General features: G+C 68.7%; 98 protein-coding genes, 6 tRNA genes and 3 pseudogenes. 50 read left to right on the top strand and 57 right to left on the bottom strand.

Features of this window, described 5'->3' with window-relative positions:
- Window positions 1–394: 394 nt before the first annotated feature.
- The 9 genes from JUB11_RS18960 (at window position 395) to JUB11_RS18920 (ending at window position 10,862) form a co-directional block, all read left to right on the top strand.
- Complete coding sequence (locus JUB11_RS18960) at window positions 395–3,313, top strand: PAS domain-containing protein (RefSeq protein ID WP_207460138.1); 2,919 nt, start codon at window positions 395–397, stop codon at window positions 3,311–3,313.
- 90 nt (window positions 3,314–3,403) lie between these two features.
- Window positions 3,404–4,351 (top strand): LysR family transcriptional regulator, encoded by a 948-nt coding sequence (locus JUB11_RS18955; RefSeq protein ID WP_207460137.1) that lies wholly within the window; start codon window positions 3,404–3,406, stop codon window positions 4,349–4,351.
- A gap of 63 nt (window positions 4,352–4,414) precedes the next feature.
- Entirely contained in the window at window positions 4,415–5,233 is an 819-nt protein-coding gene (locus JUB11_RS18950) for a putative hydro-lyase (RefSeq protein ID WP_207460136.1), read from the top strand.
- 30 nt (window positions 5,234–5,263) lie between these two features.
- Window positions 5,264–6,262: a TRAP transporter substrate-binding protein gene (locus JUB11_RS18945; protein ID WP_207460135.1), complete on the top strand. Its 999-nt coding sequence runs from the start codon at window positions 5,264–5,266 to the stop codon at window positions 6,260–6,262.
- 134 nt (window positions 6,263–6,396) lie between these two features.
- Entirely contained in the window at window positions 6,397–6,906 is a 510-nt protein-coding gene (locus JUB11_RS18940) for a TRAP transporter small permease (RefSeq protein WP_207460134.1), read from the top strand.
- A gap of 4 nt (window positions 6,907–6,910) precedes the next feature.
- The gene (locus JUB11_RS18935) at window positions 6,911–8,212 is read left to right on the top strand and encodes a TRAP transporter large permease subunit (RefSeq protein ID WP_207460133.1); all 1,302 of its coding nucleotides are present in this window, start codon (window positions 6,911–6,913) and stop codon (window positions 8,210–8,212) included.
- 10 nt (window positions 8,213–8,222) lie between these two features.
- On the top strand, window positions 8,223–8,948 hold the full coding sequence (pxpB, locus tag JUB11_RS18930) for a 5-oxoprolinase subunit PxpB (RefSeq protein WP_207460132.1): 726 nt from the start codon (window positions 8,223–8,225) through the stop codon (window positions 8,946–8,948).
- Window positions 8,945–10,024: a biotin-dependent carboxyltransferase family protein gene (locus JUB11_RS18925; protein WP_207460131.1), complete on the top strand. Its 1,080-nt coding sequence runs from the start codon at window positions 8,945–8,947 to the stop codon at window positions 10,022–10,024. The genes pxpB and JUB11_RS18925 overlap by 4 nt, the downstream gene beginning before the upstream one ends.
- 58 nt (window positions 10,025–10,082) lie before the next feature.
- Window positions 10,083–10,862: a 5-oxoprolinase subunit PxpA gene (locus JUB11_RS18920; RefSeq protein ID WP_207460130.1), complete on the top strand. Its 780-nt coding sequence runs from the start codon at window positions 10,083–10,085 to the stop codon at window positions 10,860–10,862.
- Between the two features lie 34 nt (window positions 10,863–10,896).
- Here the strand turns inward: JUB11_RS18920 and JUB11_RS18915 are convergent, their stop codons facing one another.
- The 5 genes from JUB11_RS18915 to JUB11_RS18895 form a co-directional block, all read right to left on the bottom strand.
- Complete coding sequence (locus JUB11_RS18915; RefSeq protein ID WP_207460129.1) at window positions 10,897–11,238, bottom strand: hypothetical protein; 342 nt, start codon at window positions 11,236–11,238, stop codon at window positions 10,897–10,899.
- 298 nt (window positions 11,239–11,536) lie between these two features.
- A complete protein-coding gene (locus JUB11_RS18910) occupies window positions 11,537–12,001 on the bottom strand; it encodes a periplasmic heavy metal sensor (RefSeq protein WP_207460128.1) in 465 nt (154 codons plus the stop codon).
- Complete coding sequence (locus tag JUB11_RS18905; RefSeq protein WP_207460127.1) at window positions 11,998–12,426, bottom strand: hypothetical protein; 429 nt, start codon at window positions 12,424–12,426, stop codon at window positions 11,998–12,000. Before JUB11_RS18905 ends, JUB11_RS18910 begins: the two co-directional genes overlap by 4 nt.
- On the bottom strand, window positions 12,423–12,995 hold the full coding sequence (locus JUB11_RS18900) for an RNA polymerase sigma factor (protein WP_247887161.1): 573 nt from the start codon (window positions 12,993–12,995) through the stop codon (window positions 12,423–12,425). Before JUB11_RS18900 ends, JUB11_RS18905 begins: the two co-directional genes overlap by 4 nt.
- Before the next feature lie 350 nt (window positions 12,996–13,345).
- The gene (locus JUB11_RS18895) at window positions 13,346–14,371 is read right to left on the bottom strand and encodes a hypothetical protein (protein WP_207460125.1); all 1,026 of its coding nucleotides are present in this window, start codon (window positions 14,369–14,371) and stop codon (window positions 13,346–13,348) included.
- A gap of 750 nt (window positions 14,372–15,121) precedes the next feature.
- Here JUB11_RS18895 and JUB11_RS18890 point away from each other — a divergent pair.
- Window positions 15,122–17,281 (top strand): carbohydrate-binding domain-containing protein, encoded by a 2,160-nt coding sequence (locus JUB11_RS18890; RefSeq protein WP_207460124.1) that lies wholly within the window; start codon window positions 15,122–15,124, stop codon window positions 17,279–17,281.
- A gap of 311 nt (window positions 17,282–17,592) precedes the next feature.
- A complete protein-coding gene (locus JUB11_RS18885) occupies window positions 17,593–18,549 on the top strand; it encodes a hypothetical protein (RefSeq protein WP_207460123.1) in 957 nt (318 codons plus the stop codon).
- Between the two features lie 91 nt (window positions 18,550–18,640).
- Here JUB11_RS18885 and pdxA read toward each other — a convergent pair whose 3' ends face one another.
- A complete protein-coding gene (gene pdxA, locus JUB11_RS18880) occupies window positions 18,641–19,672 on the bottom strand; it encodes a 4-hydroxythreonine-4-phosphate dehydrogenase PdxA (protein ID WP_207460122.1) in 1,032 nt (343 codons plus the stop codon).
- Window positions 19,669–20,793, bottom strand: a complete 1,125-nt coding sequence (locus JUB11_RS18875; protein WP_207460121.1) for a four-carbon acid sugar kinase family protein — start codon at window positions 20,791–20,793, stop codon at window positions 19,669–19,671. The genes pdxA and JUB11_RS18875 overlap by 4 nt, the downstream gene beginning before the upstream one ends.
- 262 nt (window positions 20,794–21,055) lie before the next feature.
- Between JUB11_RS18875 and JUB11_RS18870 the strand changes: the two genes are divergently transcribed.
- Window positions 21,056–21,256, top strand: a complete 201-nt coding sequence (locus JUB11_RS18870; RefSeq protein ID WP_207460120.1) for a hypothetical protein — start codon at window positions 21,056–21,058, stop codon at window positions 21,254–21,256.
- Between the two features lie 87 nt (window positions 21,257–21,343).
- A complete protein-coding gene (locus JUB11_RS18865) occupies window positions 21,344–22,468 on the top strand; it encodes an endonuclease/exonuclease/phosphatase family protein (RefSeq protein ID WP_207460119.1) in 1,125 nt (374 codons plus the stop codon).
- A gap of 121 nt (window positions 22,469–22,589) precedes the next feature.
- Here JUB11_RS18865 and JUB11_RS18860 read toward each other — a convergent pair whose 3' ends face one another.
- Window positions 22,590–23,630, bottom strand: a complete 1,041-nt coding sequence (locus tag JUB11_RS18860; RefSeq protein WP_207460118.1) for an OmpA family protein — start codon at window positions 23,628–23,630, stop codon at window positions 22,590–22,592.
- Between the two features lie 232 nt (window positions 23,631–23,862).
- On the opposite strand from JUB11_RS18860, the gene JUB11_RS18855 reads away from it, so the two are divergent.
- Window positions 23,863–24,843 carry an EamA family transporter gene (locus JUB11_RS18855; RefSeq protein ID WP_207460117.1) on the top strand — a complete coding sequence of 327 codons (981 nt, stop codon included), beginning with the start codon at window positions 23,863–23,865 and terminating at the stop codon, window positions 24,841–24,843.
- On the opposite strand, the gene hflX is transcribed toward JUB11_RS18855, so the two are convergent.
- Window positions 24,844–26,196: a GTPase HflX gene (gene hflX, locus JUB11_RS18850; protein ID WP_207460116.1), complete on the bottom strand. Its 1,353-nt coding sequence runs from the start codon at window positions 26,194–26,196 to the stop codon at window positions 24,844–24,846.
- A 308-nt stretch (window positions 26,197–26,504) separates the two neighbouring features.
- On the opposite strand from hflX, the gene JUB11_RS18845 reads away from it, so the two are divergent.
- From JUB11_RS18845 to JUB11_RS18830, 4 genes and pseudogenes are all read left to right on the top strand, one after another.
- Window positions 26,505–28,595 (top strand): HAMP domain-containing methyl-accepting chemotaxis protein, encoded by a 2,091-nt coding sequence (locus JUB11_RS18845; RefSeq protein WP_247887160.1) that lies wholly within the window; start codon window positions 26,505–26,507, stop codon window positions 28,593–28,595.
- A 79-nt stretch (window positions 28,596–28,674) separates the two neighbouring features.
- Entirely contained in the window at window positions 28,675–29,658 is a 984-nt protein-coding gene (locus JUB11_RS18840; RefSeq protein WP_207460115.1) for an amidoligase family protein, read from the top strand.
- Window positions 29,540–30,490 (top strand): annotated as a pseudogene (locus JUB11_RS18835) (bestrophin family protein); the annotation flags it as partial. The gene JUB11_RS18840 and the pseudogene JUB11_RS18835, both read left to right, overlap by 119 nt.
- 166 nt (window positions 30,491–30,656) lie before the next feature.
- Window positions 30,657–31,295, top strand: coding sequence for a glutathione S-transferase family protein (locus JUB11_RS18830; RefSeq protein WP_207460114.1), 639 nt, complete (start codon window positions 30,657–30,659; stop codon window positions 31,293–31,295).
- 23 nt (window positions 31,296–31,318) lie between these two features.
- Here the strand turns inward: JUB11_RS18830 and soxA are convergent, their stop codons facing one another.
- From soxA to JUB11_RS18790, 8 genes are read right to left on the bottom strand one after another with little or no spacing between them, the layout of a single operon-like run.
- Window positions 31,319–32,104 (bottom strand): sulfur oxidation c-type cytochrome SoxA, encoded by a 786-nt coding sequence (soxA, locus tag JUB11_RS18825; RefSeq protein ID WP_247887159.1) that lies wholly within the window; start codon window positions 32,102–32,104, stop codon window positions 31,319–31,321.
- Window positions 32,104–32,421 (bottom strand): thiosulfate oxidation carrier complex protein SoxZ, encoded by a 318-nt coding sequence (gene soxZ / locus JUB11_RS18820; RefSeq protein WP_207460113.1) that lies wholly within the window; start codon window positions 32,419–32,421, stop codon window positions 32,104–32,106. Before soxZ ends, soxA begins: the two co-directional genes overlap by 1 nt.
- Entirely contained in the window at window positions 32,421–32,891 is a 471-nt protein-coding gene (locus tag JUB11_RS18815; RefSeq protein WP_207460112.1) for a SoxY-related AACIE arm protein, read from the bottom strand. The genes soxZ and JUB11_RS18815 overlap by 1 nt, the downstream gene beginning before the upstream one ends.
- A gap of 4 nt (window positions 32,892–32,895) precedes the next feature.
- The gene (soxX, locus tag JUB11_RS18810) at window positions 32,896–33,339 is read right to left on the bottom strand and encodes a sulfur oxidation c-type cytochrome SoxX (protein WP_207460111.1); all 444 of its coding nucleotides are present in this window, start codon (window positions 33,337–33,339) and stop codon (window positions 32,896–32,898) included.
- Window positions 33,340–33,350: 11 nt separating this feature from the next.
- On the bottom strand, window positions 33,351–34,634 hold the full coding sequence (locus tag JUB11_RS18805; RefSeq protein WP_211112565.1) for an NAD(P)/FAD-dependent oxidoreductase: 1,284 nt from the start codon (window positions 34,632–34,634) through the stop codon (window positions 33,351–33,353).
- Window positions 34,615–34,950 (bottom strand): hypothetical protein, encoded by a 336-nt coding sequence (locus JUB11_RS18800; protein ID WP_207460110.1) that lies wholly within the window; start codon window positions 34,948–34,950, stop codon window positions 34,615–34,617. The genes JUB11_RS18805 and JUB11_RS18800 overlap by 20 nt, the downstream gene beginning before the upstream one ends.
- Window positions 34,947–37,178 (bottom strand): molybdopterin cofactor-binding domain-containing protein, encoded by a 2,232-nt coding sequence (locus tag JUB11_RS18795; RefSeq protein ID WP_207460109.1) that lies wholly within the window; start codon window positions 37,176–37,178, stop codon window positions 34,947–34,949. Before JUB11_RS18795 ends, JUB11_RS18800 begins: the two co-directional genes overlap by 4 nt.
- Window positions 37,179–37,188: 10 nt before the next feature.
- Window positions 37,189–37,656 carry a (2Fe-2S)-binding protein gene (locus JUB11_RS18790; protein WP_207460108.1) on the bottom strand — a complete coding sequence of 156 codons (468 nt, stop codon included), beginning with the start codon at window positions 37,654–37,656 and terminating at the stop codon, window positions 37,189–37,191.
- Between the two features lie 736 nt (window positions 37,657–38,392).
- On the opposite strand from JUB11_RS18790, the gene JUB11_RS18785 reads away from it, so the two are divergent.
- A complete protein-coding gene (locus JUB11_RS18785) occupies window positions 38,393–39,994 on the top strand; it encodes a hypothetical protein (protein WP_207460107.1) in 1,602 nt (533 codons plus the stop codon).
- Window positions 39,995–40,214: 220 nt separating this feature from the next.
- Here JUB11_RS18785 and JUB11_RS18780 read toward each other — a convergent pair whose 3' ends face one another.
- A complete protein-coding gene (locus JUB11_RS18780) occupies window positions 40,215–40,529 on the bottom strand; it encodes a hypothetical protein (protein ID WP_207460106.1) in 315 nt (104 codons plus the stop codon).
- A gap of 395 nt (window positions 40,530–40,924) precedes the next feature.
- On the opposite strand from JUB11_RS18780, the gene JUB11_RS18775 reads away from it, so the two are divergent.
- The 4 genes from JUB11_RS18775 (at window position 40,925) to JUB11_RS18760 (ending at window position 45,594) form a co-directional block, all read left to right on the top strand.
- Window positions 40,925–42,316 carry an ethanolamine ammonia-lyase subunit EutB gene (locus JUB11_RS18775; protein WP_207460105.1) on the top strand — a complete coding sequence of 464 codons (1,392 nt, stop codon included), beginning with the start codon at window positions 40,925–40,927 and terminating at the stop codon, window positions 42,314–42,316.
- Window positions 42,316–43,089 carry an ethanolamine ammonia-lyase subunit EutC gene (gene eutC / locus JUB11_RS18770; protein ID WP_207460104.1) on the top strand — a complete coding sequence of 258 codons (774 nt, stop codon included), beginning with the start codon at window positions 42,316–42,318 and terminating at the stop codon, window positions 43,087–43,089. Before JUB11_RS18775 ends, eutC begins: the two co-directional genes overlap by 1 nt.
- 22 nt (window positions 43,090–43,111) lie before the next feature.
- Entirely contained in the window at window positions 43,112–44,518 is a 1,407-nt protein-coding gene (gene eat, locus JUB11_RS18765) for an ethanolamine permease (RefSeq protein ID WP_207460103.1), read from the top strand.
- A 149-nt stretch (window positions 44,519–44,667) separates the two neighbouring features.
- Window positions 44,668–45,594, top strand: a complete 927-nt coding sequence (locus tag JUB11_RS18760) for a serine/threonine dehydratase family protein (protein ID WP_207460102.1) — start codon at window positions 44,668–44,670, stop codon at window positions 45,592–45,594.
- A gap of 19 nt (window positions 45,595–45,613) precedes the next feature.
- Here JUB11_RS18760 and JUB11_RS18755 read toward each other — a convergent pair whose 3' ends face one another.
- Window positions 45,614–46,558 carry a CHAD domain-containing protein gene (locus JUB11_RS18755; RefSeq protein WP_207460101.1) on the bottom strand — a complete coding sequence of 315 codons (945 nt, stop codon included), beginning with the start codon at window positions 46,556–46,558 and terminating at the stop codon, window positions 45,614–45,616.
- Window positions 46,559–46,876: 318 nt separating this feature from the next.
- Here JUB11_RS18755 and JUB11_RS18750 point away from each other — a divergent pair, with 318 nt between their 5' ends.
- Window positions 46,877–48,517, top strand: coding sequence for a GGDEF domain-containing protein (locus JUB11_RS18750; RefSeq protein ID WP_207460100.1), 1,641 nt, complete (start codon window positions 46,877–46,879; stop codon window positions 48,515–48,517).
- Between the two features lie 88 nt (window positions 48,518–48,605).
- Window positions 48,606–49,673 carry an AraC family transcriptional regulator gene (locus tag JUB11_RS18745; protein ID WP_207460099.1) on the top strand — a complete coding sequence of 356 codons (1,068 nt, stop codon included), beginning with the start codon at window positions 48,606–48,608 and terminating at the stop codon, window positions 49,671–49,673.
- Here JUB11_RS18745 and JUB11_RS18740 read toward each other — a convergent pair whose 3' ends face one another.
- Window positions 49,674–50,351 (bottom strand): FCD domain-containing protein, encoded by a 678-nt coding sequence (locus JUB11_RS18740; protein WP_207460098.1) that lies wholly within the window; start codon window positions 50,349–50,351, stop codon window positions 49,674–49,676. It abuts the gene before it with no gap.
- 272 nt (window positions 50,352–50,623) lie between these two features.
- On the opposite strand from JUB11_RS18740, the gene JUB11_RS18735 reads away from it, so the two are divergent.
- The 6 genes from JUB11_RS18735 to JUB11_RS18710 all read left to right on the top strand — a co-directional run bounded on the left by JUB11_RS18735 (window position 50,624) and on the right by JUB11_RS18710 (window position 56,653).
- On the top strand, window positions 50,624–51,646 hold the full coding sequence (locus JUB11_RS18735) for an ABC transporter substrate-binding protein (protein ID WP_207460097.1): 1,023 nt from the start codon (window positions 50,624–50,626) through the stop codon (window positions 51,644–51,646).
- Between the two features lie 57 nt (window positions 51,647–51,703).
- Window positions 51,704–52,540, top strand: coding sequence for an ABC transporter permease (locus JUB11_RS18730; protein ID WP_207460096.1), 837 nt, complete (start codon window positions 51,704–51,706; stop codon window positions 52,538–52,540).
- Between the two features lie 3 nt (window positions 52,541–52,543).
- Complete coding sequence (locus JUB11_RS18725; RefSeq protein ID WP_207460095.1) at window positions 52,544–53,383, top strand: ABC transporter ATP-binding protein; 840 nt, start codon at window positions 52,544–52,546, stop codon at window positions 53,381–53,383.
- Window positions 53,384–53,397: 14 nt separating this feature from the next.
- Entirely contained in the window at window positions 53,398–54,153 is a 756-nt protein-coding gene (locus JUB11_RS18720; RefSeq protein WP_207460094.1) for an ABC transporter permease subunit, read from the top strand.
- Window positions 54,150–54,878 carry a fumarylacetoacetate hydrolase family protein gene (locus JUB11_RS18715; protein ID WP_207460093.1) on the top strand — a complete coding sequence of 243 codons (729 nt, stop codon included), beginning with the start codon at window positions 54,150–54,152 and terminating at the stop codon, window positions 54,876–54,878. The genes JUB11_RS18720 and JUB11_RS18715 overlap by 4 nt, the downstream gene beginning before the upstream one ends.
- 137 nt (window positions 54,879–55,015) lie before the next feature.
- On the top strand, window positions 55,016–56,653 hold the full coding sequence (locus tag JUB11_RS18710) for an ATP-binding protein (protein WP_207460092.1): 1,638 nt from the start codon (window positions 55,016–55,018) through the stop codon (window positions 56,651–56,653).
- A 6-nt stretch (window positions 56,654–56,659) separates the two neighbouring features.
- Here the strand turns inward: JUB11_RS18710 and JUB11_RS18705 are convergent, their stop codons facing one another.
- Window positions 56,660–57,034, bottom strand: coding sequence for a 5-carboxymethyl-2-hydroxymuconate Delta-isomerase (locus JUB11_RS18705; RefSeq protein ID WP_207460091.1), 375 nt, complete (start codon window positions 57,032–57,034; stop codon window positions 56,660–56,662).
- Window positions 57,035–57,077: 43 nt separating this feature from the next.
- The gene (gene hemH, locus JUB11_RS18700) at window positions 57,078–58,118 is read right to left on the bottom strand and encodes a ferrochelatase (RefSeq protein ID WP_207460090.1); all 1,041 of its coding nucleotides are present in this window, start codon (window positions 58,116–58,118) and stop codon (window positions 57,078–57,080) included.
- Window positions 58,119–58,514: 396 nt separating this feature from the next.
- On the opposite strand from hemH, the gene JUB11_RS18695 reads away from it, so the two are divergent.
- The 3 genes from JUB11_RS18695 (at window position 58,515) to JUB11_RS18685 (ending at window position 60,077) form a co-directional block, all read left to right on the top strand.
- Window positions 58,515–59,009: a hypothetical protein gene (locus tag JUB11_RS18695; protein WP_207460089.1), complete on the top strand. Its 495-nt coding sequence runs from the start codon at window positions 58,515–58,517 to the stop codon at window positions 59,007–59,009.
- Window positions 59,010–59,173: 164 nt separating this feature from the next.
- Window positions 59,174–59,551, top strand: a complete 378-nt coding sequence (locus JUB11_RS18690) for a response regulator (RefSeq protein WP_348771461.1) — start codon at window positions 59,174–59,176, stop codon at window positions 59,549–59,551.
- A gap of 109 nt (window positions 59,552–59,660) precedes the next feature.
- Entirely contained in the window at window positions 59,661–60,077 is a 417-nt protein-coding gene (locus JUB11_RS18685) for a response regulator (RefSeq protein WP_207460088.1), read from the top strand.
- 16 nt (window positions 60,078–60,093) lie between these two features.
- Here the strand turns inward: JUB11_RS18685 and JUB11_RS18680 are convergent, their stop codons facing one another.
- Entirely contained in the window at window positions 60,094–60,825 is a 732-nt protein-coding gene (locus tag JUB11_RS18680; protein WP_207460087.1) for a GntR family transcriptional regulator, read from the bottom strand.
- 163 nt (window positions 60,826–60,988) lie between these two features.
- Between JUB11_RS18680 and JUB11_RS18675 the strand changes: the two genes are divergently transcribed.
- From JUB11_RS18675 to uxuA, 9 genes are all read left to right on the top strand, one after another.
- Window positions 60,989–61,972 carry a C4-dicarboxylate TRAP transporter substrate-binding protein gene (locus tag JUB11_RS18675; RefSeq protein ID WP_207460086.1) on the top strand — a complete coding sequence of 328 codons (984 nt, stop codon included), beginning with the start codon at window positions 60,989–60,991 and terminating at the stop codon, window positions 61,970–61,972.
- A 98-nt stretch (window positions 61,973–62,070) separates the two neighbouring features.
- Window positions 62,071–62,607, top strand: a complete 537-nt coding sequence (locus JUB11_RS18670) for a TRAP transporter small permease (protein WP_207460085.1) — start codon at window positions 62,071–62,073, stop codon at window positions 62,605–62,607.
- Window positions 62,604–63,881, top strand: a complete 1,278-nt coding sequence (locus tag JUB11_RS18665; RefSeq protein ID WP_207460084.1) for a TRAP transporter large permease — start codon at window positions 62,604–62,606, stop codon at window positions 63,879–63,881. Before JUB11_RS18670 ends, JUB11_RS18665 begins: the two co-directional genes overlap by 4 nt.
- Window positions 63,882–63,897: 16 nt before the next feature.
- A complete protein-coding gene (locus JUB11_RS18660; protein WP_207460083.1) occupies window positions 63,898–65,373 on the top strand; it encodes a mannitol dehydrogenase family protein in 1,476 nt (491 codons plus the stop codon).
- Between the two features lie 46 nt (window positions 65,374–65,419).
- On the top strand, window positions 65,420–66,436 hold the full coding sequence (locus tag JUB11_RS18655; RefSeq protein ID WP_207460082.1) for a Zn-dependent oxidoreductase: 1,017 nt from the start codon (window positions 65,420–65,422) through the stop codon (window positions 66,434–66,436).
- Between the two features lie 67 nt (window positions 66,437–66,503).
- On the top strand, window positions 66,504–67,514 hold the full coding sequence (locus JUB11_RS18650; protein ID WP_207460081.1) for a TRAP transporter substrate-binding protein: 1,011 nt from the start codon (window positions 66,504–66,506) through the stop codon (window positions 67,512–67,514).
- 92 nt (window positions 67,515–67,606) lie between these two features.
- Window positions 67,607–68,113 carry a TRAP transporter small permease subunit gene (locus JUB11_RS18645; protein WP_207460080.1) on the top strand — a complete coding sequence of 169 codons (507 nt, stop codon included), beginning with the start codon at window positions 67,607–67,609 and terminating at the stop codon, window positions 68,111–68,113.
- Complete coding sequence (locus JUB11_RS18640) at window positions 68,113–69,390, top strand: TRAP transporter large permease (protein WP_207460079.1); 1,278 nt, start codon at window positions 68,113–68,115, stop codon at window positions 69,388–69,390. Before JUB11_RS18645 ends, JUB11_RS18640 begins: the two co-directional genes overlap by 1 nt.
- Before the next feature lie 30 nt (window positions 69,391–69,420).
- Window positions 69,421–70,617: a mannonate dehydratase gene (uxuA, locus tag JUB11_RS18635; protein ID WP_207460078.1), complete on the top strand. Its 1,197-nt coding sequence runs from the start codon at window positions 69,421–69,423 to the stop codon at window positions 70,615–70,617.
- A 10-nt stretch (window positions 70,618–70,627) separates the two neighbouring features.
- Here the strand turns inward: uxuA and JUB11_RS18630 are convergent, their stop codons facing one another.
- From JUB11_RS18630 to JUB11_RS18605, 6 genes are all read right to left on the bottom strand, one after another.
- Window positions 70,628–71,704, bottom strand: coding sequence for a GlxA family transcriptional regulator (locus JUB11_RS18630; RefSeq protein WP_207460077.1), 1,077 nt, complete (start codon window positions 71,702–71,704; stop codon window positions 70,628–70,630).
- A gap of 98 nt (window positions 71,705–71,802) precedes the next feature.
- Window positions 71,803–72,792: an alpha/beta hydrolase fold domain-containing protein gene (locus tag JUB11_RS18625; RefSeq protein WP_207460076.1), complete on the bottom strand. Its 990-nt coding sequence runs from the start codon at window positions 72,790–72,792 to the stop codon at window positions 71,803–71,805.
- Window positions 72,782–73,744: a choline ABC transporter substrate-binding protein gene (choX, locus tag JUB11_RS18620; RefSeq protein ID WP_207460075.1), complete on the bottom strand. Its 963-nt coding sequence runs from the start codon at window positions 73,742–73,744 to the stop codon at window positions 72,782–72,784. Before choX ends, JUB11_RS18625 begins: the two co-directional genes overlap by 11 nt.
- A gap of 65 nt (window positions 73,745–73,809) precedes the next feature.
- Window positions 73,810–74,337: a thioesterase family protein gene (locus JUB11_RS18615; RefSeq protein WP_207460074.1), complete on the bottom strand. Its 528-nt coding sequence runs from the start codon at window positions 74,335–74,337 to the stop codon at window positions 73,810–73,812.
- Window positions 74,334–75,311, bottom strand: a complete 978-nt coding sequence (locus tag JUB11_RS18610; RefSeq protein WP_207460073.1) for an L-carnitine dehydrogenase — start codon at window positions 75,309–75,311, stop codon at window positions 74,334–74,336. Before JUB11_RS18610 ends, JUB11_RS18615 begins: the two co-directional genes overlap by 4 nt.
- A gap of 29 nt (window positions 75,312–75,340) precedes the next feature.
- The gene (locus JUB11_RS18605) at window positions 75,341–76,351 is read right to left on the bottom strand and encodes a 3-keto-5-aminohexanoate cleavage protein (protein ID WP_247887158.1); all 1,011 of its coding nucleotides are present in this window, start codon (window positions 76,349–76,351) and stop codon (window positions 75,341–75,343) included.
- 133 nt (window positions 76,352–76,484) lie between these two features.
- Between JUB11_RS18605 and JUB11_RS18600 the strand changes: the two genes are divergently transcribed.
- Window positions 76,485–78,005, top strand: coding sequence for a sensor domain-containing diguanylate cyclase (locus tag JUB11_RS18600; protein WP_207460072.1), 1,521 nt, complete (start codon window positions 76,485–76,487; stop codon window positions 78,003–78,005).
- Window positions 78,006–78,009: 4 nt separating this feature from the next.
- Here JUB11_RS18600 and JUB11_RS18595 read toward each other — a convergent pair whose 3' ends face one another.
- The 11 genes from JUB11_RS18595 to JUB11_RS18545 form a co-directional block, all read right to left on the bottom strand.
- The gene (locus JUB11_RS18595; RefSeq protein ID WP_207460071.1) at window positions 78,010–79,038 is read right to left on the bottom strand and encodes an oligopeptide/dipeptide ABC transporter ATP-binding protein; all 1,029 of its coding nucleotides are present in this window, start codon (window positions 79,036–79,038) and stop codon (window positions 78,010–78,012) included.
- On the bottom strand, window positions 79,035–80,000 hold the full coding sequence (locus JUB11_RS18590) for an ABC transporter ATP-binding protein (RefSeq protein ID WP_207460070.1): 966 nt from the start codon (window positions 79,998–80,000) through the stop codon (window positions 79,035–79,037). Before JUB11_RS18590 ends, JUB11_RS18595 begins: the two co-directional genes overlap by 4 nt.
- Before the next feature lie 67 nt (window positions 80,001–80,067).
- Window positions 80,068–81,012: an acetamidase/formamidase family protein gene (locus JUB11_RS18585; RefSeq protein ID WP_207460069.1), complete on the bottom strand. Its 945-nt coding sequence runs from the start codon at window positions 81,010–81,012 to the stop codon at window positions 80,068–80,070.
- Window positions 81,002–82,630: an ABC transporter substrate-binding protein gene (locus tag JUB11_RS18580; RefSeq protein WP_247887157.1), complete on the bottom strand. Its 1,629-nt coding sequence runs from the start codon at window positions 82,628–82,630 to the stop codon at window positions 81,002–81,004. Before JUB11_RS18580 ends, JUB11_RS18585 begins: the two co-directional genes overlap by 11 nt.
- Window positions 82,631–82,694: 64 nt before the next feature.
- Window positions 82,695–83,615, bottom strand: a complete 921-nt coding sequence (locus JUB11_RS18575; RefSeq protein ID WP_207460068.1) for an ABC transporter permease — start codon at window positions 83,613–83,615, stop codon at window positions 82,695–82,697.
- Window positions 83,615–84,466 (bottom strand): ABC transporter permease, encoded by an 852-nt coding sequence (locus tag JUB11_RS18570; RefSeq protein ID WP_207460067.1) that lies wholly within the window; start codon window positions 84,464–84,466, stop codon window positions 83,615–83,617. Before JUB11_RS18570 ends, JUB11_RS18575 begins: the two co-directional genes overlap by 1 nt.
- 14 nt (window positions 84,467–84,480) lie before the next feature.
- Window positions 84,481–85,098, bottom strand: a complete 618-nt coding sequence (locus JUB11_RS18565) for an ANTAR domain-containing protein (RefSeq protein ID WP_207460066.1) — start codon at window positions 85,096–85,098, stop codon at window positions 84,481–84,483.
- The gene (locus JUB11_RS18560) at window positions 85,095–86,297 is read right to left on the bottom strand and encodes a transporter substrate-binding domain-containing protein (RefSeq protein ID WP_207460065.1); all 1,203 of its coding nucleotides are present in this window, start codon (window positions 86,295–86,297) and stop codon (window positions 85,095–85,097) included. Before JUB11_RS18560 ends, JUB11_RS18565 begins: the two co-directional genes overlap by 4 nt.
- Window positions 86,298–86,560: 263 nt before the next feature.
- A complete protein-coding gene (locus tag JUB11_RS18555; RefSeq protein ID WP_207460064.1) occupies window positions 86,561–87,028 on the bottom strand; it encodes an NADH dehydrogenase ubiquinone Fe-S protein 4 in 468 nt (155 codons plus the stop codon).
- A gap of 82 nt (window positions 87,029–87,110) precedes the next feature.
- The gene (locus tag JUB11_RS18550; RefSeq protein WP_207460063.1) at window positions 87,111–87,581 is read right to left on the bottom strand and encodes an Hsp20 family protein; all 471 of its coding nucleotides are present in this window, start codon (window positions 87,579–87,581) and stop codon (window positions 87,111–87,113) included.
- Window positions 87,582–87,714: 133 nt separating this feature from the next.
- Window positions 87,715–88,632 carry a LysR family transcriptional regulator gene (locus tag JUB11_RS18545; protein WP_207460062.1) on the bottom strand — a complete coding sequence of 306 codons (918 nt, stop codon included), beginning with the start codon at window positions 88,630–88,632 and terminating at the stop codon, window positions 87,715–87,717.
- A 130-nt stretch (window positions 88,633–88,762) separates the two neighbouring features.
- On the opposite strand from JUB11_RS18545, the gene JUB11_RS18540 reads away from it, so the two are divergent.
- Together JUB11_RS18540 and JUB11_RS18535 are read left to right on the top strand one after the other, a co-directional pair.
- A complete protein-coding gene (locus JUB11_RS18540; protein WP_207460061.1) occupies window positions 88,763–89,899 on the top strand; it encodes an alkene reductase in 1,137 nt (378 codons plus the stop codon).
- 67 nt (window positions 89,900–89,966) lie between these two features.
- A complete protein-coding gene (locus JUB11_RS18535) occupies window positions 89,967–90,170 on the top strand; it encodes a hypothetical protein (protein ID WP_207460060.1) in 204 nt (67 codons plus the stop codon).
- Between the two features lie 82 nt (window positions 90,171–90,252).
- On the opposite strand, the gene JUB11_RS18530 is transcribed toward JUB11_RS18535, so the two are convergent.
- The 16 genes from JUB11_RS18530 to JUB11_RS18455 all read right to left on the bottom strand — a co-directional run bounded on the left by JUB11_RS18530 (window position 90,253) and on the right by JUB11_RS18455 (window position 102,463).
- Window positions 90,253–90,339: transfer RNA gene (locus JUB11_RS18530), tRNA-Leu, on the bottom strand.
- A 43-nt stretch (window positions 90,340–90,382) separates the two neighbouring features.
- Window positions 90,383–90,457 (bottom strand) — tRNA-Val (locus JUB11_RS18525).
- 9 nt (window positions 90,458–90,466) lie between these two features.
- Window positions 90,467–90,543, bottom strand: a tRNA-Asp gene (locus JUB11_RS18520).
- Window positions 90,544–90,577: 34 nt separating this feature from the next.
- Window positions 90,578–90,653: transfer RNA gene (locus JUB11_RS18515), tRNA-Asn, on the bottom strand.
- An 85-nt stretch (window positions 90,654–90,738) separates the two neighbouring features.
- Window positions 90,739–90,814: transfer RNA gene (locus JUB11_RS18510), tRNA-Ala, on the bottom strand.
- A gap of 14 nt (window positions 90,815–90,828) precedes the next feature.
- A tRNA-Leu gene (locus JUB11_RS18505) sits at window positions 90,829–90,915 on the bottom strand.
- A gap of 226 nt (window positions 90,916–91,141) precedes the next feature.
- Window positions 91,142–92,095 (bottom strand): heme-binding protein, encoded by a 954-nt coding sequence (locus JUB11_RS18500; protein WP_207460059.1) that lies wholly within the window; start codon window positions 92,093–92,095, stop codon window positions 91,142–91,144.
- A gap of 52 nt (window positions 92,096–92,147) precedes the next feature.
- A complete protein-coding gene (locus JUB11_RS18495) occupies window positions 92,148–93,158 on the bottom strand; it encodes a sugar phosphate isomerase/epimerase family protein (protein WP_207460058.1) in 1,011 nt (336 codons plus the stop codon).
- Between the two features lie 2 nt (window positions 93,159–93,160).
- A complete protein-coding gene (gene iolE, locus JUB11_RS18490) occupies window positions 93,161–94,135 on the bottom strand; it encodes a myo-inosose-2 dehydratase (RefSeq protein WP_207460057.1) in 975 nt (324 codons plus the stop codon).
- Window positions 94,136–94,439: 304 nt separating this feature from the next.
- Window positions 94,440–95,000, bottom strand: coding sequence for a hypothetical protein (locus JUB11_RS18485; RefSeq protein WP_207460056.1), 561 nt, complete (start codon window positions 94,998–95,000; stop codon window positions 94,440–94,442).
- Window positions 94,997–96,139 (bottom strand): ferritin-like protein, encoded by a 1,143-nt coding sequence (locus JUB11_RS18480; protein ID WP_207460055.1) that lies wholly within the window; start codon window positions 96,137–96,139, stop codon window positions 94,997–94,999. The genes JUB11_RS18485 and JUB11_RS18480 overlap by 4 nt, the downstream gene beginning before the upstream one ends.
- A 44-nt stretch (window positions 96,140–96,183) precedes the next feature.
- Complete coding sequence (locus JUB11_RS18475; RefSeq protein WP_207460054.1) at window positions 96,184–98,022, bottom strand: GMC family oxidoreductase; 1,839 nt, start codon at window positions 98,020–98,022, stop codon at window positions 96,184–96,186.
- A 250-nt stretch (window positions 98,023–98,272) separates the two neighbouring features.
- Window positions 98,273–100,063 carry a GMC family oxidoreductase gene (locus tag JUB11_RS18470; protein ID WP_207460053.1) on the bottom strand — a complete coding sequence of 597 codons (1,791 nt, stop codon included), beginning with the start codon at window positions 100,061–100,063 and terminating at the stop codon, window positions 98,273–98,275.
- Entirely contained in the window at window positions 100,060–100,521 is a 462-nt protein-coding gene (locus JUB11_RS18465) for a hypothetical protein (protein WP_207460052.1), read from the bottom strand. The genes JUB11_RS18470 and JUB11_RS18465 overlap by 4 nt, the downstream gene beginning before the upstream one ends.
- Entirely contained in the window at window positions 100,518–101,930 is a 1,413-nt protein-coding gene (locus tag JUB11_RS18460; RefSeq protein WP_207460051.1) for a glycoside hydrolase family 15 protein, read from the bottom strand. The genes JUB11_RS18465 and JUB11_RS18460 overlap by 4 nt, the downstream gene beginning before the upstream one ends.
- Before the next feature lie 71 nt (window positions 101,931–102,001).
- The gene (locus JUB11_RS18455; protein WP_207460050.1) at window positions 102,002–102,463 is read right to left on the bottom strand and encodes a lipocalin-like domain-containing protein; all 462 of its coding nucleotides are present in this window, start codon (window positions 102,461–102,463) and stop codon (window positions 102,002–102,004) included.
- Between JUB11_RS18455 and JUB11_RS18450 the strand changes: the two genes are divergently transcribed.
- The 4 genes and pseudogenes from JUB11_RS18450 to JUB11_RS18435 all read left to right on the top strand — a co-directional run.
- Window positions 102,462–102,695 carry a hypothetical protein gene (locus tag JUB11_RS18450; protein WP_207460049.1) on the top strand — a complete coding sequence of 78 codons (234 nt, stop codon included), beginning with the start codon at window positions 102,462–102,464 and terminating at the stop codon, window positions 102,693–102,695. The two genes, JUB11_RS18455 and JUB11_RS18450, sit on opposite strands and share 2 nt — an antisense overlap.
- 598 nt (window positions 102,696–103,293) lie before the next feature.
- Window positions 103,294–106,791 (top strand): type I restriction-modification system endonuclease, encoded by a 3,498-nt coding sequence (gene hsdR, locus JUB11_RS18445; protein ID WP_207460048.1) that lies wholly within the window; start codon window positions 103,294–103,296, stop codon window positions 106,789–106,791.
- Between the two features lie 22 nt (window positions 106,792–106,813).
- On the top strand, window positions 106,814–107,716 hold the full coding sequence (locus JUB11_RS18440; RefSeq protein ID WP_207460047.1) for a pentapeptide repeat-containing protein: 903 nt from the start codon (window positions 106,814–106,816) through the stop codon (window positions 107,714–107,716).
- A gap of 8 nt (window positions 107,717–107,724) precedes the next feature.
- Window positions 107,725–108,237, top strand: a pseudogene (locus JUB11_RS18435) (N-6 DNA methylase); the annotation flags it as partial.
- Between the two features lie 51 nt (window positions 108,238–108,288).
- Here JUB11_RS18435 and JUB11_RS32835 read toward each other — a convergent pair.
- A pseudogene (locus tag JUB11_RS32835) lies at window positions 108,289–108,419 on the bottom strand (IS256 family transposase); the annotation flags it as partial.

Here is a 108,419-nt window from a genome sequence, read left to right as displayed (position 1 = left end):
CCCATCCCGAACTCGGCCGTGAAACACCTCAGCGCCAATGGTACTGCGTCTTAAGGCGTGGGAGAGTCGGTCGCCGCCAGGTCACCAGGACCCAAGGACACGCAGCTCGGCAACACACAGCCACTTGCACCTGTCATCACCCATTCGAACGGCCCGGATCTCATGATCCGGGCCGTTTCGCGTTTTGCTTGCGCCATCGGTCATACGACCAGTTTATGGTCCTATACCGTCGACAGGGGCAGGCCCGCTATGGCAAATCCTGTTTCCCGTCACTGCTCAGCGTACCGATGCCTTCCAGCCTGATCCGCCGCCTCCCGCCCTTCGAAAGCCGCCGTCCAAGGACCGCTGCTTCCCTTTGCTCTGTCCATGACGGGTGTGAACAGGTGCGCCTTCGATGGAACAGATGATGGCGCCGGACAGGAGCACCGCCCACGCCAGCTTTCTTGCCGGGGGCGGAGAGATGGGGGAGCTGATCCGCTCCCATGACTGGCGGGCTTCGCCGTTGGGAGCACCGGAGCAATGGCCGCAGGGGCTCAAGACCGCGGTTCGCCTGCTTCTGACCTCGCGCCACCCGATGTTCATCTGGTGGGGCGACGAGCTGATCCAGTTCTACAACGACTCCTACCGTCAGACCCTCGGGCCCGAGCGCCATCCCAGTGCCTTGGGGCAAGCTGGCCGGCAATGCTGGTCCGAAATCTGGGACGTCATCGGCCCGCAGATCGACCATGTCATGTCTGGGCAGGGGGCCACCTGGAACGAAGACCAGCTCCTGCCCATGACGCGCCACGGGCAGAAGGAGGAGGTCTGGTGGACCTACGGCTTCAGCCCGATCGGTGACGAGGACCAGCCGGGCGGCGTCGGCGGCGTGTTGGTCGTGTGCAGCGACGTCACCGAGCGGCACAGGATCACCGAGGCGCTGAAACAGCGCGAGGAGCAGCTCCGGCAGGCCAACGAGGATCTCGCAAGGGCCGTCGCCGAGCGCACGGCGGCGCTGGCCAGCAGCGAGGAGCGCTTCCGGCAGCTTGCCTCCATGGCGCCGGGCATCGTCTGGTACGGGAACCCGGACGGAACGCTGAGCTATCTCAATGAGTTCTGGTTCAGCTACACCGGGCAGACGCCGGAAGAGGCGCTGCCGACGGGCTGGGCCTCCGTCCTTCATCCCGACGACGTGGACGATCTCCAGGCCGTCTGGGCCGCCGCTCGCGCCAGCGGAACCGTCTACGACACGGAAGCCCGCCTGCGCCGGCATGATGGGACCTATCGCTGGTTCCTGATCCGCGCCGAGCCGGTGCGGGACGACCAGGGCCGGGTGACCGGCTGGATCGGCAACGACTTGGACATCCAGGACCGCAAGGTCATGGAGGAGGGGCTTCGCAACGACCGCGACCGCATGTGGCGGCTGTCGACCGACATCATGCTGGTGGCGCGCTTCGACGGTACCATCGAGTCGGTGAACCCGGCCTGGACAAGCCTGTTCGGCTGGACGGAGGAGGATCTGGTCGGGTCGGTCTTCCTCGACCTCGTGCATCCCGACGACGTGGAATCGACGATGTCCGAGGTCGGCAGCCTCGCCGACGGCCAGACCACCTGGCGGTTCGAGAACCGTTACCGGCACAAGGACGGCAGCTACCGCCGGATATCCTGGACCGCCGTCCCCGACGAGAGCTTCATCCACGCGGTCGGCCGTGACGTCACCGCCGAGCGCGACGCGGAAGCCGCCCTGCGGGCCGCGGAGAAGCAGCTCGTCCAGTCGCAGAAGATGGAAGCGGTGGGCCAGCTGACCGGCGGCGTGGCCCACGACTTCAACAACCTGCTTCAGGTCATCAGCGGCAACCTCCAGCTCCTGGCGCGGGACGTTGCCGGCAACGAGCGGGCGGAGCTGCGGGTGCGCAACGCTTTGAGCGGCGTGTCGCGCGGCTCGAAGCTCGCCTCTTCGCTTCTGGCCTTCGCCCGGCGGCAGCCGCTGGAACCCAAGGCGGTCAATCTCGGGCGTCTCATCCGCAGCCTCGACGACATGCTGCGGCGTGCGCTCGGCGAGGGGATCGAGATCGAGACGGTCAGCGGGGCCGGTCTCTGGAACACGCTGGTCGATCCGGCGCAGGTGGAAAACGCGCTCCTCAACCTGGCGATCAACGCGCGCGACGCGATGGACGGCCACGGGAAGCTCACCATCGAAACCGGGAACGCATCGCTGGACGACCATTACGCGCAGCGGCATGCCGAGGTGAAGGCGGGCCAGTATGTCATGCTCGCCGTCAGCGACACCGGCTGCGGCATGGCGCCCGACGTGTTGGAGCGGGTGTTCGAGCCCTTCTACAGCACCAAGCCCGAGGGCAAGGGCACGGGCCTGGGGCTTTCCATGGTCTACGGCTTCGTCAAGCAGTCCGGCGGCCATGTGAAGATCTACAGCGAGCCAGGCCAGGGCACCACGATCCGCCTCTACCTGCCACGCACGCACCAGGAGGAGGATGTCGCCACCGATCTGGAGACCGGGCCCGCGCGCGGCGGCTCGGAGACGGTGCTGGTGGTCGAGGACGACGACGAGGTGCGCGCGGTCGTGGTCGAGATGCTGTCCGATCTCGGCTACCGGGTGCTGAAGGCCCGCGAGGCGCAGAGCGCGCTCGCCATCCTGGAGAGCGGCGTGTCCGTTGACCTGCTCTTCACCGACGTGGTCATGCCCGGCTCCCTGCGCAGTCCCGAGCTGGCGCGCAAGGCACGGGAGCGGCTGCCGAACATCGCCGTGCTCTTCACATCCGGCTACACGGAGAACGCCATCGTCCATGGCGGACGCCTCGACGCCGGGGTGGAGCTTCTGTCCAAGCCCTACACGCGCGAGGCGCTCGCCCGCAAGCTGCGCCATGTCCTGCGCAACCAGCAGCAGCGCAACGGCGCCCGGCCGGCGACTGCGGTGGGAGGCCTGTCCGGTCCCGGCGGGACGGCGCCCTTGCGCGTCCTGCTCGTCGAGGACGACGCGCTCATCCGCATGACCACCACCGACATGCTCGCGGGCTTCGGCCACAGCGTGCTCGAGGCGGAGGATGCCGAGCAGGCGCTGTCCATCCTGGAGGCGCAAGCGGTCGATCTGCTGCTGACCGACCTGACCTTGCCGGGAATGTCCGGCGACGAGCTGGCCTTGCGGGTGCTGGAGCGCCGTCCAGGGCTTCCCGTGGTGTTCGCCACGGGACACGACCGGCCGCCGGGCATAGAAGGACAGGGGCCGCTCGCGGCGGCGACCCACCTGATGAAGCCTTACGACGCCGGAAGCTTGGCGCATGCCCTGCGCATGGCGACGCGGAAGGCCGGCGCGCCGTAGGGCGGATGCCGGTGCCGCTCCTGCGGTGCCGCGCTTGCGCGGCGGGGCGGTTGGCGTGAAGATCGTTCATTCCGTCAGCCGGTTTGGGCGATGCTGGACCTGAAGAACCTGGAAGCCTTCGTGTGGATCACCCGGCTGGGCGGCTTCCGGGCCGCGGCCGGGCGGCTCAACACGACCCAGCCGGCCGTGTCCGCCCGCATCGCGCAGCTCGAGCGGGAGCTTGGCGTCCAGCTTTTCAACAGGGACACGCGCCGGGTCACGCTGACGCCCAAAGGCTTGGAACTGCTGGGCCATGCCGAGCGGATGCTGGCGCTCCAGGCCGAGCTGGTGCAGGCGGTCGCGGAATCCACCACGCTGCGCGGGCTGATCCGGCTGGGGGTGTCGGAGACGATCGTGCACACCTGGCTGTCCCGGCTGATCGAGCGGCTGCATCACCGATTCCCGCTGGTCAGCCTGGAGGTCGAGGTGGACACCTCCATCAACCTGCGCAACGGGCTGCTGGCGCACGAGATCGACATCGCCTTCATGCTCGGCCCCATGCCGGAGCCGGACATGCGGAACCTCGCCCTGTGCCGCTACCCGCTGGCTTGGGCGGCGAGCCCGGTGCTCGCGCTTCCGGACGGTCCCTTGAGCCTCGCCGAGCTGGCGCGCTTTCCGGTCATTTCCTTCTCGCGCCGGACCAAGCCGTCGGTCGCCATCCAGCGGATGTTCCTGCGTCCCGACCTGCCGCCGCTGCGCTTCTACGGGAACAGCTCGCTCGCCAGCATCGTGCGCATGGCGCTGGACGGCATCGGCATCGGCGCCATCCCGCCCGCCGTGATCGGCCGCGAACTGGCCGAGGGCCGGCTCAGGCTCGTGCCGGCGGAGGACCCGTTGCCCGGGCTCGACTTCACCATCTGCTATCCCGCCGGCACCGACAACCCGCTGGTCCCCATCGTCGCGGACATGGCGCTGGAGGTCGCTGTGTCGGCGAATGATCAGAATCCTTTATCGAAACCGATCCAAAATCAGGATTTGACTGATATGACGAATGCGTGAACCCTGGTGGTACGACCGATGCACAGCGAGACCCCGCCCGTGATGCCAGCCCTCGCCCGGAGCATGCCCAAACCGGAAGGTCCGCCGACGCGGCCCGGCGCGGCGGCCCGCGCGCTGATCCGCCGGGGCGGTCACCCTGGTCCCACGGCGGGGCTGGCGCCCGGCCATGTGCAGGCGAACCTCGCCATCGTTCCCGCCGACGCCGCCCCGGCCTTCGAGCGCTTCTGCCGGGCCAACCCGGTGCCCTGTCCGCTGCTCGCCGTTTCGCGGCCGGGCGATCCGGGCCTGCCGGAGCTGGGGGCCGGCATCGACCTGCGCACCGACCTGCCGCGCTACCGCGTCTATCGCGACGGCGCCCCGGCGGAGGAACCGGCGGACTTGCTGTCCGTCTGGCGCGACGATCTGGTGGCCTTCGCCATCGGCTGCTCCTTTTCCTTCGAGGAGGCGCTTCTGGCCGAGGGCCTGCCGGTCCGCCACATCGAGATGGGCTGCAACGTGCCGATGTACGTCACCGACCGGCCTTGCGTGGCGGCACCGCCCTTCGGCGGGCGGATGGTGGTTTCCATGCGTCCGATGACGCCGGCCCAGGCCGATCGCGCCGCCGCGATCACCCGCCGCTTCGCCGCCGTGCACGGCGCACCGGTCAGCATCGGGGATCCGGCGGCACTCGGCATCCGTGACCTCTCCAGCCCCGATTTCGGCGACGCGGTGCGGCTGGATCCGGGCGAGGTCCCCGTCTTCTGGGCCTGCGGCGTCACCCCGCAGATGGCGCTCATCGCCGCCCGCCTTCCCTTCGCCATCGCCCACAGCCCCGGCCACATGCTGATCACCGATCGGCTGAACGCCGAGCTGGCGGGCGTATCCACGGTTCCGGTCGCATAAACGCCTCATAGAACAGGGAGCACCCAGAACATGACCGCGATCAGGCCCAAGGCCACCCTGCGTTCCTGCCTCGCCGCCGCCGTCTTCGGGCTCGGCCTCGCCGCCACCCCGGTCGCGGCGCTCGCCGAGAGCTGGGACATGCCGACCCCCTATCCGGACACGAACCTGCACACCGTCACGGTGCGCCAGTTCGCGGCGGACGTGAAGGCCGCCACCGGCGGCAAGATCGACATCACGGTCCACTCCAACGGCTCGCTGGTGAAGCATCCGGAGATCAAGCGGGCGGTCCAGTCCGGGCAGGCCCAGCTCGGCGAGGTGCTGGTCAGCTCCTGGGGCAACGAGGATCCGCTCTTCAACCTCGACACCGTGCCCTTCCTGGCCAGCGACTTCGCCTCCTCGCGCAAGCTGTACGAAGCCTCCAAGCCCTATCTGGAGAAGAAGCTTGAGCGCCAGCGGCTGAAGCTCCTCTACTCGATCCCCTGGCCGCCGCAGGGCCTGTACGTGAAGGAGGAGATCGGGTCGATCGACGCGCTGAAGGGCCAGAAGTTCCGCGCCTACAACCCGGCCACCACCCGCATCGCCGAGCTGGCCGGTGCCGTGCCGACCAAGATCGAGGCGGCGGAGGTCGCCCAGGCCTTCGGCACGGGAATCGTGACCGCCATGATCACCTCGGCCGCGACCGGCGTGGACAGCAAGGCCTGGGACTTCGTGAAGGTCTATTACGACGTCCAGGCCTGGCTGCCGCGCAACATGGTCTTCGTCAGCAGCGAGGTCTGGAAAGGGCTGGACGCCGACGCCCAGAAGGCCATCACCGAGGCCGCCGCCAAGGCCGAGGCCGCGGGCTGGGTCGAGTGGGAGAAGAAGACGTCCGAGCTGAACAAGACGCTCGCCGACAACGGGGTGAAGGTTCTTCCCCCCTCGGAGAAGCTCAAGTCCGGCTTCGTCGCCATCGGCAAGACCATGACCGACGAATGGATGAAGGCCGCCGGCGCCGATGGCGCCGCGATCATCGAGGCCTTCCGCAAGTAAGGCCCGGCCTCGCCGCCTTCCCTTGTCCGCGTTGCCGGGCGGGGAAGGGGCGGGGCACCGACACCGCTCCGCATCCCATCCGCCCCCGCGGACGCCGTTTTCCCGGCACCGCCTTTTCTGGAGCCGGCCGCGCCATGCGAACCGCCCTGTCCTTCCTCTACCGCGCGGCCGAGATGCTGGGCGCGCTGTTTCTGGTCCTGATCGGGATTCTGATCGTTTCGCAGGTGTTCGCCCGGCTGGCCGGGCGGATGGTGCCGGGGGCGGACGAGCTGGCCGGCTACTGCATGGCCGCCTCCTTCTTCCTGATGCTGGGGCCGGCGTTGCGGCGGGGTGCCCACATCCGCGTCGGCGTGCTGGTGGAGCGGCTGCGGGGTGGCGCGCGGCGTGCGATGGAGCTCGCCTGCCTGCTTTTCGCCACGGCGCTCACCGGCTATTTCGCCTTCTACTGGCTGCGCATGACCTGGGATTCCTATGATTTCGGCGATGTGGGGCAGGGCATCCTGCCGGTCCCGCTCTGGATCCCGCAGGCGGCGATGGGGGCCGGGCTGGTGATCCTGGTCGTGGCGCTGCTCGACGACCTGCTGGCCGTGCTCCGCGGCCGGCCCGCCTCCTACGAGACCGCCGCCATGCAGAGCGAGGGCTGAAGCCATGGATCAGACGATCGCATCCGTCATCGTCGTGGCGACGATGTTCCTCATGCTCGGCGCCGGCGTCTGGGTGGCGCTGGCGCTGGCGGGCGTGGGCTTTGTCGCCATGGCGCTTTTCACCACGCGGCCCATCGGCATGGTCATGGCGACCAACATCTGGGGCGCCAGCACCTCCTGGACGCTGACGGCGTTGCCGCTCTTCATCTGGATGGGCGAGATCCTGTTCCGCACGCGCATCTCGGCCGACATGTTCAAGGGGCTGGCGCCCTGGACGGGCTGGCTGCCCGGTCGGCTGATGCACGTGAACATCGTCGGCTGCACGATCTTCGCGGCGGTCTCCGGATCGTCAGCGGCGACGGCGGCGACCATCGGCCGCATGACCATCCCGGAGCTGACCCGGCGAGGCTACGACCCGATGATGATCGTCGGCTCTCTGGCCGGGGCGGGGACGTTGGGGCTGCTGATCCCGCCCTCCATCATCATGATCGTCTATGGCGTGGCGGCGGACGTGTCGATTGCCCGTCTCTTCATCGCCGGCGTCATCCCCGGCATCGTGCTGACGCTGCTGTTCATGGCCTATGTCGGCGCCTGGTCGCTGATGAACCCGGCCCGCGTGCCCCCGCGCGAGGCGGGGCAGAGCCTGGGCGAAAAGATCCGCGACACGGGCTCCCTCATCCCGGTCATGCTGCTGATCATTGCCGTGCTCGGCTCCATCTACGCCGGCATCGCCACGCCGACGGAGGCCGCGGGCATCGGCGTGCTGGGGTCGCTGGTCCTGGCGCTCGCCACCGGCACGCTGAGCTGGGTGACCTTCCGCGACAGCGTGCTGGGGGCGGCCCACACCTCCTGCATGATCGGCTTCATCCTGGCGGGTGCCGCCTTCCTGACGGTCGCCATGGGCTACACCGGCATTCCGCGCCTGCTGGCGGAATGGATCACCTCCATGCAGCTCTCCACCGCCTCGCTTCTGGTCGTGCTGACCTTGTTCTTCGTGCTGATGGGCTGCTTCCTGGACGGGATCTCGATGGTGGTGCTGACCACCTCGGTCATTCTGCCGATGGTGCAGGGGGCTGGCATCGACCTGCTGTGGTTCGGGATCTACATCATCATCGTGGTGGAGATGGCGCAGATCACCCCGCCGGTCGGCTTCAACCTGTTCGTCCTGCAATCCATGACCGGCAAGGATATCTTCACCATCGGCAAGGCGACCCTTCCCTTCTTCGGCCTGATGATCGTCATGGTGGTCCTGCTCTGGATCTTCCCGGGCATGGTCACCTGGCTGCCGTCCCTGATGATCGGGTGAGGGCTTCCCTTTGGACGCGATCCGCTTCACCACGGTCGGCGACACCGCCTTCAACGTCGAGTTCGGCGAGGGCATAGACCGGCCGACCAACGCCCGCGTCATGGCGCTGCACGCCCGGCTGAAGGCGGCGCGTCCGCCCGGGCTGGTCGAGACGGTGCCGACCTTCCGCTCCCTCATGGTCGTCTACGACCCGCTGGCGACCGGCCGCCGCGACATGCAGGCCGCCGTGGAGGCGGAGCTCTCCGGTCTGGGCACGGCGGCGGGAACGGGCGCGCTCTGGCGCCTGCCGGTCTGTTACGATGGGGAGCTTGGGCCGGACCTGGAGGAGGTCTCGGCGGCGCTCGGTCTGACGGCGGGGGCTCTGGCCGAGCGCCACGCGGCGGGCGAGTATTTCGTCTACATGCTGGGTTTCATGCCGGGCTTCGGCTACATGGGCGACTTGGCACCCGAGCTGGAGCGGCCGCGCCGGACCGAGCCGCGCGTGCGCGTGCCCGCCGGGTCCGTCGCCATGGCCGGGCGGCTGACCACCGTCTATCCCTGGGAGAGCCCCGGCGGCTGGCATCTGATCGGGCGCTGCCCGGTGCCTCTCTACGACGCCACGCGCCCGTCGCCCGTTCTGCTGGCGGCTGGCGACCGCGTCCGTTTCGAGCCGGTGGACCGCGCCCGCTTCGACGCACTGGCGGCGGAGGCGGCAAGCGGGCGCTTCGATCCCGAAAGCCTGAGGGCCGCGCCATGACCGCCCCCTTTCTGACAGCCCACTGCCTCACGGTCGCGCGCCCCGGCCTGTTCGCCACGATCCAGGATCTCGGCCGCTTCGGCCACCAGGAGCTGGGCATGCCCGTGGCCGGCGCACTGGACCCCATCGCGCTCCGGCTCGCCAACGCGCTGGTCGGCAACCCGCAGGGCACGGCGGGCGTCGAGGTGGCACTGCTCGGCCCGGCACTGAGGGTCGAGGCGGAGTCGGTGCGGGTCGCCGCGGTTGGGCCGATGGCGCTGAGCCTGGAGCGGGAGGGCCAGGCGCCGACGCCGCTCGCCGCCAACCGGACCCATCGGCTCCGGCGCGGTGACCTGCTGGTGCTCGGCGCCGTGACGGGGGCGTCGGTCGCCTATCTGGCGGTGGCCGGCGGGCTGGCCTTCGAGCCCTTCCTCGGCAGCCTCTCCACCTATGTCAGGGCCGGGGTCGGACCGCTCGGGGGCAAGCCGCTGGGGCAGGGCGCGCGCCTGCCGCTCGTGCTCGGCGATGCGCCGGAGGGCGCCGAGGTCGAATTGCCGGAGCCGCCGGACTATGCGACGGGGCCGTTGCGCGTCGTGCTCGGCCCGCAGGAGGACCGCTTCACGGAGGAGGCAGTCGAGACCTTCCTGTCATCCGGCTTCAGGGTCGGCAAGGAGGCGGACCGCATGGGGCTGCGGCTGGAAGGGCCTGCCCTGGCGCACAGGGGCTCCGCCGACATCCCGTCCGACGGGCTGGTGACCGGCTCCATCCAGGTGCCGGGCAGCGGGCAGCCGATCCTTCTGCTGAACGACCACCAGACGGCCGGCGGCTACGCCAAGATCGCGACGGTCATCTCGGCTGACCTGCCGCGCGCCGGGCGCCTGCGGCCGGGCGACGCGCTGTCCTTCCGGGCGGTCACGGTGGAGGAGGCCGAGGCGATCCGGCGAAGGCAGGAGCAGGCGCTGGCCGGGATGATCCGGCGCATCCGCGCGGTGCGCCCGGCGGGCGGGATCGACCTGGACGCGCTCTACACCGAGAATCTGGTGTCGGGCGTCGTGGATATCGTGAACGGCAACGCCGACATTCCGGATCTTTTATAAGGTCCGGCGGGCAGCGGCGCGGGTCGCCGACGGAAAAATGCAGGAAGGGGAACGCGCCATGACCATCACCGTCAACCTGAACGCCGACCTGGGCGAGGGCTTCGGCGCCTACGACATCGGCGACGACGAGGCGATGCTCGGCATCATAGCCTCGGCCAACATCGCCTGCGGCTTCCATGCGGGCGACCCGGCGGTGATGACGCGCACCGTCCGCAACGCCCTGTCCAAGGGCGTCAGCCTCGGCGCGCACCCCTCCTACCCCGACCTCCAGGGTTTCGGGCGGCGGCCGCTGCGCATGGCGGCGGCCGAGGTGGAGGCGATGGTCGCCTATCAGGTCGGGGCGCTGATGGGCATCGCCGCGACCTGCGGCGGTGCCGTCACCCACGTCAAGCCGCATGGCGCATTGAACAACATGGCGGCCGTGGACGCCTCGCTCGCCATGGCGATCGGGCGCGCGATCAAGGGTGTCGATCCCTCGTTGATCTATCTCGCCCCCGCCGGGTCGGAGATGGCGAAGGCCGGCCGCGCGCTGGGCCTGCCGACGGCGGAGGAGGTCTTCGCCGACCGCGGCTACGACGACGAGGGCAACCTCGTGCCGCGCGGGCAGCCGGGGGCGATGATCCACGATCCGGATCTTGCGGCGGCCAACGTGCTGCGCATGCTGGAAGAGGGCGTCATCGTCTCGGCTTCGGGCAAGCGCATCCCCTGCACCGCCCATTCCGTCTGTGTTCATGGCGACGAGCCGAGCGCCGTCGCCATGGCGTCCACGCTGCGCCGCAGGCTGGAGGAGAAAGGGGTGCGGATCGTGACCCTGCCGGAGATGCGCGAGCGCTTCTGAGCGGTCCGCGCGGTCCCCGCAGGCCCTGCTCCCGTCAGGCGGTCCCCTTGCCGGTGCTCCAGGGGCCGATGTCGTCGATCCGGCACACCGCCGGGACGGTGACGTGCGGGCGGGTGCGCAGGCTGAATTCCCGCACCTCGGCGCGGCCGGTCCGTTCCAGCCAGCGCACGGCGCGCAGCACCTGTTCCGGGTCGCTAGCCAGGCTGTTTTCTATATAAAGGAGGGCGACGGCCCCGTTCCCGGACTCCAGCATCCGGTTCCGGCAGAGTGCCGCCACGCGTTCGGCGAAGGGGGCGATGTCCCCGTCCGGCGGAGGAGCGCCTTGGCTTGCTGTGCCACGCCGCGGTATGTCGCGCCTGAATTCGACGATGCCCATGGTGACGTGCCTCCTCTGTCGGAACGCTGAACAGTGCGGGGCCGGCGTAATCTCCGTTTCGAAAGGGCTCCCCCAAAAGCTCCGGCCGAGGTTGCGGCGGGACGGTGCCGGGAGGGGCTTCAGGTTTGAAAAGATGCCCACGGGGAAGGACCCCGTGGGCGGGAGGTCAAACCTTTGCGAGGCGCATCCCGCTGCCGCCGTTGGCGAGGAGACAGCGAAACATGTTCGCAAGGCTGAATGTACGCTCTGCCGAGCAAAAGGGCCAAGATATTGTCCCTATTCACCCGATAGTTTCCCCTTATGGCTGGCGCCTGGGGCCAGGGCGTCCGGGGCCAAGTTCCACCAGCCGCCGCCGCCCTTCCTCCGACATGCGGCCCAGCACCTCGATCACCTTTGCGTCGAGTTGCCGGCGCAGTTCCATATCGGTCGTCCGCGCCGTCTCGAAAGCCTGGTTGAGGGCCTCGGCGTCGAACGGCTTGGCGGCCGCGGCGGTCCGCAGCCGCCGCTGCAGCTCCTCCATGTTCCCGCCCATCCGGGCGAGCGTGCCGCGCTCCGCCTCGAAGGCCTGGCGCAGGATCTCGGAGTCGGCCGGGGGCAGGGCCTCGGACGCGCGCTCCACGAAGCGCCGCACGGCATGTTCGGGACCCGGCGGGGGCGGGTGGTGGAAGAAGCGCGCGGCGAAGACGCCGCCCAGCAGCATGTTCCCGGCCAGCGAGGCGACGAGCAGGTACCAGGGCCAGCGGCGCTGGACGGTCCGCGTCATTGGGCAACTCCCAGATAGCCGTTCATCACCAGTATGTCGGGAAGCCCAGCGGCATAGGCGTCCTGGACCGGCAGGAGTCCGGTGCTGGTGACCAGGAAGCCGACCAGCCCCATGACGGCGAGGAAGCTCGCCGTCGGCCAGAAGCTCAAGGGGGCGGGCGCCAGCCGCCAGGGCGACGCGTCGGCGGATGCGGCGGCATCGATGCGGGCGGCGATGCGGCCCATCGCGCGCTCCACGGCGGCGTCGGATACCCGTGGAACAGCCCGGTCGAGCAAGGCGTCGAGGGCGGCGGCCTCGGCCAGCAGGGTGCGGGCCTCCTCGGATTCGTCGAGCAGGATCGTGGCTTCCACTCCGGCCGGCGCCGGCCAGCGGTCGAGGTCGCCGCCATGCAGATCCACGTAACGCTTGAACTCTTTGAGTGTCATGGCTGATCGCCGTCCTTCTGACGGATCACTGTGTTGAGCTTTGACCGGACCATCCGCCGCGCCCGCACGAGCAGGCTTTCCATCGCCGAGACGGACACCTGCAGGATCTCCGACGCCTCCGCGCAGCTCATGTCCTGGTAATAGCACAGGCTGAGCGCTGCCCGCTGCCGCTCGGGCAGGGCGGCGATGGCGGCCTCCACCGCCGCCCCCATCTGCCGCTCTTCGATCAGCCGTTCCGCGCCCGGCGAGGGATCGGGAAGCTCGACGGCCTCGTCGAGCGGCTGGAAGCTCCGGCGGCGGCGGTAGTCGATGGCGCGGTTGAGCACGATGCGGTAGAGCCAGGTCGAGAAGCGGAAGCCGTCGCCGCGCCAGCGGTCGGCGTGGGTCCAGACCTGCACGAAGGCGTCCTGCACCACCTCCTCGGCATCGCTCGCGTTTCCGACGACCTTCTGGGCCATGGCGATGCTGCGGCGCAGATGCCGGCGGGCCAGGACGTCGAAAGCCGCCCGGTCGCCCGCGGCCACCTCGGCCATCAGTGTCTCGTCGTCCGCTTCGTCCAAAAGCGCCAAAAACCCATCCTTCGCCCCTCGAGGGCGCCTTCGATCAGCCATGATACGTCGGCAGCGCCGGGAATCCTGCGCGGCCGGAGAAAATTTCGTGGACGCCATCCGGAAGATGGCGGTGTGCGGGCAACGGGAAGACGGCCGGGGGAAGACGGCCGGGGGAAGACAGGCGGGCGCAGCGGAGCCCGGAAAAGCGGCCCGCCTGGCCTTCAGGCTGCCCCTGGACATCGACCAGGCCACCCGGCCGGAAGCAGGTCGGGACGGCGCCATGGCGGCGCCGCAGAAGGAGGCAGCGGGAAAGGCGTGCGCTCCTTGGCCGCCGTCCCCGCCGCCCGGATCACCCGGACCCGAGGCCCTTAGAAGGCGGTTTCCATCTGCGGGATCTCCGCGCCGTGGCCGTGGGCCGGGAACAGGTCGAGGGATTCCATGACGTCCGTGAACTGGTCCACGGCGGACACGACATCATCGTCCAGCGTCACGGCGGCATTCGCGGCGACGTGGTGATGGAGCAGGGCGCCGTCCTCCTTTGGTGCGAGGGGCGTGTCCGATGCGGCGTTCCCGGACGCGCTCGGCTCCACGAGGGCCGGCCGGGCCGGAGCGTCGTGCCAGTAGCCGCCGGCTCCGGCCTGGGCGCGCCCAAGCCCGTGGCCCGTTTCCACGCCCATTCCATTGGGCGCCGCTCCGCCGAACCGATCCGCGATCCCCTCCGGATGGTCATGCCAGAGGGTGACATCCTGGCCGGCGTGGTCAGCTTCGGTCGCCGCCGTTTCGGATGAGGACTGGTTCTCCTCCCCGGCGGTGGCGGTGTCGGCGACCGGCCGGCCGGTCGCGTCGATGTGCTCTTGCCGCGCCACCTCGCGGACCAGATGCAGGACGCCCTGGATGTCGCCGACGCTGTCGCCCGTGGCCTCGGCCAGGAGCCGAGCGAGGGGATCGGCGCCGTGCGCGCCGTGGCTCATGTCCGCCGCGCGGTCCGCTTCCGTCTGATCTTCCACTGCCGTGCCAGCATCACCGCTGTTGGTCCCAGTCTCGGCTGAATCGCTTTCCTGCGCTTCGGCCAGGGCCTCCTTCACGTCGAGATAGGCGGCCTTGAGAGCGGCGATGTCTCCCTCGGTGAGATCGTCCAGGGATGGCGCCGGGGCGGGGCGGATAGCGCCGTCCGTGTGGCCAAGCGCGGTGGTGGAGAGAGTGGATTCCCCCACGTCCGCGGTGGCGGCGGTATTCGCCGCCGAAGCGTCGGCCGAAGCGTCAGCGGTGGCGGTGGAAGCCGTGGCGTTCTGCTCGGCAGCCGTGCTGCCCGACAGGCCCTGATCCGCGCTCGCCGAAACGGCGGTGCCGGCCAGGGTGGTCTTGAGCATTTCAGTGACGAGGTTGATAGCCATGTTCATTCTCCTAACATTTCAGCCGAAATCATCAGTGCAAGGCGAATGGAAACCTTCCCTGCGAGGCAGTGAGTCATCGCCGTTCGTGGTGCATTGATTTTGGCTGTTTCTTTCTCTGTCCATCAGAGAGCTTCGAAACTTAGTTCAGACTTCCGGAATGGGAAAGAAATTAAATGATGCGATGCTGTTTAGTCACAGAATGACTTCTATAGTCCTATGGTTTCACTTGAAGCTTGCTCGGGCCATCCTTGGTGCCGACAGGCTTTTCAATTTTTCTGGTCATCGGCGTGTCTCCACTTCGGTGTCTGCCGTCGGCGCATTCGCGCCGGCGGGGACAGCCGGGCGTATCGAGGCCGGGATGGACCCGCCTGGCTTTTGGGTTCCGCCCCGTCGGAGCGGCGCCTTGGACATCGCCAAGCCGCCCGGCTGTCGGAACTGATACGGCCGCCAGTGGAAACTCCTGCGCTAGGGAGTTGTGATCAAAATAGGCCGGGGAAAACCGCTTGGCGCCGTCGCGGATACGGACGGTTTGGCAGGAAAGCTGGAAGATTTTTTTCTAATCGGATTCTTTGTGGTTTTGCCGGATATGGCTCGCGCGTGCGCGATGTTGCCTTGCCGCAGCATGCAAGAAAATCCTCCCGTGGCTTATCTTTGCCACAAGGGAAGGGGTGTTTGCGTTGGTTTTGGTAACGATCCGTTAACCTTTGGGCGGCAAGGATCTGGTCACCGCAAACATCACGGATAAAAGTAATGGCTACGAACACTACTGGTTCGTCTGCGACGAATATTGTCGTCAATGCTTATGGCAACTCGACCGATGATCTGGCTCCGCATTTCCGTCTGCTTGTCGACGGCAAGGAGGTCGGCTCGGCTTCGGTGACCGCGACCAGCGCCAAGCCCTACAGCTTCACCGCCGATCTCGCGGCCGGCGAGGAGCACACGGTCCAGGTCGTCTACGACAACGACGATGCGAACAGCCAGTATCGTGACCTCTACGTGAAATCCATCAGCGTCAACGGCAACACCCTCCAGGCGGCGGACGCCGTCTATGAGCGGCAGGACGACGATGCCCCGGCCGAGCCCATGGATGGCCAGGAAGGCCTGTGGTGGAACGGCGGGCTGACCTTCCAGACGCCGTCCTCCTTCGTCACGGGCTCGGCCGCATCGGCGACGCCGCTCACCGGCAACGGCACGGACAGCGCAACCGGCGCCTCCACCAACGGCGGCGAAAGCGGCAGCGGTGGCTCGGACGCGGCAACCTCCATCGTCGTGAACGCCAGGGGCAGTGCGGCCGGCGGCCAGAACGCCCACTTCACCGTGCTGGCCGATGGGCAGAAGATCGGGGAGGGCACGGCCTCCACCGACGCCAAGGACTTCACCTTCGAGGCCGATCTCAGCAGCGGCCAAGCGCACAAGATCCAGGTGCAGTACGACAACGATGGCGCCGCCGCCGGTGCCGACCGCAACCTGCACGTCAGCACGGTGACGATCAACGGCCATGAGGTGGCCTCGACCGACGCCACGGCCAGCTACGACAAGGGCACGCTGGACGGCCAGGACGTGGTCAAGGGGCAGGCCGACCTCTACTGGAACGGCACGCTGGTGGTGAACGCGGACAAGCCCCTGTTCACGGCAGGCGGCACGAACGCAACGGACACCACGACCGGCACCGGCACGGATACTGGTACCGACAGCACCGCCGGCACTGGGACGATCACCGGTTCGGACACGGCCACCGGTTCGGACACGGCCACCGGTTCGGACGCGGGCACCGGTTCGGACACGGACACCGGCACGGCCAGCGGCGCCATCGCCGACGGTTATCTGCACACCGAGGGCAGCCAGATCGTCGACAGCTCGGGCCAGAACGTGAAGCTGACGGGCGTGAACTGGTTCGGCGCCGAGGGCTACGCCTTCGCCCCCCAGGGCATGTGGCAGGACAGCTACACGAACATCATGGACCAGATGAAGGAGCAGGGCTTCAACACCATCCGCCTGCCCTGGTCCGACGCCATGCTCGACGACGGGCGCATGCCGACCGGCATCGATTACTCACTGAACCCGGAACTGGAAGGCAAGACCAGCCTGGAGGTGTTCGACGCGATCATCGACTATGCCGACCAGACCGGCATGAAGATCATCCTCGACCACCACCGGTCCGGCGACGGCGCCTCGGCCAACGAGAACGGCCTCTGGTACACGGACGACTATCCGGAATCCGTGATGATCGAGAACTGGAAGATGCTGGCCGAGCGCTACGCCGACAACCCGTCGGTCATCGCCGCCGACCTGCACAACGAGCCGCACGGCCAGGCCACCTGGGGCGACGGCAACCAGGCCACCGACTGGGCCGCCGCGGCCGAGCGCATCGGCAACGCCATCCAGTCCGTCAACCCGAACTGGCTGATGATCGTCGAGGGCGTGGAGCAGTCCGCCGAGGGAACCTACTGGTGGGGCGGCAACCTGGACGGGGTGAAGACGGACCCGATCGACTTCGACGTGGACGGCAAGCTGGTCTATTCCGTGCACGACTACCCGCCCTCCATGGCCGGCTTCGGCTGGTTCAGCGACTCCGACTTCCCGAACAACATGACGGAGGTCTGGAACGACGCCTGGGGCTGGATCGTGCAGGACGAGGTCGCCCCGGTGCTGGTCGGCGAGTTCGGCACGAAGCTGGAGACCACCCAGGACCAGCAGTGGCTGGACGCCTTCATCCAGTATGTGGACGGCGACTACGACGGCGACGGCCAGTCCGACCTTGCCGCCGGCGAGGAGAGCGTCAGCTTCACCTATTGGGGCTGGAGCCCCGGCTCCGGCGACACCGGCGGCATCATGACCGATGACTGGACGGTGAACAGCGCCAAGATGGACGCGATCCAGCCCGCGCTCTACGACGGCACCATCGCGTAAGCGGCGCGGCGCACCAGACGTTCGCGTCGATGAAGAGGGCTGTCCGGCCGGGGCCTTTTGTCCGGCCGGGCAGCCCCTTTCGTCATTGGGCCGGACGTCGATGCCTGAGGATCGGTTCGCCCCTGCCTTCCGCGGAGGTTTCCGCCAAAGACAAGGCTGCCGCGCGTGCATGTGAAACATGACGGCCCCATGAAAGCGGGAACCATTGCCGGGCATGCAAGTTGAGCGCTCTGACAATCGCGGGTCTGCTCGACTGGGAAAGCAGGCAGCCTCGCGGACGCTTCATTGCCTGAAAACACGGGGTCAAGATCATGAAGGAAGGCGTTTACACGTCGCCGGGCAGCGGGAGCCATTCCGCGACCCATTCCGGCACGAGCGTAACCGGCACCACGCACCTGGCATCCGGGGGCGTGGAGGTCCATCCGGGCGTCCACCGCCGCGTGTCCTGGTCGGCGGTCTTCGCGGGCGTCGTGCTGACGCTCGCCATCCAGCTCCTGTTGAGCATGCTGGGCGTCGGTGTCGGCATGACGACCATCGACCCGGCCGCCGGGGCGAACGGCCTGCCGGAGCCGACCAGCTTCAGCATGGGGGCCGGCATCTGGTGGACCGTCAGCTACATGATCGCGCTGGCGGTCGGCGGCTATGTCGCCGCCCGGCTGGCCGGCGTCTCGCTCCGCGGCGACGGCATGATCCACGGCCTGCTGACCTGGGCCTTCGCGCTGCTGGTCAGCGCCTATCTCGTCACCACGGCGGTCGGCGGCATCATGGGCGGCGCGTTCAGCGCGCTTGGCAATGTCACCTCCGGCCTGACCCAGACCGTCCAGCAGGCCGCACCGGAGATCGCCCGCAGCGCCGGCGTCTCGCCCGATGACCTGCGCCGCCAGGCCGAGGACCTGCTGCGCCCGGCCGACCAGCAGGCGAGCCCGGAAGACGCGCGCTCCCGTTTGGTCAGCGCCCTGACCACCATGGCGACCGGCTCCGGCCAGCAGGTCGACGCCGCGCGGCAGGAGGCGACCAGCCTCATCGCGCAGCAGGCCGGCATTCCCGAGGATCAGGCGCGCCAGCGCCTCCAGCAGGTCGAGCAGCAGGTCTCGCAGACCACGCAGCAGGCCACGGAGACGGCGACCCAGGCCGCGGAGACCACAAGCAACGCCCTGTCGGCCGCGGGCATCGGCGGCACGATCTCGCTGCTGCTGGGCGCCATCGCCGCCCTCATCGGTGGCCGCATCGGCACCCGCACCCGGGACGACCGCGTGGTCGTTTCGTAAGAACCGAACCTTGAAAGAGGAAGGCGCGTCGCTTCGGCGGCGCGCCTTTTTCATGACCCGGCCTCAGGCCCTCTGCCTTGAGCTCCCTGCCTCAGGCCGAGGCCAGCCGGGCGGCGGAGAGGGCTTCGGCATATTCGATGGCCTCCAGCAGGCTCAGCTCGTTGGCGATGCCCTTGCCGGCGATGTCGAAGGCGGTGCCGTGATCGACCGAGGTGCGGATGATCGGCAGGCCGAGGGTGATGTTGACCCCGCTCAGCGCGTCCCACGTGCCGGTTTCCGGGTTGACGTTGAAGCCCAGCAGCTTCACCGGGATGTGCCCCTGGTCGTGGTACATCGCCACCACCGCGTCGAACTGCCCGGCGCGCAGCTTCACGAAGACGGTGTCGCCCGGCACCGGGCCGACCACGTCCAGCCCCTCGGCCACGCATCGCGCGATCACGGGCTCGCTGACCTCGATGTCCTGCCGGCCGAACAGGCCGCCCTCGCCGGCGTGCGGGTTCAGTGCCGCCACGGCGATCCGGCGGCGCGGCAGCCCCAGCCCCGCCAGCGCCTCGTGCGTCAGGTCGATGACGTAACGCAGCCGCTCCGGTGTCAGCTTCTTCGGGACCTCCTCCAGCGCGATGTGGGTGGTGACGTGGCTGACGCGCATGTTGCCGTGCGCCAGCATCATCACGGATCCGCGCGCGCCGGTCAGCGCCGCCAGCATGTCCGTGTGGCCAGCGTAATGATAGCCGGCCTTGTTCAAGGCTTCCTTGTTCAGGGGACCCGTCACGATCCCCTGGATGCGGCCGGCCTCGGCCATGCGGACCGCGCGTTCGACCGCGAGATAGGCGAAGCGCCCGCCATCGACCGACAGCACCCCGGGCAGGACCGGCTCGCCCTCCGGACCGGCCTGGAGGCAGGCGAGGGCCGGCCATTCCCCATCCGCCTCGGTCACTTCGGGGATGTCGATGCCGCCGCCGAGCGCGTCCTGCGCCCGGCGCAGCGAAGGGACGCTGCCGATGACCAGCAGCCGCAGGCCGCCGCTCTCCAGCCGCCCCGACAGGCGCCGGCAGGCCTTGACGATGATCTCCGGGCCGACGCCGGCCGGGTCACCCATGGTGATGGCCAGATGCGGTGTCATGGGTTGTCTCCTTCAGGATTCACAGTCGCGGCGAGCAGCCGCCGCAGCAGGCCGGGGTCGCCGAAGGCGCCGGATTTCGAGATGACGCGGACGCCGGCGAACCGGCCGCCCCGCAGTATGGAACAGGGCACGCCGGGCAGGATATGCCCGTCGAGATCCAGCCGCTCCGCCCCCAGCGCGAGGCAGAGACCGCGCAGCGTCTCGCCGCCGGCCACCACGAGCGTGCCCGGAGGGGCGAGCCGCCGGACCAGATCCCCGAACCCCCGTTCGATCCGGCGCGCGGCGTCGGCGCGGTCCAGACCCTCGGGCAATGTCAGGCGGGCCAGGGCGGCGCCTTCCCAGGCGAGGTGGCCGGAGAGAAGGGCGGCGCTGCCCTCACCGCCGTCCGGCAGGTCCAGGACGGTTGTGCCGCAGGCGGAAAGCTGTTCCGCCATGACCGGGTGGTCGGTTCCGAACAGGCCCAGCACCGGGCGCGGAAGGGGCGCATGGCCCGGCCCCGCCGAAGGAACGGCTGGGGGGCCGGCCAGGGCGCCGGCCAGCCCGCCGCTGCCGCACCACAGGACCGGGGCGCCGAGCGCCCGCCCGGCCGTGGAGATGGCGGCCAGGTCGGCGTCGGATTCCGCGTCCCACAGGCTGATGCCGGGCGGAACCGGATCGCCGGGGCGGCAAAGCCGGACCTCCAGCCCTTCGCGCAGGAGATCCGCGCGCAGGTCCGTCTCGGCGGGGCGCCAGCCTTCCGCCCCGCGGACCTGCTGCACGCCGCCGCGCGTGACGCGGCCCTGATAGGGGAAGGCCGGGGCAATGATGCAGTGGGAGGGCGCCACCGCCCCGATCCAGGCGGCGATCTCGGCGCCGGCATGGCCGCGCAGCAGGCTGTCCAGCTTCGCGTAGAGAAGAGCGTCCGGTGCCCGTGCGAGTCCGGCGGCAAGCGCCGCGACGATGGAGCCTGCCTCCTCCCGCGTCCTTTCGCGGGTCCCGCTGTCGATGGCGAGGCTTCCGCCGGGCAGGGGGTGGGGCAGGCCGTTCCAGTGGACGGGGATGGGCTCGGCCGCGCGCGCGAACTGCGCCGCCGTGTCCAGGGCGCCGGTCAGGTCGTCGGCGATCAGCCGCAGCCGCGTCATGCTTTCAGCGCTCCGGCTTCGAGCGATCCTGATCCGTTCGGCTGCGCGGCTGGTACTGGACGTCCGGCCAAGGGGCCTGTTCCTCCGGCTGGGGGCGATGGCCCCGATTGTTCGTTGCTGAAACCAATAATGCCGTCCCCGCGATCTGCCAACATCTTGTGGTGCCGGGGACACCATCGCGCGCGGGCCGTCCTTTCCCGCCGCAGGCTTAAGCCGGCCTTAACCACGGCCGCGTCATGGTGCGCCGAGCATCGGAGGCACCATGACCCATTTCTGGTTCGGCGCGAGCGCCTATCTTCTGTTCAGCGCCATCGCGCTCGCCGAGGCGGAGATCCGCGCCGTGCCGGGCGCCAGCCCCGGCCTGTCCGCGACGGTCCTGGCGGCGCTCCGCTTCGCGCTGCTTTACCCCGCGCGCTGCGCCTTTCATTGGGTCGGCGCGCGGGTCGAACGGCTGATGCGCTGACGCGGAAGCAGCGTCGCGTCTCCGGTCTCGGATCGCTTTCCGTCCCGATCCGTTGGGAAGGGGGAAGATCGATTCCGGCAGGAGACCATGCTTCTCGTCAACTCCGCTGTATGGAGCCTTTCGCTGGCCCTGGTCGGCGCGACGCTGCTGCCGTTCGTCCGGGTGCCGAAATGGTGGATCCGCGTCTTCGATTACCCCCGCCTGCAGATCGCGGTCGGGCTGGCCGGGGCGCTCGCGGTCCAGCCCTTCACCACGATGGGGCGGCCCGGCGGCGGGCTGCTGGGCGGCGTGACCGCGGTCAGCCTGCTCTGGCAGGCCTGGCGCATGATGCCCTACACGCCCCTCAATCCCGTGCAGGCGCCTTCCGCGGCCGGGTCCGGCAGCGATGACGGGGGCAACGGCATCAGCCTGCTCATCTCCAACGTCCTGCAGGACAACCGCTCGGCCGACCGGCTGCTCGCGGTCATCGCCGAGCGCGACCCCGACCTCATCCTCGCCGTCGAGACCGACGCCTGGTGGGACCGGTCGCTGGCCGTGCTGGGGGAGCGCTACCCTTACGCCGTGCGGCACCCGCTGGAGAACACCTACGGCATGCTGCTCTACTCGCGGCTGGAACTGGCCGACGTGCTGGTGCAGAACCGCGTGTCGAAGGACATTCCCTCCATCCGCGCGCGGCTGCGGTTGCGCTCGGGCCACTGGATCGCCCTGCATTGCCTTCACCCGGAGCCGCCGCAGGTCGGCAACGACGTCGAGGAGCGTGACGCGGAACTGCTGATGGTGGGCAAGGAGGTCGCCGGCAGCGAGCTTCCGACGATCGTGTGCGGCGACCTCAACGACGTCGCCTGGTCGCACACCACCCGCCTGTTCCGGCGCATCAGCGGCCTGCTGGACCCCCGGATCGGGCGCTGGTTCTACCCGACCTTCAACGCCGACTGGTGGTTCGCGCGCTGGCCGCTCGATCATGTCTTCCACGACGCGAGCTTCCGGATCCGGGGCCTCGCGGTCTGCCCCCATGTCGGATCGGACCATTTCCCCATCTTCATCGATCTGCTGCACGAACCCGCCACCCGGCCGCAGAGGGAACTCCCGATGGAGCCCGGCGACGAGGAGGAGGTCAAGGAGCGGATCGAGCGCGGGCGCGAGGCCGCCTTCGAGCAGGGGGAGGAGCCCGTCACCGGAAAGCCCGCCGGAGAGCCGCCGCCGGAGCGGTGACCCGGCCCTGTCCGGTCCAGAAAAGCCAGACATGGGAAACCGGACATGGGAAACCGGACATGAAAAGGGCACGGTGGGCAAAGGCCCGCCGTGCCGCGTGAGGTTTCGGAAGAGTTTGTTCTTACTGGACGCGGATGATGACCTCGGCCCGCCGGTTGGACGGCTCGCGGACGTTGGCGCCGGTCTGGGTCAGGAGCTGGTTCTCGCCCTTGCCCTCGACGGAAATGCGGTCGGCCGGAATCCCGCGCGCCACGAGCGCCCGGCGGACCGCCTCGGCCCGGCGGTTGGAGAGGCGCTGGTTGTAGCCGGGGGTGCCGGAGCTGTCGGTGTGGCCGACGACATGGATGCCGACGGCCCGCCGCTGGCCGGCGGACGCCGCCGCGTCGGCGATGATCCGTTCCGACGCCGGGGTGATGTCGGCCTTGTTCCAGTCGAAGAACAGCAGATAGTCGTTCTGCTGCGCGGCCGGCGGAGCCTGCGGCACCGGGGCGGCGGCCATCGGAACCTGGGAGCGCGCCGGGCCGCCGAAGGCGTAACGCAGCCCGACCATGACCGTGTGGTTCTCGTACTCGCCCTTGATCGTCGTGCCGGACACGTCGAACTTCGGATCCTTGGTCACGGCGAAGTAGCGGTAGTCCACGGTCGCGGCGAGGTTGTCCGTGATGTCGTAGGAGGCGCCGACGATGCCCTGGTAGGCGAAGCGGTAGTCGCTGTCGCTGGTGCCGTCGAGCTTCATGCGGACGCGCGTGCCGCCGATGCCGGCGCCGATGTAGGGCTTGACGCCGATCCCGAGGTCGAGGTCATAGAAAACATTGGCCATCACGGCCAGGGAGTTCACCTTGCCGCTCGAACCCAGGCCGGTGAGGTTGGCGCCGCTCACCTCGTCGACGGCGTTCCGCCAGCGCCAGGCGAATTCCAGCTCCCCGCGCAGGCCCATCTGCGTGGCGTAGCCGGCCGAGAGGTTGGCGATGCCGCCGAGATCGAAATCGGCCGTCGCGTCGTTGCCGGGCAGGGCGAGATCGCGCAGGTCGGCGTCCCGCGTCCAGTTCACGCCCGCGCCCGCACCGACATAGAAGCCTTCCGCGGCCAGGGCACCGGCCGGGAGGCCGGACGAGATCAGGGCCGCCAGGGCCGCCGTCGCGGTTGCGTAACGCAGCTTCATGCAACTCTCCACCGTTGAACGTCACAGACCGGAAACGGCGCGGAGCCTCCGGTGTTGTGGCTGGTCCGGGGCGGCGGCCCGCATTTCCCCGGCCTGTGGCATTTCTGCATCCCCGCAAGGGGGTGCCGGGCCGCGCGGGGGAGGCCTGTCGCAATCAGTGGAAACCCGATTCCAGTAGCGTGCTATGAGTTTCCCCGTCCCGCCGCCGGACCCATGCAGGAAAGAGGATCGGATGCCCTTCGCGTTCCGGCAGACAGGCCGCAGCGTTCCGCCCACGCCCGCCGGGCGCGCCGCGCCGGCCGAACCGCCGGTCTCGGCCTACTTACATCTCCTGATCGTCTATCTGGTGTGGGGGAGCAGCTATCTCGCCATCAAGCTCTGCGTGTCGGGGCCGACGGCCTGGGCGCCGCTCCAGCTCCAGACCGCCCGCATGTGGTGCGCGGCACTGGCGCTCGGCGCCATCTCGCTGTTCCTGCATGGCGCGCCGCAGCGGCTGTCGCTGCGCGACCTCGGGCTCTGCGCGGTGACGGGCGTCCTGATGTGGGTCGGCGGGAACGGGCTCTCGACCTTCTCGGCGCAGCACGCCTCCTCGGGCTTCATCGTCATGGCGATGGGGGCGATCCCGCTTTGGACGGTGCTGCTCTCCGCGCTGCTGGAGCGCCGCCGGCCCGGCGCCAAGCCGCTGGCGGCGCTGGGCGTCGGGCTGTTCGGGCTGGGCCTTGTGTTCCTGCCGGCGATGCTGGGCGACGAGCGCTCCTCCATCGACCCGGCCCTGCGCACGACCGTCCTGCTGGCCCTGGTCGGGGCGGGTCTGAGCTGGTCGCTCGGGACCATCCTGCAGAAGCCGCTGGGCACGCGCCTGCCGCCGAGCTGGGCCGCGGCCTGGCAGATGCTGGCGGCCAGCATCGTGCTGACCGGGCTTGCCGCCTGGAACGGCGTAACCGTCCCCGCGGCGGCCACGCCCGTTCAGATCGGGGCCTTCGCCTTCCTCGTGATCCTCGCCTCGGTGGTCTGCCTGATGTCCTACTTGGTCGTCGTCCGCAGCTTCGCCCCGCAGATCAGCTCGACCTTCGCCTATGTGAATCCCGTGGTCGGGGTGGTGCTGAGCTGGCTGATCCTGGACGAGCGGGTGGCGCCGCTCTCGCTGGCGGGCATCCTCGTCATCATCGGCAGCGTGGCGACGCTGCTCGCCCTTCAGAACCGGCGCGCCTGATCACCGATCATCCCGGTGGGCGTGCTCGGCGGCGAAGCGCGCGTAGTCCGCCTCGCCGATGCGCACCCGCAGGCGGGCCAGCCCATCCTCGTCGCGGCGCTCCAGCACCTCCCCATGCTCGTGCAGCCAGGCGAGCGCCCGGCCGTCGGCGGGATCCAGCTCGATGTCCACGACGCGGCTCTCCGTCGAGAGCTTGCGGTCCAGCAGGGCGAGCAGGTCATCCAGGCCGGTGCCCGCCAGCGCCGAAACGGCGACGGCGTGGTCCCCGCGCTCCATCATGCCCTCGTTGACCACGCGCATCTCCAGCGCGGCGCGCCGGGTCGCCGGCAGCAGGTCGATCTTGTTCAGCACCTCCACGACGCGCGGGTCGCGCGCGGCGTCGATGCCGAGGTCGGCCAGCACCTCCTCCACGTCGCCCTTCTGCGCCTCGCTGTCGGGATGCGAGACGTCACGCACATGCAGGATGACGTCGGCCGCCTGAACCTCCTCCAGCGTCGCGCGGAAGGCGGCGACGAGGCCGTGCGGCAGTTCGGAGATGAACCCGACCGTGTCGGACAGCGCCGCCTTGCGGCCGGAGGGCAGGGCGATCTGGCGCACCGTCGGGTCGAGCGTCGCGAACAGCATGTCCTCGGCCTGCACGCGCGCGCCGGACAGGGCGTTGAAGAGGGTGGACTTGCCGGCGTTGGTGTAGCCGACCAGTGCCACCACCGGCGTGTCCGCGCGCTGGCGCGAGCTGCGGTGCAGGGCGCGGGTGCGCCGCAGCCCGGTCAGCTCGCGCTTCAGCCGGGCGATGCGCTCGGTGATCAGGCGGCGGTCGAGTTCGATCTGCGTCTCGCCGGGGCCGCCCAGGAAGCCGAAGCCGCCGCGCTGCCGTTCCAGGTGGGTCCAGGACCGCACGAGGCGGGAGCGCTGGTAGGTGAGGGCGGCCAATTCCACCTGAAGCTGGCCGTCTCGGCTCCGTGCCCGCTCGCCGAAGATCTCCAGGATCAGGCCCGTGCGGTCGATCACCTTCGCGTTGCAGACCCGTTCCAGGTTGCGCTGCTGCACCGGCGTCAGCGCGTGGTCGATCACGACGAGGCCGGTCTCGAAGGCCTCCGCCATCTCCCCCAGCCGCAGCGCGTTGCCGCGCCCGAACAGCGTCGCCGGATCGGGCCGCGCGACCTTGACCGCCTCCGCATGCGCCACCTCCAGCCGGATGGCCTCCGCAAGGCCCCTGGCCTCGTCGAGCCGCGCCTCCGGCGTCCGGGCGGCGTCGGCGTGGAGAAGGGGAAGGATGACCAGCGCGCGCGTCCGGGAACCGGAAGGTGTGTCCGCGCTCACGGGGGATTCACGGTTTTCGGGATTGGAAGCCATCGCGGCGAAGCTCCAGGGAATCGGAAGGGCCAGAGGGCCGGACGGCCGGGAGCGGTCGGGATCGGACGGAGGGCGATCCGACGGCGGGCCAGCCTCGACTGCCCCTCCCAACAGGACCTCCGGGGGGCGGTTCCTACCGCCTCCGGCAAGCGGGGACACGCTATTCCCTATGTCATCCGATGATCCGTGGGTTCGGCTGCGTTGGAGATGTGACAGATCTGTGTTATGCCTTTCTTCATAGAAAGCCAGCCAAAAAGAGGGCTGAATGCCCGGCCGGAACCTATCCGCCGAGACTTGAACGGTGACCGATGACGCGCGCCACTCTGTCCATCAAATCCCTGGTCTACATCGTGGTCGCCGTCCTGTCGGCCCTTTCGCTCTTCTCGGCGGGCCGGCAGGCCTTCGACGCCTGGGACGCGCGCCGGCAGGCGGAGGCCGGGCGGATGGCGAACCCGGCCGTCTCGGCCCTTCTCGACGCCGCCGGCGGCTGGGCCATCGAGCGCGGCCGGACCAACTCCGCCCTGGCGGCGGAGCGGCCGGCCGGGAGCGAGGCCCTGGCCGCCATCGCCGAGCGGCGCAAGGCCGCGGACGCCGCGCTGGAGCGCGCGTCCACGGGTCTGGCCGTCATTCCGGACTTCCCCGGACGGGCGGCGCTGGCCGGGGAGGTGGAGGCAACCCGCGCCGCCCTGGCTCGCGCCCGCGGGGCCGTGGACCGCGCGTTGGGGCTGCCGCTCGCCGAGCGTGACGCCGAACTGCTGCGCGGCTGGGTTCCGACCGTCACCGCCCTGATCGAGGCCTCGCAACGCCTGCGGGTCGCGGTGAACCAGGAGAATGTCGGCACCGACCTGACGGCGACGGAGCTGCAGCAGGTCCGCCATCTCGCCTGGGTCATGAGCGAGTATGCCGGCCGCGAGCGCGCGCTGGTCGGCGGGGCGCTCGCCGCCGAAAAACCCTTCACGCCGGACCAGCTCCGCGCGCTGGGCGCCAACCGCGGGCGGGTCGAATTCGCGTGGGAAAGCCTGTCCGCCCTGGCGGAGCGGGGCGGGGCGCTCGGCGCGCCTCTGGCCGCCGTCAAGTCGGGCTTCTTCGGCGAGTTCCAGGCGTTGCGCGCCGGAATCCTCGCCACCGGTGGCGCGGGGCAGCCCTACCCGGTCGGCGCGGAGGCCTGGATCGCCGCCTCCACCAAAGGCATCGACACGATCCTGGCCCTCCAGCAGGCGACCTCCACCGCGCTGGAGGCCGAACTGGCGGACAGCTCGGCCGAGGGCGCCGCGGCACTGTTTCTGAACATCCTCTTCCTCGCCGTGACGGTGCTGGCCTCGGCGGGCGGCATCCTCCTCGTCCGCCGCCGCTTCGCGCGGCCGATGGCCGGCATGACGGCGGCGATGCGCCGGCTCGCCGAGGGCGACCGGACCATCGCCGTGGAAGGGCTGGAGCGCGGGGACGAGATCGGCGCCATGGCCGAGGCGCTGGAGGTGTTCAAGCGCAACGCCATCGAGGCCGACCGGCTGGCCGCCGCCGAGGCGGCCGAGCGGGAGGCCAAGCAGCGCCGCGCCGCCGCGGTGGAAGGGCTGATCGACCGGTTCGGCGGGGCGGTCGCCGCCATCCTGCAATCGGTGGGCAGCGCCGCCGACCAGCTCGATTCCACCGCGCGCGGCATGACGGTGACGGCGGAGACGACCCAGGGCCGCGCCAGCGCCACCGCCGCCGCGGCGGAGCAGACGGCGACCAACGTCCAGACGGTCGCCGCCGCCGCCGAGGAGATGAGCAGCTCCATCGCCGAGATCGCCCGCCAGGTGGCCGCCTCGACCGAGATCGCCGGCCGCGCCGAGGGCGACGGGGAGCGGGCGGACGGCACGGTGCGCATGCTGGCCGAGGCGGTCGGGCGCATCGGCGCGGTGGTCCAGCTGATCCAGGACATCGCCGGCCAGACCAACCTGCTGGCGCTGAACGCGACCATCGAGGCGGCGCGCGCGGGAGAGGCCGGCAAGGGCTTCGCCGTCGTGGCGGGCGAGGTGAAGAGCCTCGCCAACCAGACCGCCCGCGCCACGGAAGAGATCGGCAGCCAGATCGCCGCCGTGCGCATCGCCACGCACGAGGCGGTGACGGCGATCGGCTCGATCACCGCGACCATCGGGGCGATGAACGAGATCGCCGTGACCATCTCCGCCGCCGTGGAGGAGCAGCACGCGACCACGGCGGAGATCAGCCGCAACGTCGCCCAGGCCGCCGTCGGCACGCGCGAGGTGTCCGGCAACATCGGCGGCGTGACGCAGGTCGCCGCCGAGACCGGCAGCGCCGCCGCCCAGGTCCTGTCCGCCGCCGGGGAGCTTGGACAGCAGGCCGGCGCGCTGCGCCGGGAGGTCGAGCGCTTCCTGGAGGGCATCCGCGCCGCATGACGCGTGCATCGGGTGAGCCATCCTTTGTCGCAGGGCGAGGGGTCTTGGAAACGGGCGGCGCGGGGCCACATCCGGCGAGATGCACGCATTTCACCCGCCGCGCATGGCCGCCGCCCGGCCGATGCCCGCCGCCACCGGTGCCAAGGCCGCTCCGGCCTTCGCCCGGCCGCCCTCGGTCCGCGACGACCGGGGCCGCCCGCGCCGCGTCGGCTTGGAGATGGAGTTCCAGGGCATCGGCGCCCGCGCCGCCGCAAGTGCCCTCGCCCAGGCCTTCGGCGGCACCCTGCGGGAGGAGGACCCGCACGCCTTCCACATCGCGGACACGGCGCTGGGGCGCCTGTCGGTCGAGCTGGACATGCGCTACGCCCACCCGCAGCGGACGGACGCCACCCCGCGCGTCCGGCTGGGCGCTGCCGGGGCGGCCTGGCTCGGCACGCTGCTCGGCCGCGTCGTCCCGCGCGAACTGGTCACGGCGCCGCTGGACCTCGACGCGCTGGACCGGGTGGACCGCGCCGTGGGGGTGCTGCGCGCCGCCGGGGCGCGGGGGCGGGGGGCGACGCTGTTCGGCTCGCTCGGGCTGCATTTCAACGTCGATCCCGTCAGCCTCGAGCCCAGGGCAATCACGGCGGTGCTGAAGGCCTTCCTTCTTCTGAACCGCAGCCTGCGCCGGGGCATCGCGGAGCGTGGCCCGGCCCATCTGCCGCCCATGGCCTATCTGCCGGCGCCCTACCCGGACTCCTACGTCCGCCGCGTGGTGGCGCCCGACTACCGGCCGGAGCTGCCCGCCCTGATCGACGATTACCTGGACGCCAACCCGTCGCGCGACCGCGACCTGGACATGCTGCCGATGTTCCTGCATCTCGACCCGGAGCGGGTGCGGGCACGGCTGCCCTACGAGAAGATCGGCAGCCGCGCCGTTTTCCATTACCGGCTGCCGCGCGCCCATGTCAGCGACCCGGACTGGAGCATCGCGGAGGCCTGGAACGGCTGGGTCGCCGTGGAGCGCCTCGCCGCCGACCCCGGCCGGCTCGAGGCGCTTGGCCGGGCGCGGGCCACCCGCTGACAGGGTAGGCCTGACGCGAAGGGCCGGAGCGGAGCCGGGCGCCGGGCTGTTTCATGGGCATCCCGACCCCGGAGCCCCCATGATCGTCCGCAAACGCCCGTCGGCCTTCGCCCTGTTCTTCGTCATGCGCGGGTCGGTGGTGCCGCGCATCAAATGGCAGGTCGGCTGCACGATCGCGGTCGCCATCCTGGTGACGATGGCGCACGGCACGCTGTTCGACCGCAAGATCACGCTGACGCCCATCCCCTTCAGCCTGATCGGGCTGGCGCTCGCTATCTTCCTGGGCTTCCGCAACACGGCGAGCTACGACCGCTGGTGGGAGGGGCGCAAGCTGTGGGGCGACCTGCTCATCCACAGCCGGTCGCTCGCGCGGCTGGCGGTCAACCATGTCCGGCCGGAGGGAGAGGAGCGCCAGGACGTCCTGGTGCGGCGGCTCATCGCCTTCGCCTATGTGCTGAAGCACCATCTGCGCGCCACCCGCGACATCCACAGCGCCGCCTTCCTGACGGGGGAGGACCGGCTGGCGCTGGAGGGGGCGGCCAACAAGCCGGACCGGCTGCTGCACCGGATCAGCTGCGACGTGGCGGGGCTGGCCGCGGCCGGGCGGCTGGATCCCATGCTGGTCGCCCAGGCCGAGGCGGAGCTGACGGCGCTGGCGCGGGTCCAGGCGGGCTGCGAGCGCATCCGCCACACGCCGCTGCCCTTCTCCTACGCCCTGCTGCTGCACCGGACGGCCTATCTCTACTGTTTCGCGCTGCCCTTCGGGCTGGTGGACACGACCGGCTTCATGACGCCCTTCGTGGTCGGGCTGGTCTCCTACACCTTCTTCGGGCTGGACGCGATCGGCGACGAGATCGAGGAGCCCTTCGGCTGCCTGCCCAACGACCTGCCGCCGGGTCGAGATCGACCTGCTGGAGGCGCTGGGCGAAACGGATTTGCCGGAACCGCTCCAGCCCGTAAACTACCTGCTGATGTGACTCCGGCCGGGAGGCCCCAACATGACCGACGATTTCGTCCTCTATACCCACCCCATGTCCCGCGGGCGGGTCGTGCGCTGGATGCTGGAGGAGATCGGCCGGCCCTACCGGACCGAGCTGCTGGATTACGGCACGGGCATGAAGGCGCCGGACTATCTGGCGATCAACCCCATGGGCAAGGTCCCGGCGATCCGGCATGGCGCCGTGGTGGTGACCGAAGTCGCGGCGATCTGCGCCTATCTCGCCGACGCATTCCCCGAGGCGGGCCTTGCCCCGCCGCCGGCGAGCCCGCTGCGCGGCCCCTATTACCGCTGGCTGTTTTTCGGGGCGGGGCCAGTCGAGGCGGCGGCCACCAACAAGGCCTTCGGCTTCGAGGTGCCGCCGGAGCGGCGCGCCATGGCCGGCTACGGCTGCCTCGCCGACGTCCTGGACACGCTGGAGGGCGCGCTGGAGGAGCGGGAGTATCTTGCCGGCGAGGCCTTCACGGCGGCCGACCTCTATGTCGGCTCGCAGCTCGACTGGGGCATGATGTTCGGGACGCTGGAGAAGCGCCCGGCCTTCGAGCGCTACGTCCAGCGCCTCGTCTCGCGGCCGGCGGCCGCGCGGGCGCGGGCCATCGACGACGCGCTGCTCGCGGCGCAGGCGCCGTCGGCCTCCTGAGGGGTTTTGCCGAATGCGGCGGATCAGGGCCGCACGCCCGGTGCCTCCAGGGGCAGGCCCTCGGCGCGCCGCATCAGGTAAAGCTCCAGATCGACGAAGTCCGGCGCGCCGAAAGACGGCGTCTCGGCGCGGACGCCGGTCATGCAGTTGCGCAGGCGCCGCTGGAGGGAACCCAGCGTCTGCCACTCCAGGCGGTAGAGCGGGTACCCGGTCGGGTGCGCCTGGGGGATGGGGGCGCCGCCCAGCCGCCCGCCCCAATGGTCGTCGTGGCAGTCGGCGCAGGACAGGTTCAGCTGCCCGATGCGCCGCTCGAACAGGTGCCGGCCGTTCTCCTGGAAAGGAACGAGGCGCGGGTCGTCCGGCGGATCGGCCGGCAGGCCCAACGACTGGCGCGCGACATAGGCGGTCAGGGCGAGGAGCCGGTCGTCCTCCGGCGGGAAGGGCTCGGCCGACTGGCGTTCCGCGCGGCATTGGTTGATCCGGCCCTGGAGGTCGATGGGGCGGCCGGAGGCCTCGTCGAAGGCCGGATGGCGGGCCGCCACGCCGCGCATGGATTCCGCCGTGTCGCCGTGGCAGTCGGCGCAGGATTGGCCCGCCGCACCCGCCGGCTCCCGCCACAGCGCGTCCCCCTCCAGCACCCAGAGCATGGCCGGGTTGGCGGTGTCGTCCGCCTGCATCGCGCGGGTTTCCGGCGCCATGAAGTCGGCGCCCGACCGCCGCTGGTCGCGGGGGATCTCGCCCGCCAGGGCGAGCGGTGCCGCGAGCGCCGCGAGGAGCAGCCAGGCGGACAGGCGCTGCCCGCGCGTCATCAGGTCACCGTGATTTCGACCGTGGCGGTCTGGGTGGCGCCGTCGTCGGCGGTCCAGGTGAAGGTGATCGGGCCGCTGGCCGTCGCGACGGTGGTGAAGGACAGGAAGGGGTTGGCCGAGATGGCCGGGAAGAAGTCGGCGGAGAAGATTTCCTCCCCATCGTAGGTGCAGGTGAAGCGGTTGACGATGTTCCGGGGGATCGGCGCGCCTTTCGCGTCGGTCCGGTAGCCGGTTTCCATCGGGTGGGCGACCATGGCCTTGATCTCGATGATCTCGCCCTGCCGCGCGGTCTTGGGTGCGTTGACGAGGCTGCGCATCAGGAGAGATCCTCGATGCAGGCGGCCAAGGTCACGATGACCTTGGCCTGACTGGACCAGAAGCTGCCGTCGCTGAGTTCGGCCACGGCCATGACCGTCTGGGAGGTGGCGAGCCGGATGCGGGTGGCGACCTGCGCCCGCCCGGCCCGCGGCCCCATGCGGAAGACGGCCACCTCGGGCTGGGGGTTCGACTGGTTGAACAGGGCGATGCGGCGGACATGGTCGTCCGGCGTCATCGGGCTGTCCACCGCGACCGTGACGCCGACCGCGTTGCCGTTTTCCACCAGCGGCGGGATGTCGAGCCGGACGCCCCCGGCCTGGACCTCCGTCCCGCCGGTGAACGCGCGCACGGCCTCCTCCAGCGTGGGGCGGGCGAGGGCCACGCGGGGCAGGGCCAGCACGAGGATCTGGGCGGCCCCGGCGGCGAGGACGCCGCGCCGCCCGAGGGCGAAGGCGTTCCGGTCGGTCATGAGGTCACTCCTTCAGGGTCGAAAGCCAGGCCACGATGTCTTCCACCTCCCCGGCACCGAGGATGGGCCGGCCGCGCCAGGCGGCCGCGACGGTCGGATCGTCGGTCACGCGGTGGAAGGCGGGCATGATGGTCTCCGGATTCAGCCTCTTGTTGTCCACGACCCTCAGACGGATCTGCGCCTCGGTCAGCCGTTTTCCAACCCCTGCCAGGTCCGGCGCCAGCGTGCCGTGCAGGTGCTGGTCGGGGAAGGGGCCGGGGTGGCACAGCACGCAGAGGCTCTTCTGCCGGTCGGCGGCCAGGGCCGCGCCACGGTTGGGATCGCCAGGCGCGCCGGTGAGAGGCCGCACGATGCCGTCGCCCTCCACCTCGTAGGGCACCACGCCGCGCCGGGCGGATTCCTGGCCGAAGGCGGGGAGGGTCGGGAGAATGAGCATCGCGGCCAGCATTGCCCCGCCTCTCATCCGAACACGTCGCCGGTGATGGTCCGGAACCAGGCCTCGGCGTAGGCGGCCTCCCGCGCGCGGAAGGCGGGCGGGGCGTCGCGTGGGCTGGTGCCGCCCGCCCCCTCGATGTCCGCCAGCAGCCCGCCGGAGGGGCGGTAGACCCCGGCGATGGAGATGCCGTAGTCCGGTGCCACGAGGCTGTAGCAGGTGTTGATCAGCCGGGGTTCCGCCAGGGGCCGCCCACCCAGCAGCGCCAGCACCGCACCCGCGCAGGCCTTGGCCTGGGCGTGGGCGGCGAAGGCGGATTTCGGCATGGCCCCGGCGATGGCCGCGTCGCCGATGACATGGACGCCCGGCACCAGGGTGGATTCGAAGGTGACGGGGTCGATGGGGCACCAGCCGGTCCGGTCGGCGACGCCCGCCGCCTCGGCGATCCGCCCCGCGCGCTGCGGCGGGATCAGGTTCACCACCTGGGCCTTGTGGCTGCCGAACTCCGTGACGAGGGTCCGCGTGGAGGGATCGGCCTCCGTCACCCGCCCGCCGAAGGACAGCGACACCCATTCGATCATGCCGGGGTACAGCTCCGCCCAGGCAGCCTCGAACAGGCGCTGCTTGGAGAAGGCGTCCTTGGCGTCGAGAAGGATCAGCTTGGAGCGAGGCTTGCGGGTCTTCAGGTAATGGGCGATCAGGCTCGCCCGCTCGTAAGGCCCCGGTGGGCAGCGGAAGGGGTTGGCGGGTGCCGACAGCACCACCACGCCGCCGTCCTCCATCGCCTCCAGCTGCCGGCGCAGCAGGAGCGTCTGCGCCCCCGCCTTCCAGGCGTGCGGCATGGCCTCGGCGGCATCCTCGTCGTAGCCGGGAATGGCGTCGAAGCGCATGTCCACGCCGGGCGCCAGCACCAGCCGGTCGTAGCCGAGCGCCGTGCCGTCGGCGAGCCGCACGCGCCGCGCCTCCGCCTCCACGGCCAGGGCCGCCTGGCGGACCAGCGTGATCCCCGCCTTCTCCAGCCCCTCGTAGCCGAACTCCTGCGCCGAAAGCTCGCGCAGGCCCGCGACGACGGCGTTGCTGAAGGGGCAGGCGGTGTAGCGGGCGTTGGGCTCGACCAGCATCACCGACAGGGACGGGTCCCGCCGCTTCATCTCGCGCGCGCAGGCCGCACCCGCGAAGCCGCCGCCGACCACGGCGACGCGCGGCGGCGCCTGGGCGAGGAGGGCGGGCGCCCCGAGCGACAGGGCTGCCGCCCCGGCGGCGAGCCCGCCCAGGCTGCCCAGGACGGCCCTACGGCTTCGCCGCGGCATCCCGGCCTCCGCGCGCGGCGTACCAGTCCGCGATGGCGCGCGTTTCCTCATCCGTGAAGCCCTTGGCGATGCGGTCCATCACGGTCGCCTCCAGCGTGCCGGACCGGAAGCCTCGCATGCTGGCGACGATGTCCTCCGCCGGCCGGCCGTCCAGCGGGGCCATGCCGCCGTCGGACGCGGCCGGGGCGTGGCAGCCCGAGCAGGCGGACGCGCCCGGCGGCGGATCGGAGGAGGGAAGATCCGCCGCCATGGCGGCCGCCGGGAACAGGCCCAGCAGCGCCAGGGCGAGACGGAGCGGCGTCGGGCCGCCCGTCATGCGAGGTCATGGTTCTTCAGCGGCAGCGTCCGGATGCGCTTGCCGGTCGCCGCGAAGAGGGCGTTCAGCACGGCCGGCGCCGCCACGGCGATGGTCGGCTCGCCCACCCCGCCCCAGAATCCGCCGGACGGGATGAGGATCGTCTCCACCGCCGGCATCTCCGCCATGCGCAGCACCTCGTAGCTGTCGAAGTTCGTCTGCTCCATCCGACCGTCCTTGACCGTGCATTCGCCGTAGAGGCAGGCCGACAGGCCGTAGACGAAGGAACCCTCGACCTGCCGTTCGATCTGGGCCGGGTTGACGGCGTGGCCGGGATCGGTGGAGGCGACGATGCGGTGGATCTTCAGCTTGCCGTCGGTCACCGACACCTCCGCCGCCGCCGCGACGTAGCTGCCGAAGCCCATGATCTGGGCGATGCCGCGATGGACGCCCGCCGGGGCCGGACGGTCCCAGCCGATGCCCTGTGCCACCTGATCGAGCACGGCCAAGTGCTTGGGGTGGTTCGCCATCATCCGGCGCCGGAAGGCCAGCGGGTCCATGCCGGCGGCGTGCGCCAGCTCGTCCATGAAGCATTCCAGATAGATGGCGTTCTGGTTCAGGTTCACCCCGCGCCAGAAGCCCGGGGGGATCGGCGGGTTGCGCATGGCGTGGTCGATCAGCAGGTTCTCGACCGCGTAACCGATGTGCCCTTCCGGCCCGCTGATGTTCAGCCCCTGGAAGACGGCGGGATCCTTGCCGTTCTGCATGCCCTCCGGCCGCACCGCCGCGAGGATCGACTGGCCGGAGATGCGCATGTGCAGCGCGGTCAGCTTGCCCTCGGCGTCCAGCCCGCCGGTCAGCTTGCACTGGGTGACCGGATGGTAGGCGCCGTGCAGCATGTCCTCCTCCCGCGACCAAATCAGCTTGACCGGGCGGCCGGGGACCTGCTTGGCGATGTTCACGGCCTGGCGGACATAGTCCTGGAAGTTGCCGCGCCGCCCGAAGCCGCCGCCGAGGTGGAGCTTGTACACCTCGCAGCTCTGCACGGGCAGGCCGGCGGCCTCCGCCGCGGCGGCGAGGCTGGCCTCGCCGTTCTGGGTCGGCACCCAGACCTCGCACCTCAACTCGGTCCACAGGGCCGTTGCGTTCATCGGCTCCATGGTGGCGTGGTTCTGGTAGGGGAAGCCGTAGACGGCCGAGACCGTCTTCGCCGCCCCGGCCAGCGCCTTGCGCGCGTCCCCGGCGGACGCACCGACGAAGGCCTCCTCCGCATCGAGACCGGCGGCCAGGGTCTCCGCGATGGAGGCGCTGGAGAGCGCCTTGTTCGGGCCGTCGTCCCAGGTGACGGGCAGGGCGTCGAGTGCCGTCTTGGCCTGCCACCAGGTTTCCGCCACCACGGCCACGGCGGTGTCATCCACCCGCACGACCTTGTGCACGCCGCGCATGCCGGCGACCGCCGCCGCGTCGAAATTCACGAGCTTGCCGCCGAAGGTGGGGCAGGCGCGCACGGCGGCGTTCAGCATGCCCGGCAGTTTCAGGTCGGTGCCGTAGACCTGCTTGCCGTTCAGCTTGTCGGCGGTGTCGAGCCGGGGCAGCGGCTTGCCCACGATGGTCCAGTCCTTGGGGTCCTTCAGCCGCACCTCGGCCGGCGGCTGCATCCCGGCGGCGGCGGTCGCGACCTTGCCGTAGGTCGTACTGCGTCCGCTGGGGCCATGGGTGATGACGCCCTTCGACACGGCGCATTCCGACGCCGGCACCTTCCACTCCGCCGCCGCCGCCGCGACCAGCATCTCGCGCGCCACCGCCCCGCCCTTGCGGACATAGTCGTGGGAATCGCGGATGCCCCGGCTGCCGCCGGTGGAGAAGCTGCCCCAGACGCGGTCGCGCGCGAGGTTCTGGCCGGGGGTGGGGTATTCGGTCGTGACCTTCGCCCAGTCGCATTCCAGCTCCTCCGCGACGAGCTGGGCGAGGCCGGTCAGCGTGCCCTGGCCCATCTCGGACCGGGCGACGCGGATCACCACCGTCTCGTCGGGCCGGACCACCACCCAGGCGTTCACCTCCGGCGCCGCGGCGGCCGGCGTGGCACCGGGCGTGGCCGCTTCGGCGGAGGCCAGGAAGGGCAAGTGGAAGCCCAGCGACAGGCCGCCCATGGCGGCGGAGCTGACGAGGAAGCCGCGGCGGGAGAGGGCGGGCGGGGATTCGGCGGGCTGGGATTGGCCGGGCCGGGACGGGGCGTGTGCGGTCGTCATGCGATCCTCCTCAGCCGTTCTGCGTGGCGCCGCCGTCGGCGGCGAGCTTGATGGCGGCGCGCACGCGGTTGTAGGTCCCGCAGCGGCAGATGTTGGTGATCTCGGTATTGATGTCCTCGTCGGTCGGGCTGGGATTCTGCTGGAGCAGCCCGGCCGCCGCCATGATCATCCCCGACTGGCAGTATCCGCATTGCGGCACGTCCAGCGCCGCCCAGGCCTTCTGCAAGGGGTGCGACCCGTCGGGCGACAGCCCCTCGATCGTCGTGATCTTCTGCTCGGCCGTCACGGCGCTGACCGGCATCGCGCAGGAGCGCGTGGCGACCCCGTCGATGTGCACCGTGCAGGCGCCGCACTGCGCGATCCCGCAGCCGAACTTCGTCCCGGTCAGCCCGACCTGCTCCCGGATCACCCAGAGGAGCGGCGTCTCGGGATCGACATCGACCTCCCGGACCTCACCGTTGATGGTCAATCGCGCCATGCTGAATCCCCCGTTCGCTGTGGAGCCCCAGTACCGATGCCGGTGGTGTGGAGCGCTGATGGGCCGCGCCATTGGAAGGCGCCCGTGTTCCGCCCTTTCCGGAAGCCTACGGCCGACATGTCGCGGAAGTTTGTCCGCCGGCCGCCGGTCTGTCGCAAACTGTATCAGAGGGCAGGATTGGGGCAAACCGGTACAGTTTGGAAGGCGGATGGTTGGGTTATGCTTTTGTCAAGCTAGTGGTCAGGCGCAAACGAAAGATGCATAGACCCTACATCCAAGGCGTTGATCTGCATGAGATGGCTATGAATCGTTCGAATGCGTCTGTGCATTAGCGCTGGCGGGGAACAAAGGTGGATGCCCCAATCGCTTCGCCGGTGTACAGTCGCTTCATGGCTGAGGAGGTCCCTGCGCCGGTCGAGCGTTCAACCGTGACTGTATCTGCTCACCACCTTCCTGAGAGGGTGCGCGCACAGCTTGTTGAACGCCCGCTCCGTGGTGACCATTTTCAAATGATGGTGCAAATGGTAGAAAATGAATCATCAGAAGTGAGTCGCTTTTACGTGGATGTTTTCTAAAGTATAGGTTCAAAATGCAGTTGCAGAGGCGATGAATCGTGGCGTTTGGTGCGCATTGGTGTAGTTTTGCATTCAAATCCGGGTGCCGTCTATGGAAACACTTAAGTTAACGTTATTGGTAGGGGCGCTATGTGTCAAATCAACTTTTTGCGGTGGGAAGCATGAATAAAAATTTGCATGAGCTTATCTCCTGGTTTCCCTCTGGAACAGCAGAGGGTGAGAAGGCCATACTTGAAAGAGTGTTTGTGTATGTGGACGAGTTCTCTAATGTCATGGCGCCGCCAGTGGGCAATCCGCACCTGCTTGTGGGAAGCAAAGGTAGCGGAAAGAGTGCAATTATTGATTTTGCCTTGCGCGTCCTAAAGCAGCAATCAGTGCCTGCAACTTTGATAACGCCTTATGATATTGATAGCAGTAGGATTGGCGAGAGTAACTCTACCGGAGACATGGTTCGCGTATTTTATAGCGTACTTATGTCATCTATAGCAACAAAGCTTTCAGAGGAATCTACTGGATGGTTCGACGGCGATAGAGCAGTACTTTATCGAGAAGCGATAGCGACTGGTGAGAGGTCACCAGATTTCATCGGAAGAATGGGAAAGTTTCTGGGTGATGTTGCTAAGCCGATTATCAAGGTTGACTTCAATTCTGCATTTCCGCATCTCTCTAAAGTTACACGGTCAGAGCTTGAGAAGGCTATAGAGCGCTCTCTTGATTCAAAAGGGTTTTATGTTTTCATTGATGATACTGATCAGATTGCTAGCCCTGAAAAGCCTGGGCACCTGAATAGGATATGGGCTCTCCTTTTGGCTGTACGAAGACTTTCTTCCAACATCCCAGAGGTGAAGGCGGTAGTAAGCCTTCGGTCCGAGGTCTGGGAACGGTTGCAGGTTGATCCTGCGGGTCAGCGTGACCAAACAGATCACTTCAAAAGTCTTTGTGTTCTTATGAAGTCAAGCAAAGACCATGTTGAGAAAATTGTCGAAAGACGACTAGCGTTAGCCGCCGCAAACTTAGGCAGTGACGGAAACGCTGGCGCTCCATTCTTGGATGGAAGAGGTCAAGAACATTACAGCCCCTTTTTTGAGGGCGTTGGCGCGCGCGCGCCTCATAGTGAAGATTTTAGGTCCTGGCGAGATTTAATTTTAGTAAGATCAAGGCAGCGCCCTCGTGACGCAATACAGCTTGTTAATCTTTTGGCAAAAAGAGCTGAATCAAAGAAGAAGGGAAGGATTGATGAGGAGGTGTTTCAGGCGGTAATGCCCGGATTTTCTGAAACGATTGCAAATTTATTCGGGCAAGAAGTCGTGTTGGAGTGTCCTGCAGCAGTTGAAATACTGAAAACTTTTGCTGATGTAGAATACAAAAATGGTGGCTTCACTATGAGTTCTGAGGAGGTTCTCGACCACTTCCGCAAAATTATCTCAAAATTCAGTGTGATTTTATATGGATGCTCATTGAATCAACAAAAGGATAGTGATATCTTTGAGATATGGAGATTCTTCTACATAAGTGGTGTTCTTAACGCGAGAGTTTCTGATATTCGAGAAAAAAATGGATACAGGCATTTGGATCCTGAGCAAGACCAAACGCTGGTGAGTAAAGTAAGGTGGAATGATCTCCAAGCAACTCTCTGGGAGGTCAATACCGTTTACCGAGATTTTCTGATAAATGTGGAAAAAGCAAATAGTACCAGAATTGGGCTTGCTGTGAAAAGATCGACGAGGAGAAATGCATCAAGGGGGCGAAGGAGAGGCTCTTAAAGAGCCTGCTCAAAAGGTCTGCTGTGAATTTATTTTGCTAACGCGCCGGTCATCTGGCTACTAAGGTGACAATAAGAGGGCGTCGATAGAACAAAAACAACCATATCTAAGCAGCAGGGATGTTCAAGAATAATATTGATTTTAGATCGACAGACTGCGGTGTAGTGTTAGGTTAGGGAGGCCCGCACCTTATGCGGGCCTCCCTCCAAACCGCCAGCCCTCAGTTCATCCCGGTCCGCTGCCCAGGCGCTTCGCCGATCTGAGTTCCGCCGGCACCCCCCGCCATCGGGTCGAGGTCCAGCATGCCGCGGGCGAAGTTCAGGTACTGGCGGGCCTCGGTCTCGCGGCCGCGGGCGTGCAGGGATTCGGCGACGCTGAGGTGGGTGGTCACCGTGTCGCGGGTTTCGCGTTCGGCCCAGGCGCCGTTGGCGGCCTTGGCCTCGCGCAGGTCGGAGGTGAAGTCGGCGGCGAGCGCGGGGCCGGCGGCCAGGGTGGCCAGCGCCAGGGCGGTGGCGGCGATGTGGCGGATCGTCATGGGAATGTCCTTTCGCGACGGTTGGGGAGCCCGGCCGGGCGGCAAGGTCGCCAGGAGCTGCGGGGCTGCGCTTGGCACCCGGGCCGGGCGCCGTCCGAGGGGTCTTCGTCCGGCGGGGTCCGTTATGGCGGGGGGATGTCGCAGGGGTGTGTCGGCGGACCCGGCTTTTTGTAACGGGCTGTCGTGGGCTGTATCGGGCTGTCGCGGGGGCGGACGTCTGACACGCTTTCTTACAAAGTTCTGACGCCGCATTCCCGACCGGTCCCGCTGGGCCGGGCTGCCGGCGCCCGGCCTTCCCATGAATTTTGTGTTCCAATGTCAACTGGCCCCGGCCGGACCCGTGCGAGGCTTCTCTCCTCACCGCTTCATGGAATGGTCTGGCCGGGGAGCCTGCTATGGCGGAATACGCTCACACGCTGGGGCGGCAGCGGCATGTCTTCGATGATCTGCGGGCCGTGATGGCCTGCGCCTCGCCGCGCCGTTCGGGCGACGAGCTGGCGGGGATCGCGGCGGACAGCGATGAGCGCCGAGTGGCGGCGCGCATGGTGCTGGCCGATCTGCCCTTGCGGGTCTTCCTGAACGAGGCGCTGGTCCCCTATGAGGCAGACGAGGTCACGCGGCTGATCCTGGACGGGCATGACGAGGCCGCCTTCGTCCCGGTCGCCTCCATGACCGTGGGGGAGTTCCGCGACTGGCTTCTGTCCTACGAGGCCGACACGGCGACGCTCGCCGCGCTGGCGCCGGGGCTGACGCCGGAGATGGCGGCGGCCGTGTCGAAGCTGATGCGCAACCATGACCTCGTGACGGTGGCGGCGAAATGCTCGGTCGTCACGGGGTTCCGCACCACGGTCGGGCTGCCGGGGCGGCTGTCCAGCCGGCTCCAGCCGAACCACCCTACGGACGACCCGGCGGGCATCGCCGCCGCCACGCTGGACGGGCTGCTCTACGGCATCGGCGACGCGGTGATCGGCATCAACCCGGCGACCGACAACGTGCCGGCCTGCATCACGCTGCTGGAGATGCTGGAGACGATGCGGCTGCGCTTCGACATCCCCGTCCAGTCCTGCGTGCTCGCCCACGTCACCACCAGCATCCAGGCCATCGAGCGCGGCGCGCCGGTGGACCTCGTCTTCCAGTCCATCGCCGGGACGGAGAAGGCCAACCAGGGCTTCGGCGTCTCGCTCGCCCTGCTGCGCGAGGCGCGGGACGCCGCGCTGTCGCTGAAACGCGGCACGGTCGGGCAGAACGTCATGTATTTCGAGACGGGCCAGGGCTCGGCCCTGTCCGCCGACGCGCATCACGGCGTGGACCAGCAGACGGTGGAGGCGCGCGCCTACGCGGTCGCCCGCGCCTACGACCCGCTGCTGGTCAACACGGTCGTCGGCTTCATCGGGCCGGAATATCTGTTCGACGCCAAGCAGATCACCCGCGCCGGGCTGGAGGACCATTTCTGCGCCAAGCTGCTCGGCGTGCCGATGGGCTGCGACGTCTGCTACACGAACCACGCCGAGGCCGACCAGGACGACATGGACGTCCTGATGACGATGCTCGCCACCGCCGGCGTCAATTTCCTGATCGCGGTGCCCGGCTCCGACGACGTGATGCTGAATTACCAGAGCCTGTCCTACCACGACGTGCTGGGGCTGCGGCACCTGCTGAAGCGCCCGCCGGCGCCGGAGTTCGCGGCCTGGCTGGAAAAGGCCGGATGGCTGGACGGGCAGGGGCGCCTGCCGCCGCGCGGGCCGCAGAGCGCGGTGGTGCGGAACCTCCTGGGGAGGATCGCCTGATGGCCGACGGCTCCGACAACAACTCCGACCCCTGGCTGCGCTTCCGCAAGGCGACCCGCGCCCGCATCGGGCTGGGGCGCAGCGGCGACGGGCTGCCGACCAGGGCGCTGCTGGAGTTCCAGCTCGCCCACGCCCGCGCCCGCGACGCGGTGCATGGCGCCGTGGATTTCGACCGGCTGGCGGCGGACCTCGCCCCGCTGGAAACGGTCCGCGTCCACAGCGCCGCACCCGACCGCGCCACCTACCTGCGCCGGCCGGACCTCGGCCGGCGGCTGAACGAGGCGAGCCGTGCCGTTCTGGCGCGCGGCGACTGGGACATCGCCTTCGTCGTCGCCGACGGGCTGTCGGCGGCGGCCGTGCAGGCCCACGCGGCCCCGCTGGTGCGGGCCTGCCTGGAACGGCTGCCGGGCTGGTCCGTGGCGCCGGTGGTGCTGGCCGGCCAGGCGCGGGTGGCGCTGGGCGACGAGGTGGGGGCGCTGCTGGGCGCCCGGCTGGTGGCGCTGCTGGTGGGGGAACGGCCGGGCCTGTCGGCCGCCGACAGCCTCGGCGTCTACCTGACCTGGGCGCCGATGCCCGGCCGGGCGGATTCCCAGCGCAACTGCATCTCCAACATCCATGGCGCCGGCCTGCCCATCGGGGCGGCGGCCGACAAGCTGTGCTGGCTCGCCCGCGAGGCGAGCCGGCTGAAACTGACCGGGGTCGCGCTCAAGGAAGACGCCCCGGCCCTGCAAGGCCCGGAAGGTTCCGGGCCGCGTCCCATCGACCGCATTTGAACCGAGCAGGAGGGCACAGCACATGTCCGGGAGCGCAAAACCCGAATTGAAGAAGAGCCTCAGCGGGATTCACCTCTGGGGCATCGCCGTCGGCCTCGTCATTTCCGGCGAGTATTTCGGCTGGAGCTACGGCTGGGCGGCCGCGGGGACGCTGGGCTTCCTCGTCACGACGATCCTGATCGCGACGATGTACACGACCTTCATCTTCAGCTTCACCGAGCTGACCACGGCGATCCCGCACGCGGGCGGTCCCTTCGCCTACAGCTTCCGGGCCTTCGGGCCGACGGGCGGCTTCATCGCCGGCTCCGCCACGCTGATCGAGTTCCTGTTCGCGCCGCCGGCCATAGCACTCGCCATCGGCGCCTATCTGAACGTGCAGTTCCCCGCACTCGATCCCAAGCTGATCGCGGTCGGCGCCTATGTGCTGTTCATGGCGCTGAACATCGCCGGCGTCTCCATCGCCGCGACCTTCGAGCTGTTCGTGACGCTGCTCGCCATCTTCGAGCTGGTGGTGTTCATGGGGGTGGTCTCGCCGGGCTTCTCCTGGGCGAACTTCGCCAACAACGGCTGGGCCGGCTCCAACAGCCTGACGGTGGAGGGGCTGGGCGGCATCCTCGCCGCCATCCCCTTCGCCATCTGGTTCTTCCTCGCCATCGAGGGGGCGGCCATGGCGGCGGAGGAGACGCGCGATCCCCGGCGCACCGTGCCGCGCGCCTACATCGGCGGCATCCTGACGCTGGTGGTGCTGGCCTTCGGCACGATGATCTTCGCGGGCGGCGTCGGCGACTGGACGCAGCTCTCCAACATCAACGACCCGCTGCCCCAGGCCATGAAGTCGGTGGTGGGCGAATCCAGCGGCTGGCTGCACATGCTGATCTGGATCGGGCTGTTCGGCCTGATCGCCTCCTTCCACGGCATCATCATGGGCTATTCGCGGCAGATCTTCGCGATGGCCCGCGCCGGCTTCCTGCCGCCGGTCTTCGCCCGGCTGCACCCGACCCGGCGCACCCCGCACTGGGCGACGCTGGCCGGCGGCGTGGTCGGCATCGCGGCGATCTATTCGGACCAGTTCATCACCATCGGCGGCCTGCCGCTGACCGCCAACATCGTGACCATGTCGGTCTTCGGCGCCATCGTCATGTACATCATGAGCATGGCGAGCCTGTTCCGCCTGCGCGCCACCGAACCGGCGCTGGACCGGCCCTACCGGGCGCCCTTCTACCCGGTCTTCCCGGCGATCTCGCTGGCGCTGGCGCTGCTCGCGCTCGCCACGATGATCTACTTCAACGCCCTGGTCTTCGCGCTCTTCGTCGGGCTGATGGCCGTGGCCTACCTGTTCTACCGCCTCACCGCCGGCATGCGCGGGCGCGGCGAGGCCGACCCGCTGCTGTCCATGGCCCCGGTGAAGCCGGGCACCGCCGCGGAGTGACCGAAGGCGTTCTTTGAAAGGGGCCGCCGTCCGGAGGGGCGGCGGCCCCTTTTCCATTCGGCGGCCCGGCATGGCAAGCATGCCTTCATGCCCGTGGACGGGCGCTTGGGGCCTTCGTATGTACGGGCATTCCAAGGGAGGACCGGTCCATGACGCCGCTGCACATCGAAACACCGCTGCTCGAATCGCGCCCGCTGTCGGCCCGCGCCGGCCGCGGCGTCTGGCTGAAGATGGAGGCCTTGCAGCCGCCCGGCTCCTTCAAGCTGCGGGGCATCGGCCTCGCCTGCCAGGAGCAGGCGAAGCGGGGGGCGGGGCGCTTCATCTCCTCCTCGGGCGGCAACGCCGGCATCGCGGTCGCCTATGCCGGCCGCCAGCTCGGCATCCCGGTGACCGTGGTCGTGCCGGAAACGGCGTCGGAACACGCCAAGGGCCTGATCCGCCAGGAGGAGGCCGAGGTGATCGTGCACGGCCCTTCCTGGCAGGAGGCGAACGCCCACGCCCAGGCGCTGATCGGCGAACGCGACGCCTTCCTGCACCCCTTCGACGACCCGTTGCTGTGGCGGGGGCACGCCAGCATGATCGACGAGGTGGCGGCGGCCGGCTGGCGGCCGGACGCCGTGGTGCTGTCGGTCGGCGGCGGCGGGCTGATGTGCGGCGTCGTGGAGGGGCTGCGCCGCAACGGCTGGGACGACGTGCCGGTCGTGGCGGTGGAGACCGCCGGGGCCGATTCCCTGGCGCAGTCGGTGGCGGCGGGCCGCCGGGTGGAACTGCCGGGCATCGCCAGCGTCGCCACCTCGCTCGGTGCTCGCCGGGTCTGCGAGGCGGCCTTCGACTGGACCGCCCGCCATCCGGTGACCAGCGCGGTCGTGTCGGACGGGCAGGCGGTCCGCGCCTGCCTGGACTTCCTGGACGATCACCGGCTGCTGGTCGAACCCGCCTGCGGCGCGTCGCTGGCCCTGGCCTATGGGCGGCACGAGGCCCTGCAAACCTTCGAGCGGGTGCTGGTGATCGTCTGCGGCGGCGCCACGGTGACCGCCGAAGGGCTGCGGGCTCTGTCGGCGCGGCTCGGGGCCTGACCGCCGGGGAAAGGTGCCGCTAGGCTCCCGCCACGGCCTCCTCGACGGGGCGGCGGGCGGCGGCACGGTCGCGTGCCTTGCGGTTCCAGATGGACCAGTAGGCTTCCATGCGGTCGAGGAAGCAGTCCGTCCGCTCGGCGAAGATCTTTTCGCCGAGCAGGGCGCCCTTGCGTTCCAGCTCGCCCTGGCGCCGCTCGACCGCCGTCCTCAGCGCGGCGACGGTGGCCTCGTCCTGGCCGGCGTCGGCGGCCGTGTGCAGCAGGACGGCGAGGTCGTGATGATCGCCCAGACGCTCGCTCAGATCCTCCAGCTCCCCGCCCAGGCAGCCGAGCGGACCCGGCCAGACCGGCTCCATCAGCCGGATCGTGTACCAGAGATTCTTGGCCTGCTTGCGCCATTCATGAGCCGTCTCCGAATCCCGGAAGGCGCCGTTGCGCATCGAGCGGCCGGTCCGGTAGATCCGGCGCAGGCCGGGGCGCAGCACGTCGAAGCCCTTGCCGTCGATCGGCAGCCTTCCAGCCTCCTCCTGCGCGGAGCGCAGCATGGCCACGACCGGTTCGAAGGCGTCACCGCCGCTGAGCTGCTCCGCCTCCACCCGGCGGCAGCGCTCGACAAGGACCTCGCGGAAGGCATCGATCCCGCCGCCGGCCAGCTCCTCGCCGCACTGCGACCGCAGCTTGTCGAGCGTCTGGATGATGACCGCGCTGTCGCGGGCGCCGGAGAGCTTGCCCTGGGCGTCGCGGATCGCCGCGTTCAGCCGGCGAAAGGGCTTCTCTTCCATGGAGCCGCGGGCGAGCCGCAGCGCGGCGCGCGCCTTCTTGCAGGCCTTGCGGGCCTCGTGCACGGCCTCGTGCCGCGAGGAGCCGTCGCGCTGGAGCGCGTCGGCCGCACCTCCGAGCTGCTCGCCGACGATGCGGCGCACCGCCGCGTCGCAGGTCTCTCCCGGGACCAGTTCATAAGCCATGTCGATGAGGATCCTTCGTTCGTGACGCGCCCCCGGACGGGGGCATGAGCGGGGAGGGCGTTCCTGTCGCACCCCTCACCCTTTCCCCTGAACAACAAGGGAAGGCTTGAGCGGTTTCCGGGACCCACCGTTTTCAGGGAAGCGGCACGTCCTGGGGTGCGAGTCATCAAAGCTTCACTTTACCTCTGGTGGACGCTGCCCCTATCTGCGCGGTCGGCAGCGCGCCATGCATTCATGTGCGCCCAACGGCGCATCCGGAAACGGATGCGGCAGGAAAGCGCACCTGGCCAGGTGCGCATGAAGGCGCACGATCGGGTCATGACGCGTAAGAACCGAATCTTCCTGTCACTCTGCGCGGCGCTTCTGGCGACGGACATCGGCCTCGTCGCGGTCGGCGCAGCGACGGCGCGCGACGCGCTGATGGCTGCCATGCACGACCGTGCGGCCACGCTGCGCGAGGGCTTCTCCATCGCCCTCTACACAACCGAACTGAAGCTGATGGAGATCGCGAGCTTCGTCGCCGAGCTGGAGGACGTGAAGACGCATCTCGCGGCGGCGGGCGAGGCCCTTGCGGCGGACCCCGGGGGCGATGCCGCGTCCGGGGAGGTCGAGCGCCACCGCCAGGCGCTGATGGACATCGTCGGCCCGCGCTGGACGCAGCTCCGCTTCCGCTACCTGCTGCGGCAGCTCTCTTTCTACCTGCCGCCGGACGGCACGGTGTTCCTGCGGGCGGAAACGCCCTATGCCCACGGCGACCGCGCTGAGGGACCGGATTCCCTGGTGGCGCGGGTGGCGGCCAGCCGGCGCGCCGCGACGGGATTCGACATCGACCGCCTGTCGGTCGGGCTGCGCGCCGCCGTGCCGGTGGCCGGGGACCGCCCGCTCGGCGTCGTGGAGGTGGGGACGTCGCTCGACACCATGATGATCCCCATCTGCCCCAGTTCCCGCTGCGGCACCGCCATCCTGCTCGACCGCGCGGCGGTGGAGCGGCGCATGGACGGCTACGCCCTGGGGGCGACCTTCACCGACGACCGGCGCACCGGCGACTGGCTGATCGAGGCCTCGACCAACCCCGCCATCACCCGCGTGCTGATGGACCCCGTCCAGGGCGCCGAACTCGCCACGGCCGAGGCGGCGCTGGTGCGGGTGGGCGACCGCTGGCTCGCCGCCACCCGCTTTCCCCTGCGCGACCATCTCGGCAAGGAGGACCCCGGCCGGGCGGCCGTGGGCAGCGTCCTCGCCTGGGTGGACGTGGACGACGCCGTGCACGCCTTCGAGCGCAGCCAGCTCGTCAATGTTGGCGTCGCCGTCCTCGCCTTCCTGCTGATCGCCGGGCTGATCCACCTGCTGCTCGGCGTCATCACCCGCCGGCTGGAGGGGGAGGTCGCCCAGCGCACCGCGCAGGTCGAAGCGCTCCTCGCCGAGGTCTCGCACCTCGCCCACCGCGACCCGCTGACCGAGCTGTTCAACCGCCGCGCCTTCACCGGCCGGCTTCGCGAGGAGATCGAGCGTTGCCGCGCCGACGGCACGGTCTTCAGCCTCGTCAGCCTCGACCTCGACGGCTTCAAGCGCATCAACGACGCCCACGGCCACGCGACGGGGGACGAGGTGCTGCTGGCGGTCGCCACCGTGATCCGCGAAACCATCGGCGCGAAGGACGCGGCGGGCCGGCTCGGCGGGGAGGAATTCTCCCTCCTGCTACCGGGCACCGGGCTGGAGGGCGCCACGGCGCTGGCCGAGCGGCTGCGGCTCCGGCTGTCCGGCCGCCCGGTCCTGACGCCGTCGGGCGACACGCTACGCGTCACCTTCAGCGCCGGCGTCGCCGAATGGATTCCGGCGCTCGACGAGGCCGCCCTGCTTCGGCGCGCGGACGAGCTTCTCTACGCCGCCAAGGCGGCGGGACGGGACCGGGTGATGGGCCGTGAGGATCGGAGGGTGACCATACAATTGGCGGATTGAACAAATCCGGGAAAGCGGCGCATCCTTGCCCCATGCCGCGGCACGCGGATTGCTGATCCAGCGTGCGTGACCTCAAAGGGGCGGTGCCATGACGCTGAACGGATCGTTTTCCCGGCAGAACTCCGGCGAGTGCCCGTCGGTTGTGCAACGCAACATTCTCGCCGCCGCGGCCTGCGGCATCTCCGGCTTCATCGAAAGCCAGGGCGGTCGGCCCGAACGGGTCCTCCAGCGCGCGGGCATCGACGAGCGCCAGCTCGACCAGCCGACGTTGGCGCTCGACCTCGGATCCTACGTCGCGATGATGGAAGTCGCGGCGGCGGACACCGGCAACGACAATTTCGGCCTGCTCTACGGCCGGCAGTTCCAGCCGGACATGCTCGGGCTGATCGGCGCCATCGCGCTCGCCTCGCCGACGCTGGGGGCGGCACTCGACAACCTCGCGCGGCTCTTCCCCTTCCACCAGCAGGCGACCGAGACGCGCTTCCGGCGCGAGGGCGAGCTGCTGCGGCTGGAATACCGCATCCTCGACGGGCGCGTGGTGGAGCGGCGCCAGGACGCCGAGCTGACCATGGGCATGTTCGCCAACGTGGTGCGCGCCTGCCTCGGCCCGCACTGGATGCCGGAGGAGGTGCATTTCGAGCATGCCCGGCCGGAAGCCTGGCGCCGGCACGAGGCGGTGTTCGACGCCCCCGTGCATTTCGGGCAGCGGACCAACGCGCTGGTGCTGCGCGACCGCGACCTGGACCGCCGCATGCCGGCCGGCGACCTCGCGCGGCTGACGGCGCTGAGCGGGCAGCTGGTCAGCATCGCGCGGGACACGGGCGCGCCGCCGCTGCTCGACCGGCTGAAGGCGGAGGTGCGCGCCCGGCTGCCCGAGGGCTGCCCCTACATCGAGGAGGTTGCCGACGCGCTGGGCATGGCGCGCTGGACCCTGCAGCGCCGGCTGGCCGAGGAGGGCATCGTCTTCTCCGACCTCGTGGAGGGGGTGCGGCGCGACCTTGCCACGCTCTACATCCGCCAGCCGCACGTGCCGGTCGCCGACATCGCCTTCCTCCTGGGCTATTCGGAGGTCAGCGCCTTCAGCCGGGCCTTCCGCCGCTGGTTCGGACTGTCCCCCATGGGCATGCGCCAGCGCGCCGCGAGCGGCGCCTCCTGATCAGGAGGATTGGGGCCGCAACAGCTTGCGTTCCACCTGCTCCAGGTGGCGGCGCATGCTGTCGCGGGCGCGCTGCACATCGCGGTCCTCGATGGCGGCGACGATCTCCTCGTGCTCGGTGAAGCTGTGATGGTCGGGCGGCGGGCTGGCCCGGTCGGGGCGCAGCCGCCCCCAGGTGACGGTGCGGCGCACCGCGTTCAGCGTGTCGAGCAGCGCCAGCAGCAGCTCGTTGTGGGTCGCCTCGGCGACGAGGCGGTGCAGGCGGTTGTCCCAGCTCTCGTACTGGCGCCAGCTTTCGGTGGAGCGGCTGCGCTCGATGCAGTTGCGCATCTCCTGGATCTGGGCAGGGGTCGCGCCGACGGCGGCCTGGGCCGCCACCTCCGGCTCCAGCAGCAGGCGGGTGCGCATGACCTCCGCCGGATTGGTGCGCCGAGCCACCGCCGCGATGTCGGCGTGGGTGTCCAGCGGCCGGCTGCCGACGAAGGTGCCCTTGCCGACATGGCGCCAGATCTGCCCCTCCTGCTCCAGCACGGCGAGCGCCTTGCGCAGCACCGGCCGCGCCACGCCCAGGGTCTCGCTCAGCTCCCGTTCCGGCGGGAGGCGGCTGTTGAAGGGCAGCCCTGCCGAGGCCAGGAAGGCGCGGAGCTGCGTCAGGGCGGCGTCGTGACCGAGGCTCATGGCTGAACCAATCCTGTTACCAATGTGGTGATTGGTTGTACAATGTTCCGGTCCGGACTGCAAGGAGAGAGGCAGAAAATTCCTTGTTCCAGGCCGTCCGTTTCGGCCTATCCCTATTTTCCGAATTCGTTTGCTTGACTCACAAACGAATTTCGCGCGATAACCAATCACGCATTGGTTCAACGGAACCCCGCGCCGAGCCCGCCATCCCGGGCCGTGCCGGAGGTTCCGAAATTCGGCCAAGCAACGGGGCCGAAAAACGGGAGGAAAACATGCTCAAGCTGTTCCGCCGTTCGACACGCCGTGCCTTCCTCCGCAACGCCGCCCTTCTGGGCGTCGCCGCCGCCGCGGCGCTCTCCGTCCTGCCGGGCGACACCCGGGCCGCCGGCAAGGTCCGCATCGCCTTCGGCGACATACCGTCGGTCGAATCCCTGCATTTCCTGATCGCGCTGGAACGCGCCCGGGAGAAGGGGCTGGACCTGGAGGTCACCTACCTGAAGTCGGAGGACATCGCGGCCCAGGCCGTGGTCAGCGGGCAGGCGGACATCGGCGTCGGCGCGCCCTACGCGCTGGTGCAGAAGGTCAAGGCGCCGATCCGCTTCTTCTACCAGATGAGCACGTTGAGCTTTTACCCGATCGTCAACACCGAGCATTACAAGAGCTGGAAGGACCTGGACGGGCAGGAGGTCGCGGTCCATTCGCGCGGATCCGGCACCGAGGCCATCATGAAGCTGATGGCCGAGAAGAACGGGATCTCCTTCCGCAACATCAGCTACGTGCCGGGGTCGGAGGTGCGGGCGGGCGCGCTGCTCCAGGGCACCGTTAAGGCGACCATCGTGGACAGCACCAACCGCCGCATCCTCATGGAAAAGGCGCCGGGCAAGTTCGCCGTCCTGCCGATGGAGGGGGTGAGCGCCACCGACGAGGCGCTCTACGCCAACGCCAATTATCTGGCCGCCAACAAGGAAGCCGTCGGAACGCTGGTCGAAAGCTTGGTCCAGACCTGGCGGGAGATCAACGACGACCCCGCCGCCGTGGCGGGGCTGCGCGCCAAGTACAAGCTGCTGCCCGACCTGCCCAAGGATCTGGAGGCCGACATCGGCCCCTATTTCCAGGAGCTGGTGGCCGGCAAGAGCCTGCCGCAGAACGGCGGCGGCGAGGCGGCGGTGCGCGACGACTTCGCCTTCTACACCCTGTCCGGCCAGCTCCAGGGCGACGCCAAGACGCTCGAACTGACGAAATTCTGGGACCTGGGCCCGCTGGACGCGGCACTCGCCAAGGCTGGGCGGCGGTAGATCCTGACCTCGCCTCCGGCATCCCCCCATGCATCCCGCAAACAACGGGGACAGATCATGAAAACCACCATGGACGGTGTCGCGGCCATGCCGGGTCCGCGGCACGGGGCGGGCGGAACGCTGCTGCGCGCCGCCGCCGCGATGGGCGGCGGGATGCTGCTGTGGCGGCTGGCCTCCATCGCCCTGTTCTGCGGCCTGTGGGAGGTCGCCGGGCGCGTTCCCATCAGCCCGGCCTTTCCCAGCTTCTCCGCCACCGCAATCGCCTTCCGCGACATGATGGCGGACGGCAGCCTGCCGGCGGCCTTCGCCGTCACCCTCCAGCCGCTGGTGCTGGGCGTCGTCATCTCCGCCGTGCTGGGGGTGAGCGCGGGAGTGCTGATGGGGCTGCGGCGCGGCGTGGAATGGGTGGCGGCCCCCGTCTTCATCGTGTTCCAGGCGGCCCCCATGGCGGCGCTGATCCCGCTGGTCACCTTCGTCTACGGGATCGGGCTGACCGCGAAGGTGCTGGCGGTCTGCATGCTGGCGCTGCCGGTGATCGCGCTGAACGGCTACAAGGCGGTGCGCAACGTGAACCCGTCGCTGCTGGCGATGGCGCGCTCCTTCATGGCCAGCCCCTGGCAGCGGGTGGTCAAGATCATCATCCCCGACGCCAGCCCCGTCATCTTCGCCGGGCTGCGGCTCGGCGTGTCGGCCGGCTTCATCGGCGTGATCCTGGCCGAGCTGCTGATCACGCCGACGGGCATCGGCGACCTCATCACCTATCACCGCTCCATCGCCAACTACGCGGAGATGTACGCCTCCATCGCCTCGATCATCCTGTTCTCGGCGCTCACGCTCGCCGTGCTCCAGCGGATCGAAACCGTCTTCTTCCGTCCCGAAAAGCAGGGAGCCTGACCCATGGGCGCACTCCACCGCATCGACCCGGCCCCCGCCGCCGCGACCATCCTCCAGCGGCCCTCCGCCCTCGATCCGTCCGCCGGCGATCCGGTGGTCCAGGTCCGCGGCATCACCAAGCGCTACGGCGGCAGCGTGGAGGCCTTGAAGGACATCGACCTCGACATCCCCCGCGGCAAGCTGACCACCTTGCTGGGACCCAGCGGCTGCGGCAAGACCACGCTGCTGAAGATCATCGCCGGCCTGCTGGAGCCCAGCTCGGGCGAGGTCCGCGTCAACGGCCGCGAGGTGACCGGCCCCGGTCCGGAGCGCGCCTTCGTCTTCCAGGACTTCGCCCTGATGCCCTGGGCCACGGTGCTGCGCAACGCCGCCTTCGGGCTGGAGCTGCGCGGCGTGCCGCGCCGGGAACGCGAGGACATCGGCCGCCACTACATCCGCGAGGTCGGGCTCGCCGGTTTCGAGGAGCGCTACCCGCACGAGCTGTCCGGCGGCATGCGCCAGCGCGTCGGGCTGGCCCGCGCGCTTGCCGTGAAGGCGGAGGTGCTGCTGCTGGACGAGCCCTTCTCCGCCGTGGACGAGCAGACCCGCCGCAAGTTCCAGGAGGATCTGCTGCGGCTCGTCGCGCAGGAGAAGAAGACCTTCCTGTTCGTGACCCACAGCATCGAGGAGGCGGTCTACCTGTCGGACGGCATCGTCATGCTGTCGCGCCGGCCGGGCCGCATCAACCGCATCATCGAGCCCGCCATCGACCGCAGCGGCTCGCCGGACGAGATCCGCCGCGACAAGCACTACCTCGACACGGTCGAGGAGATCTGGCACGGCCTGCGCGATTACGTGGATTAGGGGAGGGCGCCGTCATGACCCTTTGCGGCGTCCGCGTGCCGATGATGGCCTCGCTCATCGTCTGGTGCATCCTGTGGGAGATCGTCGGCCGGATGGAGCTGATCTTCCTCGTCCCGCCCTTCACCGGCGTGCTGTCCGCCGCCTGGGAGTTGCTGCACAACCCGAAATACCTGGACGCCACGGCGGTCACGCTGCGATCCTTTGCGCTCGGCATGACGCTCGCCATCGCGGTGGGCGTGCCGCTGGGGATCCTGATGGGCCGGGTGCGGGCGGCGGACCGGCTGCTCGGCATGTGGGTGAACATGTTCGTGTCTGCGCCGCTGTCGGCCCTCGTGCCGATCCTGATGATCCTGTTCGGCATGGGAACGGCGACGGTGGTCGTCACCGTCTTCCTCTTCTCCGTCTGGATCATCGTGCTGGACACGCGGGCCGGCGTGCAGCATGTGCCGGGATCGCTGGTGGAGATGGCGCGCAGCTACGGCGCCTCGCGCTGGCAGCTCATGACCCGCATCGTCCTGCTGGCCGCCCTGCCGGAAATCCTGGCGGGTATCCGGCTCGGCCTGATCCGCGGGGTCAAGGGAGTGGTGATCGGCCAGCTGCTCGTCTCCATCATCGGCTACGGCGAGCTGTTCGAGCTGTACTCCCGCAATTTCCTGATGGAGGAATTCTGGGCTTTGACCATCCTCCTCTTCCTCTTCGCCATGCTGATCGCCGAAGCCGTCGGCGTTCTTGAAAAGAAAATCGAATATTACGCAGGAGTGAGACAATGACCGTCCTGGATGCCGACGTCGCCCAGAAGACCACCGAAAAGACCGCTTACGTCATCGCTCCGCAGCCCATACCGGCCTTGCCGGTGCGCGGCGAGAGGGGCCTGTTCCCGGTGCACCGGATCTATTGCGTCGGCCGGAACTACGCCGAGCACGCGATCGAGATGGGGCACGACCCGAACCGGGAGCCGCCCTTCTTCTTCCAGAAGAATCCCGACAACCTGCTCCTGACCGGCGAATTCCCGTACCCGGCCATGACCAAGGACGTCCATTACGAGCTGGAGATGGTCGTGGCGCTGGGACGCGGCGGCAAGGACATCCCCGTCGAATCCGCGCTGGACTGCGTCTACGGCTACGGCGTCGGGCTCGACATGACGCGGCGCGACCTCCAGGGCGAGATGAAGAAGCTCGGCCGTCCGTGGGAGATCGGCAAGGCCTTCGAGCATTCGGCCCCTTGCTCCGAACTGGTGCCGGCCTCGGCCATCGGGCACCCGTCACAGGGGCTGGTGTGGCTCGATGTCAACGGCGAGCGCCGCCAGACCGGCGACATCAACCAGATGATCTGGAAAGTGCCGGAGATGATTTCCTATCTCTCGGGCCTGTTCGAGTTGCGCCCCGGCGACCTGATCATGTCGGGCACGCCGGCAGGCGTCGGCGCGATCAAGCCCGGCGACGTCATGACCGGCGGCGTGGCGGGCGTGGGTGAACTGCGGGTCGCCGTGGTCTGACCGTCCGGGGAATCCTTCCCCACCGGCTCCGCCGCGGGATCGGCCGCGGCGGAGCCGTCCGCGTCTTCGCCTTCACCCCTCCGAGGACACCGCCGCCCATGCGTTAGGAAGCACGCGTTAGGAAAAGGGAGAGTTCGATGGCACGGGAACCGCCCTGGCCCCTCAACGAACCCGCGCGGATCGACCGGCTGAAGAGCTATGGCGTGCTCGACACGCCGGCGGAGGAGGCGTTCGACCGGATCACCCGGCTGGTCGCGCGCCATTTCGACGCCCCGATGGCGCTGGTCACCCTTCTCGACGAGACGCGCCAATGGTTCAAGGCGCGCCATGGCGTGGATCTGTCCCACACCAGCCGGCGCATCTCCTTCTGCGCCTACACGATCCTGGAGAACCGGGTGATGGTGGTGCCCGACGCCACCGAGGACGAGCGCTTCGCCGACAACCCCCTGGTGGTCGATCCGCCCCACATCCGCTTCTACGCCGGCGCGCCGCTGACGGCCGGGGAGGGGCTGGTGCTCGGCACGCTCTGCATCCTCGACCGGCGCCGGCGCGACGATTTCGGGCCGGAACGCCAGCAGGACCTCGCCGAGTTCGCGCGCATCGCCATGCACGACCTGGACATGAAGCGCACGCTCGCCGAGCTGGAATCGGCGCGGGAGGAGGCGCAGCGCGCGAACGACGCCAAGACGCGCTTCCTGGCGGCGGCCAGCCACGATCTGCGCCAGCCGATCCAGGCCGCCTCGCTCTACACCGGCCTGCTCGGCTACCAACTGACCGACCCGGAGACGCGGGAGCTGCTGGAACGGCTTCAGGCCTCCATCGACGGGCTGAACGGGATGCTCGGCGGCCTGCTCGACCTGTCCCGGCTGGAGGCCGGGGCCATCGTGCCGGAGCTGAAGAGCCACCTGCCCGGCGAGCTGATGGCCCGGCTGACGGCGGAGTTCCGCGCCCAGGCGGAGCTGAAGGGGCTGAGGCTGCGTCATCGGGCCTGCAACCTGCCGGTCCTCACCGACCCGCACCTGCTGGAGCGGATGCTGCGGAACCTGCTGTCGAACGCCGTCACCTACACCCAGAAGGGCGGCGTGCTGCTGGCCTGCCGCCGCCGGGGCGGGGAGGTGGAGTTCCAGGTCTGGGACACCGGGCCGGGCATCGCCGAGGAGCATCGCCGGACCGTCTTCGAGGAGTTCCGCCAGCTGGGCAAGCCCGCCCGCAACGGCGCGCAGGGGTTCGGGCTGGGGCTCGCCATCGTGAACCGGATCGCGCGGCTGCTGGGGCTGGCCGTCACGGTGCGGTCGGTCCCGGAGCGCGGGTCGCTCTTCGCCGTCCGAGTCCCGCTCGCCCGCCACCGCACGGCTCCTGGCCCGAGGGCCACGGCCACGCCGCCGGCGGTGCGGGACGCGGCCCGCTTCCAGGGGCGGACGGTGCTGGTGGTCGAGGATGACGACGCGGTCCGGCTCGCCATGACGATGCTGCTGGAAAGCTGGGGGGTGAACGTCGTCGCCGCCCGCACCCGCGAGGAGTTCGCGGAGCTGCTGCGCGACATCGAGGAGGAGCCGGACGCGCTCGTCACCGACTACCGCCTCCCCAACGGGCAGACCGGCCGCGAGGTGGTGGAGATGGTTCGGGCGCGCTGGAAGCTGCCGGCCGTGATCATCACTGGCGACACGGCGCCCGAGCGCCTGCGCGAGGCGCTCGCGACGGGCTGCCGCCTGCTGCACAAGCCGGTGGAGCCGAAGGATCTCGCCCGCGTGCTGGACGAGATGCTCCCCGGCTGAGGCCGCTCAACCGGCGCGGGCGAGGCTGATCTTGTGGTAGTTCGCGCGGTCGAGATCGTGGACCTCCACCGTCACCTGAAGGTCGAAGCGCCCCTCCGCTCCCTTCAGCGCCTCGGCCGCGCGGGCCAGCAGCCCTTCGCCCAGCCGGGTCTTCGCCGCCTGGTCGCGGCCCGACAGGATCCGGAAATCGACGTGCAGCATGGCGTGGCGGGGACCTCCGTCGCCGATCACCCAGCGTTCGACCGGGACCAGCCGCGTCTTGCAGCTCTCCAGCTCGACCCCAATGGCCTCCGCCGCCGTGGCGTGCAGGGCGGAGGCGAGGGCGGCCGGATCGAAGGCTCCTTCGAGGTTGGCGGAATATTCGATGGCGATCTGGGGCATGGGCTGACCTTCTTCGTTTCTGCGTCCGGGAGAATGAACGGCCTTAGCGCGCCGGCAGCCAGCCGCCGAGTTCGCGTTCGATGATGCCGGTCAGCAGGGCGATGTGGTCGGGCGTGGCGTTGAGGCAGGGGATGTAGCTGAAGGCCTCCCCGCCATTGTGCAGAAAGATCTCCCGCACCTGGCCGTTGATCTCCTCCAGCGTCTCCACGCAGTCGGCGGCGAAGCCCGGCGTGACGACGGCCAGCTTCTTCACGCCCTGGGCGGGCAGGGCCTCCACCGTCTTGTCGGTGTAGGGCTGGAGCCATTCCTCCTTGCCGAAGCGCGACTGGAAGGTATGGCGCAGCCGCTCCTCCGGCCAGCCCAGCCGCTCGCGCAGCAGCCGCGCCGTCTTCACGCAATAGCAGTGGTAGGGATCGCCCTTCTCCAGGTAGCTCTTCGGCAGGCCGTGGAAGCTGACCAGCAGCAGGTCCGGCGTGAAGTCCAGCCCGGCCAAATGCCGCTCCACCGACTTCGCCAGCGCGTCGATGTAGGCGGGGTCGTCATGGTATGTGGGCACGGTGCGCACGGCCGGCTGCCAGCGCATCGTCATCAGATAGCGGAAGGCCTCGTCGTTGGCCGTGGCCGTCGTCGCCGCCGCGTATTGCGGGTAGAGCGGGAAGAGCAGGATGCGGTCGCAACCCTGATCCTTCAGCCGCTGGATCGCCGTCCCCGTCGCCGGCAGCCCGTAGCGCATCGCCCAATCGACGACGATGGCATCGCCGTGCCGCTCCTTCAGCGTTTCGGTCACCGCCGCCGCCTGCGCCCGGCTGATCGTCTTCAGCGGGCTTTCGTTGTCTTCGTTGTTCCAGATCGTCGCGTAGGCGGCACCGCTTTTCGACGGCCGGGTGGTCAGGATGACTCCGTTCAGCAACGGCCACCAGATCGCCCGCGGCACCTCGATCACCCGGCGGTCCGACAGGAACTGCTTCAGGTAGCGCCGCATCGACCAGTAGTCGGTCCCCTCCGGCGTGCCGAGATTCAGCAGCAGCACGCCGATGCGGCGTTGCGGGACCGGGGGATGGGCAGCGGGAAGGGGGCTGGTCATGGACTCGCGATGCCTCGTTCAACGGGGCGGCGATCCTAGCAGGTGGCGCGGGAATTGGGAAATCGGCAGCGGCGATGATGGCGATAGGGCAGAGCTATGAATATTGTAACATTCGAGATGGCTTGCCTTTGCGCTCGCCAGAACGGAATTCCGTTCCGCCATGCGTTCCCGGAACGATGAGGCGGCGCTGGCTACAGCCATGCAACGCGGAGTTCAGAGAAAATGTGCCCAGGAAATGCTACTGTTGCCTGCAAAGAAAGGCTGAGATGCCGCTACCGGTCTCTGACGCAGGCAAGATGTACGAGGTATTCACACGCCGTTTCGACCTTTTTCATAGTTGCGGAAAGTGGCTGCCGACCTGAGAATTGTGTGCATTCGCATTCCAAGCAGGCAATCATGGGACCTTTCCTTGTCGCCATTCGACCCTGGGGTTTGCACCTGGAGGTGAGGCCGCCTCTGAGCGCGCGTGAAGCGGAGGAATTCAACGCGCTGTTCGAGGCCGCCTGCGCCACGCTGGCCCACAAGGGACCGGGCTGGGGAGCGCTGTCCGACATCCGGACGGTGGACATCGCCTCGACGCCACGCGACAGCATCGTCTGGTACATGCATCTGGCCCGCCAGTGCGGCGCGGAGCGGACCGCATCGATCCACGCGGACGGACGCGCCGCCGCCGTCTACGCCGCAGCGCTCCGCGACGCGGGCATCGCCGAACGGCACCGCATCCTCGTCGTCCCGGACGGCGACCCGGACCTGATCCAGCAGGCCTTCCGCTGGGTGCAGGACGGCGTCGAGCCGTCTTTCCAGCATCTCACCGAGGGCGAGGCGGGGCACCGGAACAAGGCGTCGGCGGTCCAGCCGGGCACCCGGATTCCTGTTGCCGAAATCGTCTGAGCTTTCACCAGGGATTCAGTGCTGGCCCACCGCAACCCGCCTAGCCCCGCTGCCGAACGTGCTAACGCCGAAGGTCGGAATTGCTCCTTTGTTGCCTTCGACCGATATTGGACCCTGAGGCAGTTTTCTCTGCGTCGAATCGGGCAAGGAAGGCCCTTGGGGCAGTGAGCAAGCATATCATCGTGGCTGAGGACGAGGCCCTGGTCGCCATGGGCTTCGAATGTTTCCTCCAGGACGCCGGTTATCGGGTGACGCTGGCCCAGGATGGGCTGGAGGCGATCGAGGCGTTTCGTGCCGATCCGGCAGACCTGTTGCTGACGGACGTGCGCATGCCCCGGCTGGATGGTTTCGGGCTGATCAGCCGGATACGGGAGATCGCGCCCGACCTCCCCGTCATCGTGGCGAGCGGGCACACCCGGCCGGACTCCGTCAATCTGGATGCCGCCAAGGCTCCGACCACCCTGCTGATGAAGCCCGTGTCGTTCCAGACGCTTCTGGACGCGGTCGCGGACGCGCTTATCGGCCGGAGGCATGCCGTCTGAAACCCCGACGGAAGTCGATGTGGTTTCGACTGCCGACCAATGCTATAGGAGGCCCGCGACCCTCCCGACCCCTCCCGAATCTTACGATACCCTGGACGAGACAGCGGGCATGAGCATCCACCCCGAACGGTTCACGGTCCTTGTGGCCGAGGACGAGGCGATCATCCGCGCCAGCATCGTCCAAGCGCTGAAAGAGCACGGCCACGCCGTCATCGAGGCCGCAGGGGTGGGGGAGGCACTGTCGCTTCTCGCGGCCGGGCGCCGGCCGGACTTTGCGCTGCTGGACATCCGGCTCGCTCATCAGTCGGACGGGATCGATCTGGCGCACGCCCTGCGGGAGCGCTGGGGCATCCTGTCGATCTTCGTCAGCGGCAATCTCCAGGGCGAGACGCTGGACCGGGCCTTGCGGGCCGGGCCTTTGAACATCGTGCGGAAACCGTTCGGCAACGACGACCTGCACCGGGCGCTGGAACTGGCGGCGCAGGCCCTCTGCACGGAGGATTGCACGGGGGAAACGGCCGCCTGACGCGCGGCCCCGTCGGTCAGGCGACGGTGTCGGCGGTCTGGCCGGCGGTGCTGCGCGCGGCGGGTTCGCTGTCGAACAGGTCGGGGAAGCGCCGTTCCAGCTCGGGCAGGGAGGTCAGGATCTCCCGCAGGTGCAGCCGCATGGCGGCCTCCGCCCGGTCCGGGTCGCGCGCCTCGATGCCGTCCAGGATGGCCTCGTGCTGGGCGATCAGCCGGTCCACCGGCGTCGCCTGCGGCAGGCTGAGGTAGCGAACGCGGTCCATCTGCGCCTTGGTCTCCTCGACCACACGCCAAGCATAGTCGCATTCCACCCCCAGCGCGATGGCCCGGTGGAAGGCCTCGTCCAGCTCCAGGAAGCGTTCCGGCTCCCGTTCGTCGGCGGCGGCCCGTTGCGCGTCCAGATTGGCGCGCAGCTCGCCGATGACGCGCGCCGGCATCTCCGCCCCGGCCTTGCGCACCACCGCCAGCTCGACCGCCTCGCGCACGAACCGGGCGTCGATCACCTGCTTGGCGGAGATCTTCACGACGAAGGTGCCGCGCTGCGGGCGGATCGTCACCAGGCCGGATTCGCTCAGCTTGATGAAGGCCTCGCGCACCGGCTGGCGGCTGACGCCGAGCTGGGTGGCGACCTCCTGCTCGGACAGGGGCCGGCCTGGGCTGAATTGCATCGTGACGATGGCCTGGCGCAGTTCCCGGAACACGCGCCGCGACACCGGCTCCGCCGAGTTCGGTTCGATCCTGCTGAGCATCGCTGTTCCTTCGCGCTCCCTCTGTCCACCGGGGAATGATCCCTGCCTCCCATCATGCGCATGACGGAAGGTCATTGCCAAGAGCATCCTCACATACTACCATACCAGTATCGCACAAAGAATGCCTGGGACCGCCACGCGGCCCCCAAGGGAGGGAAACAGGATGAGCTTCATTGCCCGCACCCGGCGCGCCGCCGCGCTCGGCCTCGCCCTGGCCAGCCTGGCCGGAACCGTTTTCGCCGCCGACTACACGCTGAGCGTCAACACCGCACTCGCGACCCAGGACCCGCTCTACAAGGGGCTGGAGGAGTTCAAGCAGAACGTCGAGAAGCGCACCAACGGCAAGCTGGCGGTCCGCCTCTTCCCCGGCTCGCAGCTCGGCAAGGACGAGGACGTGCTGGAGCAGGCGCGCGCCGGCGCCGGTGTCGCCGTGGTGGTGGACGGCGGCCGTCTCGCCGTCTTCGTGAAGGAGTTCGGCGTGCTCGGCGCCCCCTATCTGGCGCAGGGCTATGAGGGCATCCGCAAGGTCGTGACCTCGCCCATGTTCGACGAGTGGGCCGGAAAGCTGCGCAAGGCCTCCGGCCACCAGATCCTGTCCTTCAACTGGTGGCAGGGCGACCGCCACCTGCTGACGAACAAGCCGGTCAAGGGTCCGGCCGACCTCTCCGGCATCCGCATGCGCACGCCGGGCGCGCCGGTCTGGATGGAGACGATCCGCTCCATGGGCGCCACGCCCACGCCGATGGGCTGGTCGGAGGTCTACACCGGGCTCCAGCAGCAGGTGATCGACGGGGTCGAGGCGCAGCACCCCGCCAGCTACGGCTCGCGCCTCTACGAGGTGACCAAGCACATCACCAAGACCGGCCACATCAACCTGATCACCGGCCTCGTCACCAGCGCCGCCTGGTTCGACCGGCTGCCGGCGGAGTACCAGACCGTCCTGCGCGAGGAATCGCTGAAGGCCGGCGACAACGCGTCGCGCGCCACCGAGGCTTCGCTCGCCGAGTTCGAGAAGATGATGACCGAGAAGGGCATGACGATCAGCGAGATCGACGTGACCCCGTTCCGTCAGGCGACCCAGCCGGTCTACGAAAAGCTCGGCTACGCCGACCTGCACAAGCAGGTCGAGGCGATCCTGAAGAACTGATGGCCGGCAGACCGGATGGTCTGATGACCCGATGACCTGAGGACCGGACGGCGTCCCGCCGTCCGGCGCGTCCACCGACCCATCGAAGGACCGACGTCATGACGTCCTTGTTCCGCAAGGCGGAAGCGGCGATCGCCATGCTTCTGCTCGCCATCATCGTGCTTCTCGTCTTCGTGGCCGGCGTCATGCGCTGGTTCGGCCATCCGCTGGTCTGGTCGGTGGACGTGGCGCAGCTCCTGTTCGTCTGGGCCAGCTTCCTCGGCGCCGACCTGGCGATGGGCAACCGCGCCCACATCGGCATCGACTATCTCGCAAAGCGCCTGCCGCCGCGGCTGCGCGCGGTGGTGGAACTGGCGCTCGGCGCGCTGGTGCTGGGCTTCTTGCTGAGCATGACGGTGCTGGGCTATCAGCTCACCATGCTGAACATCGAACGGCAGTTCGGCGACAGCGGCATCAGCTACGGCTTCGTCACCGCCGCGGTTCCGGTCGGCTGCCTGCTGCTCGCCTTCACCCTGTTGGGCCAGATGCTCCAGACGCTGCGCCACCTGGGCAGCCGCCCGCAACCCGTGTTCGCCCCGGCCGAGGCCCCCGCCGCCGGCATCGAGCCCAACGGAATCGAAGAGGTCGTCCCATGACGCTGCTCGCCGTCTCCTTCTTCGTCCTGATGGCGCTCGGCGTGCCGATCGCCTTCGCCATCGGCATCGCCGGCTTCAGCTTCTTCGCCACCAGCGAGTTCATGCCGATGTCCATCGGCGTGCAGCAGGTCGCCACGGCGTCGCAGAGCTTCCCGCTTCTGGCCGTGCCCTTCTTCGTGCTGGCCGGCCACCTGATGAACCGCACGGGCATCACCAGCCGGCTGATCGCCTGCTCCAACACGCTGGTCTCCTGGATGTCCGGCGGGCTGGCGCAGGTCTGCATCGTGCTGTCCACCCTGATGGGCGGCGTGTCCGGCTCGGCCGTGGCCGATGCCGCGATGGAGGCCCGCGTGCTGGGTCCCGGCCTGATCGCGCGCGGCTATTCCAAAGGTTTCACCTCGGCGACCATCGCCGTCAGCTCGCTGATCACCGCGACCATCCCGCCCAGCCTGGGGCTGATCCTCTACGGCTTCGTCGGCAACGTTTCCATCGGGCGGCTCTTCCTGGCGGGCGTGATCCCCGGCCTGCTGATGATGGGGATCCTGATGCTGACGGTGTGGATCATCGCGCGCCGCCGCAACTACCGGCCGGAAATGGCCCGCCGCCCGACGGGTGCGGAGGTCTGGCGCGCGGTCGCCGACGCCAAATGGGCGCTGCTCTTCCCGGTGGCGCTGCTCTTCGCCATCCGAGGCGGCCTCTTCACCCCGTCCGAGGTCGGCGCCTTCGCCGCCGTCTACGCGGTCGTGGTGGGCATCCTGCTGCACCGGGAGCTGACCTGGCAGGGCGTCGTCGATTCGCTGAAGGAGGCGGTGGTCGACACAGGGCTCATCATGCTGATCATCCTCTTCTCCGGCATGGTCGGCTACGCCATCATCTTCGAGCAGGCGCCGCAGTCCATCGCCGCCGCCATGACCGAGCTGACGCGCGAGCCGCTGCTGGTGATGGCGCTGGTGCTGCTCTTCCTGTTCGTCGCCGGGCTGTTCATCGAGAGCACGGTGCTGGTCCTGCTGCTGACGCCGATCTTCCTGCCGATCATCACGCCGCTCGGCGTCGATCCCGTGCATTTCGGCATCCTGATGATGACCATCGTCACGCTGGGCTCCATGACGCCGCCCGTCGGTGTTGCTATGTACACCGTGTGCAGCCTGCTGGACTGCCCGATCGAGGAATACATCGTCGAATCCATCCCCTTCATCGCCGCGGTGCTGGTGCTGGTCGTGATCCTCGCCTTGTGGCCCGGCCTCGTGCTGTTCCTGCCCAACGCCCTGATGTGAGAGAGGCCTCCGCCCCATGAGCCCCCGCCTGACCCTCGACACGCTGTCCTCGCTGCCGCCCGACGTGACGGTGCCGCGCTACGACCGCAAGACCCTCGAAACCGGCATCGTCCATATCGGGCTGGGCGCCTTCCACCGGGCGCACCAGGCGGTCTACACCGAGGACGCGATGAACCGCGAGGCGGGACCATGGGGCATCTGCGGCGTGTCCCTGCGCAGCCCGGAGACCCGGGACGCCCTGGCGCCGCAGGACGGCCTCTACACGGTCGCCGTCCGCGACGCAGGCGGCGAGCGGCTGCGGGTCGTCGGCTCGGTCATCGAATCGCTGGTGGCGCCCGAGGACCCGGCCGCCGTGCTGGAGCGGCTGACGCGCCCCACGGTCCGCATCGTCACGGTCACGGTCACGGAGAAGGGCTACTGCCACGAGCCGGCGACCGGCGCCCTGAACGAATCCCATCCGGGCATCCTCCACGACCTCGCCAACCCGGACCGGCCGCAGACCCTGCCGGGCTTCCTGGTGGAGGCGCTGGACCGCCGCCGCCGGGCCGGCATCCCGGCCTTCACCGTGCTGTCCTGCGACAACCTGCCGACCAACGGCGAGGTGGCGGCGGGCATCCTGCGCCGCTTCGCCGAGCTGCGCGACCCGGAGCTCGGCCGCTGGATCGAGGAGAACGTCGCCTGCCCGAGCAGCATGGTGGACCGCATCGTGCCGGCGACCACCGACGAGGACCGCGCCTCGGTCGCCCGGCGGCTGGGTGCGGAGGACGCCTGGCCGGTGATGACCGAGCCCTTCAGCCAGTGGGTGATCGAGGACCGCTTCCCCGCCGGCCGCCCGGCCTGGGAGCTGGAAGGCGCCCAGATGGTCGAGGACGTCCGCCCCTTCGAGCTGATGAAGCTGCGGCTGCTGAACGGCAGCCACTCCTGCATCGCCTATCTCGGCTATCTCGCCGGCTACGAGACCGTGTCCCAGACCGTATCCGACCCGGCCTTCCGCCGGCTGATCGGCCGGCTGATGGACGAGGAGGTGACGCCGACCCTGTCCATGCCCGACGGCGTGGACCTGACCGGCTACAAGGCGGCCCTGCTGGAGCGCTTCTCCAACCCGGCGCTGAAGCACCGCACCTGGCAGATCGCCATGGACGGCACGCAGAAGCTGCCGCAGCGCCTGCTCGGCGCCATCCGCGAGCGGCTGGCCGCGGGTGCGTCCATCGACCGGCTTGCGCTGGGGGTGGCGGCCTGGATGCGCTACGCGACCGGCACGGACGAGCGGGGCCAGCCCATCGACGTGCGTGACCCGATGGCGGCCCGTCTCGCCGAACTGGCCGCCGAGGCCGGCCCGGACGCCGAACGCCTCGCGACGGCCCTGTTCGGCCTGTCCGCCGTCTTCGGCGACGATCTGCCACGCGACCCACGCTTCACCGGCCCGGTCACCGACGCGCTCCGCCACCTCTATGCGCAGGGCGCCCGCGCCACCGTCGAGGCCATGGGCTGATTCGCAGCCCGTAAACCCCCTTTCAATCGGAAGCAAGAGGTTCGCCTTGGTTGCCCTGACCGTCGAAAAACCGCACCAGCTGGCCCTGAAGCCGGAATCCGGCGTCGAGCCCGCCGCGGGCGAGGTGCTGGTGCGCGTGCACCGGGCCGGGATCTGCGGCTCCGACCTGCACATCTATCACGGCTCCAACCCCTTCGCCGTCTACCCGCGCATCATCGGGCACGAGTTCAGCGGCGAGGTGGAGGCCGTCGGCGCCGGCGTGACGGGCCTTGCACCGGGCGACCATGTCGTGGTGGATCCGGTGGTGTCCTGCGGGCGCTGCTACGCCTGCCGCGTCGGCCGCAGCAATGTCTGCGCCAATCTGGAAGTGTTCGGCGTCCACCGCGACGGCGGATTCCGCAACCGGGTTCCAGTTCCCGCGGCCAACGCCATCAAGGTCGATCCGGACCTGCCCTTCGCCATCGCGGCACTGGCGGAGCCCTTCTCCATCGCCGCGAACGTGCTGTCGCGCACGGGCATCGACGCGGGCGACACGGTGCTGATCTACGGCGCCGGCACGGTCGGGCTGACCGTGCTGCAGGTCGCGAAGCTGCACGGCGCGCGCTGCATCGTCGCCGATCTGGACGAGGCCCGGCTGGAGCGCGCCCGCGGCTTCGGCGCCGACGTGACCATCGACTCGCGGACGGCCTCGGTGCCCGAGACCGTCCGCACGGAGAACGAGGGGCTCGGCCCGACCATCGTCATCGACGGTGCCGGGGTGCCGGCCCTGCTGGAGGAGGCCTGCCGGGTCGCCAGCCCGGCCGGACGCATCGGGCTGCTCGGCTTCTCGCCCGCCCCTTGCAACATCAGCCAGCAGGAGATCGTGAAGAAGGAACTGACGCTGGTCGGTTCGCGTCTCAACCGGCGCCTGCTGCCGCAGGTCATCGGCTGGCTGGAGAGCGGCAAGCTCGCCCCTTCCGCCATGATCACCCAGACCTTCGCGGCCGACCGCGCGGCCGAGGCCTTCTCCCTGATCGAGAACGACCCGTCCAGCACCATCAAGGTCCAGCTCAGCTTCGACTGAGCCCGGCCGGCGCGGAACGTCGGCTGGAACAGAAGCACGACAAAAAATAGAGTAGGAGGAACGATCCATGGTCCTGAAAGCCCCACTTTCCCGCCGCGCCTTCACCATCGGGGCCGGTGCCGCCGGACTAGGTGCCGCCGCCGGCTTCGGCTTCGCGCCGGCCATCGTCCGGGCGCAGTCCAAGACGACGCTGAAGCTCGGCCATCTCGGCAACGAGGACAATGTCTGGCACAAGGCTGCGGTGAAGTTCTCGGAAGAGGTCGCGCAGCGCACCAACGGTGCCGTCGAAGTCCGCGTCTTCCCGAACGAACAGCTCGGCAAGGAAACGGACCTCATCAAGGGCATCCAGCTCGGCACGGTCGATTTCACCATCACCGGCGAATCGCTCCAGAATTGGGCGCCCACGGCGGCTCTGCTCGCCGTCCCCTACGCGATCCGCGATCTCGGCCATCTCGACGAGGTGGTCAACGGCGCGGTCGGGCAGAAGATCGCCCAGAACATCGAGGAGAAGACCCAGCTCCGCACGCTGGCCTACTTCGCGCGCGGGGCGCGCCACGTGACCTCCAACCGTCCGATCCGGACGCCGGAGGACATGGCCGACCTGAAGATGCGCGTTCCGAACGTGCCGCTGTTCGTGAAGTTCTGGGACGCGCTCGGCGCCAAGCCGACCCCGATGGCCTTCTCGGAGGTCTTCACCGCACTCCAGAACCACACCATCGAGGCGCAGGAGAATCCGCTCGCCCTGATCAAGTCCGCGAGCTTCTTCGAGGTCCAGAAGTACCTGAACCAGACGGAACACGTGATCAGCTGGATCTACCTCGTCGGCGGCGCCAAGAGACTGGGGCGCCTGTCCGCCGACAAGCAGCAGGCAATCTCCGAGGCCGCCAAGGCCGCCCAGGCACACGAGCGCCAGCTGTTCCTGGCCGACGAAAAGCAGCTCGAGGCCGACCTGAAGGCTAAGGGCATGGAATTTGTCGCCGTGGACAAGGAGGCCTTCGCGCGCAAGGGCCGCGACGCCATCGCCGCCGCGCTCGACCCCGCGATTAAGCCGCTCTACGAGGAAATCATCGCCGGCTGACGCCTTTCCCGGCCGGGCGGACGCCCGGCCGGACCTTTTCTCTTTCCCCTCCAGGCGGAGGGGTCTTCCAACCGTTTTTCCGGAGAGCTTCGATGCGCCGCATCCTTGCGGTTCTGGTCGCGGGGGCAAGCGCGCTGTGCCGGTACGGCACGCTCCTGGCTTTCGCGATGCTGATCGCCGTCGTCCTTCTTCAGGTGCTGGGCCGCGTGCCGGGCATCCGCTCCCCCGCTTGGACCGAGGAGGTGGCGCGCTTCGCGCTGGTCTATCTCGTCGCCTTTTCCTGCGGGCTGGCGCTCCTGCGCGGCGAACTGGTGGCGGTTGACCTGTTCGTGGCGCCGCTGCCGGAACCCGTCCGGCGCGTGGTGGACCGGGTCATCGACGTGGTGGTGCTGCTCTTCTCGCTGGCGATCCTTCCCGGCGCCTACGACTACGTGGTCGGCAGCTTCGGGGAGCGGGCACGGTCCATCGACCTGCCGATGGTGGGGATCTACGTGGTGGCGCTGATCATCCCCCTCTCGCTGGCCTTCTTCTCGGTGGCGCGCCTGCTCGGCTTCGGCCGGCCGGCGCCTCACGACATGGAACATGGGGAACTGGTCTGATGCTGATGGGAGCCTTGTTCGGCAGTTTCGCCATCGCCCTGATGATGGGCGTGCCGGTCGGCATCGCGCTGGGTCTGTCCTCGGCGGTCTATCTCTTCATGAGCGACATCGACCTGACGGTGGTTCCGCAGTTCATGTACGCGGGCATGGACAGTTTCGTGCTGCTGTGCATTCCCGGCTTCGTGCTGGCCGGCAACCTGATGAACGGCGGCGGGATCACCGACCAGATCGTGCGGTTCGGCAACGGGCTGGTTGGGCACGTCCGCGGCGGGCTCGGGCTCGCCAACGTCACGGGCTCGATGATCTTCGCCGGCATCTCGGGCACGGCGGTGGCGGAAACCGCCTCCATTGGCTCGGTCATGATCCCGGCCATGAGCAAGTCGGGCTATGACAAGCCCTTCGCCGCGGCGGTCACGGCGGCGGCCTCCACCGTCGGCCCGATCATCCCGCCCAGCGTCCCAATGATCATCGTCGGCACGCTGACCGGCCTGTCGGTCGGCAAGATGTTCATGGCAGGCGCCATTCCTGGCCTGATGCTGGGCCTTGGCATGATGATCACCGTCTACATCCTGGCGCGGCGGAGGAACTATCCGAAGGGAACCTGGGTCGGGTTCCGGGAGTTGCTGCGCTCGAGCCGGGCGGCCTGCTGGGCCCTGCTGATGACCGCCATTATCCTGTTCGGCATCGTCGGCGGCTTCTTCACGCCCACCGAGGCCTCTGTGGTCGCGGCACTCTATGCCTTTGTGATCGGACTGTTCGTCTACAAGGGCTTCCGGCTGCGCGACGTTCCGGGGATCATGCTGGAAAGCGCCATCGGGTCGGGCGGGCTGATCCTGCTGGTCGGTCTCGCCAACGTGTTCGGCTGGATCCTCACCAGCGAGCAGATCCCGCAGGCTATCGCCGAGGCCATGCTGTCGGTGACGTCGAACAAGTACATCATCATCTTCCTGATCAACATCCTGCTGCTGATCGTCGGGACCTTCATGGAGACGATCGCCGCCCTGATCATCCTGTTCCCGCCGCTGCTGGCGGTGGCGACGCAGGTGGGCATCGACCCGATCCATTTCGCCACCTTCGCGGTGCTGAACCTGATGATCGGGCTGACCACCCCGCCGGTCGGCGTGTGCCTCTTCGTTGCGGCGAACATCGCCAAGATCTCGCTGAGCGAGATCACGCGGGCGATCTGGCCCTTCCTGCTCTGCAACCTGATCGTTCTTCTGCTTGTGTCCTACATCCCGGCGCTGTCGCTCTGGCTGCCGAACCTTTTGTTCCGCTGAGGCGGACGAGCAAACAAAGGAGTTTTCTAGATGGAACAGACTTGGCGCTGGTTCGGCCCGGACGAGGTGATCCAGCTCAACCACATCCGCCAGACCGGTGCGACCGGCATCGTCACCGCCCTGCACCACATCCCCTACGGCGTGGTCTGGTCGGTGGAGGAGATCCAGAAGCGCAAGAGGATGATCGAGGCCGACGCCTCGCTCGGCCTGCGCTGGAGCGTGGTGGAGAGCCTGCCGATCCATGAATCGATCAAAATCGGAGAGGGCGACCTCGCTCCGCTGTTCGACAATTACCGCCAGTCGCTCCGCAATCTCGCCGAATGCGGCATCAAGACGGTCTGCTACAACTTCATGCCGGTGCTCGACTGGACCCGCACCGACCTCGCCGCACCGGTGCCGGGTGGCGGGCGGGCGCTGCGCTTCAACGCGCACGAGCACGCGGCCTTCGACTGCTTCATGCTGGAGCGGCCGGGTGCGGAGGACGAATACGCGCCCGAGCTGCTGGCCCGCGCCCGCGCCTGGTTCGACCGGGCGACCGAGGCCGACAAGAGGACGCTGCTCGCCAACATCATGGCGGGGCTGCCGGGCGCCTTCGACCGCTACGATATTCCCGGCCTGCGGCGGATGCTCGACCGCTACAAGGGCATGACGCGCGAGGCCTTGCGGGAACGGCTCGCCCGCTTCCTGCGCGAGGTGATCCCGACGGCGGAGGAGGTCGGCATCCGCATGTGCGTCCACCCCGACGACCCGCCCCGGCCGATGTTCGGCCTGCCGCGCATCGTCAGCAACGAGGACGACTTGGCGTTCCTCGTCGGCGCCGTGGAGTCCGAGGCGAACGGCATCACCTTCTGCACCGGGTCGCTGGGTGCTGGCCGGACGAACGACGTGCCGGCGCTGGCCAAGCGCTTCGCCTCGAAGATCGCCTTCGTGCATCTGCGCAACGTCGCCAAGGAGGAGGACGGCTCCTTCCAGGAGGCCGAGCATCTGGGCGGCGACGTGGACATGGTGTCGGTCGTCACCACGCTGCTGGAAGAGCAGAAGCGCCGCCGCGACGCGGGCGACCCGCGCTGGCGCCTGCCGTTCCGCCCGGACCATGGGCACGAGCTGCTGGACGACGTGGGCAAGGCGACCCACCCCGGCTACCCGGCCATCGGCCGCCTGCGCGGCCTCGCCGAGATCCGCGGCGTCATGACCGCCGTGGCGGCGATCAAGGGGCTGCCGGTCTGAAGCGGCAAGCCTACGGGCCGAGCGCCGGCTGGGGTTCCCCGGCCGGCTCACGCATCATGAGTGAGTGCCCAGGCGCCGGCGTGCCGAGCCGGGATTCCGCGCGGTCGCGGCTCGGCGAACGCCCGGCGTGGCGCCGGTAGGCGCGCGAGAAATTCTCGTAGCTGCCGAAGCCGGACGCCACGGCGATCTCGCCCAGCGACTGGCTGGAATAGAGGACGAGCGAGCGCGCCCGCTCGATCCTCAGCCACAGATAATAGCGGTTGGGCGGCTGCCCGACGCCGGCCAGGAACAGCCGCTCCATCTGCCGCAGGGACAGGCCCGTGCGCTCGGCCAGCGCCTGCATGCTCAGCGGCTCCTCCAGATTCTGCTCCATCAGCCGGACGGCCTGGGCCAGCTTGGGGCTGCCGATGCCGAGCCGCTGCGACAGCTCCAGCCGCTGGTCCTCCTGTCCGTCGCGGATGCTCGCGTGGATGAACTGGTCCGACACGGCGGCGGCGGTGCGGTGGCCGCAGTCGATGCGGATCAGGTGCAGCATCATGTCGAGCGCCGCCGTGCCGCCGGCGCAGGTCAGCCGGCGGCGGTCGATGATGAAGATCACCGGCTTGCTGTTCACCTTCGGGTACTGCTCCGCCAGGGATTCCAGGCATTCCCAGTGGGTCGTGGCGTTGTAGCCGTCAAGAAGCCCGGCTTCCGCCAGCAGAAGGCTCGCGCTGTCGATGGCGCCGAGCACCGTTCCGCGCCGGTCCAGCCGCCGCAGCAGGGCGGCCACCGCCGGGGTGAAGCAGTCCTGGGGATCGAAGCCGGCGCAGAGGATCAGCATGTCGGCGCCGGTCAGATCCTCAAGCCGGTGGTCGGTCATCAGCGTCATGCCGTTGCTGGCCGTGACCGTGTTTCCGACGGCCGCCACCGTGGACCAGCGGTAGCGGTGCCCGTCCGTCAGCCGGTTGGCGACGCGCAAGGGCTCCACTGCGCAGGTGAAGGCCATCATCGAGAATTTCGGAAACAGCAGAAAGACGATCTCGCGCGTCCCGCCATCCGAGATTCCGGTACCCGCGTATCCCGTGCCCGCGATCCCAGCGCCTGCCATCTGCGTGGCCTCCGGATGTTCCTCCCGACCAATCATCAGTGTGGCACGTCGCCGGGGTTCCGGCGACGGAGATTTCGGGACGGCGCCGGAGGCAATTTTCAGCCGCTGGTGGCCTCCGCCGTGCCGAGGGCGCGGGCGAGCGCCAGGGCGCCGTCGGCGATGGCCCGGTCCGCCGCCGGCACCGTGCGGCTCCAATGCAGGAAGCCATGCAGGACGCCGTCATAGACGCGCAGTTCCGCTGACGTCCCCGCCGCCTTCAGCGCGTTGGCCAGGGCATGGCTGTCGTCGAGCAGCGGGTCGAGCGCCGCCGCCCCCAGGAAGGCCGGGGGCAGACCGCCGAGGCCGGCGCTCAGCAGGTCGTAGCCGGGATCGCGCGAATCCGCCGACGGGCCGAGATAGCTGGCCTCGTAGAAGGCGAGATCGTCCAGGCTTAGCCCGTGGGCCGGCCCGCCGAAGCGGCGGCGCGACGCGGAATCCCGCAGGCCGTAGAGGCCGTAATAGAGCAGAAGGAAGGACCAGGGGCGGGGCCGATCCCGTGCCCTCAGCGCCGTGGCGAGGGCCAGATGCGCGCCGGCCGAATCCCCGCCGATGGCGAGGCGCCCCGCGTCGATGCCGAGTTCGTCCGCATGGCCGGCGGCCCATTCCACGGCCTCGCCGATGCGGTCGAGCGCCACCGGAAAACGGTGTTCGGGCGAGAGGGGATAGTCGAAGGCGAGCACCGCCGCACCCGACCGCTGGGCGAGCAGCCGCTGGATGCGGTCATGGCTGTCCAGCGAGCCGAGCACGAAGCCGCCGCCATGCAGGAAGACCAGTGCCGGAAGCCCCTGCACCGGGGCCGGGCGGTAGAGCCGCATCCGCATGCCGCCGGCGCCCGGCGGCAGGGTGAATTCGGTCACCGAGGCCAGGGCGGGGCGGGGCTCGTTCCAGAAAGCGCGTTCGGCGGCGTAGGAGGCCCGCAGGGCTTCCAGCTCCGAACCGCCGGGCGGGCTACCCGCATTCCGGGCCGCCCTGGCCGCGCGGCCGGCGAGCACCTCGGCCACGCCCTCGGCCAGCGTGTCGGTCAGCCCTGCGACGGGATCAGGCGGCAAGGCCGAGCGCGGCCCTGACCGCGGGCAGGCCCGGCTTGCCGTCGCGCGTGCTGACGCCGGCCAGCCAGGCGTCGAGCGCTTCGGGGTGGGCCTTTAGCCAGGAGGTGACGGCCTTTTCGGGCTCGACCTTGTCCTCCAGGATCATGGACATGACCTCGCTCTCCATTGCGACCGAGAAGCGGAGCTGCCGGAACAGCGTTCCGAGGTTCGGGCATTCGCCGGCGAAGCCGGCGCGGGCGAGCGTGCGCACCGTGGCGGCGCCGCCGTTCGCGCCGAAATACTCGTCCCCGCCCTTCAGATAGGCAAGCTTCATCTTGATGTTCATGGGGTGCGGCGCCCAGCCCAGGAACACCGCCCACTGGCCGCGCCGCTCCGAACGCTCCACCGAGGCGAGCATGGCGGCCTCGCTGGATTCCACCATCTTCCAGGAGCCCAGCCCGTAGGCGTCCTTGTCGATCATCGACTGGATCTTCTGGTTCGCGGAGGAGCCCGGCTCGATGCTGTAGATGGTCCGGCCGAACTTGTCGCCGTGCTTCTCCAGGTCCTCGAACCGCGCGACGCCGGCCTTCGCCGCTTCGCCGTTGACCGCCAGCGTCACCACGGCACCCTCCAGGTTGGTGGCCAGCAGCTCGATGGACTTGGCGTCGATGAACTTCTGCGTCATCTGCTCCTGCGCCGGCATCCAGTTGCCGAGGAAGACGTCCAGGTTGCCCGAGCGCAGCCCCTCGATGCTCACCGCCACCGACAGGGACTTCACCGACGGCTGGTAGCCGAGCGCGTTCAGCAGAACGGTGGCGGTGGTGGTCGTCGTGGTGATGTCCGTCCAGCCGGGATCGGACAGGGAGAGCGCCTGGCATTTGGCGGGCTCGGCCGCCGATACCGCGCCGTGCGAGAGGGTGGTGCCGGCGACGCCGACCAATCCGGCGAGGCAGAGCTGCTTCAGGAACCGCATGTGGACCTCCTCTTTGCGATGGGCTCTTGCTGACGGGGTGGGCTGAAGGAAACCGGCCGACGGCCCTATCGGGGCATCGCTTCGGCCTCCGGGGGCGTCCAGCGGGCGGGCATGGGCGGCATGAGCCCGGCGTGAGCCCGCGCGAGCCGGCGGACGGCGGCCAGCACCGGCTCCTCGAAGGCCATGGCGCGCGGGCCGGGCTGGCCGACGGAGAGAAGCACCAGCTCCGTCTCGGCGAGGCATTCGCCCGTCGCCGCGCGGTGCATCGCGTGGCGGACGAGCATGCGCTTGGTGTCGGCCCCGGCGACCAGGGTGCGGATCTCCAGCTCCTCGCCGAGATGCGCCTCCAGCCGATAGCGGATGCGCGCGTCCACCGTGTAGACCGAGCGTCCGGTGCGCTCGCGGCAGGGCGCGTCCATGCCGATGGCGTCGAGCAGAGCGTCTGTCGCGTGGCCGAAGATCAGGACATAGTAGGCTTCGCTGAGATGGCCGTTGTAGTCCACCCATTCCGGAACGACGCTGGCCCGGTGCAGGCGTAACGGGCCGGTTGCCGCCGCATCGGCTTCCGCCTGCGCTTCCGTACCGGCGATCATGCGGGGATCTCCGCGGCCGGCTGCGGGGCGGTGTCGCGCCGCATGGGCTCCAGGGTTTCCAGCAGGCCGATCAGGCAGCTGTCGCGCCAGCGCTCCAGCTCCTTCACGGACCAGCCGGCGGCCTGGGCTTCCGTGCCCTCCACCATGCGGTCGCGCAGCTCGCGCGTCAGCTCCGGCGCCACCAGCTTCGTCCAGGGCAGCTTCAGCGCCGGGCCGAACTGGTCGAGCATGTGCGCCATGCCGCCCTCGCCGCCGGCCAGATGGAAGGTCAGGCAGGTGCCCATGAAGGCGTAGCGCAGCCCCGGCCCGTAGACGATGGCGTCGTCGATCTCCTCGGTCGTGGCGATGCCCTCGGCGACCAGATGCAGGGCCTCGCGCCACAGCGCTTCCTGAAGCCGGTCGGACAGGTAGCCCTCGATCTCCTTGCGCACGCGCAGGGGACGCATGCCGATGGAGCGGTAGAAGGCCGCCGCCTCCTCCACGGCGGCGGGGGAGGTCCGCTCGCCGGGCACGATCTCCACCAGCGGCAGCAGATAGACGGGGTTGAAGGGGTGGCCGATCACCACCCGCTCCGGATGGCGGCAATCCGCCTGGATGCGGGTCGGCAGCAGGCCGGAGGAGCTGGAGGCGATGATGACGTGGGGTGGGCTCGCCGCGTCGATCTCGGCCAGCAGCCCGCGCTTCAGCTCCTCGCGCTCCGGCGCGTTCTCCTGGATGAAGTCGGCGGCCGCCGCGACCTCGGCCACCGAGGCGGCGAAGCGCAGGCGGGCGGTGGAAGCGCCGGGGGCGAGGCCGCGCCGCGCCAGCGCCGGCCAGGCGTTGTCCACGGCGGCGCGCAGGGCGGCCTCTCCGTTCGGCGCCGGGTCGTAGGCGACGACGTTCAGCCCGTGGGCAAGGCAGCGCGCGGCCCAGCCGCTGCCGATGACGCCGCCGCCGATCAGCCCGACGGTTCCGATGCTGTGGGTGGTCTTCATGTCCGGAACTCCTTTCACGGGACGGGGCCTCAGCCGCGCTTGGGCAGGCCGAGGATGCCGCGCGCCTCGGCCGGGCCGACGGCGCGGGCGCCGAGATTCTCGATGATAGTGCGGGCGCGCTCGACGAGGCTGCCGTTGCTGGCGAAGACGCCGCGGTCGAGATAGAGGTTGTCCTCCAGCCCGACGCGCACGTTGCCGCCGAGCAGGACCGCCTGGGCCACCATCGGCATCTGCATGCGGCCGATGCCGAACCCGGCCCACAGCGCGCCGTCCGGCAGCAGGTCGCGCATCGCCAGCATCAGCCGCGGCTCCGCCGGGGCGCCCCAGGGAATGCCCAGGCAGAACTGGAAGAGCGGAGCGGGGTCGAGCAGCCCCTCTTTCAGCAGCTGCTTGGCGAACCAGAGATTGCCGGTGTCGAACACCTCCAGCTCCGGCTTGACGCCCAGCCGCTGGATCAGTGCCGCCTGGCGGCGCAGGATGTCCGGCGTGGAGATGTAGACGAGCGAGCCGTCGCCGAAATTCAGAGACCCGCAGTCGAGCGTGCAGATCTCCGGCAGAAGCTCCGCCACATGGACGGCGCGCATTTCGCCGCCGACCAGGTCGCTGCCGGCCCCGAAGGCGAGGGGATCGTGGTCCGGGCCGATGTAGAGGTCGCCGCCCATCCCGGCGGTCAGGTTTATGATGACGTCGGTCCCGCTGGAGCGGATGCGGTCCACCACCTCGCGGTAGAGGCCTGTGTCCCGGCTGGCCTTGCCGGTTTCGGGGTCGCGCACATGGATGTGGGCGACGGCGGCGCCGGCCCTGGCCGCCTCGACCGCCGCCTCGGCGATCTGCTTCGGCGTGACCGGGATGGCGGGGTGCTTGCCGACGGTGTCGCCGGCTCCGGTGACCGCGCAGGTGACGATGACCTGCCGGTTGATGTCGCTTTGCGTGTTCTGCGTCATGGCGTGCGGCTGTCCGGGTTCGTTCGGCCTCAAGGCCTGCACCCACGAGCCTATGCCCGCCGCCGGCGCCCGCTTGACGCGGAACGCCGTCTGCATGACGGATTTCGACATTATGACGGAAGGACGCGGAAAGCCGGGGCCGCCGGCGGCTCGGTCGGGAGGTGGTCGAGTAGGGAGATGTTAAGAATCCCCTGCGATGGTCCGGCGTCAAACCCGGGTTCCGCATGTGATGGTTTCGAATTTCCGCACCCCGGTCGCGACGGGTGTCGTGCTCGCCGTGCTCGTCGGGGGTGGTGCGCACACGGCTTGGCGCGACCACGAGGCCACCGTCGCACGGTCCTTCCAGATCCTCCACGACATGGCCGAGATCGTCGAGCATCAGGGCCACGGCACGATCAGCGGCGCGGAGGCCGCCCTGTCCAACATCGTCGGCATGGTCGCGCGGGCCGGCGGGCCGGAGGCGGTCCGCGACCGCACCCATTGGGAGGAGATGAACCGGATGGTCTCCCATGTCGGGGGCCGGCTCTCCACCTTCGTGTTCGACGAAGTGGGCAACTCGGTCCTGGAGACCGCCGAATTCCCCGCCCGGGCCGTCAATGTCGCCGACCGCGACTATTTCCACGCGGCGAAGCGGGGCGAATCCCTGCATGTCGGCGCCGCCATCGTGACCCGGACCGGCAGCGGAATCGCCTTCACCATCACCAAGCCGTTGCGCGACGCGGAAGGCCGGTTCATCGGCGCGGTCTCGGTCGGTCTCGACACGGAGCATGTGACCGACGCGCTGAACCATCTGAATTTCGGCATGGCGCCTTCCATCGGAATTTTCCGTCCTGACGGCGGGATCGTGGCCTATGTGCCGGACATGGAAAAGCATGTCGGCCAGTCGGTCGCCGACGGTGCCTTGATGAAGAACGAGCTTCCGAAAGCGCCGAGCGGCAGCTTTCGCCTGACCTCCGTGATGGACGGCAAGGGAAAGCTGGCCGCCTACACCACCATGCGGGATTACGGCCTGGTCGCCTTCGCCGCCATCGAGGAGGACGTCGTCCTCGCCCCCTGGCGGGAGCGGGCGCTGGCCGTTGCCCTGGAAACGCTCGCGGGCGTCGCGATCAGTCTGGCAGCACTTGCCTGGGGCCTGACCGGCCGCCGCAGGGCGGACAGGGCGCAGGCGCGGCTGATCGAAGCCACGACGGAAGCGGAAAAGATCCAGTTCGAACTTCAGCAGGCCCGGCACGACCAACTCACCGGGCTGCCCGGCCGCGCCATGTTCCTGAATCTCGCCCGCGCCATGCAGGAGGAAGGCCACGCCTCGGGCGCCGCCGCCGCGGTCATGTACATCGACCTCGACGGCTTCAAGGCGGTCAACGACCGGTTTGGCCATGACCGGGGCGACGAGGTGCTGCGCTCCGCCGCCCGCGCCATCCGCGCCGGGCTGCGGCACGGCGACCTCGCGGGGCGGCTCGGCGGCGACGAGTTCGCCGTCCTCGTCATCGCCCCGCCGCGGGCGGTCCGCGGCCTCGCCGCCTCGATCGCGGAGCGAATCGTGGCGCAGGTCGCCGCCATCGGCATGGGGGTCGGGTGCAGCGTCGGAATCGCCCTGTCCATGGACGCCGGCGTGAGGCCGACCGATCTGCTGCACCGCGCGGACGAGGCCATGTACCGCGCGAAGAAGGGCGGCAAGGGCCGCTATGCGTTTGACGACGGGAGCCCGGTGGAGGACGTGGCCGCGGCGGACGGGCACGCGGCTGTGTGAGCCCTCACCCCGCCGGCCGCGTCGCCGCCAGCGCCGGGTCGTGCAAATGGCAGCGGACGCGGTGCGGGCGGCCCGGTTCGCCGATGTCCAGGTCGGCCGGCACGACGGTCCGGCAGCTGTCCCAGGCCTTGGGGCAGCGCGTGTGGAAAGGGCAGCCGGGAGGCGGGGATTCCGGGCTCGGCAGGTCGCCCTTCAGCACGATGCGCTGGCGCCGCCGGCTCGGGTCCGGCTGCGGGATGGCGGAGATCAGGGCCTCGGTGTAGGGGTGGGCCGGCCGGGCGTAGAGGGTTTCCACGTCGGTGAACTCCACCACCTGTCCCAGATACATCACCGCCACATGGTCGCTGATGTGGCGGATGACCGCGAGGTCGTGGGAGATGAAGAGGTAGGAGAGGCCCAGCTCCCTCTTCAGCGCGGCCAGCAGGTTCAGGATCTGCGCCTGGATCGACACGTCCAGCGCCGATACCGGCTCGTCCAGCACCAGCAGCTTCGGGCGCAGCGCGATGGCCCGCGCGATGCCGATGCGTTGGCGCTGCCCGCCGGAGAATTCGTGCGGGAAGCGCTGGGCGGCGTCGGGCGGCAGGCCGACGCGGGCGAGCAGGGCCTGCACCTCGCGCTCCCGGTCGGCGCGCGTGCCAACGCCGTGGATGTCCAGCGGCTCGCGGATGATCGCGCCGACCCGCATGCGCGGGTCGAGGGAGGCGAAGGGATCCTGGAAGACGATCTGCATGTCGCGGCGCCGGGCGCGGAGCGCCGCTGGCGACAGGGCGCGCAGGTCCCCGCCGTCGAAGGCCAGCGTGCCGGAGGTCGGCTCGATCAGCCGCAGGCAGAGCCGCGCGAAGGTGGACTTGCCGCAGCCGGATTCGCCGACCACCCCCACCGTCTCCCCGCGCCGCAGGGTCAGGCTGACGCCGTTGACGGCGTGGATCACGCCCGCGCCGTCCTTGGTCGGGAAATGCTTGGTCAGCGCCTCCGTGGACAGCAGCGCATCGCTGTCCGAGGTGAGGGCGGCTTCCGGTGCGGCGGCGGTCATGGCATGGGGTTCCAGCAGGCGAAGGCGTGTCCGTCCGGCCCGGTCTCGAGCGGCGGCATCTCGGGCGCGCAGCGGGGCAGGACGTTGGGGCAGCGGTCGGCGAAGGGGCAGCCGGGCGGACGGCTGCCGGGGCTCGGCACCATGCCGGGGATGCTCGCCAGCGGCCCGCGCCCGCTGTCGAGCCGGGGCATGGAGGCGAGCAGCCCCGTGGTGTAGGGGTGGCGGGGGCGGGCGAACAGGCTTTCCACCGGCGCCTTCTCCACGACCTTGCCGGCGTACATGACGACGACGCGGTCGCAATATTCGGCGACGACACCCAGGTCGTGGGTGATCATCAGGATCGCCGTGCCGAGATCCCGGCGCAACGTCACCAGCAGGTCGAGGATCTGCGCCTGGATGGTCACGTCCAGCGCTGTGGTCGGTTCATCGGCAATGATCATCTCCGGCCCGCAGGCGAGCGCCATGGCGATCATGACGCGCTGGCGCAGCCCGCCCGACAGTTCGTGCGGGTACTGGCCCAGCCGCCGTTCCGCCGCACCCACGCCGACCAGCCCCATCAGCTCCAGGCAGCGGGCGCGGCGCTGCTCCGCGTTCAGGCCGGTGTGCAGGCGCAAGGCTTCGTCGATCTGCCAGCCGACCGTGAAGGTCGGGTTCAGCGAGGTCATCGGCTCCTGGAAGATCATGCCGATGCGGTTGCCGCGCATGGCGCGCATCCGGCGTTCGGGCAGGGAGAGGAGGTCCGTGCCGGCGAAGCGGACGCCGCCCCGATCCACCCGGCTGGGCGGGGAAGGGAGGAGCCGCATCACCGACATGGCCGTGATGCTCTTGCCGCAGCCGGACTCGCCGACGAGCCCGACGATCTCCCCGGCGTCCAGGGTGAAGCTGACGCCGTCTAGCACGGTGACCCGCCGGCCGGAGCCGGCGAAGCTGACGGTCAGATCCTCGACTTCGAGCAGAGCCATTCAGGAAATTCCAAGGTGGCCGGCGCGGCGGAGGAAAACCCCGCCGCGCCGGTTCCGCGCGCTCCCGTCAGGACAGGACGACGCGCGGGAAGTAGAAGGAGACGACCCAGTTCGGCATGTCCACGATCTCGCTGATGCGCAGGTCGCCGCAGACGCTGCACAGCATGTAGGCGTCCACCGCCGACATGCCGTGGCGCGCCGTCAGCAGGTCGATCATGCCGCTGACCGCCGCGCGCGCCCCTTCCATCAGGTCGGGGCCGACGCCCGTGGTCACCTCGTAGCCTTCGGCGTCGAGATGGCGCGTCACCGGCCCGGCCGTGCGGAAGCGCGGGAAGCACAGGTTGGCGCCCTTGACGAGGTCGAAACTCAGCGTGACGTCCATCGGGCTTTCGATGGCCGTGCCGCAGACCTCGCCGTCTCCCTGTGCGGCGTGCGTGTCGCCGACGGAGAAGAGCGCGCCCGCCACCTCGACCGGCAGGTACAGCTCGGTGCCGACCGTCATGTCGCGGATGTCGAGGTTGCCGCCGACGCGGCGCGGCGGCACGACGCTGTGCAGCCCGCCCTCGGCCGGGGCGACGCCGATGGTCCCGGTGAAGGGCTTCAGCGGCACCCGCCCGCCCGGCCCGTACAGCGCCGGGGCCATGCCCACGGGGTCGTACTTCCAGATGTGCAGGGCTGGATCCTTGAACTGGTCGGCCAGCAGCCCGAAGCCAGGGATGTTGGCGGTCCAGCCCCAGCCCGACGGCTTGAAGGAGACCAGAGTCACCTTCAGCGCGTCGCCGGGCTCGGCCCCATCGATGAAGACCGGGCCGGTGACCGGGTTGACCTTGGAGAAGTCGAGCGTCGCCATGTCGGCCAGCGTGGAAGAGGCCGAGAGCTGCCCGCCGGAGCTGTCCACCGTCTCGAACTCCACCGTCTCGCCGGGGGCGATGCGCAGGACGGGGGCGTTCGCGTTGTCCCAGCCGTGATGGCAGTGGTGCCGGTGGATGGTGTGGTTCGGGTTATTGCACATCTTTGGCGTACACATGGCTGTAGTTGACGGGATAATGGACCGGATCGACGAAGATGGCGTCGGGGCCGGCCATGCGCGGGCTGCGCATGATGATGCGCTTCTCGTTGAAGACGGGGACCCAGGGCGCGTCCTCCATCACCTTGGTGAAGACGGTGCTCCAGGTGGCGATGCGCTCCTGCTCCTTGGCGGGATCGACCATGGCGTTGGCCTTGTCGGCCAGGGCGTCGAGGTCCTTGTTGCAGTACCAGGCCCAGTTCCAGCCGCCCTGCACGGCGCTGCCGCAGCCGAGGATCGGGCCGTAGAAGTTGGAGGGATCGGGGAAGTCGGCGATCCAGGCCATGCCGCCGGACCAGATCATCGCGGCCCCCTTCTCCTCGCCGCCGGCGGCCACCACGTTGGCCTGGGCCAGCGTCTTGACCTGCGCCTTGATGCCGACCGCGGAGAGGTCCTGCTGGATCGCCTGGACGATGCGCGGGTTGGGGTCGGTGTTGGTGGCGAGGATTTCCGTCTCGAAGCCGTTGGGATAGCCGGCCGCCTTCAGCAGCTCCTTGGCCTTGGCCTGGTCGAAGCCGTAGCCCTTGTAGTCCTTGGCGTAGCCCGGCATGGCCGGCGGCAGCGGCTGGTTGGCCGGGGCGGCGCGGCCGTTGATGATGCGCACCACCCGGTCCTTGTTGACCGCCATGTTCACGGCCTGGCGCACGCGCACATCGTCGAACGGCTTCATGCGGGTGTTCATGGTGATGTAGCCGGTCTGGAGCTGATTGCCCTCCAGCACGAGGTCCTTGTTCTTCGCGTCGTTGCGGACCTCCAGATACTTGGCCGGCGGGATGCCGTCGCCGAGCACGTCCACCTCGCCGCGCTGGAGGCGCAGCAGGGCGACGCTCGGGTCCTGGCCGATCTCGAAGCTGATTTGGTCGAGGTGCGGCAGGCCCTTCTCGAAATAATCGGGGTTGCGCTCCAGCACGAGCCGCTGGCCGAGCGTCCATTCCGCCATCTTGAAGGCGCCGGTGCCGACCGGGTGCCTGCCGAAATCGGCGCCGTGCTTCTCCACTTCCTCCTTGGGTACGGCGTAGCTGAAGTTGATCGCCATCACGTGCAGGAAGGTCGCGTCGGGGCGCGACAGCTCGATCCTGACCGTATGGGGATCGACGACGGTGATGCCGGACAGGGTGCCGTCGCCCTTGGCGGCCTCCTCGTAGCCCTTGATCATGGAGAAGAAGGACTGGCCGGGGCTCTGCGTCGCCGGGTTCACCGCGCGCTGGATCGAGTATTTCACGTCCTCGGCGGTCAGCTCGCGCCCGTTGTGGAACTTGACCCCCTGGCGGAGCTTGAAGGTGTAGGCGAGGCCGTCGGCCGTCTGCTCGTAGCTTTCCGCGAGGTTCGGGCGCAGCTTGGTCGAGCCCGGCTCGTAGGCCATCAGGCCGCTGAACATCGCCTTGATGATGGAGAAGTTCTGCCAGTCGTAGCCGATGGCGGGGTCGAGCGTGGCGAGGTCGTCCTTGTAGGTCACGACCATCGTGCCGCCGTTCTTCACCTCGGCGGCGCCCGCCGTGACGGGCATCAGCGCCGTTCCGCAGAGAAGGGCCGCGAGGAGCGCTGGAGCGATCATCTTACGCATTCTGCACTGTTCCCTGTTCGGTTTGAGCTTCGTTGGTTGTCGTTGCATGTCCCGCGGGGGCCTGTCAGCGGAGCCGGATGCGGGGATCGACCAGGGGCGCGAGCAGGTCGGCGAGCAGGTTGCCGGCCACGATGAAGACGGCCGAGACCAGCGTCACGCCCATGATGATTGGAATGTCCACCTGCTGGATCGCCTGCCAGGCGAGCTGCCCGATGCCGGGCCAGCCGAAGACGGATTCGACGACGACGGCGCCGCTCATGAAGAGGCCGATGTCGATGCCGATCATCGCCAGCAGCGGCAGGAAGGCGTTGCGCAGCGCGTGCACCAGCACGATCCGCTGCTCGGCGGCACCCTTGGCCCGGGCGGTGCGGATGTAGTCCTGGCGCAGCACGTCCACCATGCTGGACCGCGTCATGCGGCCGTACCAGCCGCCGCCGAGGATGCCCAGCGTCATGGCCGGCAGCACGAGATGGGCGAAGGTGCCGTAGCCGCCGATGGGAAACCATTCGAGCTGCACCGCGAAGACGTAGAGCAGCAGGATGCCGACCACGAACTGCGGCGCAGACACGCCGACCAGCGAGGCGATCATCACCGCGTTGTCCGTGGGCTTCCCGCGCCGCATCGCCGCGACGATGCCCGCCGGCACGCCGATCAGCAGTTCGAAACCGATGGCGCCGGCCATCAGCAGCAGCGTGGCCGGCAGGCGGCTCCACACCAGCTCGCCCACCTCGGTCCGTTGCACGAAGGAGCGGCCGAGGTCGCCCTGAAGCAGCTTGCCCAGATAGCGCAGATACTGCTCCCAAAGGGGCAGATGGAGGCCGAGCTGCTGGCGCACGGATTCCACCGTGGCGGCGCTGGCCGACCGGCCGGCGATCTGGCGCGCCGGGTCGGCCGGCAGCAGGAACAGCAGCAGGAAGGTCACGACGGTGACGCCCAAAAGGATCAGCAGCGACTGGCCCAGCCGCTTGGCGAGGTACTTGCCCATCACTCACGCCCCCGCTGGGTCGGGTCGAGCGCGTCGCGCAGCCCGTCGCCCACAAGGTTGAAGGCCAGCGCCAGCAGCAGGATGGCGGCGCCGGGGATGAAGACCAGCCAGGGGGCCGAGGCGAAATAGGTCTGGTTCTCGTAGATGATGTTGCCCCAGGAAGCCTCGGGCGGGCGCACGCCGATGCCGAGGAAGGACAGGGTGGCCTCCAGCAGCACGGTGGTCGCGATGCCGAGCGTGGCGTAGACCAGCATGGTCGGCACGAGATGCGGCAGGATGTGGCGGAACAGCACGCGCGGCCAGTTGGCGCCGAGCGCGCGGCAGGCCTCGATGTATTCGCGCTCGGCCAGGGCCACCGTCTCGGTGTAGACGACGCGGGCGATCTGCACCCAGTTCACCATGGCGATGACCATGGCGACGATCCACAAGGACGGCTGGAAGATGGCGGCCAGCGCGATGGCGAGGATCAGCGCGGGGAAGGCGGTCATCAGGTCGGTGAAGCGCATGATCGCCGTGCCGACCCAGCCCTGGATGTAGCCGGCGGTGACGCCGAGGAAGGTGCCGAGCAGCACCGCCACCCCGTTCGCCAGCACGCCGATGACCAGCGAGGTGCGCGCGCCATACAGCAGGCGCGACAGCAGGTCGCGGCCGAGCTGGTCGGTGCCGAGCCAGAAGGTCGCGTTGGGCGGCAGCGGAGCCCCTTCGAGCGTCAGCCCCTCGAAGAACTGCTCGTCGGGCGGGTAGGGGGCGAGCGCCGGCGCCAGCGCCGCGGCCAGCGTCATCAGCACGATGACCACGAGGCCGGCGACCGCCACGCGGTTCTTCAGGAATTTGCAGAGTTCCTCGGACATGTCGGGTCGGGCTCTCACGGTTTTCCGGGCTTCAGCCCGGCGCGCGCCGCCTCGGCCTCGGGGGCCGCCAGCAGGGCGTCGCAGTAATCCTCGATGGACTGGCCGTGCTCCATGGCGGCGCGGCGGATCCGCTGCATGGCCTCGGCGCTCTCGATGCGCTGGGCGGTCATGACGCGCAGCACGGCGCTCGCCACCTGGGGCCGGCGGCGCAGCCGGTCGCGCAAGCTCCGCACCTCGCCGGCCAGAGCGCCACGCTGCCGGAGCGCATGGCCGGCGATGACCAGCGCGCTGTAGACGCCGCCGGACGACACCGGCTTCATCAGATGGGCGCCGGCGCCGCGCGCCAGCACCCATTCCAGCCGGCCCGGCGCCTCCGACCCGACGAGGGCCACCAGCGGCACCGGCGCCTCGCCCGGCGGCCAGGGAAACTGCTCGTCGAAGCCCATGTCGGCGTCGAAGAAGATCACGTCGGCCTCGGCGCTCTCCGCGTCCAGCTCGGGCCAGAGCGCGCGGGCCTGGATGCCCAGCCGCTCCAGCTGGCGCAGGACCGCGTCGGTGGTCGGGCTCGGCCGGTGCAGCACCACGGCCCGCCAGTTGCGGAAGTTCGGGATGGTGACGCGCGCGTTCGTCATGCGGTCGGCCTCGCATCGGGGGCGCTGCTGGGGACATCGCCGGCTTGGCGCGCGGCCGCGACCAGAGCCGCCAGGCGGTCGGGATCGAAATGGACGAGGTAGGGGTCGGGCGCCATCGGCTCCGGCGCGCTTTCGATGATGTCGAAGCGGCCCCCCTCGGCGATGCGGCCGAGATGGGGGGTGAGGGTGGCGTGGTTGGTCCGGGGGTCGATGCTCAAGCGGCCCGCCGGGGTGGCGAAGGAACGGGCGGTCAGCACCGGCTTGACCCCGGCGACATCATCGGTCCCCGCCTCCCGGATCGCCTCGGCCAGCAGGCGGACGGCGGCGTAGGCGCCGGTGAAGAAGGCGGAGGGCCGCCGCCCGCCGCCGAGCCGCGCCTTGGCGCGGGCGACGAAGGCGGCGTTCTCCGGCCCGCCGGCCTCCTCGAACCAGATCGCGCTGGAGAGATGGCCGATTCCCGCCTCGCCGATCAGCCCCAGCTCGCATTCGGTGAGGTTGCAGCTCACGATCGGGCGGATCTCCGGCCGGAAGGAGGGGTCCTGCTCGGCGAGCAGGCGCATGGCCCGGAAGAAGGCGTAGCTGGTCGTGCCGACGAAGTTGTTCAGGATGAAGTCGGGCTTCTTCTGCGCGATCTCCGCCACGATGCGGCCGACATCCTCGCTGCCCAAGGGCAGGTAGCGCTCCGACAGCACCTCGCCGCCGCAGGGCTGGATCAGGGCGCGGGCGATCCGGTTGATCTCCCAGCCCCAGATGTAGTTGGAGCCGACGAGGCAGGCCCGCGCGCCATAGCGCGGCAGGACATGCTGGAACAGCGGCACGATGTGCTGGTTCGGGCAGGCGCCGGTGTAGACGACGTTGTCGCTGCACTCGAATCCCTCGTAGGGGCACATGTACCAGAGCAGCGCGTCGTGCTTCTCGATGGCCGGGATGATCTCCTTGCGGCTGAGCGAGGTGATGGTGCCGACCACGTGGCGGCAGCCGTCGCGCCGGATCATGTCCTCGCACAGGGCGTGATAGCGTTCGATGACGCCACCGGGATTCTCGATCCGCGCGCGCAGGCGGAAGCCCAGGGACGGGTCGCTGTTGACCTCGTCCAGCGCCATCAGCGCGCCGTCGAGCCCGTCCTGGCCGAGCGCCGCGTAGGTGCCGGTCGTGGAGAAGAGAAGCCCCACGCCGTAATCCTGGCGATCCTGCCGCACCCGCCGATCCTCCCCCGGCCCGCTTGAAGCCGGGCCCAACGAAAAAGCCCTCCACCCCGGACCGCGCGCGATGCTGCAATCGGGATGAAGGGCTCATATGCCGTCCGGCGCATTTGCCGGTATGTGACGGCCAGATTACGGCGAAAGGAGAGGCTGTCAAGCCACGCCGAACGAATCTGTCGCAGGCAACCGCGAATTTTTTCGAAATGCACTCCGCTGGGGCAATTGCCTAAGGAGTTTGTTTAAAAGCTGGGCAGGCGGCCTCAGGCGCTTTTCGTACCGTCACGGGCCGGCTGCCCGTTCGTGTTCGCCGCCAGCCGATCGCGCATCCAGCCCGTCCAGAGCGGCATTCCGCTCGCCGGCTGTTCCCCGCCACGCGCCTCGATCAACTCATAGGGAAGGTTGCGGCGCTCGGCGAAGCGGACGGCGGCCTCCCGGCTCGGGAAGCGCAGCTCGACATGGCGCAGGGGATCCGTCCCGCCGCACCAGCCCATGAGCGGTTCGATGAACGGCGCGGAGGTCGGCTGGAAGCTCAGGATCCAGTCGCCGGCACGCGCCTTTCCCGAGGTCAGGGGGCCGTGGCCCCGCCGCCGGATCACGGCCCTGGTGCCGGATGGGTAGGCCGTCGGGCGCGGGTGCCGGCCGGGATCGTTCGCGGCCTGCGTTGCCCGTTCCGCCGGAACCCCGGCCGAATGCACTTCCGTCCTTTCCCGTTCCCTGTCCATCCACATCGCATCGCTCTCCAGTGAAGGGCCGGCCAGCGAAGGGCCGGCGCGCCGCCCGCCGCTTCGGCCGGGCGGCGCGCCACCGCCTTCAGGCGGCTTCCCGAAGCTCCGGCTTGCGGTGTTCGAGCGCCATCGGCTGCGGCGCGCTGCCGATCTGGATGGTGCGGGGCTTCATCGCCTCCGGCAGCTCGCGGGCGAGTTCGATGGTCAGAAGGCCATTCTCCAGCGTGGCGCCCTTCACCTCGACGAAGTCGGCGAGATCGAAACGCCGCTCGAAGGCGCGCATCGCCAGCCCATGATGAAGGTAGCGGGCGCCGTCGCGCTGCGGCTTGCGGCCGGAAACCACCAGCCGGTTGGGCTGGGCGGTGATGGTGATGTCCTCCGGCGCGAAACCCGCGACCGCCATGGCGATGCGGTACTGGTCCTCGCCGGTCTTCTCGATGTCGTAGGGCGGATAATGGTCCGCCGGCTCGTAACGCAGGACATCATCGAGCAGTTCGAACAGCCGGTCGAAGCCGACCGTCGAACGGAAAAGTGGAGACAGGTCGATCGTGCCCATAGCCACATCCTCCTCTTGAGCAACATGGATACGAGCGCGCCGTGATGTGCGGCGCGTGCCTGCCGGGTCCCTCATAGGCTCCCGGCGGCGGAGGATTTAGGCAGGGCCGCACGGCGGTCAAGAGGGGATGGAATCAGCCGTTTTCCTCATGGCCGCAGGCCGGCACCTGCAGGGTGAGGGTCGCCAGCGCCTCCGCCAGCGCGGCGATGAAGATCCGCAGCTTGGGAGAGACGAGCCGCGCGCTGGGATAGACGGCCCAGATGGCGAACTCCTGCGGGATCGAGGCGTCGAGGCGGACCGGCAGCAGCGTTCCCGCGCGCAACTCCTCCACAACGTCCCAGGCGGAGAGCAGGGCGAGGCCCAGCCCGCCGAGGCAGGCCGCCCGCAGGGCCTCCACGCTGGTGCTGGCGAAGCGCCCGCCGACCCGAACCTCGCGCAGCCGACCGTCGGTTTCGAAGGGCCAAGCCGCCATGCCCGTCAGCGTCAGGCATTCGTGGCCCGCCAGCGCCTCCACCGTGCGCGGCGTGCCGGCCCGCTCCAGATAGGCGGGGGACGCGCAGAGCACGCGCGGGTTGGGGGCGAGGCGCCGGGCGATGAGGCTGGAATCGCGCAAGCGCCCGATCCGCACCGCGACGTCCATCCCGGCAGCGACGATGTCCACCACGCTGTCGGTCAGCTCCAGCTCGATGCGCAGTTCGGGGTTGTCCGCCAGCAGCCCGGGCACGAGGGGCGCCACGATCTTGCGCCCGAAGGCGGCCGGCGCCGTCACGCGCAAGAGGCCGCTGGCCCCCTGCCGGGCGGGGGCGAGGCTGGCGCGCGCCGCCTCCTCGATGCCCAGCATCGCCTGGGCATGCGGCAGGAAGGCCTCCCCCTCCGGCGTGAGGGAGACCGAGCGGGTGGTCCGGTGCATCAGCCGGGTGCCGAGGCGCTGTTCCAGCGCGGCCAGCCTGCGGCTGGCGATGGTGGGCGTCAGCCCGAGCCGGCGCGCCGCCGCCGACAGGCTTCCCGCCGCGGCGGCCTGCACCAGAACGGCAAGCTCGTCGGTGTCCATAGGGCCTCGTGCCGTCGATTGTATCGTTTTCCGATAAGCCGGCTTGTCCGATGCGGAGACTACAGGAGCTTTCCGCACGACGCTATCTGGTGGCGACGCTCAATGACGCTCCAGGAATGAGGGAACAGCCATGCCCGACAGCTCACAGCCCAACAGCTCACAGCCCGACAGCCCGCTCTTCACCCCGGTCCGGCTCGGCGCGCTCGCGCTCGAACACCGGGTGGTGATGCCGCCGCTCACCCGCATGCGCTCGCGCCAGCCCGGCGACGTGCCGCACGCGCTGAACGCCGAATATTACGGCCAGCGCGCCAGCAAGGGGGGCCTGATCATCGCCGAGGCCACCGACGTTTCCGAACAGGCGCGGGGCTATCCCGGCGCGCCGGGCGTCCATTCGGCGGAGCAGGTCCGGGGCTGGCGCGATGTGACCGACGCGGTGCACGCCAAGGGCGGGCTGATCGTCCTGCAGATCTGGCACACCGGCCGGATCTCCCACTCCTCGATGCAGCCGGGTGGGGCGGTGCCGGTATCGGCATCGGCCGTGACGCCGCCGGGCGGCCACATGGACGCGCAGGGCCGGCCCGTGCCGTTCGAGACGCCGCGGGCGCTGCGCGAGGATGAGATCCCGGGCATCGTCGGCGCCTTCCGCCAAGCCGCCCTCAACGCGCGCGAGGCCGGGTTCGACGGGGTGGAAATCCATGCGGCCAACGGCTATCTGCTGGACCAGTTCCTTCAGGACGGCACCAACCGGCGCGAGGACCGCTACGGCGGCTCCCTCGAGAACCGGGCGCGGCTGCTGCTGGAGGTGGTGGACGCGGTGGCGGGCGCCTGGAGCGCCGACCGGGTGGGCGTGCGCATCTCCCCCTGGGGGCACTTCAATGGCATGAGCGACAGCGACCCCGGCGCGCTGTTCGATCATGTGGCGGCCCAGCTCGGCACGCGCGGCCTCGCCTATCTCCACATCGTGGAGCCGCGGGCCGACCAGAACAGCGACACCAACGCGCTGGACCCGAACGCGCCGGACGCGGCCTCGCGCTTCCGCACCCGCTTCGGCGGCCCGGTGATCGCGGCGGGCGGCTTCGTCAAGGAGACGGCGGAGCGGGTGGTGGCGCAGGGATCGGCGGACGCCGTGGCCTTCGGCCGGCTCTTCATCGCCAACCCGGACCTGCCGGAGCGCTTGCGCCAGGGCGCGCCGCTGAACCGCTACGACCGCTCGACCTTCTACGGCGGCGACGCGCGCGGTTATGTGGATTACCCGAGCCTGGGCTGAAGCCCCGGCCGGGATGGACGACAGGGCTCCGCCGCGAGGCGGGGTCCTCCTACGAAGGAAGGATTCGATGATGTTCTGCGACGAGAAGACCGCCGTCACGATGGAAGAGGTGATCGCCGCCGCACTGCCGCGATTCGGCTCCGTCGAGCAGGCGCTGGTCTGGTACGACGCCGTCAAGCTGGCAGGATTTCACCGCACCCCGCGCGAACTCGTGGGGGAGGGCAGGGGCGCCGTGGCCCTGGCGCATCTGCGCGCGATGGCCGAAGCGTGATAGCGGAAATCAGGTGAGGATCGGGAGGGAGAGATGCCGGCCTTCCCGGTGGCCGGATGCCCGGAAGGATTGTCCGGGGTGATGGTGCGGTCGAGAAGACTCGAACTTCCACGACATTTCTGTCACAGCGACCTCAACGCTGCGCGTCTACCAATTCCGCCACGACCGCATTCACTGTGGCACTCTACTCTGCAATCAACCGCTACTCTGGATGGTGGTCCCGACAGGGATTGAACCTGTGACCCCTACGATGTCAACGTAGTGCTCTCCCGCTGAGCTACAGGACCTCCAAAGAGTGGCGCGAGTGACGGGACTTGAACCCGCGGCCTCCGGCGTGACAGGCCGGCGCTCTAACCAACTGAGCTACACCCGCACTAGACAAGATACGCGCAACAACCCTCGCGAAGTGGCTCCGGATGCTGGACTCGAACCAGCGACACGCGGATTAACAGTCCGCTGCTCTACCGACTGAGCTAATCCGGAACGGTGGGCGGCTTATACGGGGCCGAAGCCTCAAATACAAGCACAATCGTCACAAACACAAACTTCGCTTCAACCCGACTTCGATTGGTGGAGCCAAGGAGGATCGAACTCCTGACCTCTACAATGCCATTGTAGCGCTCTCCCAGCTGAGCTATGGCCCCCTAATCGATGCCTTTGGTGCGCTCGGAGGGAGTCGAACCCCCACGGCCTTTCAGCCACTAGGACCTGAACCTAGCGCGTCTACCAGTTCCGCCACGAGCGCATCCCGCATCCGCCGGAGCGGCGCGGGCCGTCGATATAGGCGGAAGCGCGGCAGGCCGCAAGCGGAAAATTCTGCGGCCGGAGAATGGGCGAGGTCCCTCGAACCCTGTCGGGCGATCCATGGCCCACGCCCCTTCGCGGGCTCTCCGGCTGTTCATGAAAACAGCATGGCCCCTCTTCCGGAAGGAAGAGGGGCTTCAACCCGTTGCCCGCAACCGGGATGCCGTTCAGAAGGCCTTGATCAAGGTTCCGACCGTCACGTGCGGCCAGCTTCTCCCGCCGAAGTTCAGCAGCACGGTCTGCGAGTACTGCAGCTGCAGGAACTCGTTGCCGCAGGCATCCTCCACCGTTTCGATGGCGAAGACCGATTCCATGCTCGGCGCGTCGGCGTTGCTGTTGATGAACGGAATGTTCGCGATGCCGCCGGACGCCGGCGTTTGGGTGATCAGCCGCGTGATCGCCTTCAGCGTCATGCCCTTCACGTTGACCTGCTGGGCCAGCGCGTCGCGCAGCACCTGGTTCGGATCATCCAGGATGGCCTGGGTGATGCCGTCCGGCAGAGGGCTGGTGCGGAAGCTGGAGGCGGTGCCCAGATCATACTCGGGGAACGGGTTCTTCGTGCCGGCGGCCGGCGGCTGGCCTCCGATGCCGAAGGGCACCGTGTTGGCCGGCGGGATGGTCGGAAGCTTGTCGAACACCGCCTGCTGGACGAAACCGACGGTGCAGACCGCGTTGCCGTGAGGGATGGTGGCAAGCCGGGCGATGCTCGCGTCCGCTTTCGGCGAGGTGGTCTCCGGGATGTTCAGCCACATGCCCGGCTCGATGTGCAGCGCGCCACCGGAAACGGCGTCGGTCACCCGGTGCAGGTAGGTCACGCCGTAGATGGCGATGTCGTCCTGCAGGCTGCCGCGGTTGAAGACCGGCGAACCGATCGAGGTGAACTCGATGGTTTCCCGCAGCAGGTTCAGCTGCAGGAAAATGCCGTTGGGGCTCTTGCCGGAGAAGTCCGGACGGGCGATCAGGCTGAAGCCCGTGCCCTCCCAGAAACCGGGCAGATCCTTGAGCGCGCCCAGGCGGTCGGCCGTGGCGAGCTGCGAGGGCACGGCGCGCAGCTGGGTGGCGGGCGGCGTGTCGGTGGTGGGAGCCCTTTCGAGCAGGGCTGTCTGGCTGTCGTCGATCATCGCAATCTCCATGCGGGCGCCGCTCGGCGGCGCCCGTGAGGATGGGGGTGGTTCAGCCGGCGGCGCCGAGCCGTTCGACCTCGCGGCGCAACGTCGCCAAGCCCTCGCGGGCGACGTCGTAGGCGCTCGGCAGACCCGGTTCCGGCGCATCCTCGCCGGGGACCCAGAACTTCCGCCGGGTCAGGCGCAGGAGGCTGGCGAAGGGCGGAACGGCATTGAACACCTCGAGCAGCAGAGGACCGTCATAGACCGGCAGGATCGGGCGCAGGAACGTGTCCCACGGGATCCAGCTGTCATGCACCGCTCCGCGGTCGGGGGCGGAGATGTGGACGTAATGCAGCCGCTTCTGCGCCACGACCGTGCGCAGATTGTCCTCGAACACCGCCGGGCCGTCGCTGCCCAGCACCACATGGGCGCTGTCGATGGTCAGGCCGGTCTGCGGGGTCTGCACGCCCTCGAGGAAGCCGAGCACGTCCGACACCATGTTGGGCGCCGGGGTCTCCCAATGGTCCACCGGCTCGATGGCCAGCTTGACGCCCTTCTTCTCGGCATACTCGCCCAGCTCCTGGAGGATGGGCTGGGCCGCCTCGTAGCGGGGCTTCAGCCACTCCTGCAGCGCGTCGCTCCAGATCGGCTCGCCGTCGGCGGTGGTCGGGAAGACGCCGTAAGGGAGGACGATCGGTCCCGCCATGATCGACTCGCCGCCGAGCACCGCGGTGATGTCCACCCGTGACTTCAGGTAGGCGAGCGCGCCCTCGCGCTGCTGGAGGTAGGGCGAAGTCGGGTCGAAGATGCTCGTGCTGCCGACGTTGGTGGCGAACCGCACGCCTTCGAGGCCGGCCTTGTCGAAGGCCCGCTTCATGCGGGTGTAGCTCTCCACCTCGGCCTTGTGATCGCTGGTCGGCAGCGGGTGGATCGGCAGGTCGAAGCCGTCGTAACCCGCCTCGGTCATCGCCTTGATGTGCCGGATGATGACCTGGGTGTATTCCTCGTTGTCCGGCTGGAGGTCAGCCGTGAACATGAAGAAGCTGAGATAGATGTCCCTCTTCGCGGACTTGCCCATGGTTACCACCCCAGCGTCTTGCGCAGGTAGGCGCGCGCCATCTTGGCGTACTGGAGCGGGATGGCCTTGGCCGGGTCCTGCTCGGCCTCGATCACGATCCAGCCGTCGAAGCCGGTTTCTCCCAGGATCGACAGGATCTCGGGGAAATGCTTGTACGCACCGTCGCCCGGCACGGTGAAGATGCCGGCCTCGATGCCCTCCTGGAAGGACATGCCCTTCGCGTGCATCTGCTCGAGCACGTCCGCGCGATAATCCTTCAGGTGGAGATGCTTGATGCGGCAGGCGTATTTCTTGGTCGTCACCAGCGGATCGGCGCCGCCGCAGACGAGGTGAGCCGTGTCCAGAAGCATGTGGACCAGATCCACATTCGTCATTTCCATCAGCCGGTCGACCGCGGCCTGCTTCATCACACCCGTGCCCAAGTGCGGGTGATAGCAAAGCTGGCGCCCTTCTTCCCTGGCGATCCGGCCGATCTCGTCGAGGCCCGCGGCCAGGTTGTCCCACTGGCGGTCGTCGAATTCCGGGGCGTTCGCGAAGAGCGCCACCGGCTGCGGGTTCACGGCCTGGCCGAATTCCGCCACCACGAGGTCCGCCTTGCGCCCGGTGTGGTTCTTGCCCTCCACCTCGTTGATGAAGGCGAGCTGCTCGCGGACCTTCGCGATCGTCTGCTCCTTCATCGAATCGATGGTGAAGTAGGTGCTGACCCAGGGCTCGGAAACGCGCAGTCCGCGCAGATCCAGGGCCGCCCTCAGCGCCTGCGGATCGGTCGGGTACTTGTGCCCGATGCTGCACCCGACATAGCCGGCCAGCGCCATCTCGCTGATGCACTGCTCGAAGGGGATGCCGATGTCGATGTTGATGAAGTCGTCGTTCCACCAGAGCGTCGGCGTGATGCCCAGCGATACCCGGGCCGGGGTGAGATAGCGGCGGCCGTCGCGGATTTCGGGCTCGACGTAATCGGAGCAAGTCTGCGTCATCGTGGCGTTCCTTGTTTTCGCGGTTTCCAAAGGGAGGTCGGGAGGTTCAGGTCTGATACCGGGTTCGGAAAATTCCGACCTCCGAACCCGGTATAGGGCCGCGACTGCGGCCCCGCGCCCCATGGCGCGGAAGTCCTGACCGCAGGTCAGGACTTCATGAAAATCGTATGAAATCCGGGCGAGCGGCGCCGTCACGGCCAGCGAGGCTGGCCATACGCGCTCCCACCGGCGGGAGCATCCGTTGGTCGTGGATGCCCGGGCGGTGCCCGGGCATCCGGCGGTCACATGGCGGGGGCCAGGCGCGTCAGGCGGGCAGCCTTGCCGGTTCCTCGTCCGCGGCGGCCGGCAGGTGCGCCGGATCGCCCGCGAAGCGGGGGATGCGCGGCGCCGCGGCCCAGGAGCCGTAGCCCGGTGCCTTCGCCCCGGCGGGATGCGCGCCGATGGCCGTCCACAGCAGCCCCTCGACGTAGGAGGCGGGGGACACCACGAAGGTGACGTCCTTGGGCGCCGGGCCGTAGTTCTCGGTCCAGGCGGTCGGCAGCTCGTACCAGACGCCCGAATACCAGAGCTTCACGATGTTGCGCGCGATCGGCCCGAGCTTCTCACTGCCGAAGATCTCCCGGCGCAGATAGGCGTTGCGCGCCGGGCGCCCTTCGTCTCCGGTCGTGCTCATCTGCTTGCCATGGACGGTGAGGATCTCATCCAGCAGCGCCGCGCCGACCACGTCCCCGATCGTCTTCAGATAGGCCTCGGCCTGGCCGGTCCCCTGCAATTCGAACACGGTGAAGGCCGTCACCTCGGCGGAGAAGGCGAGGAACCGCTCCAGACGGTTCTCGTCCGTGACAAGGTTCTGTTCCGTGATCATGCGACCACCTCCTTCACGGCGCCGACGGCTGCCGGAGCCGCGGTCGGGGCATCATTCCGCGCGACGCCTGCGATCTCGTAGGTCGGTGCGGCGTACAGCCCGTTGCTGCCGGGCAGCGGGTTGCGGATCAGTTCGGTCATCAGATTGCGGAATTCGAACATCCGCGGCACCGCGCCGAACAGCGTCTCGGGCTCACCGTTGAAGGCCCGGTTGAGCATCCGGAGGAACTTGGCGTAGGTCTCGTTGAAGGCCTGGGCCGCCACGTACAGCTCCGTCCCGACCGGCATGTCGGCCAGCTTCACGTCTTCCTTGACCTTGTAGCAGGCATCCCAGTCTACGGAGAGTTCCGGGCCGGTCGGGTTGCCGGGCTTGTCGCCCTTCTGGTAGTAGCGGCCCTTGAGGAGCTGGTCGAAACGATAATAGTGCGCCAGTTCATTTTCATTGTCGTAGATTTCGGCCTCGATGCCCTCGCCCTGCTCCATGATCAGGTTGATCGCTTTGCATGCGCTGGAGAGGTCGGTCACCGGGAACAGCTTGCCGCCGCCGGAATAGTAATATTCCGAGGTGACTTGGCGGGCGTGATCGCCGGTGAAGATGGTCTTGCCCTGCGCCTGGGCTTCCTCCTCGAGAGTTTTGATGCCATCTTCGATGGCAGCGTAGAATTCACCGATGCTGTAGAAGTGCGCACCGCCTCCACCCGGATGGGCGCCGAGGACCGAGGCGTCGGGCGCGTAGGAGCGGTAGACCAGGCGGCCCGGGCCGGAGCGCGGCCGCTCGATCTTCAGGAAGGTTTCCAGCGCGCTCGGGCTGAAGCCCGCGATGTGGACCTGGAAGTCGTCCTCGCCGTCCGGCAGATAGGCCGGATAGGTCGGCACGAAGCCCTCGCGGGTCAGGTCAGGCGTGCCGCCGACGGCGTTGAGCAGGTTCGCCGCGAGCGTCAGGTGCAGCATTTCCTCCACCGCCACGACGCGCAGGACGTGGACGGCATCGGCGTTGGTGCCCGGCTTGATCGAGTACAGCGCCGTGAGATACGGCGGAATCGTAGCGTGCTCCAGCTGCATCGCCAGATGCAGGTAGTCCTGCAGTTCGGAGAGCGTGGTGATCTTGGCGGGAATTGTGGTGATCGTGCTGGAAGTCATGGTCTTCTCCGATCGTCGTGCGCGGCCCATGGGCGCGCTGAGCGTCAGTGCAGCTGCTTGAGCATCGCGCGCGCGCTTCGGTAGCAGAGCGCGGCGAGGGTGAGGGTCACGTTGGATGTGCCGATCGAAGGCATGCTGCCGCCGCCGACCAGGTACAGGTTTTCATGGTCCCAGGAGCGCTGGTCGGTGTTGACGACCGAGCTGCTCTTGTCCTTGCCCATGATGTGCGTGCCGGCGAGGTGGTTGCCGCCGCGGATCGCGTAGCCCTGGCCCTCGTAGGTCACGTAGCCGTAATCGCTCGGGTCGTAGCGGGTGTGGTCTTCCGCTCCCAGGCGGGCGAACACGGTCTTGGCGAACTCCCGCGCGTAGGCGGCGCCGCGCATCGAGTATTCGGGCACCGTGAAGGAGACGACCGGCCGCATGTTGCCGAGCTGGTCGGTGTATTGCGGATCGACGGTGACCCGGTTGCTCTCGCTCGGCATCACTTCGATCATGAAGGCGAGGAGAAGCTGGCGCGAGACGCGGTCGATCAGGCCCCGGCGCAGATCGGCGCCGAAACGGTTGTGCCCGTCGACCAGCTCCGTCAGGTCGGTGAAGGGAGCACCGGTCGCCCAGCCCCAGCCATCATTGTGGATGTCCACGGAGAAGGCTGCCTGACGGCTGCGGAACGAGCCCGCGCGCAGGTCGATGATGCCGCCGGTGCAACTCGTGCCCCGCATCGTGCCGCACACCTCGGGCATCAGGGCCCAGCTCAGAAGGTAGGCGTGGTCCATCAGGTTGCGGCCCATCAGGCCGCTGCTGCTGCGCAGGCCGGACGCGAGCATCAGGCGCGGCGTCTCGATGGCGTTCGAGGCCAGCACGAAGATCTTGCCCTTGACGGTGATGGTCTCGTGCTCGGAGGACTTCGGGTCCTTGTAGACTTTGACCTCCAGCGCGGAAACGCGTCCGCTGTCGGAATCGACCACGACCTTCGAAGCGACCGCCTGCACCAGCACGTCGATCTTGCCGGGACTGGTGCCCTTCTCGGGGTTCTGGACGTTGAGCAGGGCCTTGGCCAGCGTCTTGCCGGAATGGTACTTCGCCTGCACCGGGCAGAGCGGCACGCAGTTGGTGTTGCCCTGGCAACGGCCGCCTTCTTCCACCTCGTGCGTGTTGACGGCGCCGACCGGCTTGTAGCCCTTCCCGCCATCATAGTCCGGGTTGGGAATGCCGTTGCGGCCCTGCGGATAGGGGCGGACCTTGATCGGGTACTGCTCGCCGTAAAGCTCGATCTTGGTGTCGTCGATGCCCTTGCCGACCATCTTGTCCAGGTAGGACAGCGGCAGCCCCTTCATCGGGAACACGTAACCTTCGGGGAACTTCTGGTCCAGGTAGGTCTGGTCCTCGACATCGGCCGAAACGCCGATCTCGCGCTCCGCCGCCTGGTAGTCGGCCTCGAGGTCGTCGTAGCTCAGAGGCCAGTCGACGCCTTGTCCGAACCGTGAGCGTGGGTTGAAGTCCTCCGGCAGCATGCGGGGCGTCTTCGCCTCCCAGTGCATGGTCGTGCCGCCGAAGACGCGGGTGAAGACCGTGTCGGTGACGTAGGGACCCGACTGCACCATGTAGCTCGAGGAATCCGTCTCGGCCGGCTGAAGCTTGCGCAGCTCCGGGCTGCGCGGCATCGACGCGTTGGGATTGTCGGGATAGGGCGACTGGTTGTCTTTCGACGCCGCGCCATAAAAGGTGGACAGGTAGGATTCGTAGCCCGCGAGCGTCCGGTCGACACCCGTTCCGGCCTCCAGGATCAGCACCCGCTTGCCGGCCCGGCTCAGTTCGTTCGCGATGATGGCGCCGGAGATGCCGGAGCCGACAACCACGGCGTCGTAGGTGTCGTCCGCGGACACAGCTCTGGCATCTGTCCGTAGCGCAGAGTCAACTGGAAACAGCACGCGCTTCCTCCACTCTGTAGGGAAATGAGATATCTTGAACTACTATCGCGGGATAATCCGCGAGACGTCAACTACTTTAATCCCAAAGACATATGACATGTGTTGGTCTTTGGGATTTCATGCCCTTGTGTGCGTAGTCTTGGCCGGGTGGCTTCTGCCTTGACGGGCCAGGGGAGAGGAACGGCGGCGTCCCTCTCCGCCGGAGTCATTCCGCAAGAGTCGCGACCAGGCGATCGGCGGTCCGCAGAGCCAGCGCCGCCAAGGTCAGCGTCGGGTTTGACGTGCCCATGGTCGGGAAGCTGCCGGAGCCGACGAGGAAGAGATTGCTGTGCTCCCATGCCCGCTGGTCGGCGTTGACCACCGATCCGGACGGGTCGTCGCCCATCGCGTGGGTGCCCGCGAAGTGCCCCATGCCGTGGTAGCGGAACTCGCGGCCTTGATAGAAGGCCGACGGGAACCAGCTTCCCTTGTCCGGATCGCTGCAATCGGTGATGCCGGCGCGGCGGAAGACGGCGCGCGCCACGTCCGACGCGGCGGCCATTCCGGCCAGCGTGTAGTCGTCGATCCGGTAATCGATCACCGGCCGCGGGTTGCCGAACGCATCGAGATAGTTCGGATCGATGCTGATGCGGTTGTCCGGGTCGGGCAACTGCTCCACCGCCAGCGACAGGCGGACGTGACGCGGCAGGGTCGTCTCCAGCTGCGCGCGCAAGGCCGGGCCGAACAGGTTGCGCTTCATCACGGCATCGGCCACCGCCGTGTCGGGCGCGCCGGTGGTGGCGCGCCAGCCGTCGTTGCCGATGTCGAACCGGAATGACGCGTGCCGGGCGCGGAAAGCGCCGCCGCGCAGATCCTCGATGCCGGAGGTCGACTGCGGCCCCCGGTAGGCGCCGACGTCGAGCGGCGCCATCCCCCAGGCGTACAGCGCGGGATGGTCCATCAGCGTCCGGCCGACCTGGCCGCGCGGTCCCTCGAGCCCGGAGGCCAACATCAGCTTGGCGTTCTCCGTGGCGTGCGCCGCCAGGATATAGACGCGGCCGGTGGCAAGGTGCGTTGTGTGGACCGGCGAACCGACATCCTCGTAGCGTTTGTACTCGATGCCCTGAACGTCACCCGTGACCGGGTCGATACGGACTTTCGAGGCGACCGCCTGCACCTGAACGGTCAGGAGGCGCTGGTCGGCCTGCGCCATCGACTTGCCGGCGTTGTACTTCGCCTGCACCGGGCAGATCGGCGTGCAGGACGTGTTGCCCTGGCAGCGCTCACCGAGATTGGATGTGCCCGACCGGCCTTCGGGGCCGATGTCGACGGCGCCGACCGGCTGATAATCGCCCCGCGGAATGGAGTTGCGCGCCGCCGGGTAGCTGCGCACCCGGATCGCGATTTCCTCGTCCCCCATCGTGACCGGCATGCCGTCGACCGCCGCGCCGAGCACCCGGTCCGAATAGCTCGGCGGGATGCGCCGCATCGGATAGTCGTAGCCCTCGGAGAAGCTCAGCCCCAGATAATGCTGGTCGGCGACGTCGGCGGACACGCCGATCTCCCGCTCGGCCTTCTCGTAGTACGGAGCGAGTGCCGTGTAGTCGAGCGGCCAGTCGCGTGCGACGCCATGGCGCGACCGCATCCGGAAGTCCTCCGGCAGCATGCGCAGCGACACGCCGAGCCAATGCAGGGTGGATCCGCCCCACAACCGGGTGTAGCTGCTGCCGTACAGGTTCGGACCGCGCTGCACGAAGTACCCGTCGTTGTTGCGCAACGACGTGGTGTCGGGCTGTGGCGCGCCGACCGCGGGAGGCCAGGGCGACTCCGGGCTCTTGGCGGTGGCGGCGTAGAAGGTCTCGAGATGCTGAGTGTAACCGTCCAGGCTGCGCGAGGTGCCCGGCCCGGCTTCGAGGACCAGCACGCGCATGCCGGCCCCGGTGAGGCGCTTGGCGATCAGCGCGCCGGCGACGCCGGCGCCGACGATGACCGCGTCGTAGGACGCATCCCTGTTCATTCCCGACTCCTCTGCGGGCCCGAGGCCCATGCGCCGTAACCCTGCGGGTTCGCTCCGGGCGGATGCCCTCCGGCCGCCTCCCATTGCAGGCCTGCCTGATAGGCGGCGCCGGAGATGACGCGGTTGGTGTCCAGCGGCGATTCCCCGAACGCGGCGCGCCACGCGGGCGGAAGCTGTGTCCAGCTTCCGCAGTACCAGAGCACGATCAGATTGCGCGCCACCGGCCCCAGCCTGGGGTCGCCCAGGATTTCGGATTCCAGCACGCGCTCACGTTCGCGCTCCGATCCGGGGGGCAGCTGCTCGTACGCGGACAGCAGGTCGCCCACCACGTCCGGGGGCAGCACCGCGCCGATTGCCTTGAGATACGGCTCGGCCATCCCCGAGCCGCGCAGCCGCACGGCATCGAACCCGGTCAGCAGGATGGAGAGGCCGATAAAACTCTCCAGCTGCCCGTTCATAGGGCGTTCTCGAGCTGGGGCGCTGCCACGGGCTCGAGCGCGCGGGCACGGACCGCCGAGAGGAAGGACGCGTAGCTCCAGGTCAGGTTGCGCACGCTCTTTTCGTAGCCGGTCGTGCCGTCGAACTGCTCGCTCAGCTCGTAATGATCGCTGTGGAGAACGACTGCGCGCAGCATGGCGTCACCGGCGTTGCGCAGGGCGTCGGCCACATCGGCCGGCGCTGCCGGTCCGGTGATGCCGACCTGAGCGAAGAAGGGCTGTGAAAGCGCGTCCAGCGGCACCGCCTGCGTGCTCTCGATCTCGGCGGCGAGGCGGTAATACAGCTCTGCGAGGTTGCAGGTGCACAGTGCCCAGGGATGCCCGCCGACCACCGGGTTGGAGACGTCGCCGTCGTAATTGTCGCCGGGGTAGCGGCCGAGCAGCGGGCCGACGCCGCGTGCCCGGTCGGCGACGTTGATCGGGTACTGCCACTGCGAGCCGTCGTCCTCCCACTGGCCGCGCAGCTTTGCCGCGGTCGCGAGCAGCTTGGTGTCGGTGCAGGGGATGGCGCCATAGACGCTGGCGCAAATGATGTCGATGTTGGGGTCGTAGGCCTCCGGCACCGCCGACACGCCGGGTCCGGCGCCGGGCTGCAGCATCGTCATGTAATACTGGCCGTTCCAGTGGTCCTGCAGCGCATTCTCCAGCCAGTCGATCGCCGCGGCGACGCCCTGGGGAACCGGAATGCCGATCGTGTTGGCGGTGACGTCACGGAAGCAGCGGAGCTGCACCGAGCGGGCGAAGAAGGACAGGCCCGAGTGCTCCTCCCAGAGATTCGTGGTCGGGTTCTGGTAGGCGCCCAGCAGATAGTCCAGGTTCTTGGAGATGACCTGCGCGGCGGCGGCCTGGGCCGACGGTCCGAGTTGGTCATAGGCGCGCAGCAACGCGACCGTCTGGATCGCCGGCCCGTCGGCTTGCTCCGTCCAGGGGCGCGACTGGCCGTCGATGGTGAAGCAGGCGTGCGCCGGCGTCGGGGTGGCGTTGTTCTGGCACGTCTGCGCGAAGGCGACGTAGTCGTTCAGCGTCTGGACGCCGTCGCCGGGCGTGGCCGGCAGGCCGGCCTCGATGATCTCCAGCGCGGTGATGGCACCGTCCCGCACCCAGTTGAAGATGTAGTTCTGATCGACGCCCGGCGTGTTGGCCGGATAGGAGGGGGCGGCGATCACGCAGCCCGGAAGCGAATAGCGGCCGGGCTGGGCCGGGTCTTCGATCACATAGCCGTCGCTCGTCACGTTGCGCAGCATCATCAGCAGCATGTAGCGCGACAGCGACGTCAATTCGGTCTGCTGGTAAGCCGTCTTCGGTTCGTGCCTGTCCAGGGCGGCCGTCGGAGCTGCGGCCATGGCGCGGGCAGGAGTGGGGTTGGTCATCGCGAATCTTCTCTGGCTTGCGTTGAGGCCGGCGCGGCGGCGCCGTCGGGTTGCGGCCGGTCGGGCGTGCGCTATCGTCTGCTGTTGCGGATCCAGGCCATCTCGTTCACCACCGCGATGCCGTCGATCCGGACGGGCGGTGTGCTCAGCGTGAGGATGTCGGTGAATTTCTCACCGTCGTCCTCGCGCTCGAGGGTGAACGGACGTTCCTGCACGGTTCCCGACCAGTCGGGAAAGGAGCTGCCTTCGATCTGGTGGATGACCGCCCGATCGTCACTCCGGTCGATGCGGAACGTGCCGAAATAGGCCAGGTAGCTGGAATAGGCGGCTGCGCGCGCGTCCGTGTCACCGGTGAGCGGGTTGTCGGTGTTCAGATTCGGCCGGTTGCCGGCCATCATCTGCACCATCATGCGGCCATCGTCCGCATAGATGAGCATTCCCGTCGCGCTCTGACCAAACGGCCAAGTCACTTCGCCAGTATCTGTCAGCCTGACCCACCGCAGCAGCTGCCATTGCCCTTGGATACGAAGCATGGAATTCACCTTTCAGTACTGGTGTGTTGTGGATCTGCTCTGCTTTTTAACAATAATGAAATACAGTGTGCTTACTGGTCTGCCGCATGCATGGGAAATCGATCGCCGCACCTCTTTGGTTGAGTGCAGACGTAGTCGAATTTACGCATTGGAAAGCTATCCTGGCGACGTGCGAGCTGCCGTCTTCCTATTTTTCGTAGATTGTCAAAAGCAATTAGGAGAATGGAAGTGAAAAAATAGAGGTAAATGGATTTTACCTCAATGAATACATGAGTGTGGAACGGGGTTCGCGGTCGCCGATTTTCTGTGAAACAAAAATTAAATGGCAACCTGTCGCAGTGAAGCTCACTGGCGTTAACTGTTCTTCAGCAATCAGTGCAGAAGAGGCGGTCGGCTGATCGGCATGCGGAAGGCGTCCGACGCGTTGGGTGACGTCGGTCCGATCGGCTCCAAGCGCCGTCCATGGGAGCGGCCGGGGCCGCAGGTTGCGCTCCGATGGTCCGTGCCTGAGAATCCGGTGAGGAACGCGCCCCCCTTGGGGAGGGCGCCGCGACCTCCGCTGCCGGCGCTCTGCCTGGAAGCTAAGGGGAGAGGACGGCGACGACATGGCGTCTAGAGTTGGGGTGCAACCTAGCCGCGCCTCCCTCCGCGCGGTCGCCGGCGCGCCCTGCGGGGCGGCGCATCCCTGCCAAGCTCGCCAGCCAGGCGTCATGTCCGCGCGGCTCGATCCACGCTTGGCACATCCATAGAAAATCAATCGTTTCGTGATTGCGTTCGGTCGGTGACACGCAGTGCGCCGCACCGTATAGTCGGATGCTCTCGGGGAGGCAATGGTGGCGCGTTCGGTCAACTTCTCGTTTCTGGTGCGGCATGATGCTCAGCTCGACCGGCTGGGGGCATTGGCCGAGCGCTTCTTCGCCGAGGATGCCAACACCACCATCATCAAGCTGCGCCAGTTCGCCGAACTTCTGGCACAGCTCACCGCGGCCAAGCTCGGGCTGTGGACGTCACCCGAGGAGAAGCAGACGGACCTGTTGCGTCGCCTGCGCGACCGCGGCGCCCTGACGCGCGAGGTCGGGGACCTCTTCCACTTTATCCGCAAGGCCGGCAACGCCGCCGCCCACGACCTGGACGGCGACCACGCGACCGCGCTGTCTTGCCTGAAGCACGCGCGTACGCTGGGTGTCTGGTTTCATCGCACCGTCACGGGCGACCGCGCGTTTGCCCCCGGCCCCTTCGTGCCGCCGCCCGATCCGCGCGCCGAGGGCGCCGCGCTGAAGGCCGAGTTGGAGCGGCTGCGCAAGGCGGTCGCGGAACAGCAGTCGGCCCATGAGCGCATCGCAGCCGAGGCCCAGGCCGAAGGCGAACGACGCCTGTCCGCCGAGGAGCGCGCCGCCCGCGCCGAGGCGGAGCGGCTGGAGTGGGAACGGCTGGCGCAGGAGGTGGAAAACGACCGCGCGCGGCTGGCGGCGGAGCTGGCCGCCGCGCAGGCGACCGCCGTGGCCGAGGCGCCGACGGCGATCCAGCACCGGGTGGAGCTGGCGCAGGAACTCGGCCAGGGCATCGACCTGGACGAGCGCGAGACCCGCCGCCTGATCGACGCGCGGCTCCGGGAGGCCGGGTGGGAAGCGGACAGCGAGACCCTGACCTTTGGCGCCGGCGTCCGTCCGCAGAAGGGGCGCAACCTCGCCATCGCGGAATGGCCCACCGCGAACGGGCCGGCCGACTATGCGCTCTTCGCCGGCCTCACCGCCGTGGGCGTGGTGGAGGCCAAGCGCCGCAACGCCGACGTCCCCGCCGCCATCGACCAGGCGCGCCGCTACGCGGAGGGCTACCTCGCCCATGGCGACGAGGCGCCGCCGGAGGAGGGACCCTGGGGCGCCATCCGCCTGCCCTTCCTGTTCGCGACCAACGGCCGCCCCTTCCTTCGCCAGTTCGAAACGGCGTCGGGCATCTGGTTCCGCGACGCCCGCCATCCGCAGAACCTGCGCAAGGCGCTGGACGGCTGGTACACGCCGCCGGGCCTTGTCGAGCTGCTGCGCAACGACCCGCACGCGGCGCAGGAGCGGCTGTCGCGCGATCCCTTCGCCTTCAACTTCCCCCTGCGCGGCTACCAGGAACGCGCCATCCGCCGGGTCGAGGAGGCGATATCCGGCGGCCGGCGCGAGGTGCTGGTCGCCATGGCGACGGGCACCGGAAAGACGAAGACCTGCATCGCGCTGGTCTACCGCCTGCTGAAGGCGCAACGCTTCCGGCGCATCCTGTTCCTGGTGGACCGCACGGCCCTGGGGGAGCAGGCGGGCAACGCGTTCAAGGAAACGCGGATGGAGCACCATCAGGTCTTCGCCGACATCTTCGCGGTGAAGGAGCTGGGCGAGATCGCCCCCGACCCCGAGACCAAGCTGCACATCGCCACCGTCCAGGCGCTGGTCAAGCGCACCCTCTACAGCGAGGACCCGCCGCCGGTGGACCAGTACGACTGCATCGTGGTGGACGAATGCCACCGCGGCTACCTTCTGGACCGCGAGATGGGCGAGGACGAACTCCGCTTCCGCGACCAGGGCGACTACATTTCCAAGTACCGGCGCGTGCTCGACCGTTTCGACGCGGTGAAGATCGGCCTGACCGCGACGCCGGCCCTGCACACGGTGGAGATCTTCGGCGAGCCGGCCTTCCGCTACACCTACCAGGAGGCGGTGATCGACGGCTGGCTGGTGGACCATGAGCCGCCGCTGCGCGCCCACACGGCCCTGAGCCAGCAGGGCATCCATTGGGACGCCGGCGCCGCCGTGGACGTGCTGGACACCCGCACCGGGCAACTCGACCTCATCCACCTGCCGGACGAAGTGCGCTTCGACGTCGAGGATTTCAACCGCAAGGTCATCACGCCGGACTTCAACCGCGTCATCGCCGAATGGCTCGCCGGCCACATCGATCCCGGCCTTCCGGGCAAGACGCTGGTGTTCTGCGCCACCGACCAGCACGCCGACATCGTCGTGACCGCCCTGAAGACGGCCTTCGCCGCGCGCTACGGCGCCGTAGAGGACGAGGCGGTGGCGAAGATCACCGGCAAGGCCGACCGGCCCCTGCACCAGATCCGCCGTTTCAAGAACGAGGCGCTGCCGAAGGTCGCGGTCACCGTGGACCTTCTGACCACCGGCATCGACGTGCCGGAGATCGTGAACCTCGTCTTCATCCGGCGAGTCGGCAGCCGCATCTTGTACGAACAGATGATCGGCCGGGGCACCCGCCTGTGCGAGGGCCTGTTCGGCCCCGGCCGGGACAAGACGGCCTTCCGCATCTTCGACGCCGTCGGTCTCTACGCCGCCATGCAGGACCTGACCGAAATGCGGCCGGTCGTGGCGAATCCCAACATCACCTTCGCTGTGCTGCTGGGCGAACTGGCCGAAGCCTCCGGCGCCCCGGCGGAGGGCACCCCGTTGGAGGGCGCGCCGGCGGCCGGCTTCGCCGAGGCGGGGCAGGCCCCCTTCGCCGGCCCGCCCGGGCTGGAGGAGCGCAAGGCGCAGCAGGCCCGCTGGCTGGTCGGCCAGATCGTCGCCAAGCTGCACCGCAAGAAGCGCCGCCTGTCCGACAGCGGCGCCCGCCGGTTCCGCGACCTGGCCGGCACCGACCCGGACGGCTTCATCCGCCGCCTGCGCGAGTCCGCACCCGAGGAGGCCGCGCGCCTGCTCCTCGACAACCGCGCGCTGATGGAGCTTCTCGACACCCGGATCGGCGACGACCCGATCCATGTGCCGCTCTACCCCGGCACCGACGCGTTCCGCCACGAGGAAACCGGCTACGGCGCCGGCATCACCCGGCCCGAGGACTATCTCGCCAGCTTCCGCAGCTATCTCACCGAGAACCTGAACCGCATCCCGGCGCTCGCCGCCGTCGCCAACGCCCCGCGCGACCTGACCCGCGCCCAGCTTCGCGAGGTTCGCCTGCGGCTGGAGCAGGACGGCTTCGGCGAGGCGGAACTGCGCGCCGCCTTCCGCGACGCCACCAACGCCGACATCGCCGCGTCGATCATCGGCTACATCCGCCAGGCGGCGCTGGGCGACCCGCTGATCCCCTACAACGAGCGTGTGGACCGCGCGATGCGGCGGGTGCTATCCAGCCGAAGCTGGACGGCGGCGCAGCGGCAATGGCTGGAGCGCATCGCCCGGCAGATGAAGAAGGAGGTCGTCATCGACCGCGAGACGCTGGACCAGGGCGAGTTCCGCCAGCAGGGCGGCGGGTTCGCGCGGCTGAACCGGGTGTTCGACGGGCGGCTGGAGGCGGTTCTGGCGGAGATCGGCGAGGCTATGTGGGAGAGGGCTGGATAGCCCACCATTCGGGAGAATAGATTTGAGCGCATCTTTAGATCAGATCGTCGCGGATTGCGAAAATCTTAGGCAATTAAATGGCAGCCTTCGGGGCAGGATTGCAGAACTTGAGGAAGAGAACGTAAAGCTAAAGGAGCGCCTAGATGCCTGCGCTAAACTCTCCTCGCAGAGTGCATTCAAATTTTTTGTAAAAGCATTCTTCAGCTTCGGATTGGCAAAAAAATTCCGTGATTATGGAAGGGCTTCTTCGGTCACAGATCCCTTTCCCTCTCCGCAAACAGAGAATTTGCTGGCTGGGATAGTTAACAGGATTTTCATTGGGAAGACTGTGCCGATCATAATTGCAGCAGTTTCGCCGCTTATATTGATTGTCCAAGTGTGGATCGCTTATGGTCAGAACCAGCTTTTATCAAATCAAATAAGGTACCAAAAGGATGCTGATAGGGAAAAGAACATGGTCGAATTTGCAAAGTATATGTATGATAAGACGTGCAATGATAAAGGAGAATGCACCCCAATCAATAATCAAAAAATCAGAGGAATGGCCTTGCTTGCATATATCGCGGCAGATCGCGCGCAAAAAGGGGTACGATATGTAAATCTTGATGGCGCAATGTTAAGCGGTATCGAGCTTCCCATGAAGCGAGAAGTTAATTTTGTAACATTTAGGAAGGCAAATCTTAGTGGATTTTCAGCCCCTTCGGCTGATTTAACTGCTAGTGATTTTGAATACGCAGATTTGAGTAGTGCGAACTTATCTGGAGCGAAAGTCAATGGCGCATCTTTTAAGGGTGCGCGGTTGGCTGGTGCGAATCTCGAAGGAATCTCTGGATATGAAGAGGGTACTTTTCAAGATGCTTGCGTTGACGAGAAGACTCGAGTTTCCGAGGAGATCAAAAAGCAGCTGAGGATTTGTTCGAATTGAAGGGTACCATGACCGCCACCACCGACATCGTCGCCAAGCTCTGGAACCTCTGCCACATCCTGCGGGATGACGGGATCACGTATCACCAGTACGTGACGGAGCTGACCTACCTGATCTTCCTCAAGATGGCGGCGGAGACGGGGGCGGAGGACCAGCTGCCGGAGCACTACCGCTGGGCCGACATCCGGCGGCGCCAGGGGGTGGAGCAGCTCACCTTCTACAAGGAGCTGCTGATCCACCTCGGCGCCGAGGGCTCGGCGCAGGTGCAGGCGATCTTCCAGAACGCGCAGACCTCGCTGCGCCAGCCGCGCATCCTCAAGGCGCTGGTGGAGGCCATCGACGGGCTGGACTGGTACTCGGCGCGGGAGGAAGGCCTCGGCAACATGTACGAGGGCCTGCTGGAGCGCAACGCGACCGAGAAGAAGTCGGGGGCGGGGCAGTACTTCACGCCGCGCCCGCTGATCGACTCCATGGTCGCGCTGATGCGGCCCAGGGCGGGCGAGTATGTGCAGGATCCGGCGGCGGGCACAGGACTATCCGGAATTTCGTGCTCGGCGGGGGCGATTTCAGTTTCAGGCGCTCATGGCCTTTGTGAAGCGCTCGCCGAACATGACGGCCATCTGTGCCTTGGCGGCCGTCCATTCACGGGCTGACATCTTCCAGTCTTTCTCGGCACGGTTCAAGACGAGAAACAGGAGTTTCA

The organism is Azospirillum sp. SYSU D00513 (assembly GCF_017356015.1).
GTDB lineage: Bacteria > Pseudomonadota > Alphaproteobacteria > Azospirillales > Azospirillaceae > Azospirillum.
Note: the sequence above shows the minus strand (reverse complement) of the source record. Positions and strands in the feature narration are given on the sequence as shown.

What these genes read in the sequence shown, in the direction of transcription:
- soxA (WP_247887159.1), bottom strand. Translation starts at nt 32,104, where the DNA reads ATGACGCGCGGGCAGCGCCTGTCCGCCTGGCTGCTCCTCGCGGCGCTC.
- JUB11_RS18705 (WP_207460091.1), bottom strand. Translation starts at nt 57,034, where the DNA reads ATGCCCCAGATCGCCATCGAATATTCCGCCAACCTCGAAGGAGCCTTC.
- JUB11_RS18495 (WP_207460058.1), bottom strand. Translation starts at nt 93,158, where the DNA reads ATGGGCAAGTCCGCGAAGAGGGACATCTATCTCAGCTTCTTCATGTTC.
- JUB11_RS18780 (WP_207460106.1), bottom strand. Translation starts at nt 40,529, where the DNA reads ATGACGATCCGCCACATCGCCGCCACCGCCCTGGCGCTGGCCACCCTG.
- JUB11_RS18630 (WP_207460077.1), bottom strand. Translation starts at nt 71,704, where the DNA reads ATGGCAGGCGCTGGGATCGCGGGCACGGGATACGCGGGTACCGGAATC.
- JUB11_RS18715 (WP_207460093.1), top strand. Translation starts at nt 54,150, where the DNA reads ATGACCGTCCTGGATGCCGACGTCGCCCAGAAGACCACCGAAAAGACC.
- JUB11_RS18935 (WP_207460133.1), top strand. Translation starts at nt 6,911, where the DNA reads ATGGATCAGACGATCGCATCCGTCATCGTCGTGGCGACGATGTTCCTC.
- JUB11_RS18845 (WP_247887160.1), top strand. Translation starts at nt 26,505, where the DNA reads ATGACGCGCGCCACTCTGTCCATCAAATCCCTGGTCTACATCGTGGTC.
- JUB11_RS18790 (WP_207460108.1), bottom strand. Translation starts at nt 37,656, where the DNA reads ATGGCGCGATTGACCATCAACGGTGAGGTCCGGGAGGTCGATGTCGAT.
- JUB11_RS18555 (WP_207460064.1), bottom strand. Translation starts at nt 87,028, where the DNA reads ATGTGGATGGACAGGGAACGGGAAAGGACGGAAGTGCATTCGGCCGGG.
- uxuA (WP_207460078.1), top strand. Translation starts at nt 69,421, where the DNA reads ATGGAACAGACTTGGCGCTGGTTCGGCCCGGACGAGGTGATCCAGCTC.
- pdxA (WP_207460122.1), bottom strand. Translation starts at nt 19,672, where the DNA reads ATGACACCGCATCTGGCCATCACCATGGGTGACCCGGCCGGCGTCGGC.
- JUB11_RS18720 (WP_207460094.1), top strand. Translation starts at nt 53,398, where the DNA reads ATGACCCTTTGCGGCGTCCGCGTGCCGATGATGGCCTCGCTCATCGTC.
- JUB11_RS18840 (WP_207460115.1), top strand. Translation starts at nt 28,675, where the DNA reads ATGCACGCATTTCACCCGCCGCGCATGGCCGCCGCCCGGCCGATGCCC.
- JUB11_RS18950 (WP_207460136.1), top strand. Translation starts at nt 4,415, where the DNA reads ATGCCCAAACCGGAAGGTCCGCCGACGCGGCCCGGCGCGGCGGCCCGC.
- JUB11_RS18695 (WP_207460089.1), top strand. Translation starts at nt 58,515, where the DNA reads ATGGGACCTTTCCTTGTCGCCATTCGACCCTGGGGTTTGCACCTGGAG.
- JUB11_RS18590 (WP_207460070.1), bottom strand. Translation starts at nt 80,000, where the DNA reads ATGGCTCTGCTCGAAGTCGAGGATCTGACCGTCAGCTTCGCCGGCTCC.
- JUB11_RS18675 (WP_207460086.1), top strand. Translation starts at nt 60,989, where the DNA reads ATGAGCTTCATTGCCCGCACCCGGCGCGCCGCCGCGCTCGGCCTCGCC.
- JUB11_RS18795 (WP_207460109.1), bottom strand. Translation starts at nt 37,178, where the DNA reads ATGACGACCGCACACGCCCCGTCCCGGCCCGGCCAATCCCAGCCCGCC.
- JUB11_RS18755 (WP_207460101.1), bottom strand. Translation starts at nt 46,558, where the DNA reads ATGGCTTATGAACTGGTCCCGGGAGAGACCTGCGACGCGGCGGTGCGC.
- hsdR (WP_207460048.1), top strand. Translation starts at nt 103,294, where the DNA reads ATGGTGGCGCGTTCGGTCAACTTCTCGTTTCTGGTGCGGCATGATGCT.
- JUB11_RS18865 (WP_207460119.1), top strand. Translation starts at nt 21,344, where the DNA reads ATGCTTCTCGTCAACTCCGCTGTATGGAGCCTTTCGCTGGCCCTGGTC.
- JUB11_RS18460 (WP_207460051.1), bottom strand. Translation starts at nt 101,930, where the DNA reads ATGACCAACCCCACTCCTGCCCGCGCCATGGCCGCAGCTCCGACGGCC.
- JUB11_RS18540 (WP_207460061.1), top strand. Translation starts at nt 88,763, where the DNA reads ATGCCCGACAGCTCACAGCCCAACAGCTCACAGCCCGACAGCCCGCTC.
- JUB11_RS18940 (WP_207460134.1), top strand. Translation starts at nt 6,397, where the DNA reads ATGCGAACCGCCCTGTCCTTCCTCTACCGCGCGGCCGAGATGCTGGGC.
- hemH (WP_207460090.1), bottom strand. Translation starts at nt 58,118, where the DNA reads ATGACCAGCCCCCTTCCCGCTGCCCATCCCCCGGTCCCGCAACGCCGC.
- JUB11_RS18545 (WP_207460062.1), bottom strand. Translation starts at nt 88,632, where the DNA reads ATGGACACCGACGAGCTTGCCGTTCTGGTGCAGGCCGCCGCGGCGGGA.
- iolE (WP_207460057.1), bottom strand. Translation starts at nt 94,135, where the DNA reads ATGACGCAGACTTGCTCCGATTACGTCGAGCCCGAAATCCGCGACGGC.
- JUB11_RS18915 (WP_207460129.1), bottom strand. Translation starts at nt 11,238, where the DNA reads ATGGGCATCGTCGAATTCAGGCGCGACATACCGCGGCGTGGCACAGCA.
- JUB11_RS18575 (WP_207460068.1), bottom strand. Translation starts at nt 83,615, where the DNA reads ATGGGCAAGTACCTCGCCAAGCGGCTGGGCCAGTCGCTGCTGATCCTT.
- JUB11_RS18870 (WP_207460120.1), top strand. Translation starts at nt 21,056, where the DNA reads ATGACCCATTTCTGGTTCGGCGCGAGCGCCTATCTTCTGTTCAGCGCC.
- JUB11_RS18570 (WP_207460067.1), bottom strand. Translation starts at nt 84,466, where the DNA reads ATGTCCGAGGAACTCTGCAAATTCCTGAAGAACCGCGTGGCGGTCGCC.
- eutC (WP_207460104.1), top strand. Translation starts at nt 42,316, where the DNA reads ATGGCCGACGGCTCCGACAACAACTCCGACCCCTGGCTGCGCTTCCGC.
- JUB11_RS18815 (WP_207460112.1), bottom strand. Translation starts at nt 32,891, where the DNA reads ATGACCGACCGGAACGCCTTCGCCCTCGGGCGGCGCGGCGTCCTCGCC.
- JUB11_RS18500 (WP_207460059.1), bottom strand. Translation starts at nt 92,095, where the DNA reads ATGATCGACGACAGCCAGACAGCCCTGCTCGAAAGGGCTCCCACCACC.
- JUB11_RS18760 (WP_207460102.1), top strand. Translation starts at nt 44,668, where the DNA reads ATGACGCCGCTGCACATCGAAACACCGCTGCTCGAATCGCGCCCGCTG.
- JUB11_RS18455 (WP_207460050.1), bottom strand. Translation starts at nt 102,463, where the DNA reads ATGCTTCGTATCCAAGGGCAATGGCAGCTGCTGCGGTGGGTCAGGCTG.
- JUB11_RS18660 (WP_207460083.1), top strand. Translation starts at nt 63,898, where the DNA reads ATGAGCCCCCGCCTGACCCTCGACACGCTGTCCTCGCTGCCGCCCGAC.
- JUB11_RS18610 (WP_207460073.1), bottom strand. Translation starts at nt 75,311, where the DNA reads ATGAAGACCACCCACAGCATCGGAACCGTCGGGCTGATCGGCGGCGGC.
- JUB11_RS18685 (WP_207460088.1), top strand. Translation starts at nt 59,661, where the DNA reads ATGAGCATCCACCCCGAACGGTTCACGGTCCTTGTGGCCGAGGACGAG.
- soxX (WP_207460111.1), bottom strand. Translation starts at nt 33,339, where the DNA reads ATGCTGGCCGCGATGCTCATTCTCCCGACCCTCCCCGCCTTCGGCCAG.
- JUB11_RS18650 (WP_207460081.1), top strand. Translation starts at nt 66,504, where the DNA reads ATGGTCCTGAAAGCCCCACTTTCCCGCCGCGCCTTCACCATCGGGGCC.
- JUB11_RS18785 (WP_207460107.1), top strand. Translation starts at nt 38,393, where the DNA reads ATGAATAAAAATTTGCATGAGCTTATCTCCTGGTTTCCCTCTGGAACA.
- JUB11_RS18480 (WP_207460055.1), bottom strand. Translation starts at nt 96,139, where the DNA reads ATGACTTCCAGCACGATCACCACAATTCCCGCCAAGATCACCACGCTC.
- JUB11_RS18470 (WP_207460053.1), bottom strand. Translation starts at nt 100,063, where the DNA reads ATGAACAGGGATGCGTCCTACGACGCGGTCATCGTCGGCGCCGGCGTC.
- eat (WP_207460103.1), top strand. Translation starts at nt 43,112, where the DNA reads ATGTCCGGGAGCGCAAAACCCGAATTGAAGAAGAGCCTCAGCGGGATT.
- JUB11_RS18725 (WP_207460095.1), top strand. Translation starts at nt 52,544, where the DNA reads ATGGGCGCACTCCACCGCATCGACCCGGCCCCCGCCGCCGCGACCATC.
- JUB11_RS18875 (WP_207460121.1), bottom strand. Translation starts at nt 20,793, where the DNA reads ATGACGCGGCTGCGGCTGATCGCCGACGACCTGACCGGCGCCCTGGAC.
- JUB11_RS18910 (WP_207460128.1), bottom strand. Translation starts at nt 12,001, where the DNA reads ATGACGCGGACCGTCCAGCGCCGCTGGCCCTGGTACCTGCTCGTCGCC.
- JUB11_RS18945 (WP_207460135.1), top strand. Translation starts at nt 5,264, where the DNA reads ATGACCGCGATCAGGCCCAAGGCCACCCTGCGTTCCTGCCTCGCCGCC.
- hflX (WP_207460116.1), bottom strand. Translation starts at nt 26,196, where the DNA reads ATGGCTTCCAATCCCGAAAACCGTGAATCCCCCGTGAGCGCGGACACA.
- JUB11_RS18855 (WP_207460117.1), top strand. Translation starts at nt 23,863, where the DNA reads ATGCCCTTCGCGTTCCGGCAGACAGGCCGCAGCGTTCCGCCCACGCCC.
- JUB11_RS18885 (WP_207460123.1), top strand. Translation starts at nt 17,593, where the DNA reads ATGAAGGAAGGCGTTTACACGTCGCCGGGCAGCGGGAGCCATTCCGCG.
- JUB11_RS18600 (WP_207460072.1), top strand. Translation starts at nt 76,485, where the DNA reads ATGGTTTCGAATTTCCGCACCCCGGTCGCGACGGGTGTCGTGCTCGCC.
- JUB11_RS18680 (WP_207460087.1), bottom strand. Translation starts at nt 60,825, where the DNA reads ATGCTCAGCAGGATCGAACCGAACTCGGCGGAGCCGGTGTCGCGGCGC.
- JUB11_RS18830 (WP_207460114.1), top strand. Translation starts at nt 30,657, where the DNA reads ATGACCGACGATTTCGTCCTCTATACCCACCCCATGTCCCGCGGGCGG.
- soxZ (WP_207460113.1), bottom strand. Translation starts at nt 32,421, where the DNA reads ATGCGCAGCCTCGTCAACGCACCCAAGACCGCGCGGCAGGGCGAGATC.
- JUB11_RS18895 (WP_207460125.1), bottom strand. Translation starts at nt 14,371, where the DNA reads ATGGCTATCAACCTCGTCACTGAAATGCTCAAGACCACCCTGGCCGGC.
- JUB11_RS18920 (WP_207460130.1), top strand. Translation starts at nt 10,083, where the DNA reads ATGACCATCACCGTCAACCTGAACGCCGACCTGGGCGAGGGCTTCGGC.
- JUB11_RS18735 (WP_207460097.1), top strand. Translation starts at nt 50,624, where the DNA reads ATGCTCAAGCTGTTCCGCCGTTCGACACGCCGTGCCTTCCTCCGCAAC.
- JUB11_RS18905 (WP_207460127.1), bottom strand. Translation starts at nt 12,426, where the DNA reads ATGACACTCAAAGAGTTCAAGCGTTACGTGGATCTGCATGGCGGCGAC.
- JUB11_RS18805 (WP_211112565.1), bottom strand. Translation starts at nt 34,634, where the DNA reads ATGCCGCGGCGAAGCCGTAGGGCCGTCCTGGGCAGCCTGGGCGGGCTC.
- JUB11_RS18665 (WP_207460084.1), top strand. Translation starts at nt 62,604, where the DNA reads ATGACGCTGCTCGCCGTCTCCTTCTTCGTCCTGATGGCGCTCGGCGTG.
- JUB11_RS18670 (WP_207460085.1), top strand. Translation starts at nt 62,071, where the DNA reads ATGACGTCCTTGTTCCGCAAGGCGGAAGCGGCGATCGCCATGCTTCTG.
- JUB11_RS18605 (WP_247887158.1), bottom strand. Translation starts at nt 76,351, where the DNA reads ATGCAGACGGCGTTCCGCGTCAAGCGGGCGCCGGCGGCGGGCATAGGC.
- JUB11_RS18585 (WP_207460069.1), bottom strand. Translation starts at nt 81,012, where the DNA reads ATGTGCAATAACCCGAACCACACCATCCACCGGCACCACTGCCATCAC.
- JUB11_RS18465 (WP_207460052.1), bottom strand. Translation starts at nt 100,521, where the DNA reads ATGAACGGGCAGCTGGAGAGTTTTATCGGCCTCTCCATCCTGCTGACC.
- JUB11_RS18485 (WP_207460056.1), bottom strand. Translation starts at nt 95,000, where the DNA reads ATGATCACGGAACAGAACCTTGTCACGGACGAGAACCGTCTGGAGCGG.
- JUB11_RS18645 (WP_207460080.1), top strand. Translation starts at nt 67,607, where the DNA reads ATGCGCCGCATCCTTGCGGTTCTGGTCGCGGGGGCAAGCGCGCTGTGC.
- JUB11_RS18580 (WP_247887157.1), bottom strand. Translation starts at nt 82,630, where the DNA reads ATGCGTAAGATGATCGCTCCAGCGCTCCTCGCGGCCCTTCTCTGCGGA.
- JUB11_RS18745 (WP_207460099.1), top strand. Translation starts at nt 48,606, where the DNA reads ATGACGCTGAACGGATCGTTTTCCCGGCAGAACTCCGGCGAGTGCCCG.
- JUB11_RS18450 (WP_207460049.1), top strand. Translation starts at nt 102,462, where the DNA reads ATGGAATTCACCTTTCAGTACTGGTGTGTTGTGGATCTGCTCTGCTTT.
- JUB11_RS18955 (WP_207460137.1), top strand. Translation starts at nt 3,404, where the DNA reads ATGCTGGACCTGAAGAACCTGGAAGCCTTCGTGTGGATCACCCGGCTG.
- JUB11_RS18730 (WP_207460096.1), top strand. Translation starts at nt 51,704, where the DNA reads ATGAAAACCACCATGGACGGTGTCGCGGCCATGCCGGGTCCGCGGCAC.
- JUB11_RS18550 (WP_207460063.1), bottom strand. Translation starts at nt 87,581, where the DNA reads ATGGGCACGATCGACCTGTCTCCACTTTTCCGTTCGACGGTCGGCTTC.
- JUB11_RS18710 (WP_207460092.1), top strand. Translation starts at nt 55,016, where the DNA reads ATGGCACGGGAACCGCCCTGGCCCCTCAACGAACCCGCGCGGATCGAC.
- JUB11_RS18800 (WP_207460110.1), bottom strand. Translation starts at nt 34,950, where the DNA reads ATGACGGGCGGCCCGACGCCGCTCCGTCTCGCCCTGGCGCTGCTGGGC.
- JUB11_RS18535 (WP_207460060.1), top strand. Translation starts at nt 89,967, where the DNA reads ATGATGTTCTGCGACGAGAAGACCGCCGTCACGATGGAAGAGGTGATC.
- JUB11_RS18615 (WP_207460074.1), bottom strand. Translation starts at nt 74,337, where the DNA reads ATGATCGCCGGTACGGAAGCGCAGGCGGAAGCCGATGCGGCGGCAACC.
- JUB11_RS18775 (WP_207460105.1), top strand. Translation starts at nt 40,925, where the DNA reads ATGGCGGAATACGCTCACACGCTGGGGCGGCAGCGGCATGTCTTCGAT.
- JUB11_RS18595 (WP_207460071.1), bottom strand. Translation starts at nt 79,038, where the DNA reads ATGACCGCCGCCGCACCGGAAGCCGCCCTCACCTCGGACAGCGATGCG.
- JUB11_RS18740 (WP_207460098.1), bottom strand. Translation starts at nt 50,351, where the DNA reads ATGAGCCTCGGTCACGACGCCGCCCTGACGCAGCTCCGCGCCTTCCTG.
- JUB11_RS18890 (WP_207460124.1), top strand. Translation starts at nt 15,122, where the DNA reads ATGGCTACGAACACTACTGGTTCGTCTGCGACGAATATTGTCGTCAAT.
- JUB11_RS18640 (WP_207460079.1), top strand. Translation starts at nt 68,113, where the DNA reads ATGCTGATGGGAGCCTTGTTCGGCAGTTTCGCCATCGCCCTGATGATG.
- JUB11_RS18565 (WP_207460066.1), bottom strand. Translation starts at nt 85,098, where the DNA reads ATGACGAACGCGCGCGTCACCATCCCGAACTTCCGCAACTGGCGGGCC.
- JUB11_RS18960 (WP_207460138.1), top strand. Translation starts at nt 395, where the DNA reads ATGGAACAGATGATGGCGCCGGACAGGAGCACCGCCCACGCCAGCTTT.
- JUB11_RS18860 (WP_207460118.1), bottom strand. Translation starts at nt 23,630, where the DNA reads ATGAAGCTGCGTTACGCAACCGCGACGGCGGCCCTGGCGGCCCTGATC.
- JUB11_RS18925 (WP_207460131.1), top strand. Translation starts at nt 8,945, where the DNA reads ATGACCGCCCCCTTTCTGACAGCCCACTGCCTCACGGTCGCGCGCCCC.
- JUB11_RS18750 (WP_207460100.1), top strand. Translation starts at nt 46,877, where the DNA reads ATGACGCGTAAGAACCGAATCTTCCTGTCACTCTGCGCGGCGCTTCTG.
- choX (WP_207460075.1), bottom strand. Translation starts at nt 73,744, where the DNA reads ATGCGGTTCCTGAAGCAGCTCTGCCTCGCCGGATTGGTCGGCGTCGCC.